Source organism: Paraburkholderia sp. GAS38 (assembly GCF_050434965.1).
Taxonomy (GTDB): Bacteria; Pseudomonadota; Gammaproteobacteria; order Burkholderiales; family Burkholderiaceae; genus Paraburkholderia; species Paraburkholderia phenazinium_A.
The window spans coordinates 228819-344161 of the sequence record NZ_JBNDJO010000007.1 but is presented as its reverse complement, the minus strand read 5'-3'; the positions used below and the strand labels follow the sequence as shown (position 1 = coordinate 344161).

The following is a 115343-nucleotide window of genomic DNA, read 5'->3' as shown; positions in this document are numbered from 1 at the left end:
AATCTGCGGATCGAAGTACTCGATATCCACGCCGAATTTGCGCAGGGTCTCCTCGCAAAATGCGCGGGCGGGACCGTACAGGCTGTCGACGATCAACAGATGATCGCCGGCCGACAGAAACGCCATCAGCGATGCCGCGATTGCGCCAAGGCCACACGACGTGACCACGGCACGATAGCCGCCTTCGAGTTCCGTCATCGCATCTTCGAGAGCGCGCGTGGTGGGTGTGCCTTCGCGGCCATAGGTGAAGCCCACGTAGGCGCCACTCGCGCGATCACGGCGCGTTTCGAGCAATTCGTCGACCGTCTCGAAGATAAACGTCGACGCGTGGTAGACGGGCGTATTCACAACGCCGTGAAAGTCGCGCGGCGTGCGGCCTGTGTGGACGACGCGGGTATCCGTCTTGTGCTGCCGTTCGGTTTTTTGATCCATGATGTCTGTCAGGTGGCGGAGGGGGTCAAACGAGCATGCCGGCATCGACCACGATGTCCTGACCGGTCATCATCCGGCCGGTTTCGCTCGCGAGGTACAGGACGGCGCCCGCGATGTCGGAAGGACTCACGAGACGGCCCATGGCGGTTTGCGCGATGAAGCGGGCGTGCACGGCGTCATAGCTGATACCTTCCCGCTGCGCGGTTCGCCTGAACATCTCGGACAACCGTTCGCCTTCGATGCCGCCCGGCGAAACAAGATTCACGCGAATGCCAAACGCCCCCGCGTCGAGCGCGGCCGATTTGATGAGGCCGCGCAGCGCCCATTTCGACGCTGCGTACACGGAGAAATTCTGCACACCCTTATGTCCATAGGTGCCCCCGATCGCGACGATGCAGCCCTGCTGGCGTTCGATCATCGCCGGCATCACGGCTTTCATCGCGAGCAGGGTGCCGAGCACGTTCAGATCGAAGCAGGCGCGAAAGTCGCGCTCTTCTGCCAGCCAGAGCGGCCCTTTCGCTGCCGAGGTTCCCGCCGCGCAAATCAACGTATCGATCCGGCCATATTCGTCGAGCACGGCATGCGCCGCGGCATCGATTGCATCCTCGCGCGTCACGTCGGCCACGGCGACGCTCGCAAGGCCACCCGCGGCGCGAATCTTGTCCACCACCCGTTCGCCCGCGTCGATATCGCGTCCCACCACGACCACGGTCGCGCCTTCTTGCGCCAGCGCGAGCGCGAGTTCGGCACCCACACCGCGGGTGCCACCGGTCACCATCGCAACCTGGCCATCAAGCCTTCCTGCGCCGGCCCTAAGTTCGAATTCCATTTCGCGCGACATCACACTCATGTGCCGCTCCGGTCGAGTACGGCCCGTTCGAGCGCGATTGTTAGCGTAAAGAACAGATACGCGAGCGTCGTGCTGACCGCGACCGCCGCCCACATCAGGCCAAGATTCTGTTTGGAGTACGCATCGAGCATCAGCGTGCCGAGGCCCGGTGAGCCGGAGAGCCATTCGGCAAACATGGCGCACAGGATCGCGGAACTCCCGGCAAGACGAAGCCCTGTGAATACGAACGGCACCGCGCTCGGCACCCGTACCTTGAGCAAGGTTTGCCAGAAGCTCGCGCCACAGGTCCGCATCAGTTCGAGCATGCTTTGGCTCGGCGCGTCGAAGCCCCGCTTTGCCGCGAGCATCACCTGGAAGAACGTCAGCAACGCCACCATGCCGATCGTGTTCCAGCGGTCACGTCCAAACAGCACGACGACGAGCGGCGTGATGGCGATCATCGGAATGGAGCGAATCGCAATCAGCAGTGGCGTGACAGTCCGGTCGGCGAGCGGCGACAGCACGAACAGCAACGCCAATCCCACGGCAATACACACACTGACCGCAATGCCGACCACGGTGCACCACAACGTCAGCCATGTGGCGCCCGCGATTAATCCGCCGTTAGCGACCAGCGCGGCAGCGACCTCGGTGGGTGTCGGCAGCACATAGTCGGGCGCATGAAGCGCATAACTGATCGCCGCCCAGACGACGCAGACCACCGCGCCAAAGGCCACGAAATTGCCAATGCGATCGACCAGCACGCGAGCGGCCGCCGCCTGCCACGTTCGCGCAGCGATAGCGTCCGTGGAAATCGTCGCGGCAAGCACGGGCGCTTGCGCGTAGTTCACTGGATTGGATCCGTTCATGCGGAAGCCCCTTCAATTACGCGATCGCCCGGCAATGCCAGACGTTCGATCAGACAGACATAGCCATAGGCCCCGAGAGAAATGACGCATGCAATGCACACCGTGCTCCACAACCGGTCGATTTGCAGGCTGAACATGGCATTGAGCATCAGCACGCCGAGTCCCGTACTCGCGCCGCTCCATTCGGCGACGAGCGCGCCGAGGATCGACAGCGGCGCGGCGACGCGCAGGCCGACGAACAGGTACGGCACGGCGACGGGCAACGCGAGCCGGGTAAAGCGCTGCAACGGACGGGCCGCCATGACGGTGAAGAGTTCGTCGAGGCGGCTGCCGACGGCCTGCACACCCTGAATCGCCGACACCAGAATGGGAAACACGCAGATGAGGCACGTCACCGCGATCCGGGTCGACACGAACGGTCCCATCCAGATCAAGAGCATCGGCATGATCGCCATGATGGGGATGCTGCTCAGCACGGCAGCAGCGGTCATCACCGTGGTCTCCACCCGGCGCACCGCGTAGACGACAAACGCGAGCGTCAGCGAGATCGCCGTCGCAGCAATGAAGCCGTAGATGGCCACGAACAAGGTTGACAGCGTTTCTTCGAACAACGCGTGCGCGTCGCGCCACGTTGCGATGCCGACCGCCGACGGCGCAGGGAACGAGCGTGCGGCGACGCCCGCACGCGCGCACACTTCTGCCAGGACCAGCACCGCGACGATCAGCAACGCCGGTGGCATGAAGAATGACGTGAAGCGCGACGTAAAGCGCGACGTAAAGCGCGAGGTGCGCCGCGCGGCGGGATGCGAGAGGCTAGGCTGCATGTTCGAACCTCTGCTCGATGTCGCTGAACAACGAGCGCCGAACCCGATCCGTGAGCACACTGAATGCCGGCGTTTCGATATGCTCGAAGCGCCGTGGCCGCGGCAAATCCACTTCAACCACGTCGACGATGCGGCCAGGCCGCGCGGCCAGTACGAAAATGCGATCGGCCATCAACACCGCTTCATCGATCGAGTGCGTGACCATCAGCGCCGTCGTGCCGGTCTGCGACCAGATCCGCAACAGCTCGAAATTCATCCGGTAGCGTGTGATTTCATCGAGCGCGCCGAACGGCTCGTCAAGAAGAAGAATGCGCGGCGCCACGGCCAGCGCACGGGCAATTGCGCAACGCTGTTGCATGCCGCCCGACAACTGCGAAGGACGCGCATGTTCGAAACCATTCAGTCCGACGAGTTGCACGAGTTCGGCCGGCGTCAGTGCACCGCGCTTGCCTTGCGTGCCGAGCATTTCGAGCGGCAGGCGGATGTTGTCGAGCACTGACCGCCAAGGCAGCAGCGTCGCTTCCTGAAACACGAAGCCGATGTCATGCCGCAGTCGCGCCGTACGCGGCGGCGCATCGTCGAGCGTGATCGTGCCGCTCGATGGCGCGACGAGATCGGCGACCATGCGCAGCAGCGTCGACTTTCCACAGCCCGACGGGCCGATGAGCGCGCCGAACTCACCCGGAGCGAGGTTGAGCGTCGCGCCTTCGAGCGCAACGAAGGGTTTGCCGTCGACAGTAAATGTCTTCGACACATCGGCAATGGACAGGCCAGGCATCGGAACTCCCAATACAGTACGGAATGGTACGAAGCGAGACGAGACGGACCGCGCCGGCTCGGCGCACGCCGCGGCAACACGTCTGTCTGAAGGTTAAGTGCACAAAAGCGGCGGACTCGTTGCCGATTTCGTGTGAAGGGGTTGCCGGTTTGGCATCACTCGGCGCAACCGGCGGCAGGCCGGGGTCAGCCGGTCATCACGCCTTGCCCAGTGCCGCGCGAATCACGCTTTGCGTGACGATTTTCGACACGTCAACCGGTAGATTCGCCGGCACCGTGCCCGCCTCGCGGCCCAGCGCCACGTTTTCCTCGAACACGGCGGGATCGATCCACAGCAAACCCTGTGTGCGGGCATCGCCTTCCGTCAGGTAGCTCTGCATCATGGCAACTTCTTCGAGTTGCTCGCTCAACTGCGTGCCCGGCGGCGCATAGCGCGCAACCACCAACTCGGCGGTCTCGCGCGGGTGTTGCGTCATCCACGACCAGCCGTCAATGAGCGCGCGCGTATAGCGCACGAGTACGTCGTGATGCTCTTCAAGCGTATCTCTGCGCGCCATCAGCACCTGCCCGTAGCCGCGAAAGCCGAGGCTGGAGAACGGCAACACATGCGGGTCCAGTCCAAGACGGCGCAAAGGCGGCACCACGGTCGTCTCCCAGCCGTAGTACGCATCCACCTGGCGCGCCGCGAGCAAGGCAGGGTCGCTACCAATGGGAACGAACTTGACGCCGGAAGAATCGATTTTCGCCCGCTGAAACAGGGCCTCCACCTGGCCACGAATGCTGTTCGGCAAGCCAATCGTCTTGCCGATCATGTCGCGCAACGAGTTGATTGGCCGGTCGCTCAGGCTCACAAAACAGCTTGGATCGCGCTGCATCACCGCCGCGAAGGCGATGAGCGGCTTCTTGAGCACATACGCACTGATCAGGCCGGCCGGGTTGCTCTCGCTGACCATTGCGCGACCGCTCGTCACCATGGTCTGATAATCCGTGCCCGGACCGCCCGGCGTGTAGACGACGTCGAGCCGCTCACGCGCAAAGAAGCCCTTGTCGATCGCGACGAAGTCGCCACCAAACTGCACACCGTTGATCCAACCAAGCTGATGCGTGATGCGCGTCCGGCCCGCCACGGTGGCTTGCGCATTGCTGAGCTGCGGCAGCACGTGCGCCGACAACAGGCCGACACCCAACACCGAAAGCGCACCGAGTGCAGCAAGCGCGGCGCGACGTTGACCATCCACCCCTGCGTGACCAGCCGGGGCCCCCGACGACTTGATTTGAATAGTCTCGCTCATAGCTTCCGTGCGTACGACGATGAGGCGCTGTAACCCGCCCCGATTCACCGGCATCGCTGCCGGCACTCGCTTCGCTTGCTGCGCATGGAGGTGTCTCCCATGCGGAACGGAGACAAGCCTACAGCGCAAAAAACTGCGTCGGGTAGTAAAAAATAAAGCGTTCTCTTCGTAGTCAATTTCGTCGCGCAGCGACACGCAAATGGCACTCCCCCTGTATTTTGGCGAGCGTAGCCTTGCCCTCATTTGACGTTGCAGGGCTCGCCGGTGCTATCTCCAGCGCCATGCCGATTGCTTGCAACGCCGCGCTCATCACCTGTTCATAAGGCCTTGATCATGTCCCGCAGCTCAGAAGGCATTGAAGACAAAATCGCCGCACGTCCGGTGGATATCGCCGAGATTCCGGTCGTGGATTTCTCTCCGTTCCTGCGTGGCGATCTGTCGGGTAAGGCACGCGTCGCAGCACAGATCGCTGAGGCATGCAGCCGCATCGGTTTTTTCTATCTGCGTGGACACGGCGTCGATCAGGCGCTGATCGACGCTGCATTTGCGCAGTCGGCCGCCTTCTATAGCCGCCCCGTCGACGAGAAGCAGCGTACGCGGGCCACGCCCGACTGGTATCGCGGCTGGATCCCCATGCCGCCCAGCCAGCCTCTGTCGCGCAATAGCCGCCTTCACGAGCAGTTCCGCTTGCAGGACGAGTTTGACGACGGCGAAGTCGATCCGCTCTTCTATCGCCCCAACCGCTGGCCCGACGACATGCCCGAGTTCCGCCGCGTGTGCAAGCAGTACTACGATGCGATGACCGACCTGTCGCGTCATCTGCTGAATGCGTTCGCGATCGGGCTGGGTCTTCACGAGACACGCTTCAACGGCTACTTCCACAAGCCGCTCTCGCAACTCAGCCTGCTCTATTACATCCCGCTGCCTGAGCATGCCGACATCGAAGTGTCCAATACGGTCTCCCATACTGACGAAGGACCTTTCACGATCCTCGCGCAGGACTCGCGCGGCGGCCTCGAAGTCAAACGGCGCGACGGCACATGGATCGAAGCGCCGCCCATTCCCGGCGCCTTCACCATCAATGTGGGCGACATGATGATGTGGTGGTCCAACGGACGCTATCTGTCCAACTATCACCGCGTGCGTAACCGTTCGCGCTTCGAGCGCTATTCGATTCCGTTCTTCATGAACCCCGACCGCGACGTCACTGTGGAACCGCTGCCCGAGATACTGGCCGTGGATCAGGAGAAACGCTTTGAGGGCGTGCATGTGGGCAAGCATCTGAGCCGCTTCTACGAGAGCCTGAATCGCCGCGCGGCTGAAGAAAAGTCCGCCATGTAGTCACGGAATGCGCGCCGTCAGGTCCGGCGCGCTCGCGAATCAACATGAACCAGCTGAGGATCACGCAGTGACCAGAGTTGCAGGAAAGGCGCGCATTGGCGCGGATATCGGCGGCACGTTTACCGACGTCGTACTGGAAGTGGAAGGACGCCGCGAGTCGATCAAGATACTCACGACCTACGATGCGCCCGAGCGGGCGCTGCTGGAAGGCATTGAGACGCTGCTCGCACGCGCAGGGCTGCAGATCGCGGACGTCGGCCTGATCGTGCATGGTACGACGCTCGCCACCAACGCGCTGATCGAACGCAAGGGCGCAAAAACCGCCCTGTTGACGACCGCCGGGTTTCGCGACGTGCTGGAACTCGCGTCGGAAAGCCGCTTCGATCAGTACGATCTGACGATGCAAGCGCCGACACCGCTCGTGCCGCGGCCATTGCGTATTGGCATTCCCGAACGGATCGCCGCTGATGGCACGCCGCTCGTGCCGCTCGATCGCGACGCCATTTGCGCCGCCGCGCGTCTGTTCGAGCAGGAACGCGTGACGAGCGTCGCGATTGCGTTCCTGCATAGCTACGCGAATCCCGCACATGAGCGCGAAGCGGCGCAGCTACTCGCGGAACTGATGCCGGGAGTCAGCATCTCGCAGTCGTCGGAGGTATCTCCGGAGATTCGCGAGTACGAGCGCTTTTCGACGACGGTCGCCAACGCCTATGTCCAGCCGCTCGTTGCACGATACCTGCGCCGGCTCGAAGAGAAACTGGCGACGCTCGGATTCACATGTCCGTTGCTGCTGATGCTGTCGTCCGGCGGTTTGACCACGGTCGAAACGGCCGCGCGGTTTCCAGTGCGGCTGGTTGAATCTGGCCCGGCCGGCGGCGCGATTTTCGCCGCCAGCGTGGCGGCCGAACACGGTATCGAGCAGATGCTGGCGCTCGATGTGGGGGGAACGACCGCGAAGATCTGCTTCATCAACGATGCGCGCCCGCAGATTTCGCAGATGTTCGAAGTGGCGCGCGTGCATCGCTTCCGCAAAGGCAGTGGCTTGCCGTTACGCATTCCGGTTGTGGAGATGGTGGAGATTGGCGCGGGCGGTGGCTCGATTGCACAGATCGACTCCGCACGCCGCTTGTCGGTCGGTCCGCACAGCGCCGGTTCCGAACCCGGTCCCGCCTGCTACGGACGCGGCGGCACGGCGCCCACCGTCACCGACGCCGATCTCGTACTTGGCCGCATCGACCCCACCGCGTTTGCCGGCGGCACCATCCTGCTCGATATCGACGCCGCCACAGACGCCTTGAAGCATCTCGACGCATGGGACGCGTCGGCCGCGCAGCTCGCGCTGGGTGTCAGCGAGATGGTGGACGAAGCGATGGCCAGCGCCACGCGCGTTCACGCAATGGAGAACGGTGCCGACGCGGCCGCGCGAACGCTGTTTGCGTTCGGTGGCGCCGCGCCGCTGCATGCGGCGCGGATCGCTGAAAAGCTCGGCATCGCGCGGATCGTGATTCCGCGCAGCGCGGGCGTCGGTTCAGCAGTCGGTTTCCTGCGGGCGCCGATCGCGTATGAATTGTCCCGCAGCCTGCATCAACGCCTCACGCAGTTCGATCCCGCGCCGGTCAATGCGATGCTCGAACAGATGGCTGCCGAAGCACACGAGATCGTCGCCCGCGCACACACGGGTGCGCCCTGTATCGAGCGTCGCACCGCGTTCGCGCGCTATTGCGGCCAGGGCTTCGAAGTGGCCATCGACGTGCCGTCGCGCGCATTGACTGCGGATGACGCCGACGTGCTCGCCGAGACCTTCGCTCTGGCTTATCGCGCACTGTATGGCGCGACCGCTGACGGTCTCGCCGTAGAGGTGCTCACGTGGCGCGTGTCGGTGACTGCCCCCTCCGCACCTTATGAGCGCATCGCAACGACACCGCGCACGCGCACCGTCAAACCGAGCGGTTATCGACGCGTGATGGACCCGGCCAGCGGCGAAGCGATGGACTTCGCGATCGTTGGCCGTGAAGGACTCGAAGCCGGCGACCACATTGCCGGTCCCGCGCTGATTGTCGAGAAGGAAACCACCACGGTCGTGTCGCCCTCGTTCGACGCGATGATCGACGCGCATCACTACATCGTGCTCACGCGGCGCGAGCAAACAGGAGCCCGGCAATGAACCATGCCATGACCGATCTGCGCCAGCAGCTAATGTGGACTCGCCTGATATCGGTGGTCGAGGAATCCGCGCAGGCGCTGATGCGCACGGCGTTCTCCACCACCGTGCGCGATGCAGGCGATCTGTCCGCCGCGATCTTCGACACGCGTGGACGCATGATTGCCGAAGCCGTGACCGGCACGCCAGGACACGTCAACTCGATGGCCGAGGGCGTGCGGCACTTCCTTGCCCGCTTTCCCATCGACGCGATGGAAGACGGCGATCACTTCGTGACCAACGACCCCTGGCTCACGGCCGGTCACTTGCACGACATCACGGTGATCAGCCCGGTGGTGGCGCACGGGAAAGTGGTCGCGATGATCGGCTGCTGCTGTCACCAGGTGGATATTGGCGGCCTCGGGCAAGGTCCCGACGGTCGCTCGATCTTCGAAGAAGGGCTACAGATCCCGTTGCTCAAGCTCGCGTCGCGCGGTGTGCTGAATCAGGACCTGATGAGCATTCTGCGCGCCAATGTCCGCACGCCGTTGCAGGCGGAGGGCGACATGCTGTCGTATATCGCCTGCAATCAGTCCGGCGCGGTGCGCCTGCGTTCGATGCTCGACGAATACGGCCTGCAAGAATTCGATGCCCTCGCTGATTACATCATCGATCAATCGCTGGCGGCGACTCGGGATGCCATTGCGAAACTGCCGCGTGGAAGCTGGTCGGCCGACATGACAATCGACGGCTACGATGCGCCCATCACGCTGCGTGCCAGATTGACCATCGCCGCCGACACCATCTCGGTGGACTACGCGGGCAGCGCGGACGCCGTGAGTCAGGGCATCAACGTCGTACTGAACTACTGCCGTGCGTATTCGATCTTCGGCCTGAAATGCGTGGTGGCGCCGCAGGTACCCAACAACCATGGCGCACTCGCGCCGTTCATCGTCGATGCCCCCGCTGGCAGCATCCTCAACGCGCAGCGTCCTTCCCCTGTCGCCGCGCGTCATGTGATCGGCCAGATGTTGCCGGACCTGGTATTCGGTTGTCTCGGCCAGGCGTTGCCTGAGCGTACGCCCGCCGAGGGATCGTCATGCTTGTGGAGCGTTCAGTTGCGCGGCGTCGACGCCGCGGGTGGCACGACCTTCGATACGGTGTTCTTCAATAGCGGCGGCTCCGGCGCGCGCGCGGTGCAGGACGGGCTTTCGGCGACGGCGTTTCCGAGCGGCGTCCGGGCGATGCCCGTCGAAGTGACGGAAGCCGGCGCGCCCATCGTGATCTGGCGCAAGGAGCTGCGCGCGGATAGCGGCGGCGCCGGCCGCACGCAAGGTGGACTAGGACAGGTCGTCGAAGTGGGCACGCGCGATGGCGAGAGTTTCGAAGTGCTCGCGATGTTCGAGCGCGTGCGTTCTGCCGCACGGGGCCGGGCGGGTGGTCTCGACGGTGCGACGGGCACAGTGCACCTCGCATCGGGTACGGCGTTGCGCGCGAAGGGCCTGCAACGCATTCCGCGCGGCGATCATCTCGTGCTCGCGTTGCCGGGTGGCGCAGGCCTGGGAGATCCGGCAGAGCGTCCGGCCGAGCGAATCGAAGCGGACCTTGCACATGGCCGAATCTCGGCCGCGTTTGCCCGCGACGCTTATCCTCACGTCGGTTGATGAAACGGAGTTCCGGCTTGATGCGTCGTCAAGCAAGCCCGAACCCGTGCGCCATCTGACATATCACGCGCGCGTGGAAGCATGCGCGCGTGATCCCATCTAGCTACAGCGCCCGCTCGCGATAACCCTTCCCCCAGGTGCCGGATCCGCGCATCGGCTGTCCTTCTGCCAGCAGATCGAGCGGCACCAGCATTCCACAGCACGACGCCTGCACACATTCGATCCAGCGCGGATCGTGCCACCAGTATTGCGCGCGAGCCGTGGGACTCGCTGCGTCATTCACCCGGCGCGCCGGGGATTGCTCTCGGAATTCGCCCTTTTGCACGACGTGCTCGAACGGCGCCAGCAGACTTTCAACCGTACGATATTTTCCGCCGATCATCACGCCATTCACATGAGTCGCGTCGTCGATGTTCACGGTCGGATCGCCCTCGACGAACACGAGGTCCGCGAGCGCACCCGGCACGATCGTCCCCAGATCGGGATACAGCGCCGCGCCGGCATCGCGTGTCGCCGTCTTCAACGCATCGATGGGGCGCATGCCATAGCGGACCATCGCCCTCAGGTTCAGATGCAGGCTGATCGCGGGCGCGACCATCGGATAGTCGCTCCCTGTCACCACCTTCACGCCTGCATCGATCATGCGAACGATGGCGTCGACCTGGCGAGCGACACTCGGATTGGGCTTCGATAGGCCGCCTGCCGCTGCTCGCCGTAGCGCTTCGCGATCGGCGTGCGTGAACAGCACAGCCACTCGACGGTCGTCTTCGATCAGCGAAGGTGTGTCGCCCAGCATCGCTTCGAGGCCAAACAGTGTTGGCGTCCGGTAGCACCCCGCCGCCGCCGACAACGCGAGCACATCGTCATACATGGTGCCCAACGCACTGCCCGTACGCGAATAGCCGAACCGGCTCGTCTCGCCCATATGCTCGTAGCCGTCGCCACCAAACGCCACAGCGGGAAAGAGATAGTGCGACGTGATCGGAATGCCGAGCGCATGCGCGCCGAGCGTCGCGCGCTGCTGAAGATCCGGCGGCAGACGCACATAGCATTTGATGAGATCGTATTCGAGCTGCGCCGCGCGTTCGAGCTCGCGATCGAGCTGCGCGGCGTCGGCAATCGGACGCATGCCGTCCCAGAACGTGCGCGTGCCGTCGAGTGCGTCGCCCGTGCCGAAGTGGCGTGGGCCCGCCCGTTTTCCTGCGTCTACCGATTCCTTGTTCTCAAGCGCGAGATACGGGTTATCGGACAAGCCACGCGTGCTGGTAATGCCGAACGAGAGAAAGATACGCGGATCGCGCGCGCCAAGCTGATTACCCATCTCGCGATGCGTGTGCATGTCGATCATGCCGGGCATTACCGTCAGTGCGCTCGCGTCGATGTGCGCCGTCCGCGGATCGTCTGCGCCGGAGAACCGCGCTTCATCGTGTGGCGACACGGACACGATACGGTCGCGCTCGATCACGATGTCGACATCCGTCAACGCGGCGTCGGCCGCGCCGTCCCACATGCGCCCCGCGTGGATCACGGTGCGGTGGTCCGGACGGTGAACGGTCCATTCCAGATCGAGCGGGACCGGCGTCAGGTTGCCGCGCTCCAGCTCAAGGATATACAAGGCGGCGTTCGATAGAAACAGCACGTTGCGTCCTGTCGCATCGGCACTGAGTGCATCGCAAAGTATCTCTGTAACCCGCTGCGAATCGCCCACCGGCTGAAAAGCTGCGTCGATTCCCAGCGACCACAGTTCACCGCGCATCGTAAACAGCAGACGCGAACGGGCGCCTTCATGCGAACCGCCGCCCGCGATCCAGAGGGGACCGTTCGCATTGCGGACATCGAGCGCGCCCTGCGGCGCAGGTGGGTAATAACGCGTGTCCGCACTCTCGATGTCGTAAATCAGGATCGTGTTGCGCGCCTCGCGATAGCGGGCGGAGTACGGTTGCACGGCAGCGAGCGTCAACCGCGTGCCGTCCGGCGACCACGAAGGCCGCCCCGACCAGACCGTTTGATGCCAGGTGCGCGTCAATTCCCCGGTTTTTGCATCGACCACGTAGATGACGCCATCGGCCGATCCGCACGCGAGTCGACCTCCATCCGGCGCCCACACGCATTGCTTGAGTGCGTGAGCCGCGTGCGTCAGTTGACGGTCAAGCCCGGTCGCCAGATCGCGGACCCAGATGTCCATATTGCCGCCGCGGTCGCAGATATACGCAAGCTGCTTTCCATCCGGCGAGAACGCGGGCCAGATTTTCGCGTAGACGTCATCGGTCAATGGTTGAGGGCGCGCATCGCCAATCTTCAGAAGCCACAACTGGTTCAGCGCACCAAAGGCCACGTGGCCGGCATCGGGTGAGATGACCGGAAACGAAATGCCCTTGACCCTCCGGGGCGCGTCCGAAGCGTAATCACGCCAGCGACGTGCATAGCGGTGCCGCTTGACAGCAACCGTTGCGCGAAACGGCACTACGCCGAGAAAGCCCCGCGACAACGAACTTCGCCGGATCTCACCGTGCGCCGTGTGGAGGAAGATGTCGTCGTCCACGAACGCGACGGGCAACGGAAACACCTCCACGTCTTCCGGTGTCAGCGCAGTACCGTCAATGCACAGACGACTCGTGCGCCAGTCACGGTGCTTGCCGGTCAGCATGCGGTACATCAACGACTGGCCGCCGGGCGTCCATGCAGGCGCGGCAAGCAGAGCGCCCGGGTGTTGGCAGCGCGCCACGGCGGGGTGAACGCGATCGCCGCCGCGCGAGGACACGCATGCCAATTGCCCGTCCCGCACGAAGGCGATCCACGCACCATCGGGTGACCAGGCGGGCTCCGATAGCTCGGCAGCTTCCGCTGCGATGCTGCGCATGGCGCCGCTCGCCAGGTCCATCGCGTAGATCGCGAACCGGCCGCCACGATCCGACGCAAACGCAAGTTCGCGGCTATCAGGCGAGAAGCAGGGCTCGCGATAGTCGAACTCGCCGTGCGTGAGTTGGCGTAGGTCGTCACCCGCCGGATCGATCGACCACAAATGAAAATTGCCGCTGCGGTACGACTGGAAAACGATCCTCGCGCCGTCCGGCGACCAGCGGGGCCAGGCAATGTCGCCAAGATCGTCGGTGAGACGGCGCGCCTCGCCGCCGCTTATCGGCATCACCCAGAGAATGCCCTGAAGGTCCATTGCGATCCGCTGTCGATCCGGCGAAAGCGTAATGGCGAGGTTGGTGCCTTGTTCGAGAGCGACCTCGATGGTCTCCTCATCGATATCGGCCAAGGACAACGGTAAGGATTGGGAATCGTATTGCGGACTGGAACCGGTCATCGTTTGACACTCGTCGTGACTACCCGTCTCGCGCGCATTGCTGCGCGCGCAAAAACGGCCTGCCACATGCAACGACCAAACGACGCATGTGATGGGCCATGCCGTCTTCGAGGCGGATAAGGACGACGTCGCAGTGCACCGCCGTCAATCGCGGTGCATAACAGACGCGCAGTGGTGCACGCAGGTCAGTCGGTCTGGAGCATCGCATCCGCATCTGCGTGGATGCCCGGCACATCCTGCGACGGCGTGGAACGCCACTCGTGGAGCTTGCGCGCGAGCTGCTCGCCGAACTTGGCTGTGGCGAGCGGCAAGGCACGTCCACGTAACTGACCGAGCACGAGCGGGCCGAATGCAGCGTCGCGTTCATCGACCGGCACCACAGCAAGCATCGGATCCTGCCGCCAGCCGAGCGTGCCGATGTCGATCTGAAACGTGATGATCCGCGATTGCCGTACGAGATCGACCAGCAAGTCGAATGAGTTCGCCTCGATGATCGGATTGAGCTGCACCGAACTCCGCGCGACGATCTCGTCGATGATCTCGCGACCGGAAAAACTGCTGTCCACGAGACCGATCTCATACTCCAGGCATTCGCGCATCCGCACGGATGGCCGTCCCGCGAGCGGATGATCCGCCGACATCACCGCGACCAGCCCCTGCCCGATCGACATCAGCGGTTGAAGCTCCGCTGCCTGCGGTGGCCGGAACACCAGCACGAGGTCCGTTTCATACGCAATCAATGCACGCATGGCGCGGCCATGGTCGCAGATGGTCACATGAAACTTGACGAGCGGATGCTGCGCCCGGAAGTCGATGATCTCCTGCAACAGAAAACCCCGCGCCACCGCCTGGCTTGCCGACACACGCACCTCGCCGCGCCGTAGCCCCGAGAGCGATTCGATCTGCGACATCACGTGACGCAGTCCCGCGTTCTGCGTGCGTATCCAGCCGAGGAACAGTTCGCCGGCCGCAGTCAATTGCGCACCCGCCGAGGTCCGCTCGAATACCGGCGCGCCGAGTTCTTCCTCAATGTCCTGAATGCGCCGCAAGAGCGCCGACGGCGTGACATACAGGCGTTCGGCCGCCCGCCGTATCGAGCCCGCACGCGCGACCTCTTCCAGATAACGCAGAACTCGCATGCTACGAAGCGTCACGGCCACACTCCCTATCCAGATTTCGAAGCACCCGCAGTCTAGCCAGACTCAATTCAAGACTCCATAGCCAGTTAAACAACAGGGGCGAACCAAATTAACACCTCGTCCTTCGATATTGATCAAGTATCGTGAAGACAACTCCCTGGTGCCTCAACGGGTTGAATCGAACGAGCGTGCCGCGGATACAAAGCAAGGTTGATGCCAATTTCAGAACAGGCCGCGAGCATCGACCCGGGACAGATCTCTCTATAAAGGACAATCAATGGATTTGCAGCTGCGCAACAAAGTCGTGGTAGTGACGGGCCCAGCAAAGGGAATGGGTCCAGCGATCGTGCGCGCGTTTGCCGCCGAAGGCGCGAAGCTGGTCCTCGCGGGACGTGACATGGCTGCGATTGAAGGTCTCGTGGAAGACCCCGCTTTAAGTGGCGCAGACATCCTGATGATTCGTTGCGATGTCACCGATGCGGCCGACGCCGATGCGCTCGCCAACGCTACGATGGCCCGATTCGGTTGTATCGACGTACTCATTAACGTGGCGGGCGGCACCGGTCCCGTAGGCGGCACGACGTGGACCACCACGAATGAAGAGTTCGAGGAGATCGTCGATGTCAACCTGACCGGCTGTTTCAACATGATGCGGGCCATCATGCCGTCCATGATCGAACGGCGCTACGGGAAAGTCGTCAACGTGGGCGGTACGTTCGGCATGCGCGGCCGCGCCGGTCGCATGGCTTACTCGGCTTCAAAATGGGGGCTACGCGGCGTGACCAAGTCGGCAGCGCTCGAAGCCGGTCGCTACAACATCAACGTCAATTACGTCGCGCCCGGTATGGTCGACGGCGAGCGCTTTCGCACGAAGGTCGTGCCCGACGTCATGCGCAAGCTGTCCATCGGCGAGGAAGAAGCCGTCGCGCATCACGCGCAGGACTATGCGCTCCAACGCATCAGCAACGATAGCGACGTGGCGCACGCGTGCCTGTTTCTCTCCTCCGATGTATCACGTCAAATTACCGGCGTCGATCTGCCTGTCGACGGCGGATGGGCCATGCTCTGACCGCTGGTCTGCCACAGCACTTACTTTCCTCGCAAACACACCATGATTGCAGACCTGATCATTCGCGGCGGCACTGTCGTCACCGACTCCACTCAATACGTCGCATCCATTGCGATCAAGGACGGCCGCGTGCTGTGCATCGGACACGATGCGAGCATGCCCGAGGCGAAAGAAACGCTCGATGCGCGCGGCAAGCATGTGCTGCCCGGCGCGATCGACGTTCACGTTCATTTCCGCGAACCCGGCTACACCCATAAGGAAACGTGGGCAACAGGGACGGCGAGTGCTGCGATGGGTGGCGTCACGACGGTGTTCGAAATGCCCAATACGAACCCGCCGACCGGCACGCCCGATGCATTGAAGCTCAAGCTCGAAGCGGCACAGAAGGCATACGTGGACTACGGCATCTATGGACTGCTCGCCGAAAACAATCTGGATCAACTGGAGAGTCTGATCGACGGCGGCGTGGCGGCGTTCAAGTGCTTCATGGGCAACACGTTCGGCAACCTGCCCTCGCCGCCCACCGGTGCGATGCTCGAAGGATTTGAAATCGTCGCGCAGCATGGCATGCGCATCTCCTTGCATGCGGAAAACGCGTCGATCATGGCGCGACGTCAACAGCAACTCAAGGCGGCTGGCCGGCATGACCCGCTCGCCCATCTCGATGCGCGACCACCCGTTGTTGCCGTAGAAGCGGTGGCCCGTGCGGCGATTCTCGCTGAATGGACCGGCGCCCGCATTCACATCCTGCATGTTTCATCGGGTGATGAACTGCGGCCGCTTGCGGAAGCGAAGGCGCGCGGCGTCGACATCACCGCCGAGACAGCACCGCACTATCTGCTGCTCGACGAACGTGCGTACCGCGAAAAGGGCTCGCTGATTCGCGTGAATCCGCCGATTCGTCAGAAGCAGCATCAGATCGCGCTATGGGAAGGCATTCGCAACGGCACGATCGACATGATCGCGACCGATCACGCGCCGCACGCCGAAACCGAAAAGTTCAAGGACGACATCTGGTGCGCCGATTGCGGCTTCACCGGCGTGGAAACACAAATGCCGTTGATGTTGACGCAAATCGCGCAAGGCCGTCTCACGCTCAACGACTATGTGCGACTCACCGCGACGGCGCCCGCGAAGGCGTTTGGCCTCTTCCCGTACAAGGGCATTCTGCAACCGGGGGCGGACGCCGATATCGTCGTGATCGACATGGAGCGCGAAGAAATCATTACGTCCGGGCGGCTCAAGTCGATCGGCAACTCCACGCCGTTCAACCTCACACCCGTCAAGGGCGTGCCGGTACATACGCTCGTGCGTGGACGCTTTGTGATGCGCGATCGCGAACTGGTCGAAAGCGCGCGCGGGCATGGGCAATCAGTGCGCCGGATCCAGAAGATGCCCGCGGCTACCCCACGCAATCTCGATCAGAGCACGGCCGCGATCACGTCGTCGCATCCGCAAGAAAGCGTGCTTTGACTGCCGGCGTGGACACACAGGTGCTGCGGGTGGGCCGGTTGTTGACGGCGCCCGGCCGGCACGCGCCTTCGGGACCGTCTGCGATTCATGTGCGGGACGGGCGCGTGGCCGCAATCGAAGCGCTGCCGCATGACGCGACGGACCGTAGCCGCTCGTTGATTGCGCTGCCTGCTCCCGTCAATGCACACGACCACGGACGCGGACTGCGCACACTCGCGTTCGGCGCCGCGGATGGTCCGCTCGAAACGTGGATCGCCGCGCTTGCGCGCGAGCCACGCGTCGATCCGTATCTGCGCGCCGCCGTGGCGTTTGCAGGACTCGCCGAAGGCGGCATCTGCGCGGCCAATCACTGTCACAACACGCAGAATAGCCAGGCGCTCTACGAAGAAGCCGTGGGCGTGGCAAAGGCCGCGTATGACGTAGGCATTCGCGTGGCGTTTGCCGTGCCGTTTGCAGGGGCGAATCCGACGGTGTATGGCAACCTCGGCGCCCTCCTTGCGCGTCTGCCTGAAGACGATCGGGCGGTATTGCTCGCCACGCAGCGGCCGTCGCGCACGCTCGCTGACAACCTCGCGTTGACTGAGCGGATCGCCGCCCTTCAACATCCGTGGTTCTCGGTGCAATACGGGCCGGTCGGGCCCCAGTGGGTCGACCATGCGACGCTGGAAGCGGTTGCGCGCGCATCCGCCGAAACGGGCCGACGCGTCCACATGCATCTGTTCGAAACGCGGCAGCAACGCGAATGGGCAGACGCCCGCTATGGTCCAGGTGGACTGATCGCTTATCTGGCCGGCATCGGTATGTTGTCGGCGCGCCTCACGGTTGCGCACGGCGTCTGGCTCACGCCGGATGAATGCGATGTGCTTGCGCGTTATAACGTGACGGTTTCGATCAATACGTCATCGAACCTGCGTCTTCAGTCTGGGATTGCTCCGCTTGCTTCGATGATCGAGCGCGGAGTGCGTTTCGGCATTGGCCTCGACGGCATGGCACTCGACGACGACGATGACATGTTGCGCGAGATGCGTCTGCTGCGCCATGTCCAGCAAACGCAATCGCACGCCACGCTATCCATAGGCGAGCTGTTCGACGCGGCGTGCCGGCATGGCCGTTCCACGGTCGTCAGCGATGGCGGCGGTGGCATCGAAGTGGGCGGGCCCGCGGACATCCTGATCGTGGACACGACCCGGATCTTCCGTGACAGGCTCAACGACAGCGACGAAGGTCTGCTCGACCTGCTGCTTGCGCGTCTGACCAAAGCCGATATCGCCACCCTGGTCGTGGCGGGCCGCACGATCGTCGAGCGCGGTCAATGTTGCTCCGTCTCGCGCAGCGCGCTTGAACAGGCACTGCTGAACGACGCGCGGCGTGTACGCGAGATCGCGCCGCTTCAACCCGCCGACACAGCACGGTTGACCCGGCTACACACGGCGCTCGGCGACTTTTACGCCTGCGGTTGTCACCGCAAACCGGATTGAATGAACCGGCTGGTCACAGAAACCGGCCCGCTACCAGGAATCGGACTCATGGAAACAGCAGCAGACAACGAAATGATGACACGCGTCGGACCGACGACGCCGGGTGGGACGCTGTTGCGCGCGTATTGGCAGGCGGTCGCGCTGGTGGAGGAGCTTGACGGGCCGCGTCCCGTCAAGGCCGTGCGTCTGATGGGCGAAGACTTCGTGCTGTTTCGCGACGAACTGGGACGCTACGGCCTGCTCGATCGTCATTGTCCGCATCGCGCCGCCGACCTCGCGTACGGCCGGCTCGAAAACGGCGGCTTACGCTGCCTGTTTCACGGCTGGCTGTTTGCGGTTGACGGCACCTGCCTCGAAACGCCGGCTGAGCCGCCCAATGTGCGTCTTTGCGACCGCGTGCGTCAGACGGCTTATCCGGTGGTCGAACGATCGGGCATCCTGTTCGCCTATCTCGGCGAGGGCACGCCGCCCGCGTTTCCCGCATTCGATTGCTTTGTCGCGCCGTCGAGCCATACGTTCGCGTTCAAGGGTCTCTTCGAGTGCAACTGGCTGCAGGCATTGGAGGTGGGAATCGATCCATCGCATGCGTCGTATCTGCATCGTTTCTTCGAAGACGACTCGCCGTCCGAAAGCTACGGCAAACAGTTTCGCGGCACATCGGCGGATTCCGATGTCGCGATCACGACGGTTTTGCGCGAATACGAGTGCCCCACGATTCAGGTCGAGTCCGCTCCTTACGGCCTGCGCTTGACGGCGCTGCGTGACCTGGGCAACGCGCAAACCCATGTGCGCGTGACGAACCTCGTATTCCCGCAAGCGTTCGTGATTCCGATGAGCGCCGAGATGACGATCACGCAATGGCATGTGCCGGTCGACGACACCCATTGCTATTGGTACGCCATCTTCACCAGTTTCACGGAACCCGTCGACAAGGCGCAAATGCGCGCGCAGCGGCTGGAACTCTATGAATTGCCCGACTACACGTCACGCCGTAATCGCCGCAACGAGTATGGCTACGACGTCGACGAGCAACATCGCGAGACCTACACCGGCATGGGCCACGACATCAACGTTCATGATCAGTGGGCGGTCGAATCGCAAGGCCCCATCCAGGATCGCACCAGGGAACATCTCGGCACCGCCGACAAAGGCATCGTGCGTTACCGCAGGTTGCTGAAGGATTCGATTCGCGCGGTTTCGCGCGGAGAGCGTGCGCCGATGATGGTCGATGAGAGCGAAGCACGAAACTTGACGGGCCCCGCGTCGATCGACGGCATCAGTCATGGCGTAGAAGCGGCGACTTACTGGCAGGACGCCGACCAGCGTCGCCGCGAAGCGTGCGAATGGGCTTCGCGCGCGCAATCGACGATGAAGGAAGCGTGATGCCGTCACGTCCATTCGCCGAACAGCACGCGCTGTGGTCCGACGCGCAGCACGACGCCGCGTCGCTGCTGGCCGCTCGTCTGGAAAGTGGCGACTTCGACACCGTGCGCTTCGCGTTTCCCGATCAGCACGGCATCTTGCGCGGCAAAACGCTCGTTGCTGCAGAAGCCGCGCGTGCGCTGCGCTCGGGCGTTGGCTTTACGTCCACGATGTATGCGAAAGACACGTCGCATCGCTCGGTGTTCTCCGTGTTCACCAGGGAAGGTGGACTCGGCCTCGACAACATGGCGGGCACATCCAACAGCGTGCTGCTGGCCGACCCCACTACGTTCAAGGCGCTGCCGTGGAGCCCGCGTACGGGCTGGCTGCTCTGTGATGCGTATCTGCCCGACGGACGGGCGGTGCCCTATGCAACCCGTCCGATCCTCGCGAAAGCAAACGCGTTGCTCGCGGAGCGAGGCTGGCAGTTGACAACCGGCCTCGAGGTCGAGTTTCACGTTTTTCGCGTGACCGATCCGCATATGCAACCGGAAGATGCGGGACAGCCCGGACGTCCTGTCGACGTCGAACTGCTGACGCATGGCTATCAATATCTCACGGAGTCGCGTTACGACGCCGTCGACGGCTTGATGCAGTTGCTACGCGAAACGTGTGAGCGACTTGATCTGCCGGTCAGTTCGCTGGAGATCGAGTTCGGTCCTAGCCAGTTCGAGTTCACCTTTGCGCCGCAATCCGCGGCGGCGTCGGCTGACGCCATGTTGCTGTTTCGCAGCGCCGTCAAACAGGTGTGCGCCCGACACGGCTATCACGCGACCTTCATGTGCCGCCCACGCATTCCGAACGTCGTGTCGAGCGGCTGGCATCTGCATCAGTCGCTTGTGTCGATTGATGCTGCAGACGCGGGTTCCAATCTGTTCAAGCCCGATGCGACCGGACTTCCCCTATCGCCGCTCGGTCTTCACTTCATGGGCGGCCTGCTCAGACACGCGAGTGCATCGACGCCGTTCGCGACGCCGACCATCAACGGATACAAGCGTTTCAGAAGCCAGTCTCTCGCGCCGGATCGCGCATGCTGGGCGCACGACAATCGCGGCGCCATGCTGCGCGTGCTCGGTGGCGTGGGCGATAACGCGACGCGCATCGAAAACCGCATTGGCGAACCTGCGGCGAATCCCTACCTCTATTTTGCTTCGCAGATCTTCTCCGGGCTCGATGGGGTCGATCAGGCCATCCATCCTGGCGAGTCGGCCGATCAACCGTATTCATCGCCCGCGCCACGCTTGCCGACCACCCTGGCGGCTGCGCTCGATGCGCTGGCCGCGGATGAAGTCTTACGTTCCCAGTTTGGGCCTGCGTTTGTCGACTACTTCATTCATCTGAAGCGCGCCGAGCTGGAGCGGTATCAAGCTGAAGTGTCGGAGTGGGAGCAACGCGAGTACTTCAATCTGATGTAGATCCGTGTGGCCGTGGTGCAAATAGGTGGCGAGATCGTATTCATCAACTGGGATGGGGCTTCTTGAACCTGTGTTTCTAGTTGCCCCCATACAGCGTCGAGCACGCGCGCGCTACTTATATCGCTCTTCGAGAGTCGCCAATCGAGCTTGCTGATATTGGTAACGAGGTTCTTCAACTGATCATCTTGGGCATGCGCGAACACTTTTTCCGCATATCCAGGCGACTGGCCATCGGGACCGATGCAGGTTTGCTGGATGACAAAATCTGCCAATAGGTCCGGTGAGAGGCGATAGTTTCGTCCACGCTTGAACAATACGCCGGCGTTGTACCAGACTTTAGACACGATCGTTTGACCTTTGACGTGCGCCTACACCGATGCCCTGATAGTAGCAGCGCGGGCGATTCTCAGACTATTCCGCAACGCTTCGGCTCAGCGCAAAAATCAGCTTTCCTGAACGCTCTATATCGGCCCTGCGGGACCTCGGGAGGGATCAAGCCCCCCTAAAACCCGGCAATTTTGAGTTTTGACACGGCCTCGGCCGTGAGCCGCAGGTATCAGGCGCGTTCGATTGCGCTCATATGCATCCGGTCGAATCAGGGAATAACTGACGCATCGCCACGGTCTTGCAGGTATGACAGACTCGAAACGGGTGATCAAATGAACATCGTCGACATGGCACATGCATCGGGATTTGCCGTCATCCTGGACGGCAGAATCGGTCGCGAGGAATACCAGAGCGTATGCGGTTCGGTATCGGCATTACAGCGATTCGCCGAAGCGGTACGTCAGGACGCGGCGAGTCAGCGCGAATCTGCGCCGCTGAAGTCGCCGCCGGCTGATCTGTCTGGACGGTTACGCCGCAGTTCTATTGGAAGTACGCGAAAATCTGGCGGCCGGGCGGCGTTTGCTCGTCGCGCTTCGCACAACGCTCGCCGGATGCAGTCATGACGGCGCAGATGCAAACCGTTCTGCGTCGGTTGCAGCTTGGGTCTGGCGTGGTGTTGCTGATCTACCTCTTTCTCCATCTGGTCAATCACGCGCACGGATTTCGTCGAGCAGGCTGTCGATCTGATGGTCGAGCTGTCCCGGCAACAGCGGATTGCTCCAGTAGTTCAGCGCGACATGGGCGCCGTGCCGCGCACATGCCAGCGCGATCGCGCGCCCGATGCCTCGCGACCCGCCCGTCACCACCACGACCTTGTCTTTGAGCAGCATGGATGCCCTCCTGTGGCCTGTCCCGAGCCGGGATCAACGTGCATACGGCCGCTGGGTGTGCACCTCCGGATTCAGCCTCACGCCGAAACCTGGCGTGTCGGGCACCTTCATCTTGCCGTTGACGGCCACGGGCTCATCCAGCAGCAGCGGAGCGAACATCGGGACGACCCGGTCGGCATCCGGCGCCATCATCAGGAACTCGGAAAACGGACTGTTGTGACGCGTCGTCATGAAATGACAGCTGTAGACCGACGAGCCATGCGGGATTACCAGCACGCCCCGTGCATCCGCCAGCGCCGAGATCTTGATCAGTTCGGTGATACCGCCGCACCAGCCGACGTCAGGCTGGATGATGTCGCAGCACTCCATTTCGAGCAGCATCCGGAAGCCCCGGCGCGTGGCTTCGTGCTCACCCGTCGTCACCAGCATGCCGCGCGGAACGTTAGCGCGCAGTTGCGCGTAGCCCCAATAATCGTCGGGAGGCAGGCATTCCTCGACCCACTTGAGACCGAACTCCTGCGCGCGATGCGCGAGCTTCGTCGCGTATGGCAGATCGAGGCTCAATATGTCGAATGGTGGGCATGCTCATGGACGTCACTCCATGTAGGGAAAGCCGGATCGCAGCGGGAGGTCAGGCCTAATGCGCCCAGCGCAGCACAAGTGCGTCGAGACGCCGGGCGATCTCGACAAGGCTCTGCCGGGTAGCCGGATGAAGCGGCGTTAGCGGCCGGCGCGGCGCGTCGGAGGCGATAATCCCACCCTCCTTCATTAAAGCCTTGCACGCCATCAGGCCCGACTGGCGATTCTCGAAGTTGATCAACGGCAGCCATTTCTCGTAGATACGCACCGCATCCTCACGATTGCCCGCCAGATATTCGCGAATGATCGGCTGCAAGCCGTCCGGGTAACCCGCTCCCAGCACACTGCCAGTCGCGCCCGCGTCGAGATCCGCGAGCAGCGTGATCGCTTCTTCACCGTCCCACGGCCCTTCGATGGCGTCGCCGCCCAGTTCGATCAGTTCTCTCAGCTTGGCGGCCGACTGGGGTACCTCGATCTTGAAGTAGCTCAGGTTGGGAATCTCGTGGGCCATCCGCGCAAGAAAAGCGGCCGACACCTGGGTACCGCTCATCGGCGCATCCTGATACATGATAGGAATCTCGATGCGCTCCGATACGTCGCTGAAGAACGCATGGATCGCCGCTTCGCCACACCGGATCGTGGCGCCGTGATACGGTGGCATGATCATGACCATCGCAGCGCCACGAGCCTGTGCGTCACGGCTGCGCTCCGCGCAGATGCGCGGGTTGAAATGTGTCGTGGTCACAATCACCGGCACGCGCCCGGCCACATGATCGAGTATCGTCGCGGTCAGGCGCTCCCGTTCGGGGTCCGACAGGGAAAACTGTTCCGAGTAGTTTGCGAGGATGCAAAGACCATCCGCACCGGCGTCGATGATGAAATCGATGCAGCGTTTCTGGCCCTCGAGATCTAGGTTCCCCTGTTCGGTAAAGATCGTCGGAGCGACGGAATACGCTCCTGTGTAACGGCGTACGCCGGGCGATACTCGGTTCATTACGGCTCCTTAATTTTAATTAGCATTACAGATTTATTTATACAATCATATCCATCAAATATCATATTGAAGATTCACGACAGGAAAGAACAGTTCCGGCGAACGTCAGACTCGACCGTACCGCCCGCGCAACCCGTCGGTCACACCACACAGGATCGCCTGCAATTTCCTGCGCTTTTCTTTGGCGTGAAGCAAAACGAACGCGACATGTTTCAACGTGATCAGATTGATCAGCAACATTGCCGGATAGCGGCGCCAGTAATCGCGTGCCACCAGAATGCAATTGCGTGCCGCGTAATAGTGGCGCAGGGCGCTCTGATCGAAGATATCGACCTGTGGCCAATGCTGGGGCGCCGGCGGCTTGCCGAGCTCATGCGGTAGCGACACGTCCGCGTTCACGCACACCGGCACGCCGTGAGCCTGCGCGCGCATGCAGTATTCAGCGTCGACGTGGTCGATGAAAAAATCCTCGCGGAACTGTCCTAGCTCCCGGTACGCTTCCAGCGAGATGGCGGTTCCCGACGAGATGATCACCGAGCAGCGCAGCAGGCCGTGCGCGCCGTCGTTGATCCGCTTGATCTGCGCCGACCAGCGGCGCACCGTGAAGAGCGGCAGATCGCGGTTGAAGTTCAGGTTGAATATCCGCGGCCCGACCAGGAACCGGGAATCGCCCACCTCGGCGCATCCTTCCAGCATGCGGTCGAAATAATCGTCCGGGATATAGGAGTCCTGGTCGAAAATGAAAAAGACATCACAGCCGCGATCGATCAGAAACTGAACGCCCGCATTGAACGCTCCGGCGATGCCGCCGCGATTCTGGTTGACGACCACGTCGACGCCATGCGCTCTTAGCCGCGTGTGCAGTTGCTCGTCCACGCTCGGGGAGTTGTCGACAGCCACGACCACAGGACTCAATCGTGGCAAATCCACCAGATGATCGACCTGCTCCTGGGTCGGTTTGTAAAGCGTGATCAGTGTGCCATGCTTCATGACGGCGCCTCGTTGCGAAGAGATGATGGCCTCTCGCCCCTGCATGCGGGCGAGCCCGTCCTCCTGTCGGTCGACTGCGTCCCGTACCGGCGCGGTGCGCTGCGGCGCTTCCCCACTTGCCTGGAAACCCCGCGACCCGCCCGTTATTTCGCGTACAGCTTGATCACGCTCGCATGCACGACGCGCGTGATCTCTTCCATTCGCCAGCGGATATGCGTATCCGTTAGCGCCATACAGCGCTCGACGTCGCGCGCCGCCAGCGCATCGAGGATATGCAGATGCTCGGTGAACGCCTCGTTGCGCCGCTGGTCGACATCCACCCATCGCACGTAGTGGATCCGCGCGTTAATACCCTGCAGCACCCGGCCGATTTCCGCGTTGCCCGACAGCGCGGCCAGCTCGAGGTGAAACGTCTCGTCCTTGACGACGAGCTCGTCGGACGGCATCCGCTCCGCGCTCTTCATCACCTGCTTCCACGACCTGCGCAACGTCTTGATGTCGTTGTCCGACGCCCGTTCGCAAGCCAGCATCACCGCGGTCGATTCGATCGTGCGGCGCAACTCGAAAAGATCGAACACTTCTTTCCCATCCAGTTCCCGAATGAAAAAACCCCGGTTCGGCACGAAGGTCAACAGGTTCTCCGCCACCAGCCGGTTAAGCGCCTCGCGAATCGGCGTACGGCTGACGTCGAAGCGCTCCGCCAGTTCCAGTTCGTTGACCCGCTCGCCGGGGCGGATCTTGTACAGCACCGCCATCTGCTTCAACTGCTCGTAAATCTCGTTTACCGTCAGTCCTGCCCGCTTGGGCGCGCTGGTTTCCCGCGCCCCCGGACGCACCATCACGGAATTCGCAGCCATCGTGTCTCCTGGTTCATTTCGCTACAACTCATTATCGACTACACCTGCCGGCCGCCCGGTGGCCGCCGCCTGCACATTCGTTCAAATCGTAAACAGCCGGCCAAACTGCGGCAAGCGGTCTTCGACACCGCCGAGCCGCAACGCATGCCAGGCCAGTGCATGATTACTCGACAAAACCGGCTTGCCCAGCTTTGCTTCGATCTCGGCGATGGCGTCGACGAGCCGCAGACTCGTGCAGGAAACGAACACCGCGTCGACGTCCGGATCGCGGCCCAGTTCGAGTACCGCGTATTCGAGCGAGGCGCGATCGATGCGGGCCACTTCGTTATCGTCGCGATGCTCGAACGAGCCGACACTGACGACGTCGACGCCGCGCGCCTTGAGGTAATGGCTCATCGCGTCGTTGATCGGGCGCTCATACGGTGTCAGCAATGCCACCCGCTGGGCGTCGAGCGCGTCGAGCGCGATGCGCGCGGCAGTGATGGGGGTCGTACAGGCGACACCCGGGCGCGCCTCGCGGATACGTTCGAATACCCGCTCCTCGCCCAGCACCATCGAAGCCGACGTGCAACCGAACGCGACCACATCGAGATGCTCGCCCGGGCGAATCAGCTCCACCGCAGCCGCGATCCGGCCGTCCATCTCGGCAAGCGTCTCAGCCGTGATCTCGGCCGAATTGGCAACTCGGCTTTCATAGAACGCCACACCGTCGAGCGACAGCATGCGCCGCCATTCAAACTCGATCGTATGATCGGTCGCCAGCACGACGAGGCCGATCGCCGCGCGCCCCGCGATCCCGTCGTCCAGCGAAAAGCCGAAGCGCGCGTATGCGCCCGGAGGAGAGTCGATAGGGCTCGATTGAAGTTCGCTCACTGCAGTGTCATCCCTGTGATGTCGATGTCGGGGCGGCGGCCACTCATCAGGTCGACGAGTATCTTCGCGGTGCCGCACGACATGGTCCAGCCCATATGGCCGTGCCCGGTGTTGAAGAACAGGTTGCGATGCCGGGTCGGGCCGATCAGCGGTGTGCCTTCAGGCGTCATTGGCCGCAGGCCCGCCCAGTACGACGGACGCTGATAATCCGCGCCGTTCGGAAACAGCGCCTTCGACGTCTGCAGCATGTGCGAGAAATCCGCCGGCGAATGGTTCGTGTCGTAGCCACAGAACTCTGCTGTCGCCGTCAGCCTCAAGCGTTGCCCGAACCGCGCCCATGCGACCAGCTGGCTCTCCTCAACGCCACCGAGCATCGGCGGCTCGTGCGACTCGTCGATCGGCAGCGTGACCGAATAGCCCTTGACCGGGTAGATCGGCAGGCGATAGCCGAGCCGGCGTGCGAGGAACGGCGAATATGAACCTAGCGCGAGTACGTAACGATCGCCGCTCACCCGGCCTCGCGATGTGTCGACGTAGTCGATCTGGTCCGCGCTCGCGCGCACCTCGCGGATCGTCGTGCCCAACTGGAACTCGACACCGAGTTCCCGGCACCGTCGTTCGAGTTCGCGGGTAAACAAATGCGCGTCGCCGCTTTCGTCGGACGGGCAATAGATGGCGCCTTCTATGCTGCTCGCCGAAGCCGCGAGCGCCGGTTCGCGCGCAATCACCGCGTGCCGGTCCAGCGTCTGGAGGGGCAGCCCGTTGTCGGCCAGGATCGACATGTTCGACACGCCGCGCTCGAACGACACAGGATCACGGTACAGATACAGCAATCCATGGCTGATGCGGTCGTACGTCAGCCGCTCGTCCTGGGTCGTCTGCTGCAGCAGTTGCTGCGAATAGCGGCACAGGCGCACCTTGCGCGACGTGTTCAGACGCGAACGTTCCACCGTGCAGTTGCGCAGGAACAGCCAGCACCAGGCCCACATCCGCCAGTCCGCATTCAACTTGAGGCGCAACGCCTGCCCCTCCGCGAAGAGCGACTTCAACAGGATCTTCGGCGCACGCGGCGAAGCCCACGTATACGAGTGGCCCGGCGCGATCAAGCCCGCATTGGCAAAACTGGTTTCGAGCGCGACGCCTTCACACCGATCGACCACGACGACTTCGTCGCCCGCTTTCGCGAGGAAATAAGCTGTGGTCACACCAACGATGCCGCCGCCCAGAACGACCGTTTTCATCCGCCTCGCTCCTATAGCGCAGCAATCGCCGCGATTTCCACCGTGTACTCGGGAAACGCGAGCTTCGATTCCACGCAAGCGCGCGCCGGCGCATCGCCTTTGGGAACCCACGCGTCCCAGATCCGGTTCATGTCCGCGAAGCTGCGGTAGTCGGCCAGCCAGATGCTGGCCGACACGATCCGGCGTTTATCCGCGCCTACGCTGTCGAGCAGGCTGTCGATCTTGTCGAGGATCTGACGCGTCTGACCGGCGACATCGAGACTGCTGTCGCCGGCAACCTGGCCGGCGATGAATACCAGCCCGCCGGCCACGACCATCTGACTCATCCTGTCTCCCGCCCCATAGCGCTTGATGTCCATCTTCCGAGCCTCCGTCAATCGATTCAGGTTGAACGCATTCTAGCCATCAAAATTCAGCACTGTATACACTTTTTTAATCAAATTATATCGATTCCCCATTTCGATTCGCGATCCTGATCGTGGTGCAACGGATTTCTCAGTCTCTGTGCAAAAATGCTTTAAAACAGTGAATTATGCGAAAAAACCGCATGCCTTAAAATTCCTGCCGCAGCCGTTTAAAAAAATTCCCAAACGTTTTTTGTTCTGTGATTCTGTCGACACTTCTGTATATCAACCACCACTTATTGATGCTTTTGGAGAACGACAATGAAGCTGCGTCGCTGGGGAATCGAAGCATTCGTGACACTGTGTTTCGGCCTGTCTCACCTGCCTGATGCGCACGCCGACGCAAGCGTTGGCGCCGTGTTGCCGCTCACGGGATCGAGCGCGTCGATCGGCGAGGATCAGCGCCGCGGCATCGAACTCGCCGTCGCAAAGATCAACGCTCAGGGCGGCGTGCTCGGCCAGAAACTGCAGGTCAGGATCGAGGATTCCGGGGGCGGTGCGAACACTGCGCTGGACGCTGCCCGCAAGCTCGCCACGGTCGACCACGTACCGGTCGTGCTCGGTGAATTCTCGTCGTCGATCACGATTCCGGTTGGTCAGTTCCTGGTGCGTCAGGGCGACGTGCACGTGAATATCGGTTCGTCGAGCCAGCAGATTCGCAAGATCGGTCCTGGCTCGTTCAGCGTGATCGGCCTCGACAACCTGTCCGCGCGCTTCGCCGCGCAGGACGTGTTCGACCGGAAGCTGCGCCGCGTCGCGTTCATCGCGCCCAACAACGGCTACGGCCAGGGCATCGCCGACGAATTCAAGAAGCGCTTCGAGGCGCTGGGCGGTACGGTCGCGGCCCTCGTGCTCTATACCGAAGGACAATCGACCTATCGCCGCGAACTGGAGCAGATGGCGCGCGCCAACCCCGACGCCTACGTCTATAGCGCGTATGGCCAGGAAGCGGCCACCATCAATCGCCAGGCGTATGACATGCAGCTGAACAGGAGCCCGTGGTACGGCATCTACCTGACGATGTGCACGAGCGATACGCCGCCGCAGATCGCGCGCGGGCAGATCGGTCTCGAAGTGGCCTCGGGTGGCGCGGGCGCAAAGGCGTACGAAGAAGCGTACGAGGCCGCCTACAAGGAAGCGCCGCGTTCCGCCTTCGGCAGCTACGCCTATGACGCGACGATGCTGTCGGCCGCGGCGATCAACTATGCGCACTCAACCGATCCGGCCAAAATCCGCTTGGCGTTCGACGCCCTCGGCGGGAAGTATGCGGGTGTAACAGGCACGATTTCATTCGATAGCGACGGCCAGCGCATTGCCCAGCCCTACGAGAAGGTGTCGTTCAAGCAAACCGTCGCCGCGCAGTAAAGGCAGCGGCGCTACCGGAGCCCATCATGCTGCAGTTTCTTCTCGACGTCCTGATCCGCACGTCCGATCTGCTGCTCGTCTCGGTCGGCCTGTCGACGCTCTATTCGCTGATCCGTTTCCCGAATGTCGCACACGTGCAGTACGCCATGCTGGGCGCGTTCCTGTCGCTCGCCGGACAACGCGCGGGTCTGCCCCTCGGGCTCGCGGCCGCGCTGTCGTGCGTGCTCGTCGGTTGCCTCGCGGTGCTGCTGAACATCTTCGTCTTCATGCGACTGCTGCGCTCCGGCAGCGCGGTCGCGATGATCGGCTCGCTCGCGGTCTCGCTGATTGCGGTCGCGCTCGTACTCAGCACGGCGGGTTCCCGACCGCTGCAATACACGCAGGACATCAGCGCGCCCCTGACGCTCGACGGGGTAGCGGTGTCGTCCGCGCAGGCGGGCTCGATCGCCTGCGGTGCGCTCACGCTGCTGATCTTTTCCGTGCTGCTGTACCGAACCAACCTCGGCCGTTCGATGCGCGCGCTGGCATCGAACCGGGCGCTCGCGCTCGCCTCCGGCATCGACGCGAACCGGGTAACGAACCTGATCACATTCGCGAGCGGCGTGCTGGCGGCACTGGGCGGCACGATGCTCGGCCTCACCGAAAGCGTGCACGTCAATCTCGGCAACAACCTGTTGATTCCGGTGTTCTCGGCCGCCATCCTCGGCGGCCTCGGCAACCCGCTCGGCGCTGCCGCCGGGGCGCTCCTGATTGCGCTTGCCGAGACGCTCGTCATCAACGTCGATTTCGGTTCGCTGGTGGGCCGCTCGATGCAGTTCTTCCCGGTTGCCTACGTGAGCGCGGTCTCGTTCCTGATCCTGCTCGTCACGCTGATGGTCCGTCCGTACGGCATCTTCGACCGGGAGGTGCGGCGTGTCTAGCTTCCTGATCCATCTGCTGACCCTGGTCTGCCTGTACGCGATGATGGCGCTGGGCCTGAATCTGCAAGCCGGCTACGCCGGAATGGTCAACTTCGGCTTCATCGCGTTCGCGGGCCTCGGCGCCTATGCCGCCGGCATTGCGTCGCAGCTGGGCTGGCCGCTGCCCGCCGCACTGCTGCTGGCTCTCGCCGCAGCCGCCGTGCTCGCCGTCGCGACCGCCCGGCTCGGCCGTCAGCTCTCGTCCGACTACTGGGGCATCGCGACGCTCGCGATCGCGGAGATTCTGCGCACGGTCGCTCTCAACGAGTCGTGGTTGACGGGTGGCGCGCAAGGCATCGGCGGCATCCGCCCGCTGTTCGCGGATCTTCCCTCACCGTGGCGCGACCTTGCGTTTCTTGCGCTCGCCGCGCTGTGCCTCGCGCTCGTCTACGGCGGCTACGCACGCATCATCCACAGCCGCTTCGGACGCGCGCTGAAGGTGATGCGGGAAGAGACGTCGCTTGCGGTGTGCTTCGGCTACGACCCCGTGTCGCTGAAGATGCGCGCGTCGGTCGCCGCCGCGCTTCCCGCCGCGCTCGCCGGCGGGCTGCTCACCTACTACATCAGTTACGTCGGCCCTGACGTGATGGTGCCCTCCGAAACCTTCGCGCTCTGGACCATCGTGATGGTGGGCGGCCTCGGCAGCAACCTCGGCGTGCTGCTCGGCGGGCTGCTGGTGCAGTCCGTGTATTCGTTCGCGCCGTTCCTGAAAGACTGGCTCGGCGTCAGCAGCGATCTGGCCGGCGCGGTGCGCCTCGGGCTGGTCGGTCTGATGTTGCTTGCCTGCCTGTTGTGGCGGCCGCGCGGCTTGCTGCCGGAACGCCTGGAGGCGCTCTCATGACGTCCCTACTCGAACTGGACGGCATCGCCATTCGCTACGGCGGCAACACCGTGCTGTCGGGTCTCACCCTGTCGATCGACAGCGGCGAGATCGTCGGCCTGCTCGGGCCGAACGGCTCCGGCAAGAGCACGGTGCTGAACGCGGTCACCGGCTTCACGCCGCTCGCGAGCGGATCGATCCGCTTCGACGGGCGGCGCATCGATCCGCTCGCGCCGCACCGCATCGCGCAACGCGGGATTCGCCGCACTTTTCAATTGCCGTCGATGCCCACCCGGATGTCGGTACTCGAACTGACGATGGCCGCGTCGTCCGAGCATCATCAACTGTGCGCAGCGCTGCTGCGCGGCCGCGCGACGCGCCGCATCGAACACGCCACCCATGCGCGTGCCAGCGCCCTTCTCGAGCAGTTGAAGCTTACCGCGGTCGCCCACCTGCCCGCCGCGTCGATTTCGGGTGGGCAGAAAAAACTCCTCAGCATCGCCTGCGCGATGATGACCGAGCCCAAGCTGCTGCTGCTCGACGAACCGACCGCGGGGGTTCACCCCAACCTGCGCGGCGAACTGATTGACGAGCTGCGGCGCATTCACGGCCTGGGCGTGACGCTTGTCGTGATCGAGCACGACATGCACTTCATCCGCGAGCTATGCGAGCGCTGCGTGGTGCTCGACCGGGGTGCCGCGATCGCGAACTGCAAACCCGCCGAGCTCGACAAGAACCGCCGCGTACTCGATGCGTACCTGGGCCGCGCGCATCGCACCGCCCGACCGCTGGAGGCGCCATGATCGAGGTCCGGGATCTGTTTGCAGGCTACACGCCGGAAGTTGACATCCTGCACGGTGTATCGCTGCGCACCGGACCGATCGACATCGTGACGATCCTCGGTCCGAACGGCTGCGGGAAATCGACGCTGCTCAAGGCGATCGCGGGCTTCCTGCTGCCGCGCTCGGGAAGCGTCACGATGCAGGGCAGGGATCTCGCGTGCGTCCCCGTCAATCGCAAGGTCCGCGAGCATGGCATCGGCTTCGTACCGCAGACCGACAACGTATTCGGCGCGCTCACTGTGCGCGAGAACCTGATGCTGGGCGGCCACGCGATGTCGTCGTTCCCGCGCGAGGCACGCATCGAGGAGCTGTGCGAGCAGTATCCCGTGTTGCGCCGGCGCTATCGCTCCCCCGCTTCGGCATTGTCGGGCGGCGAGCGCCAGATCGTGTCGCTCGCGCGCGCGCTGATGCCGAGGCCCGTGATGCTGTTGCTCGACGAACCGTCGGCGGGCTTGTCGCCAAAAATGGTCGACGAAGTGTTCGACGCCATCGTTCAGATGCGCGACGCGGAACACATCGGCGTCCTGATGGTCGAGCAGAACGCGATCGAGGCACTGCGTATCGCCGACCGCGGCGTCGTGCTGACGATGGGACGCGTGGCGCTCGCCGGGCCCGCCGCAGAGCTGCTGGAGAGCGACGAGATGCGCCGGCTGTATCTGGGCGGGAGAGCCGCATGAACCCGCCAGCCGTGGATGCCGCCCCCGCTGGAACCGGCGCCGCCCGCGCCCGGCCGGCTACGATCATGATCGCGGTCGCGTCGGGCTTCGTGATGGCGATGCTCGACGTCACCATCGTCAACGTCGCGCTGAAGGCGATGCAGGACAGCCTGTCCCTGTCGCTGACCGCGCTGGTCTGGGTCGTCGACGCCTATACGCTGAGCTTCGCTGCGCTGCTGCTGTGGGGCGGCGCGCTCGCCAACCGCTTCGGTTCCAGAACGATCTATCAGACCGGTCTCGTCATCTTCGTGACGGCGTCGCTGCTGTGCGCGGCGGCATCGACTCCGACCATCCTGATCGCGGCCCGGTTGCTGCAAGGCGTCGGCGCGGCGCTCTTCATGCCGAGCTCGTTGAGCCTGCTGACGCTCGCGTTTCCGCCCGGGCCGCTGCGCGTGCGGATGATCGGTATCTGGGGCGCGCTGGTGTCCGCAGCAATGGCGTTCGGCCCGTTCGTGGGCGGCATGCTCGTGAACGCCATCGGCTGGCGCGGCATCTTCTGGGTCAATCTGCCGGTGGGTCTGATCGGCCTATGGCTGACGCACCGTCATGTCGCGCGCTCGCCACGCCATGCCGGTCCGCTGAACGGCGGCGGCCATCTGTTCGGCGCGGCCGCGCTGGCCGCGCTCAGCTTCACGCTGATCCAGGGGCCGAGCACCGGCTGGACGTCGCCGGCGATCGTCGGCTGCGCGCTCGCGACGCTCTGTGCCGTCGCCGCGTTCGTCGTGCGCGAACGGCGCACGCGCCACCGGATCCTGTCGCAAGCCCTGCTCGGAAATCCGCAATTCGTGACGGGCAGCCTGCTCGGGCTCGCGATCAATTTCGCGATCCTCGCCGAGATTTTCCTGATCAGTCTCTACCTGCAACAGCAACGCGGCGAGAACCCGCTGCAGACAGGTTTTCACCTGTTTCCGCTGATGGCGATGTTCGGCGCCGGCAATCTCGCGTCGGCACGCGTCAGCGCACGTCTGGGCGCGCGCGGCACGCTGCTCTCGGGGCTCGGGCTCGCGACGCTCGGCGCGGTGGCGCTGATCGACGTCGCGCAGATGCCGTACTGGATACTCGCGCTCGCGATCGGCATCTCCAATTTCGGCGCCGGACAGGCGATTCCCGCGATGAACCTCACGGTGATGCAGTCGGCAGGGCCGGCGGACGCCAATCTTGCCGCTGCATCGCTCAACGCCAGCCGGCAAATCGGCTCGTTGCTGGGCGTCGCGATCGCCTCGGTGATCCTGCATTCGATCGTCGACCAGCAACTCGCGACAGCCATGGGTTTCGCCGTGATCGCGGCCGCTTACGCGGGCGGCTTCGGACTCGTGTTCAAGGCATTGCGGCCGGACTGAGGCGGATCGCGCGCTGTCTGTGCGTGAAGCGCCCCACGACGGACGTTTCCATTTTCGAAAGTTTCGATCACATCGAGGATTTCATGAACACAGCAACTGCCCGGAAAGGACTCATCCTCGCGGGCGGGTCCGGTACCCGCCTCCACCCGCTCACGCATTCGGTATCCAAGCAGTTGATGCCCGTGTACGACAAGCCGATGATCTACTATCCGCTCAGCACGATCATGCTGGCCGGCATCCGCGACGTGCTGATCATCTCGACGCCGCGCGATCTCGACGCGTTCCAGCAACTGCTAGGCGACGGCGGCCAATGGGGCATGAACTTCTCCTATGCGGTTCAACCGCACCCGGACGGCCTCGCGCAGGCATTCGTGATCGGCGCGCCATTCATCGGACACGACGCCGCCACGCTGGTGCTGGGCGATAACATCTATCACGGCCCGGCGCTGTCGGCCTTACTGCAGCGGGTCGCCGCACGCCCGGAGGGCGCGACCGTGTTCGGCTACTACGTTCGCGATCCGCAGCGCTACGGCGTCGTGTCGTTCGACGCAACGGGCCGCGCCATCGATCTCGAGGAGAAACCCAGGCAGCCCAAATCGAACTATGCGGTAACCGGGCTCTATTTCTACGACAACGATGTTGTCGATCTAGCGAAGGACGTGCGCCCATCGGCGCGCGGCGAGCTCGAGATCACCGATCTGAATCGCGCCTATCTCGAACGCGGCACGCTGAATGTCGAGATTCTCGGGCGCGGCTATGCATGGCTCGATACCGGTACGCACGAGTCGCTGCTCGACGCCGCCAACTTCATCCAGGTCATGCAGGCGCGGCAGGGCTTGCAGATCGCCTGCCCGGAAGAGATCGCGTTCCGGCTTGGGTGGATCGGAGCAGATCGTCTCGAAGCACTTGCCCACAAACTCGCGAAGAGCGGCTACGGCCAGTACCTGCTCGACATCCTGCGCAAGGAGGTGGTCGCGTGAATATCGTCGAGACACCCTTGCCGGGCGTGCTGCTGTTCGAGCCGAGCGTCTTCGGCGACTCACGCGGATTTTTTGTCGAGAGTTTTCGCGCAAGCTGGCTTGCCCAGGCCGGCATCGATGCCACCTTTGTGCAGGATAACCAGTCCCGCTCGCGGCGCGGCGTGCTGCGCGGCCTCCATTACCAGCGCGTCAATCCGCAAGGCAAGCTGGTGCGCGCCGCACGCGGCGAAGTCTACGACGTGGCGGTCGACATCCGGCGCGACTCTCCGTATTTCGGCCAGTGGTTCGGCACCCGACTCGACGACGTGTCGCACCGGCTGCTGTGGATTCCACCCGGCTTCGCGCACGGCTTCTGCGTACTGTCGGACGAAGCCGATTTCGCCTATAAGTGCACGCAATACTACGACGCGGCTTCGGATGCCGGCGTGCGCTGGGACGACCCGGCGCTCGGCATCGACTGGCCCGCGCTCGAGGTCGCGCCGCAACTGTCCGACAAGGATTTGCAGCATCCGTGCCTCGCGGAGCGGACACCGCAATCTCTTCCTTCCTATCGGCTGGCGCGATGACGATTCTCGTGACAGGCGCGGGCGGCCAGGTCGGACGCGAGCTCGTGATGCGGGCCGGACAACGTGCGCTGGTCGGGCTCGACCGCTCGCAACTCGACATCACCGATGCCGGCGCGCTTGCAGCGGCGCTGTCCGCGCACCGCGTCAGGCTCGTGATCAACGCCGCAGCCTGGACTGCCGTGGATCGGGCGGAAAGCGAACCGGACGCCGCCTGGCGCGTCAACTGCGACGGCCCGGCCGCGCTCGCCGCCGCGTGTGCTGCGGCCGCCATTCCACTTCTGCATATTTCGACTGACTATGTGTTCGACGGACGTTCGGCGCGCCCGTACGACGAAACCTCGGCCGTCGTCCCCCTCGGCGTGTATGGCCGCAGCAAATGGGCGGGTGAACAGGCGATCCGCGAGACGTTGCCCAAGCGGCATGTGATCCTGCGGGTCGCATGGGTGTTCGGCGCGCATGGCGGCAATTTCGTGCGCACAATGCTGCGTCTCGGGCGGGAGCGCGAAGCGCTGAGCGTGGTCGCCGATCAGTACGGCGCGCCGACCCATGCGGGCGCCATCGCCGCCGCGCTGCTGTCGATCGCGGACCGGTACGGCGCGCAAGCGACGCTGCCATGGGGCACCTATCACCTGAGCGGCACGCCCGTCACCACCTGGCACGGCTTCGCGGAGTCGATCTTCGCCGAAGCGTGCGCCGCCGGCCTGCTGGCGCGCGCGCCGCTCGTTCATCCGATCCCGACCGAAGCCTATCCGTTGCCGGCGGCACGTCCGGCGCATTCTGCCCTCGACTGCACCTTGATCCGCACGCGCCTCGGCATCGAGCCGACGCCGTGGATCGCAGGTCTGCGTGAAGTCCTCAACACCTGGAAACGAACCCCATGAGCTATCGATCCAAACAGGTCCTCGTCACGGGCGGCGCCGGTTTCATTGGCGCCAACTACGTCCGCCACCTGCTCGCCAGCGATCCGCAGGTCCGCATCATCAATCTCGACCTGCTGACCTATGCCGGCAGCCTCGACAATCTGAACGGCCTGCCCGACGACAGCCGCCATACGTTCGTACACGGCGACATTGCCGATCAGCCGCTCGTCGAATCCGTGCTGCGCGAGCATGCGATCGACACGATCGTGCACTTTGCCGCCGAAAGCCACGTGGACCGGTCGATCACGGGACCCGGCGAGTTCGTGCGGACCAACGTCGTCGGCACCTGGACGTTGCTCGAGGCCGCGCGGCAATACTGGTTGAACGAACAGCGTCTGAGCGCGGCCGATGCCCAGGCACAGCGGCGCTTTCACCATATCAGCACCGACGAGGTATTCGGCACGCTCGGGCCGGACGACGACGCCTTCTCCGAACGCACACGCTATGCGCCCAATTCGCCCTATTCGTCGAGCAAGGCGAGTTCCGATCACCTCGTGCGAGCGTACTTTCATACGTATGGCCTGCCGGTATCGACCACTCACTGTTCGAACAACTACGGCCCCTATCAGCACAGCGAGAAATTCATCCCGACCGTCGTCAGAAGCTGCCTTGAAGGCGCCGACATCCCGGTGTACGGCAACGGATCCAACATCCGTGACTGGCTATACGTCGAAGACCACTGCCGTGCGATCGAGGCCGTCATCGCCCGCGGCACCGTGGGGGAAACCTACAACGTCGGCGGTTGCAATGAATGGAAGAACATCGATATCGTGGCGCTTATTTGCACGTTGATGGACCGGCACCGGCCTGACGCCGCGCCACACACGCGCCTCGTGACATTCGTTGCCGACCGCCCCGGTCACGATTGGCGTTACGCGATCAATGCCGCGAAAATGCTGAGCGAATTGCAATGGCGTCCGATCGAGAGCTTCGAGACGGGAATCGAAAAAACGCTGGAGTGGCTGGTGCGAAGGCCATCATGACAGGACCGGCCTTCGACATCCGAGGCCCGATCCAACGCATATAGCGAACCAGCCGGGACGCCGAGCGTTGTCACGTCCCCTGAAGCACGACACGTCGCTCCGCAATGGCCGCCAAGTCGGCGTCGCCAGCTCCATCGCCCACCATCTCGGTAAACGCGTGCCCAATCGGAATGCCCGCTAAAACCAGGTAGTCGGGTGTTTGCGCGATCTCTCAATCGGCTGCTGGACCCAGGACATAGCAAATCCAACCGGTTTTGTCGGGCGCCATATTAAAGAGTTCGACAAATTTCTGCGGATCCCGATGGATCGCTACGACGCAAAACCCGCTGTTGCGCACCGATCTGTCGCACCGGATGACGAGCGGCCCCGCATCAGTCATCGGGCACTGCCCCCGACCAATCCGCATAGCGCCCGCACGCATATCAACGTGCCGCATGTAGGTCCAATCTGGGTAAGCGCCGTTTACTCTGAGGGAGACGCGCTTCTGCTCCGATACGACTCGCTGATCTCTGGGATCCCTTATCCGCCATACGCCGGGATGCCAGAAGTCGACGAAGTTCCCCTTCCAGAACGAACCGCTGCTCGGCTCGTCGCGGGCAACGATCCTGTTGCGGGTAAATGGCGGATAAAAATTGATATTCTCACTCGGTAAGGAGTCGTCAAGTCCCAACCAGTAAGGCTCCACGCGATCCCAAGTTGGCCCTGAACAACAACAACAACTACGCAGCGAACACTCCTGATACAGACTCCGTACATTCGGCCACCCAGTCGCGGAACGTCGACCGGAAACCATGCACGGTGATCCCCGGGCGGGACATGCGTCTCAGGAGAGTCAGCATTGCCATATTCGACAGTGGGAGTACGGTCGCCGGGAATTGACCAGACGCGGGTGTCCAGATCGAATTCCTCTGGCCGCGCAAAACGCACCTCGTTCGTACGAGTTGCCGTGAGGATGAGCAGGTGCAGGACCCGTGCCGCGCGACGGGGACGTTGCTCCAGATCGCGTACGAAACTCGGGATATCTTCCCACGGCAGCGCCGCATGGTGTCTCACTTGCGAGCGCTTCTTCGACCGCGGCAACACGAGTTGCAGATGGTCAACGTACCGTGCCGGGTTGCTGCCCGTGCGGTGGCCCTTCACGGTCTCCGCGTCGAGGATGGCCTTGATACGACCGCGCACCCGGCGCGCGGTCTCCGCTTTTTTAGTCCAGATCGGTTAGAGAATTCGCACGATCATCGCGGTGTCAATGTCACGCACCCGGACATCGCCGATCACAGGAAACGCGTACGTTTTAAGCGTGTTGCTCCACTGCTGGGCATGCTTGCGATTGCGCCACTCAGGTTCCTGCGCCCGGATGTACGCTTCGGCCGCCTCACGGAACGTCACGTTGGCATCCCCCGATATATTGAGCAATTGCCTGCGCTGGTGCTCCCGCCGCGCGAGGATGGGATCGATCTGATCCCTGACCATTTCACGGTACCCGGCGGCCAGTTTCCGCGCCTCGCCAAGCGAGACTCGCGAAAGCGGACCGAGGCCCATTTCTCGCACACGCTTATTGAGCTTAAAGCGAAATACCCACGAACGCGCGCCACTGTCCGCGATCTGCATGTAGAGACCACCGCCGTCGGCATAATGACCGGGTGCTATCTCTTTGGTGATCCGCAGCGCGCTGAGCCGGTGCAATTGTCGTCCTGCCATGTTGCCCTCCAATCCTACCCATAAGGCGCCTTAAAATCAGCGGTCTATAGGACGTCTACGGAAAATACCGAAATGCCTGGGAAGCCTTGACTGGCGGAAGGCAGCAGGAGTCGAACCTACCAGAGAGTGTCTGACACCCCCTACTGGGTTTGAAGCCCAGCCGCACCACCGGATGCGAATGCCTTCCTTCGTGAGAAGCAGGTGACGCGCGAAGCAAGCGAGGATGTATTCAAAGCGTCTCGAGCAAACGGCTGTCGGCGCGCACGAGGCGTAGATCGCGCTGAAACCGAGTATACCCAACGCGGTCGAAGAACTCCAAAATCTGGATCGCCCGTTTGCGGCCCAGGCCGCTCGCGTCGCGGAACGCAGACGCCCCCAATACACCCTCATGCTCTTGCGCAAGCGACGCCACCAGGCCCGCCAGTTCGCGCACCACGTCAGGGTGATAAAACAGATCCCGCACCACCTGATAGACCTCGCCGCGCCGTGCGAGCTTGCGCAAAAGTTGCCGCACCCGCTCTTCCGGCGCCTGCAGCGCGCTCGCCAGATCGCGCACCCACGGCGGATCGAAACGGCCTTGCGCAAGCAAGGGCAACAGTTGCGCCGCCAACTCCTGTTCGCCCGCATCGAGCGACACCGAATGCTCGGGAAGATGCAGCCACGCGCCGCTGCGCATCACCGCACCTTCGGCAATCAACGCATCGAGCAGCGCACGCCACAATGTCTCCGTGACGAGCGGCGCTGCGATACGCCGCAAACGCGCGGCATCGGGGCCCTGCTCGTCCGGCATGCGAGCGTGAAACTGCTGCAACGCGCTCACAATCTGCGCGTGCATCTGTTCCCAATGAGCGCGCAGCACGATGAGCGCATCGTCCGCAGCCTTGCCGTGCAATGCGATGGTCAACGCCGTTGCCGGCACACTTGGCAAGGACGCCGGCAGTCCCGTCAGATGCAGCAACGTCGAGCGCAGCATGCCGCGCGGCGCCTGCTCGAGCAGCGGCTCGAGCAGGCGCTCGTCGAGCCAGGCTCGCAGGGCATCGAGCCATGCGCGCCGCTCAGGTGTACGACGCTTGCGCGCCGGTCCAAATGGATCGAGCACGCGGCCACCGCCGACCGTGCGCGTCGCCTGGGCGTTACGCATGATGAAGCGATCGCCCGGCAGCGCGCAGACCGGCACGTCGAACACGAGTTGCACGCGGGCCGCTTCACCCGCTGACAGGGTATCGCCTTCCAGCAAGGCCACATGCGCGACCCGATGCAAGGTACCGATATGCACATGCACCGGCGTCCAATGCTCCAGTGTGAGGCCTGCATCGGCCAACAGCGTGAGTTCGACATCGAGCCGCTCCGACGACTCGGCCAGAGCCGCATCGACGATCCAGTCGCCACGCGCGATCGCATCCTTGTCGATGCCGGCGAGATTGAGTGCACAACGCTGTCCGGCAAGTCCCGTCTCAGCCGCGCGATTCTGGGCGTGAATGCTGCGCACGCGCACCGGCGTCGCGGCCGGAGCCAGCATCAGCGTGGCGCCGGTCGTCACGCGCCCGGCGAATACGGTGCCGGTCACGACCGTGCCCTGCCCAGCCAGCGTAAAGACGCGATCGATCGCGAGACGAAACAGCCCATCGTCGCGACGTCCATGCCATCGCAGTGCGGCTTCGTGCAGATGCGCCTTCAGATGTTCAACGCCCGCATCGCCGGGCTGCGTCGCGTGGGTTTCGAACAGCGGCGCATCGGCAAGTGCGGTTGACGCGAGCCACGCCTGAATCTCTGCGCGCACTTGAGCAAGACGCGCCGCGTCGACGCGATCGGTCTTGGTCAACGCCACGGCACCATGCGTCACGCCAAGCAGTTGCAGGATCGCCAGATGTTCGCGCGTTTGCGGCATCACGCCGTCGTCGGCGGCGATCACCAGCAACGCGAAGTCGATCCCGCAAGCACCCGCGACCATTGTGTGCACCAGCTTCTCGTGACCGGGCACATCGATCATGCCCAGCACCTCGCCGTTTTCCAGCGGCGTATAGGCATAACCCAGTTCGATCGAAATGCCGCGCGCCTTTTCTTCCTTGAGCCTGTCCGTATCGACACCCGTCAGCGCGCGCACGAGGGTCGTCTTGCCATGATCGATATGGCCGGCGGTGCCGACGATCATGCGCGCACCTCTTCGCACTGCGCGAGGAACGCGGCTTCGTCGACCGCTTCGAGACAGCGCAGATCGAGCCGCAATGCATCGTCGGCGATGCGGCCGATGACCGGGCGCGGCAAGTCGCGCAATGCTTTCTCAAGCTTCATCAAGGCACGGCCGTTCCGCTTGCCCGTTGCATGACGCACGACGAGTCCATAGCTCGGCAGTTGTTCGACGGGTAGCGCGCCGCTGCCGATCTGGCTGAACATCGGTTCGGCGCTCACCGCGAAGTGCTCCCCGAGGGCACGCTGCAAGACCGGTAAAGCACGCTCGGCAAAGACCCGCATTTCCGCGGCTGGGCGGGTCAGCAGACGCAGCGTCGTGAGGCGTTCGCGCAGAAATTCGGGCGCCCGGTAAAGTCGCAGGACCGGTTCGAGCGCGGCGAGAGTGAGCTTGCCGACACGCAGCGCGCGTTTCAGAGGATGCTTCTTGATCTTGCGAATCAACTCAGCGCGCCCGACGATCAGTCCGGCCTGCGGACCGCCCAGCAGCTTGTCGCCGCTAAAGGTCACGAGGTCGGCGCCTGCGGCGACGTTCTCGCGCACGGTCGGCTCGCGTGGCAGGCCCCATTGCGTCAGATCGACCAGCGTGCCGCTGCCCAGGTCCACCACCACCGGCAAGCCGTGCCTTTGTGCGAGGGGCGCCAGTTCATCGAGTTCGACGCTTTTCGTGAAGCCGCTGATGGCATAGTTGCTGCAATGGACCTTCATCAGCAACGCGGTACGCGAACCGATGGCTTCCTCATAGTCTTTCAGATGCGTGCGATTGGTGGTGCCGACTTCATGCAGCCTTGCGCCTGCCCGGGACATGATGTCAGGAATCCGAAACGCGCCGCCGATCTCGACCAGCTCTCCGCGCGACACGATGACATCCTTCTTCGCGGCCAGCGCCGACAGCGTCAGCAGCACGGCCGCGGCGTTGTTATTGACCACGGTGGCCGCCTCGGCACCGGTCAATTCGCAGATGAGCTCGTCGATCAGATCGTCGCGGTCGCCGCGGCTGCCGGTCGCCAGATCGAACTCGAGATTCATCGGACGCGTCAGAGCTTCGACTACGGCGCTGACGGCTTCGTCCGGCAACAGCGCTCGGCCAAGGTTGGTGTGCAATACGGTGCCGGTGAGATTGAAGACGCTGCGCAGAGGGCTTTGCGCGCGCTGCGCCAGCAGAACGGCGGCTTGCCTGGCGATATGGGCTTCGTCGCAAGCAGTGGCGAACGGCGAGGCTGCGCCGCGCAGTGCGGCGTCTGGCGGCTGAGAAACAGCGGGCGTCTCGAACGGGGTAGAGAGACCGCTTGCGAGACATGTCCCGTCCGGTCCAGCGGTTTGAGCCTCTGCTTTCGCGGATGTTTGCGTTTGCGTTGTCGCAGCGCCGTGGGAGTCGCCCTGCACGATGGTGGTTTGCAGCGTGCACCGCAGCGTGTCGAGGGTGACGCGCACGGCGGCGAGGACCTGGGTGCGGCCGTATTCGGCCAGCAGCGGCTGCACTGCTGCGGACGACATGACCCGTTCCACGGCTGGCACGCGCGCCAGCAGCGTGTTCAACTGATTCCCCTGTACTTCGCTCACGCCGCGTGTCTCCTGCTTATGCGTCTGATGGTACTTCGGGCCATAGCAGCGGATTGGGTCCGCTGCGTTGATAGCCTGCTTCGTTCATTAACAGATCGAGTGTGAGGCTCGCGAGGTCATCGGCGAGCGGTTCGAACTCGAAATCTTTCTCCTGATAGCCGATCTTGCGATAGGTATGGCATTCATCGCAGGATTCGGCCTTGAGGGCTTCGCTGCCGCCTTCGATGCCATGATAGGCGATCCCTTTGGTGGAATCGCAATTCGAGCACTTGGTGCGGACCATATGCCATTCATTGGCGCACAGACCGCATTGCAGATAGCGATACCCTTGATACTGGCCGCCGACGCGCACGATGCTGGCAACGGGCAGGCTCCCGCAGACGGGGCAGACGCCGGGCGTGTCGAGATAGGGAATATCGCTCGAATCGAGCCGGCTCGCAAGGTCGGTCCAGACGACCTGGAGGGCCGCCATGATAAACGGCGCGGTGGCGGGGTCGATTTCGTTGTAGCGGTGGGCGAGGATGGCGTCGGCTTGCGCGTCGAGTGTTTGCGGGGTTTGCAGGCGTAGCGAGTCGAGGACTTTGCCGAGCGTTGGGGTGACGGCGCCGGCGGCTTCGACTTTGTCCAGCAGACGGTGGAGGATGTCGCGCCAGGTGGGGTCCCGGTTTGGCGAGAGCGCAGGGATCAGGGGCAGCGAGTTTTGTTGGGATTTTTTTATTGCCTCCGGCTGTGGAGGGGGTGCTGTGAAGCTGGTTTGCAAGGTGTGTTGGGCGGTGGCTACTGTTGACATTAGTCTTAGGTAGGCGGCTATTGGGTTGGTGGTGGCCAGGTGTTTTAATCGCGCTGCGCGCGCGGCGAAAACCGTCGCCCGGTCGGGCAGGCGGATGCGAGGGATCACCGAGTGGTCCAGGGATTCTATCTGCGATGCTTCCATGATTTTTTGGGGCATTGATCGGGTTCCTTCTGTTTTTTGCTGCGCATGCTTTGGTACTTGCTGGTGGTTTTTGGGGTTTTTTGCCTGCGGCGCCTTGTATTTGGCTGTGTTCCTAGGGTGTTGGCCTTTCCTTGCTTTCTTAGCGGTCTATTAGCTTCGCCCCTGTGCGGGGCGGCACTTACTTTCTTTGCCGCCGCAAAGAAAGTAAGCAAAGAAAGCGGGCTGCCACCGCTAGCCCGTAGTGAGCCATCCCGGTCTGCCAGTGGGAACGGCCCAAGACGAGACCCGCCCTCGCACCACACGCCCTGGTGACAAGGCACTCATCCGTTCCAGCGTCGCGCTTCGCGCCCCGCCGTCAGGCATAACGGATCTTCGGCACACTTGCTCGGTTCCTCTAATGATTAGGCATCCAAACATTCGTTACGCATACTCCAGGCATTCGCACCCGCATCCCACCGTAAGCGGACCCAATCCGCCGCGCACGCAGTGTGCGGGCGGGAAGAATGAGCCCTGTGTCACGAACGCGGGTGGTGCGAGAGATGATCTTGTCTCGGACCACTCTGCGGTGATACGGGAGGTGGCTCACTACGGGCTGGCGGTTGCAGCCCGCTTTCTTTGCTTACTTTCTTTGCGGCGGCAAAGAAAGTAAGTGCCGCCCCGCACAGGGGCAACACAAATAGACCACTAAGAAAGCAAGGAAAGGCCAACACCATAGAGAAAACAGCCAAAACCAAGGCGCCGCAGGCAAAAAGGACCGCCAGCAAGGCAAAAAAAACCAACCCTTATTTAACCCCCTCCCGAAACCACTTAGGATGATGCTTCCTGGCCCACCCGAGGGTAACGGTGCCACGCACCATAGCGCCGATGGACCCTTTGATCCAAAGCGCAGCATAAACATGAACCACGATCCCGACAATGAGCACAAACGCGGCAGCAGCATGCACAACCACCGCGAAGCGAATCACAGAAACAGGAAAGTAAACCGAAAAATACCGCCGCCAAATCACAACACCGCTGCAAAGCAACAAAAGCAGGCACAGCACCATGGTAAAAAACAGCAACTTCTGCCCCGCGTTATACCGCCCAATCTCCGGCAACTTCTCCTCGCGATTGGCAAGCACATCGTCAATCTGCCGCAGCCACTGCACATCGTCGCGATCCAGATAGTTGTGATGCCAGAACCGCACCGCCAGAATGAAGAACGACACAAACATCACCACACCCACAAACGGATGCAAAATCCGCGTCCACTGCCCGCCGCCGAACAGCGCCGTCAGCCAGAACATCGACGGATGAAACAGCGCCAGCCCCGACAGCGCCAGCAACACAAACGTAATCGCCGTAATCCAGTGATTCGTCCGCTCGTTCGCCGTATAACGCACAATCAGATTCGGATCATTTGACTTCATCGCCCTGCTCCCCTTCATCCCTGATGCGTCGTGCCTCATCTCGCGCCGCCAGCTCATCCTCTTCCGTCACCTCGTTCGGTCCAATCCGCGTGTAATGGAAGAACCCCGACAGCGCCGCCAATGCAATGCCCGCCACCGCCAGCGGTTTCGCAATACCCTTCCACAAGCGCACCATCGGGCTGATGCGCGGATTGTCCGGCAAGCCGTGGTAAAGCGACGGTTGATCCGCGTGGTGCAGCACATACATCACATGCGTACCGCTCACGCCCGGCGGATCGTACAGCCCCGCATGCTCAAAGCCGCGTTCCTTCAGATCCTCGATGCGCTCCGCCGCGTGCTGCTTCATGTCCTCCTTGGTGCCGAACACGATCGCGCCGGTCGGGCACGTCTTCACGCAAGCCGGCTCCTGTCCCACCGCCACGCGGTCGGAACACAGCGTGCACTTGTAGGCCCGGTTGTCCTGCTTCGAAATGCGCGGCACGTTGAACGGACAACCCGTCACGCAATACCCGCAGCCAATGCAGTTCTCCTCATGGAAATCCACGATGCCGTTCGTGTATTGCACAATCGCGCCCGGCGAAGGACACGCCTTCAGGCAGCCCGGGTCCTCGCAGTGCATGCAGCCGTCCTTGCGGATCAGCCATTCAAGGTTGCCGTTCGGATTCTCGTACTCCGAGAAACGCATCACGGTCCACGAATGCTCGCTGAGATCCATCGGGTTGTCGTACACGCCGTGGTTGATCCCCACCACGTCGCGCAGATCGTTCCACTCCATGCACGCTGTCTGGCACGCCTTGCAGCCAATGCATTTGCTGACGTCGATCAGCTTCGCCACCGTGCCGGTCACCGGCTCACGTACCGCCGGAGGCTGCACGGTGGTGGCCGACATTCGCTTGATATCCAGTGATTGCAGTGCCATCGCGCCTCCCCTAGGCCTTCTCGACTTTCACCAGGAACGACTTGAATTCCGGTGTCTGCGAATTGCCGTCGCCCACCACCGGCGTCAACGTATTGCTCAGATAACCCGGCTTCGTCTGCCCTTTGAAGCCCCAATGCAGCGGAATGCCGACCGTCTGCACCTTCTTGCCGTCGATCATCAACGGCTTGATGCGCTTGGTCACCACCGCCACCGCGATCAGGTAGCCACGGTTGGACGACACCTTCACGCGCTCGCCCGCCACCACGCCCACCTCCTTCGCAAGGTCTTCACCAATCTCGACGAACTGCTGCGGCTGAATAATCGAGTTCAGCCGCGCATGCTTGGTCCAGAAGTGGAAGTGCTCGGTCAGACGATACGTGGTCGCGGTATGCGGAAACTCCGGCGCCTTGCCGAAAGCCGCCCGGTCGTCCGGAAACACGCGCGCGGCCGGATTGCTGGTAGCGAGCGCATTGTGCGGATGCAGCGTGTTATAGCCCAACGGATTCTCGAACGGCTCGTAATGCTCGGGGAACGGGCCTTCGTTCATCTCGTCGCGCGCGAAGAACCGCGCGACGCCTTCCGGATTCATGATGAATGGCCCCATGCCGTTTTCCGGCGGTTCGTCCACCTTGAAGTCGGGAACGTCCGGCCCGGTCCACGCCGAGCCGTTCCAGCCAATCAGCTTGCGGGTGGGGTCGAACGGCTTGCCGTTCAGGTCGCACGAGGCGCGGTTGTAGAGAATCCGCCGGTTCACCGGCCACGCCCATGCCCAGTTCAGGGTCTGGCCGATGCCGGTCGGGTCGTCGTTGTCGCGCCGTCCCATCTGGTTGCCTTCCTCGGTCCATGCGCCGCAGAAGATCCAGCAACCGCTCGAGGTCGAACCGTCGTCCTTCAGCTGGGCAAAGCCGGCGAGCTGCTGGCCCTTCTTCAGCAGCACCTTCGCGGCGTCATTAGGATCGTTCAGGTCGGTCACGGCCTTGCCGTTGAACTCCATCGCCAGTTCTTCCGGCGTCGGGCTTTCCGGGTCCGCGTACGGCCAGTCCAGCTTGACGATCGGATCGGGGTATTTGCCGCCCTGCTCCTGATACGCCTTGCGCATGCGCAGGAAAATCCCGGACATGATCTCCAGGTCGCTCTTCGCTTCGCCTGGGCCGTCCGCGCCCTTCCAGTGCCACTGCAGCACCCGGCTCGAACTCACCAGCGAGCCGCGTTCCTCCGCGAACAGCGTAGTAGGCAACCGGAACACTTCGGTCTGGATCTTCGCGGCATCGACGTCGTTGTAGTCGCCATGGTTCTTCCAGAACTCGGCGGTTTCGATGGCAAGCGGGTCCATCACCACGAGCCACTTCAGCTTGCCGAGCGCCGAGCTCGTCTTCGCCTTGTTCGGCGAGGACGCGAGCACGTTGAAGCCCTGCGCGATATAGCCGTTCATCTTGCCCTGATCCATCAGCTCAATGGCCTGCAGCAAATCGTAGGGCTTATCGAGCTTGGGCAGATAGTCGTAGCCCCAGTTGTTGTCGGCGGTGGCGGCATCGCCCCACCACGACTTCATGAAGCTCACGAAGAACGCGCCGTAGTTCTTCCAGTAACTGAGCTGGTTGGGCCGCAACTGCTGGGTCGCGCGTTTCTTGATGTATGCGCCGTAGTCCTGCTCGTCCTCCATCGGCAAGGTCATGTAGCCCGGCAGCAGGTTCGACATCAGCCCGAGATCCGTCAGCCCCTGGATGTTCGAGTGGCCGCGCAGCGCATTCATGCCGCCGCCGGCGATGCCGATATTGCCAAGCAGTAGCTGCACCATCGCGCCGGTGCGGATCATCTGCGCGCCGACCGAGTGATGCGTCCAGCCGAGCGCGTACAGGATCGTCCCGGCGCGGCCGGGCACCGCGGTCGTGGCCAGCATTTCGCAGACCTTGAGGAATTTGTCCTTCGGCGTGCCGCAGGTCTTCTCGACCATCTCGGGCGTATAGCGCGAGTAGTGCTGTTTCAGCAGGTTGTAGACGCAGCGCGGATCCTGCAGCGTCATGTCGACCTTCACGAAGCCGTCGTCGCCGCGCTCGTAGTCCCACGACGCCTTGTCCGGATACGCGTGCTTCTCCGCGTCGTAGCCCGAATAGATGCCGTCGTCGAACGCGAAATCCTCGCGCACGATGAACGCGAAGTCCGTGTAGTTCTTCACATACTCGTGCTGGATCTTGTCATTCGTCAGCAGATAGTGGATCACCCCGCCGAGGAACACAATGTCCGTACCGGTGCGAATCGGCGCGTAGAAGTCGGCCACGGACGCGGTGCGCGTAAAGCGCGGATCGATCACGATCAGGCGCGCCTTGCGATGCGCCTTCGCTTCGGCCACCCATTTGAAGCCGCACGGGTGGGCCTCGGCGGCATTGCCGCCCATCACCAGGATCACGTCCGCATTCTTGATGTCGACCCAATGGTTCGTCATCGCTCCACGGCCAAACGTCGGGGCAAGACCTGCCACCGTCGGACCGTGTCAGACACGCGCCTGGTTGTCGAACGCAAGCATCCCCATGCTGCGCACTGTCTTGTGCGTCAGATACCCCACCTCGTTGCTACCCGCCGATGCAGCGAGCATACCGGTGGTCAGCCAGCGGTTGACCTTCTTGCCGTCCGCGGTGGTTTCGACGAAGTTGGCGTCGCGGTCGGCCTTCATCAGTTTCGCGATGCGGTCGAGCGCGTCATCCCACGAAATGCGCTGCCACTGCTCGGCACCGGCGGCGCGATACTCGGGATACTTCAGGCGGCTCGGGCTGTGAATGAAGTCGATCAGGCTAGCGCCCTTCGGGCACAACGTGCCGCGATTGACCGGGTGGTCGGGATCGCCTTCAATATGGATGATGCTGGCGGTGGCGTTCTTCGCGCCGTCACCCAGGCCGTACATGAGGATCCCGCAGCCCACCGAGCAATACGGGCAGGTGTTGCGGGTTTCAGTGGTGCGCGCCAGCTTGTACTGTCGGACCTCGGCGAGCGCGTTGTCCGGCGAGAAGCCCAGCAGGGCCAAGCTCGATCCGGCTAGCGTAGACGCCGTCACCTTCAGGAACTGACGCCGGGACATTTGCAGCATGGTCGCCCTCGGCATGGATGTTGTGGGGGTACTTAAAAGTATAAGACGTTTCCTTAATAGTTTCGTTGCGCCAGCATCGAGTCTGTACAGGACATACCCTGACTCGGAAACGTCCTTGTTATAGTGACAGGCATGGTGCTTGCGGCAGCTTGCCCACCCGTGCCGCAGCGGCATACAGGCGCAGAGGCCGGCGCCACGATCCCGCACAGAGACCTCATGGAAATCGACACGCTATCCGCCGACAATCTGCAACGCGCCGCCCGCCACCAGGCCTCGTGGGCGATGGGCGCTTTCACGAAATTCGCGGAAGACCGCTGCGCGGCCATGGCTGCAAGCATCGCGTTTTACGCGGCGTTTTCGCTTGCGCCCACGCTCGTCATGGTGATCGCCGTGGCTGGCTGGTTCTTCGGCGCCCAGGCGGTACGTGGAGAGTTGTTCGCCCATATCCACGGGCTGCTTGGCGACGAAGCCGCGGCCGGTGTGCAGACCATCGTGCTGAACGCCCGACATGCGGGCAGTGCCGGCGGCATCGCGGCAATTATTTCGTTCGCCTTACTGGCGATCGGCGCGTCGGCCACTTTCTCGTCGCTCAATTCCGCGCTCAATATCGTCTGGCCGCTCACGGGCCCACGCTCCTCGAGCGTGATCGCGCTGGTACGGGTGCGGCTGATTTCGTTTGGACTCGTGCTCGGCGTGGCGTTCCTGCTGATCGTGTCGCTGGTGCTCGATACGGCCATTACCTTTGTCGGCAAGTGGCTGTGGGGCAACTCGCCCTATGTCGTGATCGGTAATCTGCTGCAGTTGCTGGTCGCCCTGCTGGTGCTGGCGTTCGCCTTCGCCGCGCTGCTGAAGTTCCTGCCCGATGCCGTGGTCCGCTGGCGCGATGCCTTCGTGGGCGGCGTGGTCGCGGCCGTGCTGTTTTCCGCCGGCAAGAAACTCTTCGCCCTCTATCTGGCCCATGCGGGCATGGCCAATTCGTTCGGCGCGGCCGGTTCGCTGGCCGTGCTGCTGATGTGGCTGTACTTCTCGGCAGCGGTGCTGCTGCTCGGTGCGGAGTTCTCCGCGGCTCGCGGACGCCTGCACGATCCGCGCGGCGCATGGGGGCAACTCGAGGAAGCGCCGCCGGGCAGTCGCGCGAAGATGGCCTCGGTGTTCGCCGCTTCAACGATGCCGGCGCGCGCGCCGGCCAGCGCTGCGCCCGGCACGAAGCTCGCCGCTGCCATGGCGGTCGCGAGTCCGGCAAGCGGTACGGGAAGCGCGACGGACACGCTCGCTGACCAGCCAGCGTCGGCGACCGCTGGTGCGGCCGCGCCGTCTTCAGGCGCGCGCACGGCGGCCAGCATCGGCCGCAAAGTGATTCGCGCGGAAGACCACGCCACGCGCGCCGCCGCCTCCACGCTGCTGGAGGCCGGCCGCAAGGCTGCGGCCGCCGACCGCTACGTCAAGCGTCATCCTTGGGGATCGATGTTGCTGGCCGCCGGCGCGGCCCTGCTGGTCACGGCCGTGGCGGGCCGCCGCCGCGGCGATGGCGCAGCCGCCCCGGAAAGCGCCGATGACATCCGTTGATGCCATTTTCGCGTCGCATACCAGGGAGAACACCCACACTCGGGGGCAACTGTCCAGCACGCATATCAACATGATGGCGATGTGACGGGTAATTAGGCACGCACTACGACGCCATCGCCATAGACAACAAAATTACATAACGCCTTCAAAAGTGTGTCCAAATGACGAATGCCCACACTTCCACTATCAACGAAACAACAATAATGCGATTTTCGGCATTCAATGTTGCCACATCAGCAATAATGCCAGGTACGCTTGATAAATAAGCGTTTTCGGCCAGTGTCACGTTTACGAGACACTCATTTTTTTTCAGTATTACCCTTCAGACACCCTGCGCTATTCTCCTTTCCGCAACAACGAAACCAATCATCGCGTGGAGAAATGGATGAAAAAATTCGCACTGTCTAGCCTCTCGCTGGCACTGCTGGGTGCAGCAGGTGCAGCTCATGCTCAAAGCAGCGTTACTCTGTACGGCGTGCTCGATGACTCGATCCAGTACGTGCACAACGTGACCACGAAAGCGGATCCGCTGACCAACAACAACCTGTTCGGCCTCGCTGCCGGTAACCTGCAGGGCAACCGTTGGGGCTTGAAGGGCACGGAAGATCTGGGCGGTGGCCTGAAGGCTGTCTTCCAGTTGGAAAACGGCTTTAACCCGAACAACGGCGCGCTGGGTCAAGGCGGCAAGATGTTCGGTCGTCAGGCATTCGTTGGCCTGCAAAGCGACCAGTTCGGTACGGTTACCCTCGGCCGCCAGTATGACCCGGTCGTCGACCTGGTCCAGGCAGTCACGGCTGACAACTACTGGGGCTCCACATTCACGACGCCGGGCGACGTTGACAACAACGACAACAGCTCGCGTACGAACAACGCAATCAAGTACACGTCGCAAACGTACGCTGGCTTCCAGTTCGAAGCCCTGTATGCATTCGGCGGCGTAGCAGGTTCGACGGGTTCGGGCCAAACCTGGTCGGGCGCGGCAACGTACTCGAACGGTCCGATCAGCGTCGCAGCCGGCTACATCCGTATGGACAACGCCAGCACGGCAGCTGGCCGCGGTGCCACGGCAACCACGAGCGCAGGCTGGGCGAGCGGTGCGACCTCGGACGCGACGTTTGACGGTGCAATCAACACGCAATTCGCTTCCGCGAAGTCGATCGGTATCGCTTCGATCGGCGCGCAGTACGTAGTTGGCCCGATCACGGCCGGCCTGCGTTACAGCAACGCACAGTACAAGCCGGACGCATTCTCGACGTTCACTTCGACCGAGCGTTACAACGTCGGCGCTGGCTTCGTGAACTACCAACTGACGCCGGCAGCATTGCTGGGTCTGGGCTACACGTTCACGCACGGTTCCGGCTACGGCCCGTCGGCAACGTATAACCAGGTCTCGCTGGGTGGCGACTACAACCTGTCGAAGCGCACGGACATCTACCTGGTCGGCGCGTATCAAAAGGCGTCGGGCACGGACGTGACCGCATCGGTGGCCGACTACGGCAACACGTCGAACTCGACGGCGCAGGAAATCGTCAGCCTCGGTATCCGTCACAAGTTCTAATCGACTTGACGGACAGCTAAAGCAGGACGCTGTTCGAAAGCCAGCCACAGGCGATAAGCCGGTGGCTGGCTTTTTTTATGGCTGAAGGGAATTGCGCTGCTACGGGAGGCGCAACCAGGCGCCTCCCGTAGCGCGCCAGGCGGTCCAGGTCTAGCGCTGTGCCTTGCTCTTCTCGGCCTGCGCCAGGGTCTGAGCCGGCTTGGCGGCCGCCGCTTCATCGCTCGCCACCGGCGCACGATGCAGCACCAGCGCCCGCTCAAGGCGCTGCATCGGCACGTTCGCCGATTCCTGCCAGTCGGGATCGGGAATCTCCGAGAACACCTGACGCAGGCGTTCGCCCCACGTCCGGTGGATCATTTCGAAGTACGCATTGTCGTGATCGACCGAGACGAAACGCGTCACCCGCAACGCGTCCTTTTCGTAGACCAGCAGATCGAGCGGCAGGCCCACCGACAGGTTCGAGCGCAGCGTCGAGTCCATCGAGATCAGCGCGCACTTGGCGGCTTCGTCGAGCGGCGTGGTAGGGGTTAGCACGCGGTCGATGATCGGCTTGCCGTACTTCGACTCGCCGATCTGGAAATACGGGTTCACCGCCGACGATTCGATAAAATTGCCCGCCGCGTAAATCATGAACAGATGCGGCCGGCCGCCGTTCGGCTTGGCGGGCGCGGCGATCTGCCCGCCCAGGATGAAGCTGCAGTTGAAGTCGACGCCGAACTCCTGCAGCGCCTGAGCTTCGCGGTGATGCACGTCGCGCACCGCCTGCCCCACCACGCGCGCCGCGTCCGCCATGGTGGGTGCGCTCCACAGGGTGGGCCGCTCGGGATCGGTCGGTTCGCTCAGTTCCTGCAGCACGGCCTGGGTCAGCGACAGATTGCCGGCGCCAAGCAGCACCAGCACGCGCTCGCCCGGCAATTCGAACACCGTCATCTTGCGCGCCGTGCTGATGTGATCGACGCCGGCATTGGTGCGGGTATCGGACAGGAACACCAGCCCGTCGTCCACGCACATCGCCACACAGTAAGTCATAAAAGTTATCCAGAAGACCCGCAAACGCCGCTATTGTAATGCCGCCGCGCCACGTCTTTCGTACGATGCCTCTTATTGCGGCGCCTGCGCGCTCACCGTGACCGAGACGTTCAGCTTCTCTTCCAGACCGCCGATGCGCCGGCCGCGCACAGGCGCCGCGGCTTCGTAGTCGCGCGCCGCCGCGAGCCGGCAGTAGATTTCGCTGGCAAAGGCCGCGCGCGTGACGTCGACGGAAATCCAGCCCTGCCCGTCGAGCCAGACGTCGACCCACGCGTGGCTCGCACCGTTCGGCGCGTCGCCCGGCGCGAGATAGCCGCTCACGTAGCGCGCCGGAATGCCCCGTAGGCGGCAGCACGCCAGCATCAGGTGCGCATGGTCCTGGCACACGCCCTTGCCGAGCGCGAGCGCCTCGGACGCCGTGCTGGTCGCTTCCGTGACGCCTGGCTGGTAGGTCACGCGCTGCACGATCTCCTCGGACAGCTTGATCAGTCCTTGAGGCGAGCCGAGCGACGCCACCGCTTGCGCCAGTTCACGCACCGCGCCATCCGCCTCGGTAAGGCGCGTGGCACAGGTGTAGTGTTCGAGCGGAATGGGGCCCACTGCGTCGCGCAGAAGCCCATCGGCGAGCGGAATCGTATCGATCTCCCCCGACACATGCAGACGGATCTCGCTATGCGGCTTGTTCAGCACCAGCGTATGCAGCACATTGCCGTAGGCGTCGAAGGTGGCGTCGAGCTTGCCGGGCGCGTCGATGGTCCAGCGCCGCACCACCTGGGAGGCGCCGCTCGACGGCGTAAGACGCAACTGCTGGATCGAATAGTGAACCGTCGTTTCGTAGCGATAGGCGGTGTCGTGGCGGATCGTCAGGTACATAAAGAAAACTCCGTCAGGCCACTGGCAGCATCAGATAGGTCCGCGCCACCAGATTGCCGAGTTCGAACACCCGGGCAAGGAACTGGGTCAGATAGGCATGCAGGCCCGCTTCGAAGATCTGCCGGATGTCGGAGTACACCAGCTCGGCGCGCAGCTTGCCGGCGAAGCGCTCGCACTGGTTGGACCCCGAGGTGCGCAGCATCGCCAGATTGACGCACACGCCCTCCAGCGAGGCCAGCAGCGAGCGCGGCATCTGCTGGTTCAGGATCATCAGTTCGACCACCCGGGCCGGCGTCACGACGTCGCGATACACCTTGCGGTAGATCTCCAGCGCCGACACCGAACTGAGAATCGACGTCCAGTAGTAAAAGTCTTCGAGCTGGCGGGCTGCGTCGCGCGAGTTCGGTTCGACGTCGGCGAAGCGCACGTCGAGAATCCGCGCGGTGTTGTCCGCGCGCTCCAGGTACGTGCCGAGCTGCGTGAAGAAGAACGCGTCGTCCTGCAGCGCGGTGCCGATCGTCACGCCGCGCGAAAGATGCGAGCGGAACTTGACCCACTCGAACAGCTCATCCGGGTTCGCGGTGAGCTGACCGGCCGCCGTGCGTTCGTTGAACTCGAGCCAGGTGTCGTTGATGGTCTCCCACCATTCGGTCGTCAACGTGCCGCGCACGGCACGGGCGTTTTCACGCGCGGCCTGCAGGCAGGAGTGAATGCTCGACGGATTGGTCGAGTCCGCCACCATGAAATCGAGCACGTGTTCGCGCGTCGGTTCGTCGTAGCGTTGCGCAAAGGCGGCTTCGAGTTCGGAGATCCGCAGCACCGAACGCTGCGCGCGGGCCTCCTGCTCCGGCGTCTGCGGCAACAGCAGCGCCTTCAGGTTGATATCGAGCATGCGCGCGGTGTTCTCGGCGCGCTCCATGTAACGGGCCATCCAGAAGAGGTGGTCGGCAGTGCGGCTTAGCATGACGGCTTTCCATGTTTGTGATGAACGCGATGGCGGTAGAACCCGCAACCCCCTCAGTCGACCATCCAGGTGTCTTTGGTGCCGCCTCCCTGCGATGAATTGACCACCAGCGACCCTTCCTGCAACGCGACACGGGTCAATCCGCCTGCGCACATCGTCACGGTCTTGCCGGACAGCACGAACGGGCGCAGATCGATATGGCGCGGCGCGATGCCGGCCTCGACAAAGGTTGGACACGCCGACAACGCAAGCGTGGGCTGCGCGATATAGCCCGCCGGCCGCGCGATCAAACGCTCGCGGAACGCTTCGATTTCGGCGCTGGTCGACGCCGGCCCAACCAGCATCCCATAGCCGCCGGCGCCGTGCACTTCCTTGACCACCAGTTCGGACAGATGCGCGAGCGTGTAGGCGAGATCGTCCGGCTTGCGGCACTGAAACGTTGGCACGTTGTTGAGGATCGGCTTCTCGCCGAGGTAAAACTCGATCATCTCCGGCACATACGGATAGATCGATTTGTCGTCGGCAATGCCGGTGCCCATCGCGTTGGCGAGCGCCACGCGCCCTGCCCGATACGCGGTCAGCAGGCCCGGTACGCCGAGCGCCGAATCGGTGCGGAACGCGAGTGGATCGAGAAAGTCGTCGTCCACCCGGCGATAGATCACATCGACGCGCTTGGGCCCCTGGGTCGTACGCATGAAGACGTAGTTGTCGTCGACGAACAGATCCTTGCCTTCCACCAGTTCAACGCCCATCTGCTGGGCAAGGAAGGTGTGCTCGAAATACGCCGAGTTGTACATGCCCGGCGTGAGCACCACCACCACCGGATCGTCGACGCCTTCGGGCGCAACCGAGCGCAAGGTATCGAGCAGCAGGTCGGGGTAATGCGCCACCGGCGCAATCCGGTTCTGCACGAACAGCTCGGGAAACAAGCGCATCATCATCTTGCGGTTCTCGAGCATGTAGGACACGCCGGAGGGCACCCGCAGGTTATCTTCGAGCACGTAGAACGCGCCGTCTTCGCCGGCTCGCACCACGTCGACGCCCGCAATATGCGCATACACGCCGAGCGGCACGTTGACGCCCTGCATCTCGGGACGGTACTGCGCATTGGTATAGACCTGCTCGGCCGGAACGATGCCGGCGCGCACGATGTTGCGGTCGTGATAGACGTCGTGGATAAACAGATTGAGCGCCTGGACGCGCTGCCGCAGCCCGGCTTCGAGGGTCTGCCATTCGCTGCGTGGGATGATGCGCGGGATCAGATCGAAGGGGATGAGCCGTTCCGTGCCGGACAGATCGCCGTTGACCGCGAAGGTAATCCCCACCCGGCGAAACAGTAGATCCGCCTCCGCGCGCTTGCGCGCGATTGCCTCGTTACCCTGCTTTGCCAGCCAGCGTTCGAAGCGTGCGTAATGAGGCCGCACGACTTCGTCATGATGACGCATCTCGTCATAGCATCGCATGTCACGCCCCGCTCTTTGTGTCGGATAGAAGGCGAATGCGCTGCGCATTCGGTGTTCGACTAGCATCAAAGCAAGCGCTATGCCATTGGCTTTCCGCACGCAAACCCATTGGATGCACACGAACGGCGCATAGCCTCGGCACGGCTTCTGCACCATCGTACTGCGGCGGCTCGCAATGCGCCACTCCGGTGCAGCTCACGCTGGCTCACGGCGTATTTCCGGGCCTCGGTGGGGCGGCGGCGGATCCATCGAGACGATCGGCACGCATTCGCGGCGGCCATAAAAAATCCCCGCGGATTCGCACCCGCGGGGATTTTTGCACTGCCTGGACATTCAGCGCTTCAGTTCGCGCATGGCGCGGGCCGTCGTTCGAAAACGAACGGTGCAGCGCCGTGCACGCTTACGCTGCTGCTGCGTCCTTCAGCTTCTTCAGCGGACGTGCCTTGATGCGCACGCTAGCCGGCTTGGCCGGGAACCAACGCTCTTCGCCCGTGAACGGGTCTTTGCCGAAGCGCTTCTTCTTCGCCGGGACAGCTTGCACGACGATCTTCAGAAGACCCGACAGCGTGAATTCGCCAGCACCCTTCTTGTGGACTGCGCCGAGGATCGTGTCTTCGAGCGCGGCCAGCACAGCCTTGGCAGCCTTCGGTTCAACAGCAGCACGTTCTGCGACGTGTGCAGCCAGCGAGGCCTTCGTGAAGGTGTCCTTGATCGGCGACGGTGCGCCGGACGCCTTCACGGCGACCTTCTTAGCTGCGACGACTTTCTTCGCAGGAACTTTCTTCGCAGCAACCTTTTTGGTCGGTACCGTAGCAGCCTTCTTGGCCACCTTTTTTGCGGAAGTCGGCATGTTTCTCCTACCTGTTGTTGGTCAGTGAATGCAAGAAGCGCCCGCGGTATGCGCACGCTTCAAGGCCGGATTCTACAAGCGCTACGGCGTTTTGCGCGACTCTTTTGTGTGTAAGCGTTACGGTTTGTTGCGTCGTGCCGACTCCGCAACACTTTTTAACCCGTATTTCAGGGGGTAAACGTGAAAAGGCGGGTGCCGGCGCCGGGTTACTTTGCTCGCCGCATTGAACCTCGAGATAGGGCAAACCCGTTGCCAGGTACCTGTTTTTAGCTGCTTTAGCGGCACTCCATGCGTTCGATCGCGGCGGCGCGGCGACCGTTTGCCGCATAAGCGGCGGGTCCGATGCTCAGCGTGCGAGGCGCGGCATCAGCTTGGCGAGCGTGTTCAGCGCGGCGTCGATCTGCTCGACGGCGATGCCGCCGTAGCCGAACATCAGGCCCGGTTGCGCCTTCGCCCGCAGATGAAATCGGCCGAGGCCGTAGAGCCCGATCGACGCCTCGCGCGCCGCCGCGATCACTGCTGCTTCGGTCAGCGGCGCCTTGAGATAGGCGGCCAAATGGATGCCGGCGGTCGGCACCACGGCGTCGAACCACGGCGCGAGTCCGCCGCGGAGATGCTCGAGCAGACACGCGCGACGCGCGCCATAGAGCTTGTGCATGCGCCGCAGATGCTTGGCGAAATCGCCATTCAGCATGAATGACGCGAGCGCCGTCTGGGTCAGCGTGCAGCCGTGCCAGTCCGTCACCTGCCGTGCCGTGCACAGCGGCCCGAGCAGCGATGCGGGCGGCACCGCATAACCCACCCGCAACTCGGGAAAGATCGTTTTGGAAAACGTGCCGATATAGGCGACCAGGCCGGCGCGATCGAGACTTTTCAACGGCTCCATGGGCCGCCCTTCGAAACGGTATTCGCTGTCGTAGTCGTCTTCGATGATGACCGCGCCGCGCTTTTGCGCCCATTCCAGCAACGCGACGCGCCGCTCGAGACTCATCGGCATGCCGAGCGGAAACTGGTGCGACGGCGTCACATAGACGAGCCGCGCATGGTCCGGCAGCTTGTGGACGATCAGGCCGTCCGCATCGACCGGCACCGGCACGACCTTGGCACCGGCCGCCGCGAGGCTGGCCAGCGCGGGTGGATAGCCTGGATCTTCGATGGCGGCCACGTCGCCGGGACGCAGCGTGACGCGTGCGATCAGATCGAGCGCGTGCTGCGCGCCTTGCGTCACGATCACCTCATCCCAGTTGCACACCACCGCGCGGTTGAAGCCAAGATAGCGCGCGACGGCAAGACGCAATTCGGGCTCGCCGGCCGCTTCGCGATAGGTGCCGGGACTGCGCGACTGCGCCCGCACGGCCTGATTGATGCAGCGGCGCCAGACGTCGAATGGGAACGGCGCCTTGTCCGTCTTGCCGCCGATGAAATCGTGCGCCAAAGCAGGCATCGGCCCAGGTAAGGACAGCCCGTGAGGCATCTGCTGCCAGAGCGGTTGCGCGCGCGCTTTCGATTTCGCTTTCGCCTGCACGCGCGCCGCTTCCACTGCCCGAACGTAGCCGGAGCGCTGCGCGGGCAGCCGCTGCAAACCTTCCGCGACAAACGTCCCCGAGCCTGAACGCGCGCTGAGATAACCTTCGGCAAGCAGGCGCTCGAAGACATCGAGCGTGGTCTTGCGCGAGACGCCGAGTTGCACCGCGAGATCGCGCGTGGACGGCAAGCGCGTGCCGCCTGTCAGGCGCCCTTCGACGATGCCCTCGCGCAACTGCCGGTAGATCTGCCCCGCGAGGTCGTGACGTCCCTCGACTACGATGTGGATCTCCATCGAAGTGGCTACCTGAAATAATCGATAAATGGCTATTTTATACGACCACTCCAGGACCTAAGCTGACGTCTGCGGTCCCGTCTCGCGGACACTTTCAAACAGGAGCAAGCTATGCAATCCCGTCTCGACTTCTACAAGGCTACCCCCAGCGGCACGCGCGCGATGATTGCGCTGGAGCAGGCCGTCAGCCAGTGTGGGATCGAAAAATCGCTGATGGAACTGGTGCGTTTGCGCGCCTCGCAGTTGAACGGCTGCGCGTTCTGCGTCGATATGCACGTCGCCGATGCGCGCAAAGGCGGCGAAACGGAGCGGCGTCTCGCGTCCGTGGTGGTCTGGCGCGAAGCGCCCTTCTTCACGGAACGCGAACGGGCGGCGCTCGAATGGACCGAGGCCGTCACGCTAGTCGCCCAGACGCATGTGCCCGACGCCGTTTGGGAAGCGGTCAAGCCGCATTTCAGCGAGCAGGAGATCGCCGACCTGACCATGCTGGTGGTGGCGATCAACGGCTGGAACCGGATCTCGGTGGCGTTCCGCAAGATCCCGGAGTGAGTTACTCTGCCGCCGCCGGCGAGAGTCCATTCGCCGCGTGCGCGGCATCGCGCGCCTCGCTCGCGCAACGATGATGTTCGCGCGACAGGCGATTCATCAGCGGCAGCAGTAGCACGGCCACCAGGGCGCCGAGCGCGGCCAGCCAGCCGAGCCCCATGAACAGCTTCGTATAGAGCGGCAACGACTGCAGCGGACCGAGATCGCCGGACGGCATCTGCGCGAAGTTCGCCACCACGCTGCCCAGATAACCGGACACACCGCTCGCGACGAAATACGCGCCCATCAGGAAGCCGCTCATGCGGGCCGGCACGTAACGCGCAATCATCGCGAGACCGAGGCCGCTCACCAGCAGCTCGCCGAGCGAATACAGCCCGTAGCCGCCCACCATGAACCACGACGACACCCGGCCGTCGACCGCATAGCGGCCACTCACCGCATACACAAAGAAACCCGCCGCGACGACCACGAAGCCGATCGCGTACTTCACCGCCACCGACACGTCATTGCCGCTCTTCGAGAGTTTCGTATACAGCACCGCGAGAATCGGGCTCAGCAGCATGATCCAGATCGGATTGAGCGCCTGAAACTGCGCCGCGCTCCAGGTGAAGAGCGACACGCCGAACAGCGAGAAATGCGGATCGACGTTGCGCACCGCGAACAGCGTGAGCGAGGTCGACATCTGCTGATAGAACACGAAGAACAGGATGGCCTGCAACGTCAGCACCAGTGCCGCGATCAGTCCCGCGCGTTCCGAGTGTTCGCATTTGGCGAGCATGTAGCCGAAGATCGCCAGAATCGCGACGCCCGCCGTGTACACGCAAGCCACCGCGATAGCCTTGTGCTGCAGCACGAACATCGTCGCCACGCACAATGCGGCGCCGCCCAGCACCACGGCACCCACCCGCGCCCAGCGGACCGGCTCGGCATCCGGTGCGGAGCCCACATGCGCCAGCGTGCGGAACATGATGAAGTAGTTCAGCACGGCGAGCAGCATGCCCGCGCAGCACACGGCAAACGCCGCATGCCAGCCCCAGTGGTCCTTGATCCACGGCGTGGCGAGCATCGACACTGTCGAGCCGATGTTGACCGCCATGTAGTAGATCGTAAACGCGCTGTCGATCCGGGCGTCGTCGCCTTCATAGATGCGGCGCACCAGATTCGCGGCATTTGCCTTGAACAGGCCGTTGCCCACCACGACCACGCCGAGCGAGGCGTACATGTAGGTGAGCTGGTCGTTCGGCACGGCGAGCATCAGATAGCCCGCGGACAGCACCAATGCGCCGAACACCATCGTGCGGCGCGTACCGAGGATCTTGTCGCCGATCCAGCCGCCTACCGACGGTGCGGCATACACGAGCGCCGTGAATGCGCCCCACGTGAGCGTGGCGTGGCTATCGGTGAAGCCGAGCTTGTCGATCATGAACAGGACCAGCAGCGCGGCCATCCCGTAGTAGCCGAAACGCTCCCACATCTCGATCAGGAAGACCGTCGAAAACGATCGAGTCTGGGATACGGTTGAATTCATCATGTGCCTCGTGTTCTTGCGATTGCGGCGGCGCGCGTTTGAATGAGCGTGCCGCTGAAAACTGGGTCTGGAAATATCAGGCCGCCATGACGCACAAAAGTGCCGGCATGCGCATGCTCATCCGCGCAACACAGCGGAGCGACCAGGGAGTGGGAAAAGGAATGAGTTCGACATAAATCGCGCCATATCGACGCCGGACGCTAGCAAGCGAAACGGCTCCAATGATAAAGCATGAGGTGGGCGAAGCAGCCGGAGGGCGGCAGGCAGCGGCCCGTGCGAGCGGGCTGCGAGAGAAACGCGGCGGTAGGCATCAACGATGGCAGTCATCTCAAGTTAGCAGCGCAGTTGGGGTAAACCGCGCTGCTTGTCGTTCCGCGCACAGGATCGCTGCGCACGGGATAGGAAACAGCATGCGAGCCGAAAGTGTGGATCGGCTCGTAAGCGCACGCGATTGTCCAGAGCGTGGGCCATGCCGTCACTCAGGGAATTCACTGATGCGCGCCACGCTATCCAGGGCAATTGCAAATTTTTCTGCGGCTTGCCGCGCGATATCATCCATGAACCCGAAATGCATCAATTTATTTAAGCACCCGATGCGGTAATGGTTCGAATTCAAAATAGCGCGATTTTTAACGTCTATTTCACGTTCGAACCTCAGCGGCCTGTCGAGCAACCTGCAAACGGGGTTGGGCTTCTGGCAACATAGCGGGCTGGTTTCGAAAAAAAATGCCTCACAGGCATACTCACGCTTTTCCGATGGCCTTCCAGGCTATCAAACTTTGTTTACTTAAATCAAACATATTTTGACGGGCTGATTCATCCTGCTATGGTTACGAAAACTGAAAACAAAAATCCGGCCCTTGAGCTGGGTAGCAAGATACGCGCGCTCCGGCAACGTCTGAAGCGCACGCTCGATGACACAGCTACGGCGGCGCGCATTTCGAAGCCTTTCCTGTCGCAAGTAGAACGGGGCCTTGCGACACCGTCTCTCACGTCGCTCGCGGGCATTGCCAGCGCGCTCGGCGTGACCGTGCAGTATTTCGTCGATACCCCGAGCGAAGAACGTTCGGTAAGCCGTGGCGACCAGTTGAAATTTTTCGGCTTCGCGGATTCCGCGAACCTGTTCGCACGTCTGACGAATCTGACTGGGGGACGTCAACTGGAAGCGATTCTCGTCAAGATGCCGCCGGGGCAGAAGCGCTCCGAAGTGAACACCCATGCCGGCGAAGAGTTTTTGTATGTGATCAGCGGCAAGGTCTCGCTGACCCTGGAAGGCAAAACCTTTTCGCTGCAGGCGGGGGACAGCGCGCATTACGAATCGACCGTGCCGCATAGCTGGGCCAATACGGCGCGCGGCGAGTCGCTCGTGGTCTGGGTCGGGACGCCGCGCCTGTTCTAAACGGCACGGCATGATTCTTATGGAGTGCGTTTTCGGCTGGAGACAGCCTTTGCACATTCATCAGGATTGCTATGGATTCGCGGTGACCTCGCCGCTCAGGTAATCCGCTCCGTCGTCAGGGCGCGCGAGAGACCGTGCATGGGCCGGCGCAATGCGACATCGAATGGGTTGGTTTGCGGCCCGAGCGCCAGGGCCTGGCGGCGCAGCAGTTCCACCACCATCGGCAAGCGGTCGTCGCCGAGGCGCGCGGCCAGCGTGCCCACGCTGAGCGCCGCCACCGCCACGCCAGTGCGGTCCAGAATCGGCACCGCCACCCCCGCCATGCCGTCGAGCACGCCGCTGTTGCGCCCCGCGTAGCCCAGTTGCCGCACCCGCTCGATCTCGGTGCGCAGATACACCTCGTCCAGCACGCCGTAGCCGCGAATTCGCGGCACGTTAAAGCGGATGATCTCCTCGCGCTCGGCTTCCGGCAGGAATGCCAGAATCGCGAGACTCCCCTGGCCGACGCCCAGCGCCACCCGCCCGCCAATGTCGCCAGTGAACGAGCGAATCGGGAACGGGCCTTCGCAGATGTCGAGGCAGACCGCGTCGAAGCTGCTTTTGACCAGCAGGAAGATCGTGTCGCCAAGGCTCGCGCACAGGCGCAGCAACGCCGGGCGGCACAGCGTACGCATGCCGCTCGGGTTGCCCGCTTGCGCCGCGAGCGCAAAAAACTCGACGCTCAACCGATACAGCTTCGAGCTTTCGTCCTGCTCGACCATGCCCTCGGCGATCAGGGCGTGCAGGATCCGGTGCACCGTGCCCTGGGTCAGCCCCACCGCCTTGGCGAGCCGCGTGACGCGTCCGCCGTCCGGTTGCGCTTCGGCCAGCGCGCGAATCACGGCAAACGAGCGCTGCAGCATGCCCGTGCCGGGCGCCTCGGGGGACGCGGCCGGATCTGCAGTGGCAGTTCCCCGTTTTGCAGCAGCACTCATGATTTTCCCTCAAACTTATTCCACTGATCGGAACACTATAGTGTTTTTTATTCATCAATGGAATAGCTGAAGCGCGCTTCGCTGTGCCAGTCATATCCCGCTCGATTAGGGATTTCTCGCACATCACGCAGTGGAACAAAACAGCCCTGTCGCCATCTACTGATTTCATTCAACGGAATTTTTTCTATTCTTATACCGCCAAACGGAATTTGCATTTGACGCCATGCAATTTGGCTAGCTAGAGTCGGCCCCATCAGACGTTTTGTCGATTCAGCCGGTGTCCACGCACCGAAAGGCCAGACCATGTCGTTCCTCACGCTCACGGACGTAGCGAAATCGTTCGGCGATCTGCAGGCCGTCGCCGATGTGAACCTCTCCGTCGAAAAAGGCGAGTTCGTTTCGCTGCTCGGTCCGTCCGGTTGCGGCAAGACCACCACGCTGCAGATGATCGCGGGCTTCGTCGAGACCACGCGCGGGCGCATCACGCTCGACGGCCGCGACATCACCCACACCAAGCCGAACCAGCGCGGCCTCGGCATCGTGTTCCAGAGCTATGCGCTGTTTCCGCACATGAGCGTGGCGCAGAACGTCGGTTTCGGCCTCGAGATGCGCGGCATCGACAAGGCCGAACGCAACGAGCGGGTGCGCGAAGCGCTGGCGCTGGTGCGGCTCGATACGCTCGCGCATCGCTTTCCGCGCGAACTCTCCGGCGGCCAGCGGCAACGCGTAGCGATTGCGCGCGCCATCGTCATCGCGCCACCGGTGCTGCTGCTCGACGAACCGATGTCGAATCTCGACGCCAAGCTGCGCGAGGACATGCAGTTCGAACTGCGCTCGATCCAGCGCAAGATCGGCACCACCACCATCATGGTCACGCACGACCAGTCGGAAGCGCTCTCCATCAGCGACCGCGTGGTGGTGATGGAAGCCGGCCGCATCACGCAGATCGATACGCCCTACCGCGCGTACGAACGCCCCGAAAACCACTTCGTTTCGCAGTTCATCGGCAAGGCCAACATGCTGCCGGGCACGATCGTCGCGCGCGACGGCGACGCCATCCGCATCGACCTCGGCCATGACGTCGCCGAAACCGGCCACACGGCGCAACTGCCGCAGAAGGAACGCGTGGTGAAGGTCGGCGACGCCGTCACGCTATGCATTCGCCCCGAAAAACTGCGGCTCTGCGCACCGGGCGCGGGACGTCTGCCCGCCACCGTCACAAGCCGCTTTTTCCTCGGCAGCCAGTGGCTCTACCGGGTCGATTCGAAGCTCGGCGAGGTCATGGTGTGCTGTCAGAACGAAGGCACGGAGCCGCTGGCGGAAGGCGCGGCGGTTGGCGTCGACTGGAACAGCGACGCGATCCGTTTCGTGCAACGGGAGGCACGTCATGGCTAGCACGCTACCCCTCGGCAAGGAAGCCGGCAAAAAACCGGGCAAGGAACAAGGCGAAGACGGCCACACCCACGAGAGCGACAACGGCGGCAGCGGCCCCCGCGACGACAGCGCCCGCAGCACGCGGCGCGCGCCGTGGCAGGCGTTCCTGCCGCTGTGGCTGATGTGCGCGCCGGCCTTCCTGCTATTCGCGGCGCTGGTGCTGATTCCGCTTGCGATGACGCTGGTACTGAGCTTCTACCGCTTCGATCCCGCGAGCGGTCCGATCGCCGCCTTCCAGTTCGGCAATTACGCGGAGGTGCTGAAGTCCAGCTACTTCCATACGATCTTTTTGCGCACCTTCGGCATTGCCTTCCTGACCACCTTACTGTGCGTCGTGATCGGCACGCCCGAAGCCTACGTGCTCTCGCGCATGCGCGATCCGTGGCGCTCGCTCTTTCTGCTGGTGATCCTCGCACCCTTGCTGGTCTCGGTGGTGGTGCGCGCGTTCGGCTGGAGCATGCTGCTCAACCCGAATGGCCTCGTGAACCAGGCCTTCGCGCTGGTGGGTCTCGGCCCCTACAAGCTCGAATACACGACCTTCGCGATCGTCATTGCACTGGTCCACGTGATGCTGCCGTTCATGGTGATTCCCGTGTGGACCGCCCTGCAAAAGCTCGATCCGCAAACCGAAAACGCCGCCCTCTCGTTGATGGCCTCACCCGCCACCACGCTGCGCCGCATCGTATTGCCGCAACTGACGCCGGGCATCCTCTCCGGCAGCCTGATGGTGTTCGGCCTGTCGGCGAGCGCCTTTGCGATTCCCGGCCTGCTCGGCGGACGGCGCCTGAAAGTCGCCGCTACTGCCGTCTACGACGAATTCCTCAGTTCGCTGAACTGGCCGCTCGGCGCCACCATCGCCCTGCTGTTGCTGCTCGCGAACCTGATCGTGATGCTCACCTACTACCGGCTGCTGGAACGCAAGTACGCCCGGAGCATCGGCTAACCCGACGCGAACACGAGAACCTCAAGATGAGAAAAAACGGCCCTCTCGCGCTGATCTTTCATGCGCTCGTGATCCTGTTCGTGCTCGCGCCGCTGGCGATCGTGGTGCTGGTCGCCTTCACGCCGGACGAGACCCTGACGCTGCCCACGCATGGCTTTTCGTTGCGCTGGTTTCGCGCAATCCTCGACTATCCCGACTTCATCTCGGCCTTCTTCAACAGCCTGAAGCTCGCCTTCGCCTCGGCGACGCTGTCGCTGATCGTTGCGCTGCCGGCGGCGCTCGCCATCGGCAGGGCACGGTTTCCGGGGCGTGGGTTTTTGAACGGACTGCTGCTCTCGCCGCTGGTGATTCCCGGCCTCGTGCTGGGCATTGCCTTGCTGCGCTTCTTTGCGCTGATCGGCGCCACGGGTTCGTTCGCGTGGCTGGTCCTCGCGCACATGATCATCATCACACCGTTCGTGATGCGGCTGGTGCTCGCCTCGGTGAGCGGCCTCGACCGCAGCGTCGAACATGCGGCCGCCTCGCTCGGCGCCGATGCGTGGACCACCTTCCGCCGCATCACCTTTCCGATGATCCTGCCCGGCATCACGGGCGGCTGGCTGCTCGCCTTCATCAACAGCTTCGACGAGCTGACCATGTCGATCTTCGTCACCTCGCCGCAAACCGTCACGCTGCCGGTGCGCATGTACATGTACGCCACCGAATCGATCGATCCGATGATGGCCTCCGTCTCCGCGCTGGTGATCTTCATCACGGCCGGCGCGATGCTGCTGCTCGACCGCGTGTATGGACTCAACCGCATTCTGATCGGCCAGCACTGATGACTTCCCCTGACCTGCCCCGTATGACACGCCCTCCGCATGCGCCTGATGCTGCGTCCGTCAGCCCCGCTGCGCTTGCCGAACCCGGTCCGCAATTCGTTAGGGTTGCTGAGTTGCATCGTGAGCCGCTCGCTTTCGTTCTGGATGGCAGGGACGCCACGGCGCTCGCAGGCGACACCGTACTGACCGCGATCCTGATGCAGCAACGCAGCGTGCGCCACAGCGAATTCAGCGGCGAGCCGCGCGCCGGGTTTTGCCTGATCGGCGCCTGCCAGGACTGCTGGGTACGCAGCGAAGACGGCACGCGCCTGCGCGCCTGTTCGACCTTGCTCGCCGCCGGCATGCGCATCGTCACGCGTAATGCTGTCGTAGTCGTAGCCGCCAACGCCTCAATGGACCCGATGGCTTCGGCATCCCCCGCATCCGACGGAGTCGCGCCATGAACGACCAACGCCGCGTCGTGATTGTCGGCGCTGGACCGGCCGGCGTGCGCGCCGCCGAAACGCTCGTCGCGGCGGGAATCAAACCCGTCGTGCTCGACGAGAACGCCCGCTGGGGCGGCCAGATCTATCGGCAGCCGCCCGCCGATGCCGGCTTCGAGCGCTCGAAGCAGACTCTCTACGGTTTCGAAGCCCGCAAGGCCGATGCGCTGCATGCGACCATGGCCGCCCTGCTGCCGCATCTCGACTACCGTCCCGACACGCTAGCCTGGGCCTGCGCGCCCGGCCGACTCGATACGCTGCACGCAGGACGCGAAACCGGCGTGCCGTTCTCGCATCTGATCATCGCCAGCGGCGCGACCGATCGCATCCTGCCGGTGCCCGGCTGGACGCTGCCAGGCGTCTACACGTTAGGCGGCGCGCAGGTCGCGCTGAAGTCGCAAGGCTGCGCGATCGGCCGGCGCGTCGTGCTGGCCGGCACCGGACCGCTGCTCTACCTCGTTGCTTACCAATACGTCAAAGCCGGGGCACATGTCGCTGCCGTCCTCGACACCAGCGCGCTCTCGCAACAGATGGCCGCGGCGCCGAAACTCGCGCTCCAGCCGGCCACCTTTGCGAAAGGCCTCTACTACGTCGGTTGGCTGAAGACACGTGGCGTGCGGATCGAGCGCAACGTGACGCTCGTCGGCATCGAGGGCGGGCGCCACGTCAGCGGCATCATCTGGCAAGGTGCGCGCAGCGGCGCGGCGAACGAGACGCTCGACTGCGATGCCGTGGGCCTCGGCTTCGGTCTGCGTCCGGAAACCCAGCTCGCCGATCTGGCCGGCTGCCGTTTCCGCTTCGATGCGCAAAACCGCTGCTGGCTGCCCGAACTCGACGCCGGCGGGCGCAGTTCGGTGCCGGGCATTTACCTGGCCGGCGACGGCGCGGGCATCGCCGGCGCCGATGCCGCCGAACTGGCCGGACGCCGCACCGCCCTCGCCTTGCTCGACGATCTCGGCGTCGCCCATCCGCGTGGTCAAGGCATGCCCGACGTGGCCACGCTCGATCGTCGCCTGCAACGCATCGCCGTGTTCCGTGCGGGCCTCGAAGCCGCTTTCGCGCCACCCGCGCGCGCGGCCTCGCAATGGCCCGACACAATGACCGTGTGCCGCTGCGAAGAGGTCGACGCCGGCACGCTGCGTCAATGCATCCGCAGTGGCGCAGCCGGTGAGATCAACCGTCTGAAAGCACTGACGCGCGTCGGCATGGGCCGTTGCCAGGGCCGCATGTGCGGCGAAGCGGCGCTCGCGCTGCTCAGCACGGAAACCGGCAAGCCGCTCGAGGCGGTGGGCCGGCTGCGCAGCCAGCCGCCGGTCAAACCGATTCCCATGTCGCCCGCGCTCTATACCGAGGGCGTCACCGAGATTCCCGAGGACGCCCGCGATGAATAAACCCGTGCACTACGACGTCGCGATTGCGGGCGGCGGCCTGGTGGGTGCGTCGAGCGCGCTCGCGCTGGCGAAAAGCGGCTTGCGCGTAGGTCTGTTCGAGCGCCGCTTCTGCGGCGCGCAGGCGAGCGGCGTCAACTACGGCGGCGTGCGCTGCCAGGGACGGCCGGTCGAACAGATGCCGCTCGCCATGCGTGCGCGGCGCGTGTGGGATCGCTTGCCCGAGCTGATCGGTATCGACGGCGAGTTCGTGGTCTCCGGCCATTTGCGGCTCGCCCGCAGCGAGGCCGATCTGGCCGCGCTCGAAAGCTGGGCGCAGATGGCGCGTCAACACGGCCTCGATCCGCAACTGATCAGCGGCGAGACGTTCCGCCGCCGTTATCCGTGGCTCGGCGCGGCGGCGATCGGCGGCTCGCTGTGCGCCAGCGACGGTCACGCGAACCCGCGCCTCGTCTCGCCGGCCTTTGCGCGCGCCGCGCGGGCGGCCGGCGCCGAGGTTCGTGAGCAGACCGAACTGACCGACATCCGCCACGACGGGACGCGCTTTCACCTGAGCGCGGGCGACCTGCGCTTCACCGCCGACTGGTTGATCAACTCGGCCGGCGCATGGGCCAATAAGGTCGCCGCGTCATTCGGCGAGACCGTGCCCCTGAAGCCGATCTATCCGAACATGTGGGTCACCGAGCCCTTGCCGCTCTTTATCACGCACAACCTCGGCGTGTATGGCGGCGGCATCTACGCGCGCCAGGTCGCACGCGGCAATTGCGTGGTCGGCGGCGGTCGCGGTCATGGCGACGGCGAATACGGCCAGCCCTCCACCGAAACCACCCGCGCCGTGATGCGCGACGCCTGTGCCCTGTTGCCCGCGCTGCGCGACGCCCTGCTGATCCGCACGTGGAGCGGCGTCGAAGGCGAAACGCCGGACAGCAATCCGATCATCGGCGCGAGCCGCACCGTGCCGCGCCTGCTGCACGCCTTCGGTTTTTCGGGCGGCGGCTTTCTGCTCGCGCCCGGTGTCGGCGAAGTGCTGGCCGACCTGGTCGTCCACGGCTCGACCGCCACACCGCTCGAGGCGTTTTCGATCGAACGCTTTACGTCCGTCCCTACCCCTAGCTTGCACGCTCTCTAGTCAAACCCAGGAGATCCACCATGAAATTGTTCAGAACGATGGCCGCGCTCGCCGCCTTGTGCGCATTCGGTGCGGCCGCGCCGGCGTGGTCGCAGACCAAGACGATCTATATCGGCATGAACGGGGGCCCGATGGAAAAGGCCTATACGAGCCAGGTGCTGCCCGACTTCGAAAAAGCCAACAACGTGAAAGTGGTGGTGGTGCCGGGCACGTCGTCGGACATTCTCGCCAAGCTGCTCGCCAACAAGGCGAATCCGGGGATCCACGTGGTGTTTCTCGACGACGGTGTGATGGCGCGCGCGGTCAGCATGGGCGTCTGCCAGAAGCTCGATGACGCACCCGTGCTCAAGGAGCTCTACCCGTTTGCGCGCATGAAGGACGATATGGGCGCGGGCGTGCAGCTCGGCATGACCGGCATTGCGTACAACAAGAAGCTGTTTGCCGAAAAAGGCTGGGCACCGCCCACCTCGTGGATGGACTTCGCCGATCCGAAGTACAAGGGCAAAGTGGTGTTCCAGTCGGAGTCGAGCAGCACGTTCGGACTGCACGGTTTTCTGGCGATCAATCGTCTGATGGGCGGTAGCGAGCAGAACGTCGAGCCGGCCTTCACGAAATGGTCCACAACGGTGGGGCCGAATGTCGCCGAGTATGTGCCGAACTCGGCGAAGATTTCGGAAATGGTGCAGACGGGCGAAGCGGGTCTGTTCCCGCTGACGCCGACCGGCGTCAGCGATCTGCAGGACAAGGGCCTTCCGGTGGCGTATGTGAATCCGAAGGAAGGTCCAGTGCTGCTGCTGGTCGACCTGTGCGTGGTGAACAACAACTCCGACCCGGCGCTCGCCCAGAAGCTCGCGCAATTCCTGCTGTCCGCCCCGGCGCAAACCAAAGCGGCCGATGCCGGCAAGCAGATCCCCACCAACCGTCTCGCGAAGATGCCTGCGGCGATGCAGCAGAGCCTCGGCAATATCGACGATCTGCTGCACAAGGTGACGGTGGTGGATTGGGATGCGATCAATGCGCACCGCGCGCAGTGGGATACGCGCTGGAACCGGCAGATCGAGCAGTAAGCCCGACGCGCCTCGGTTCGCCGAGGCGTGCCCCGATAGGCTTCAGTTCACCTCAGTTCACCTCAGTTCACTTCACGACGGAGAGCGTGACCGCGAGCCAGATCGCGCTCACGCCGCCGAGAAACAGACGCCGGGCGACGCGGATTCCGGCGTCGCTGGTTTCGGTTTCGACCGGGCGGGTTGCCGTCCACGGCACGAGGCCGAGGCAGGCGAAGCCGCCCAGTGCGAACAGCACCACCAGCACGTCGGTGAATCGCCACGGCGCGGGCTCATGGACGCCCCAGTAGCCGAGATACACGATACCGAACGAAAACGCCGTCGCCGACGCCGAACTCAGCGCCACCACCGACCCTGTTGGACTCGGCATGATGCCCTCCTGTCGCCCACCTGCCGCCGCAGCGCGGCTTGAGCGATTCTACCGCGTGGCGTGCGCCGCCCCGAGCAAGGCGCCGTGAGACGCGGCCAACGGTCTATGCGGTACGCGCCTCGCGTGCCTCATAGGCCTTCAGGTGGTTATAGGCGATGCGCAGCAGCGACAACCCCGCGTCGCGCTGCTGTGCCGAACCGCCGCGCTGGATCAGGTCGCCGAGAATATGGTCGGCCTCGGTGCGGGAATGGTTCTCGACGTCGCGCAACATCGACGCCGTCAGCGGCGAAGGCGTGAAGAGCGTCTGATTGGCGCGGGCGTCGAAATGCGGCCCCATCGTAAAGCCGTTGTGCTGCGCGATTGCGCGGCATTCGCCCAGCACGCCTTCGATCGCGCGACGGCCATCCGGTGCGCTGAGAATATCGGCCACCGCGCCGCGGAACAGGCAGGTGCTGGCGGCCAGCGTCGCGAGGAACACCCACTTTTCCCACATGCTCAGCAGGATATGGTCGCTCGGCAGGACGTCGAAGCCCGCGCCCGACATCTGTTCGCCGATCTCCCGCACCCGGGCCGACAGGCCGCCTTCCAGCTCGCCGAAGGAGACCGCATGCATTTCGTTCAGATGGACGATCTCGCGCTCGCGATTGAGCGTTGCCGCGATCACGCATTGGCCGCCCAGCACGCGCGGCGCACCGAACTTTTCTTTCAGGACATCGATATGACGCATGCCGTTGAGTAGCGGCAGGATCAGCGTGGACGGACCAACGAGCGGCTCGAACGACGCGATCGCGTCGTCGAGGTTGTAGGCCTTGCAACTCAGGATCACCAGATCGAACGGCTCGACGGAGTCGCCCGCCTGCACGGTCTTGGGGTCGCGCAGCGTGAAGTCGCCACGCGGACTCTTGATGACCAGCCCCGCGCGACGCAACTCTTCGGCCCGGCCCGCTCGCACCAGAAACGTCACGTCACGCCCGACCTGGGCCAAACGCCCGCCGAAGTAACCGCCCACCGCACCTGCACCTACAACCAGAATTCGCATCACATTGTCTCTCGGGAGGAGTTGTTGTTCCGCTCACGGGCGCCGTGCCGCCTCCAGCCGGAAAGAACCGGAAGGACGCGGGACGCGAACCGGGCATCTGCGTCAATGTAGCAAAAAATCCCGGTTTGCACGGGCTTGCCCGACGGCGCTCCTGCGTGCGCGTCAAAGTCTCGTCAAAGAATTTCGAGCGCCAGTGCGATGCCTTGCCCACCGCCGATGCACAGCGTGACGATGCCGCGCTTGAGTCCATCGCGCCGCATCGAGTGGATCAGGCGTGTGGTCAGCACTGCGCCGGTCGCGCCGATCGGGTGGCCGTGGGCGATCGCGCCGCCTTCGACGTTGACGAGTTGTTCCGCCAGCCCAAGCTGGCGCAACACCGCAATCGGCACGGCGGCAAAGGCCTCGTTGATCTCGACGCGCTCGACATCCTTCAACTGCCAGCCCGCGCGAGCGAGCGCCATCTGCACGGCGGGCACCGGTCCGAGGCCGAACATGCCGGGCTCGACCGCCGCGACACCGTAGGCGACGAGCCGCGCAAACGGTTCGATGCCGTGTGCCTCGGCAAAGCCGCGCTCCGCGACCACCATGGCGGCGGCGCCGCTATTCAGACCCGGCGCGTTGCCGGCGGTAATCGTGCCGTCGGGGCGAAACGCAGGGCGCAGCCGCGCCAGCGTTTCGACGGTGGTATCGGCGCGCGGTTGCTCGTCGCGTGCGAAGTGCTGCGGGCCTTTGCGTCCTTCGATGGCGACGCTCACCAGTTCGGCGTCGAACCGGCCGCTCTCCTGAGCCGCCACGAAACGCTGCTGCGAACGCGCGGCCCAACGGTCCTGCGCATCGCGGGTGATGTCCATCTGCGTCACGAGGTCTTCGGTGTGCCAGCCTGAATGCTCGCCGGAAAACGCGTCGACGAGGCCGTCGCGCAGCATGCTGTCGTGCACCTGCGCATTGCCCATGCGGTAGCCCCAGCGGCCGCCGTCGAGCAGATACGGCGCGCGGTCCATGTTCTCCATGCCGCCCGCCACCGCCGCGTCGCCGAGGCCCAGCCAGATTTCCTGGGCCGCCGACGCAATGGCCTGAGCGCCCGAGCCACAGACGCGGTTCACGGTCAGCGCGGGCACCGCGACCGGCACACCGCCGCCGATTGCGGCCTGACGCGCCGGGTTCATCTTGTTGCCGGCCTGGATCACATTGCCCATCACCACCGAGGCCAACTCGCCTGCGGCAAGACCGCTGCGGCTCAACGTCTCGCGCACGGCAAGCGCGCCGAGGGCGGTGGCCGGCACGTCTTTCAGCGTGCCGTTGTAAGCGCCAATCGGCGTTCTCACAGGATTGCAGATCACTACGTCTCGCTTGCTCATCATCGTCTCTCCTATTCAAGTAACGCTTGCCTGCGCCGCCACTGCCGCGTCAGTTCGCGGCCAACGCAGGTTGTGCATCCCATCCCCCGCCCAGCGAGCGGTACAGCGCCACCGCCGCCAGCGCGTGCTCGCGCTTCGCCTGGTTCAATGCTTCGGAATCGCGCAGATACGCCTCTTGTGCAGCCAGTACGTCCAGGAAGCTCGACGCGCCGTCCTTGTACAACTCGGTGGACAACCGCAGCGCGTGATTCGACGCATCCAGCGCGCCGCCGAGACGGTCCACCTGCACGGCATCGTTGACCAGATCGCTGCGGGTGTCTTCCACTTCCTTTAGCGCCTGCAGCAGGGTCTGCTGCAGGCCGAGTTGCGATTCGCGCATCTTGCTTTCGCTCTCGTCGATGCCGGCGCTGATCCGGCCGGCGTTGAAGATCGGACTCGTCGCGTTCAAGGCGGCGCTGAACAGGTTGTCGGTCAAGGTGGGCAAGCCGAGATACGACGAAGCCAGCAGGCCGTCCGCGAGATTCAGCTTGAACTGCGGATAGCGCTGCGCCTTCGACACCCCCACCTCGGCCGCGCGCTGTTCGACGCTTGCGTAGGCAGTGCGCACGTCGGGCCGGCGCAGCAGCGCTTCGGACGGCAGGATCTGCGGGACGCTTTGCGCCGGCGCCGGAATGTCGCGCGCCTCGGTGAGCAGCAGGTTGCCGACGCTCTCCGGCGTACGCCCCGAATACACGGCGATCAGGCTGAGCTGATGCTGGATCCGCGAATTCACCTGCGGAATCTGCGCCTGCAGATCCTGCAACTGATTCTGCGCACGGGCGACGTCGAGCTGCGTCGACAGGCCGTAGTGCAGCCGCTCCTGCGTAAGCTTGAGCGCGCGACTGCGGATCTGCTCGTTGTCGTTCAGGATCTGCAGTTCCGACTGCGCCCAGCGCAGGTCGATATAGGCAGAGGCCGTGTTGGCCGCCAGGGCGAGCCGCAATTCGCTCAACGCGGCTTCGCGGCCCGCGACCTGGGCCTGCGCGGCCAGCACCGCCAGCCGTTCGCCACCGAACACGTCGGGCGTCCAGCTCGCCGCCACGCCGACGCCCGCCTGGCGCACATAGCCGAGCGGCGGCGGCGCGTTGAGTCGCTCATCGGTCGCCGTCGCCGTGGCGTCGAGCTCGGGCAGCAACACCGAACGCTGCTGCGTGGTAATCGCTTGTGCCTGCTTGACGCGCTCGACTGCGGCCTGCACATCCAGATTGCCGTTCAACACGGACTCGACCAGTTGATGCAGCACCGGGTCGCCGAAACGCGCCCACCAGGCGTTCGCATCCACGGTGTCCTGCGGCGCGTCGACGCTCCACGCCGCGGGCGCGACGGCCTGCACGACGTGCGGCAGGTCCGCATGCGTTTCCGGCTGAACGGCACAGGCCCCCAGCCCGAGCAGCAGAAACGCGCTCACACCAGTTTTGGCGACGATCGATTTCATATCGTTATCCTTATGAATTCATCAATGAGCGTCGGGAGGCGGTGTGCTCAAACCGAACGGCCGCGAAAACGCCACGCTCAGCAAACCCACCACAAAGCACAGCGCCACCGCGAGAAAGGCGTCGGAGAAGGTCAGCACCAGCGCTTCGCGCATCAGCAGCGAATGCAGCAGGTCGAGGCCCGCATGGGTCGCGTTGAGCGTATTGCCGCTTATCTGCGCAAGACGGCTGGACTGCTGCTGCAGCAAGCCTTCGACCACCGGCCGCCCGGCGGTAAGGTGTTCGTCGAGGCGCTCGTAGTGCAGATTCAGGCGGTCGTTGAGCATGGTGCTGCTTACCGCAATACCGATCGCGCCGCCCAGGTTGCGCATCAGATTGAACAGGCCGCTCGCCGAGCGCAGCCGCGACGGCGGCAGCGAGCCGAGCGCCATGGTCACGATAGGCGGCACGCAGAATTGCTGGCCGATGCCGCGCAAGGCCTGCGGCAGCAGCAACTCCTGCCAGCCCCACTGACTGGTCAGGGGCACATAGAGATAGCAGCCCAAACCGAAGCACACGAGACCGAACACCATCAGCCAGCGCATGTCGATCACGCGCGCCAGCGTCGAATAAGCCGCCAGCGCCAGCAGTTGAAAGCATCCCACCGAGAGCAGCGCCAAGCCGATCTGCAACGAATCGAAACCGCGCACACGGGCGAGAAACACCGGCGTCAGAAACACCGAGCAGAACAGCCCTACCCCGGTGATGAACGACAGCAGGCTGCCGATGCCGAAGTTGCGGACCGCCAGCGCGCGCAGATCGACGATGGGCTCTCTGGCCGTGAACGCGTGCACGATGAACAGAAAGCCGCAAATCGCCGAGATCCACGTGCACAGCACGATCACATCGTCGCCGAACCAGTTCTTGCGCGGCCCTTCTTCGAGTACGTATTCGAGGCAGCCGAGAAAGCCCGACATCAGCAGGATGCCCAGGTAATCGCCCTTTTTGAGCAGCGACAGATCGACCTCGTCGATGTGCACGAACTTCGGCACCATCAGCGTGACGAACACGCCCGGCACGAGGTTCAGGTAGAACAACCAGTGCCAGGACCATTGCGACGTGATCCAGCCGCCGATCACCGGGCCGATGGTCGGCGCGAGCGAAGCGAGCGCGCCGATGGTGGTCGAGGCGATCAGCCGCTGTTTGCCGGGAAACAGCACGAACGCGGTCGTGAACACCGTGGGAATCATCGCCGCGCCGAGGGCGCCCTGCAGACCGCGGAACAGGATCATCGAGTTGATGTCCCACGCGAGGCCGCACAGCATGCTCGTGATCGTGAAGCCGAGGGCGGAGAACGCGAACAGCCAGCGCGTCGAGAACACGCGCGTGAGCCAGCCGGACATCGGAATCACCAGAATTTCCGCGATCAGGTACGAGGTCTGCACCCACGACAGCTCATCCTGACTGGCGGACAAACCACCGCCGATATCCCTCAAGGAAGACGCGACGATCTGGATATCCAGCGTCGCCATGAAAAAGCCGAGGCACATCAGCGCGAACGCGAAGGCCTTGGTGCGGGTCGGCTGATCGGCGGGATTGAGCGGTGGGTGGGTCATGGTCGGTCTGGACTTGGCGAAGGCGAAGGCAAGCGCGGGGGGGCTCGGCGGCTTGGCGCGGTACGACGCGTTATGGCGCGGTGCTGCCGTTACGAACGCGCCGGCTCGTTGCCGGTAGCGCTGTTGCTGCTACTGCTACTGCCGCTGCCGCCGTCGAGATGAACCTTGACGGTCGCCGACAAGCCCGGCCGCAGCACGCCCTGCATCTCCTGCGGCACCTCGAGGCGAATGCGCACCGGCACGCGCTGCACGATCTTCGTGAAGTTGCCGGTCGCGTTCTCCGCGGGCAATACGCTGAAGGTCGCGCCGGTTGCGGGAGCGAGGCTCTCCACCACGCCGTGCAGCGACTGGCTGGAGGCGTCGAGCGCGACGTCGACCGGATCGCCGACGCGCATCTTCTTCAACTGGTCCTCCTTGAAGTTCGCATCGACCCACAGCCCGGACGACGGCACCACCGTCAGCAGCGACACACCTGTGCTGGCGAGCAGCCCCAGCTGGGCGGTGCGATTGCCGATGTAGCCATCCACCGGCGAGCGGATCGTTGTGTATTCAACGTTCAACTCGGCGACACGCTGCGCCGCCTGCGCCGTCGCGACGCGCGCCTCGGCCGCGCCGATCTGCGCATCGAGCACGCTGATCTCGCGTTGCGCGGCGAGCAGCGCCGCGCCGCTGCGATCCACTGCGGCGTGCGCCTTGACGAGGTCTGCATCGGCCCGCTCGACGACCTGGTTCGACACCGCCTCGTCCTTGACGAGCTCACGGTAGCGTGCCTCGTCCTGCGCGCTGCGCGTCAGCTCCGCACCCGAAGCCTTCACCTCGGCGGCTTGCTCGTTGATGGTCGCCAACTGCAGCGACTTCTTCGCCTGCAACTCGGTGACCGCGGCCTGCGCGCTCTGCACATCCGCGCGCGCCTGAGCGAGACGTGCGTCGTAATCGCGCGCGTCGAGCCGGATCAGCACCTGCCCGACCTGCACATGCTGGTTGTCGTGCACCAGCAGGTCGGTGACGAAGCCGTTCACCTTCGGCGCCATCACCGTCACGTCCCCGCCGACGTAGGCATCGTCAGTGCTTTCGACAAAGCGGCCGACGACAAACCAGTACGACAGCGCGGACGCCAGCACCACCAGCACGACGATCACCGCGAGCAGCATCCACGGGATGCGGCGGGCCGGTTTGGCGACACCGGCGGCGCCAGCCGGTGCAAGAGTAGAAGGAGTCGTGGACATGATTGGGTGTGCGTATGCACTAAATAATGGTCAAAACAGGCGTGAAAGGCACGCCAACCCTTACCTGCTATTCCGCTAAGTCAGGCTTTCGTCATCGCAAACAATTCGCTACGCAACGAGGCTGCGCGTTCGACGCCGAAGCGCCGCTCGAACGCTTCCTGCGCCGCGTGCCACCGAAGGCGCGCCGCGACGAGCTTCGTCTCACCGGCCTCGGTCAGGCTGAGCGCCAGTTCCCTGCTCTTCACTTCCGTGCTGCGACTCAGCAACAGGCCATCGCGTTGCAACGGCTGCAGCGCACGCACCAGCGTGGTCCGCTCCATCACCATCTCATCGGCCAGTTGCTTCATCGTCATGGGCGCCGCCCGCTTGATGCGCCTCAGGATCGAGAACTGCGTGATCGTCAGGCCGACCTGCGCCATATGCCGGTCGTACAGTTGCGACACGTAGCGGGCCGCCTGGCGAATCGCAAAACAGTCGTCATCGGGTAGCGCCTGCATATCGTCCATGAGTGTCCCGAAACCGAGTGCATACACACTTATTAGGGCAAAATATTACCGCCAACCTTACAGCGATTCACAACATCATCCGTCCGCGCGCTCACTCGGCCGTCATGCCGAACAGCTCTGCGCGTAGAGCTTTGGCCCGGGCATGGCCGAATTTGCCTTCGAACTCGGCCTGCGCATTCCGCCACGCGGCGGCCGCCTGGGCAAACGTCGTCTTGCCGCTCGCCGACAAGCTGAACAGATAAGTCCGGCCATCGTGCTCCGACGCTTCGCTCACCACCAGGCCGTCGCGTTGCAACGGTTTGAGCGCGCGCACCAGCGTCGTACGGTCCATCACCATGGCGTCGGCCATCTCGACCATGGTGGCAGGCGCGCGCCGTGCCAGCTTCGCCATGATCGTGAACTGCGCGGCCGTCAGCCCCACCTCGCCCAGATGACGCTCGTAGATCTGCGTCACGTAGCGCGCGGCTTGCCGCAGCGCGAAGCAATTGCACTCGTCGTAGGTAAGAGGACCGTTCATGCGAGGCAGTATATGTGTGCGTACACACAGAGTCAACAGGCAAGGAAAACGTAAAATCTTTGTAATCTTCATATCTAAGTTATTACAATATGTTACCGTCCGATCCGATCGGGCTTGAGACCAGCATGAGCGCTTGCCCTGGGGCCTGCCCGAGCACCCGCTTCATGCCGTATTCCAATCCATTTTGCTGACGCGAGGGGCCAACACGTCATGTCAACGGTAACCAGCAGCACCGCATCCAGTTCTGCGAGCACGTCGATTCAGGAAGCCGCGCAGTCGATCATCAGCGGCTCGACCAAATCGAACACGGACGTGAACGCCCTCGTCACCGCGCTCGTCAATGCGAAAGTGGCCGGCAAAAAGGCCGCGCTCACCAGCCGGGCCACGCACGACAACAATCAGTTGACCGCGATCGGCACGGTGAAGTCGGTGCTCTCGCTGCTGCAAAGCGCCCTGACACCGCTCGCGAACGGCAGCGCCTTCACCACCTTCACAGCATCTGCCGGCGGCAAGGGCCTGACAGCCTCGGCTGGCAAGGGTGCGGTGGCGGGCAGCTATGCCGTGGACGTCAAAAGCATTGCCGCCTCGCAGTCCATCACCTCCGGCGCGTTCACCAGCAAGACGGCCCTTGGTGCGGGCTCACTGACGTTGTCGGTGGGCGGCAAAAGCACCACCATCAATATCGCAAGCGGCAAAAGCACGCTGACCGATATCGCCGCGGCCATCAACGCGGCGTCCGGTAATCCGGGTGTCGCGGCGACGGTTGTCAACGGGGTGGACGGCGCGCATCTGCTGCTGCACTCCAGCGCCACCGGCCTCGCGAACGGCATCAATGTGCAGGTCCAGTCGGAGAGCGCGGACCTCAACAAGCTCAACGTGAAGAGCACCATTTCGACCACCACACCGGCCACAACCCAGGTGGACGACTCCGGCAACTGGAAGCAAAGCGTCGCCGGACAGAACGCGCATCTCACCCTCTCCGGCATGGAGATCGAGAACGCCAGCAACACCATCACGTCCGCTATCGAAGGCTTGACGCTGAACCTGTCGGCCGACGCGGTGGACAACCCGCAGACGCTCACGATCGCGCAGGACGTCACGGATCAGAAGACCGCGATCAGCGCGTTCGTCACGGCGTACAACAACTTCATCAGCACTTCCGCGTCGTTCACGGGTTTCGACGCCACCAGGAAAGCCGGCTCGCAAGGCGGCGTGCTGCTCGGCGATTCCACCTTCAACGCGATCCGCAACACGCTGGCGAGTGCGATGAGCGGCGGCCTGAAACAGGGCAGCAGCACGGCCAACCTCGCGGCCATCGGCATCACGTTGCAGAAGGACGGCACGCTCAAGACCGACGACGTCAAGCTGACGACCGCGTTGACCACGGACTCGACAGCCGTCGCCGCCCTCTTCGACTCGAAGACAGGCCTGGCTGCTTCGATGAACACGTCGCTGACTTCGTTCCTGAAGACGGGCGGCATGCTCGATGCCCACAGCGACGCGCTCACTGCCGACCTGAAGGCGATCAGCAGCCAGCAAACCCAGTTGACCGATTACACGGACAAGCTGACCAAGGGTTACAACGCGCAGTTCACGGCGCTTAACAAGCTGATGACGCAGACGAGCCAGAACGGCGACTATCTGACCGCCCTGTTTGGCGGGAAGAATAGTGCTGGGGCGATGGCGAACAACAAGTAGGTTCGCGGCATGGGGAGGCGGCGCCTCCCCGCTCACAACAAGCGATGCGCGAGCCGCGCCGCCACCCGCGCGGTGCGCTTGTCGTGATCGAGCAAGGGGTTGTACTCGGCGATATCCGCCGCGCGCAGTTTGCCCGAAGCGCGCACGCGCATCGCCATCGCTTCGACAACCGCCAGCGGCACCCCAAGCGCCGCGGGTGCCGATACGCCTGGCGCGGTCGAGCCGGGCAGCACGTCCAGATCGACGGTCAGATAGATATCGTCTGCGGCTTCGAGCCACGCGTCCAGTTGAGCCAGACGGTGCGGCAATTGCGATTCCTGCAGTTCCGTATCGAGCACATACCGCACGCCGAGTTCCTGCGCCCGTGCGAACAACGCCGCGGTATTGGCGAGATCGCTGATCCCCAGGCACACGTAATTGAACGGCACGCCGCGCGTCGCGCAATCACACGCCATCTGATCGAAGGGCGTGCCGGAATTCGCCGGACGCGTCTGGCGCAGATCGAAGTGCGCATCGAAATTCACGATCAGCAGTCGGCGCTCGGCCGCGTCGCCTAGATGAGCGCGCAAACCGCTGTACGTCCCCCACGCCACTTCATGACCGCCGCCGAACACCAGCGGCCGGCCACCGCATGCGAGGATCGCCGCAACAACCTCGCCCAACGCGTGTTGCGCGGCTTCGAGATCGCCGTCGTCGCAGAGTACATCGCCGGCATCGTACAGTGCCGTCGATGCCTTCGCCGGCAGGCCGGCAAGCGCTCTTCGCAACTCCTTCGGCGCATGCGCCGCCCCCGTGCGTCCCTGGTTGCGGCGCACGCCCTCATCCGAGCCGAAACCGACGATCACCGGCGTATCCCGAGCGAGCCGCTCGCCCGCAAACCGCGTGACCTGGCTGAACACGCGCCGCGTATCGCCAGGCTCGCCGTCGTCGCGGCGGCCGCTCCACACCTTTTCGTCGAACGGAAGGTTCATGCGCGCGACAACACGGCTTGCAGAAAGGCACGCGTACGCGGTTGCGTCGGCGCCGAAAAAATCTCCGAAGGCGGCCCGGCTTCGACAATCACGCCGCCGTCCATCACCACCACGACGTCGGCGACTTCCTTGGCAAAGCCCATTTCGTGCGTGACGACCACCATCGTCATGCCTTCGCTCGCCAGCAGCTTCATGACCTGCAGCACTTCGCCGACCAGTTCCGGGTCGAGTGCCGAGGTGGGTTCGTCGAACAGCATCACGCGCGGCTGCATGGCAAGCGCCCGGGCAATCGCCACGCGTTGCTTCTGGCCGCCCGAGAGGCTGGCGGGCATCACATTGGCCTTGTGCGCGAGGCCCACCTTGTCGAGCAGGGCCATGGCCGCGGTTTCGGCCTCGGCCTTGCTCGCGCCGCGCAGCATGCGCGGCCCCACGGTGATGTTATGCAGCACCGACAGATGCGGAAACAGATTGAACGACTGAAACACCATGCCGACCTCGGTGCGCAGCGCATTGAGCGAGCGCTCCTTCAGCATGACGCCGTGATCCACCAGACGATGACCGCAGATATCCACGGTGCCGCCTTCGGCCTGTTCGAGACCGTTGCAGCAGCGCAGGAACGTGCTTTTGCCCGAGCCGCTCGGCCCGATCACGACCACCACCTGCTGCGGTTGAATGTCGAAATCGATGCCGTTCAACACGACGTGCGCGCCGAACGACTTGGTCAGCCCGCGAATCTGAACGATAGGTTGCGACGCGTTGTTCATTGCACCATGCCTCCTGCACGCAAACGACGCTCGACGCGATGCAGTGCGTAATTGGTCGCCTGGGTCAGCACGAGATACACCAGCGCAATGGCCAGGTACACCTCGAGCGAACGGTACGACACGCTGATGATTTTCTGACCTTCGTGCATCAGGTCGTCGATGGTCAGCAGGGACACCAGCGCCGAGTTCTTGATTAGCGCGATGAATTCGTTGCCGAGCGGTGGGATCATCCGCACCACGGCCTGCGGCAGGATGATGGCGCGCATCGCCTGGCCCGAGGACATGCCGATCGACCGCGCCGCCTCCATCTGCCCGCGATCCACCGACTGGATCGCCCCACGCACGATCTCCGAGACGTAGGCGGCCGAATACAGTCCCAGCCCCAGCACGCCGCACACGAACGCGGGCAGCAGGATGCCGAACTGCGGCAGGCCGAAGAACAGCAGAAACAGTTGCACGAGCAACGGTGTGCCGCGGAAAAACGTCAGGTAAGCGGTGCAGAAGCCGTACAGGACGCGGCGCTTCGGCGTAAGACGGCCAATGCCGATCAGGAGACCGAGCACGCAACTCAGTGCAAGCGCCGCCGCGGTCACTTCCACCGTGACGAGCGCGCCGTGTGCGATGTCGGTCCAGCCGGCGATGACCGGCGAGAAATCGAGTTCCATCTGTCTGACTCAGCCGGTTATTGCGCGTCAGCGCCGAACCACTTGTGGACGATCGCCGCATAGGTGCCGTCGGCCTTGATCCTGGCGAGTGCGGTGTTCAACGCACCCTTCAGCTCAGGCTCGTCCTTGCGCACGGCAACGCCGTACTGCTCGGTGGTGAGCTGCTGGCTGATCACGCGAAAGCCGCCGCGCGTCCTGGCCAGTTGATACGCCGCAGGTTTGCCAGTGACGGCCGCATCGGCCCGGCCGATACCGACCAGATCGAACATCTCCTGGTTTTTCTCGACTTCGACGCGCTGTACTTGCGGGTAGTTGTCGCGCAGGAAGTTGACCGATTTCGTGCCCACCTGCACCGAGACTTTTTTGCCGTTCAGGTCGGTCAGCGCCTTGATCGGCGAATCGGTTTTCACCAATGCGACGAGGCCGCCCGCGTAGTACGGGTCGGTGAAGTCGACCACCTTGGCGCGGTCGTCGGTGATGTAGATCGCCGAGATCGCAGCATCGAAGCGGTGAGCGATCAGGCCGGGAATCAATCCCTTGAAGTCGATGTCGGTCCACTGCACGGTCTTGCCCATCGCCTTCGCCAGCGCATTCATGATGTCGATGTCGAAACCGGTGCGCGCGCCGTTTTCGGTGAACTCCATCGGCGGGAAGGTGGCGTCGGTGGCGACCTGCAGCACATTGGCGCCTTGCGCCGAGGCTGGGCCGGAGAAGCCCGCAAAGGTGACGGCGAGCGTCAGGCAGGTGAGGGAGAACAGGCGTTGCAGTTTCATGGCGGAGCTCCAAAAAAGGACCAAGGCAAGGATCAATGCGGAATCGGGACCGGGAGAATCGTTCGGGTTCGGGTTCGTGAAAATCATTCGGACTGCAGATGCTCGGAGATGGCGCGGGCCGTGCGTAGCGTCCCGTCGATAAACTGGCTTTCGCGGCCGGCGGCGCGGGTCGACGGCGCCATCAGCGTGATCGAGGCACTGCAGCCCGCCGCGCGGCCGCCGCGATGGAAGATCGGCGCGCTCACGCCCCACACGCCTGGGTCGACTTCGCTGTCGCTGACGGCGTAGCCTTCGGCGCGGATGCGCGCCAGTTCAGCTTCGAGCGCGGCACGCCCTGGCGCGTCATGTTCGAACGTGCTGTCCAGTACTTCGGTGCGTGCCTTGTCGCTCATGAAGGCGAGCAACGATTTGGCCGAGGCGCCGGCTTTCAGGGGCACGGCCCGCCCCTTCTCGAACGAGCAGCGCAACGAATGCTGGCTCTCGACCATTTCGAGGCACATCACCTGGTTCTTCACTGCGACGACGAGCCCGATGCTCTCTTGCGAGACCCGCGCCAGCACCTGCATTTCGCTGCGGCTCGCTTCGACGAGCAGCGAATTGACGTCGAAGCCGAGCGCGAGTTGCAGGCTAATCGGACCAGGGGCGTAGTGTCCGGCGTTTTCCGCGACGAAACCCCAGCGTTTGAGGAGCGCGATCTGCCGGTAGAGGGTGCTTTGTGCGAGTCCGGTGATGGCCTGCAGGTCTCTCACGGAAAGCGCCTTGCCATGACTGGCCAGCGCCGCAAGGACGAGCAGCACACGTTCTGCACCGGTGACATTCTGTTCCGCGTTCACGACCACCACGACACGACGAATAACGATGAAGTGAGGATGCCAGAACGTTCTCAGATTTCAAAAATCGATTTCCCATGGCGTGAGAATCGATGACGAGGGTTTTCCCCTGAACAGGAGAAAACGACGCGCGTGAGCCGCGAACCTCACAACGGCAGCACGCTCACCCCCACTTCCACACGATGCGCGCCACCGCCGAGAATCATCCCGCGCAGCAACGACACGTCGCTGTAATCGCGCCCAATCGCGAGCGTCACGTGATCCATATCGGCGAGCACATCATTCGTCGGATCAAGATCGATCCAGCCACTCCCCGGGCAATGCACCGACACCCACGCATGGGACGCATCCGCCCCAATCAGGCGCGGCTGGCCCGGCGGCGGATCGTTGCGCAGATAGCCGCTCACATAGCGCGCCGGCAGCCCGAGCGAACGCAGACAGCCGATCATCACCTGCGCGAAATCCTGACATACACCGCTCTTCAATTCGAACGCGCGCTCGGCCGGCGTATCGAACATCGTTGCTGAAGGCTTATACGCGAAGTCGCGGTAAATGCGATGCATCAGATCGATCGCACCGGCCGCGACCGGCGTGCCGGGCGTGAAGCTCGGTAGCGCATAGGCGCGCAACGCGGGCCGCAAAGCAATATTCGGCGAGGCAAAACAGAATTCGACCTCGGGCCGGAACTCGCCGCCCACGTGAAAACGCAGCGCGTCGGCCACCTCCTCCCATGCGGGCGTGGTGTCGGGATCGAGCTTCGTCCAGCGCGGCGTCAGTTGCACCGTGGTTTCGCTGACCATCTGCAGACGCTCGTGCGGCGCGTCGAGCGTGAAATACAGCACGTCGTTGCCGAACGCATCGATGCGGCTGTGCATATACGACGGTTCCGGCTCGATCTTCTCTTCATGCGAGATGACGCGCTGCCAGGCGCACACCAGCGGCCGGATGGTCGCGAGATGCTGCGCGGTTTCGACGAAGGTCGAATAACGGTAAGTGGTGCGGTGCGAGACCGACAGGATGGTCTGTGCGGTCTTCATGACGATACCTGCGAAGCGAGCGTGTTGGCGTGGCTGAAGTAGCGCGCGCTGATTTCGTTGGCCGCCGCGGCGGCGAAAGCGCCGAGGTCGTCGCAGACCTGGATCAGCACCGTGTAGGCGCCGTTCTCGTCCGTCTCGCACAGGCTTTCGAGCGACGGCAACGTGTCGGGCGGCGGCATCAGATCGACAAACGCGCGGTGGCGGGTGCCGCCCGCCGCAATCGTAATCTCGTCGAGCTTGCCGCACAGCCGTTCGTAGACGCCGTACAGGCCGCGCGGATTGGTCGGCTCGACCACCAGCAGGTCGATCAGCGCCGGCACTTCGAGACGGCCCGGGTAGAGCGAGCGGTAAGTCAGCGTACTGTCGAACAGTTGCAGCAGCAGGTCGAAACCGGCCGGCGTGGCGAGTTGACCCTTGTCGGCCACCACGCGCAAGGTCGACGTCATCGAGGCGACCCGTTCGATATGCCGGCCGGCAAACAGCAGGCGCCACGCTTCGTCGCGGGTCATGCGGTCGCCTTGCGCGCCGCTGATCGCCGAGAGTTGCGTGGCCAGATGTTCGAGCGCGTCCATCAAGGTGACGCGATCGTAGCGGTCATGACGGCTGCTGCCCGGCGCGGCGGCGCCATTGCCGTTCGCGGCGCTCGCACTGGCGGCGGGCATCAGCTTCTGCAAGGCGTCGCGGAAGTCGTTACGGGCGGCGAGAATCGTCCGCCAGTGGTCGTTCGAAAGACGGCCGCGAATCTCGCCGCTCGCCCGCACCTGCGCGTTCAGCACCTGGCCGATGCTGGCGGGCCCCGTGGTCTCGTGCAGATTCGCCACCAGCGTGCGTTCGAAGGCCTGCAGCGAATCGTCGTTGCGCACGTCGCCGAATTGCACCAGCCCGCAGTACAGCGCCAGTTCGACCAGCGTCTCGAACATGGCATCCGCGTCGTTGCTCTCCAGCGAACCGAGGATCAGGCGCAACAGCCGCACGTTATTCTCGGCGCGTTCGCTGTAGCGCCCGGCCCAGAACAGATTCTCCGCGGCCCGGCTCGAGACCGTGCGATGCTTGCGCGCGAGGTCGGCGGGCTGCATCGGCGAAGGCAGCAGCGTGAAGGTGGAGATCGGCTGGCTCGACAGCACCCAGGTATCGACGCTGCTGCCGCCGAACTGCATCGACACCGTCGCCTGCCGTTCCGCGGCGAGACGCGTGAAGCCGCCCGGCATCACATGCCAGCCGCCGTTGAAATCGGCGATCGCATACACGCGCAGCACCGACGGACGGCGCCCCAGCGTGCCGTCCTCATAGCGCGGCGCACACGAATACGGCAGCGGCAGTTGAATCGTGAAGTTATCGGGCAGCGCTTCGATCCGGCCGCGCCATGCATCGAGCGGCTGAACGCCGTGCGCGAGGCCCGGCGGACTGTCGCGCTGCGCGGTCGGCCAGGTCGGCACGAGAAAGGCTTCGTCCAGATGCGCAAAGGCGTGCTCGCGCGCCGCCTCTTCGCCGCACCACCAGGTCGGCACGCCCGGCAGCAGCAGGTCTTCGTCCAGCAGCGCCTCGGCGATGCCCGGCAAAAAACCATGCAACGCCGGGGATTCCACAAAGCCCGAACCCGGCACGTTGGAGACGATCACGTTGCCGGCCCGCATCACCTGCAACAGGCCCGGCACGCCGATGCTCGAATCCGCGCGCAGTTCCACCGGATCGCAAAACGCGTCGTCGAGGCGACGCAGCACTACATGCACCCGCTCCAGACCGGCGAGCGTCTTCAGATACAGCATGTCGTCGCGCACCGTGAGGTCTTTGCCCTCGACGAGCGTCACGCCCAGATAGCGCGCCAGAAAGACATGCTCGAAATAGGTTTCGCTGAACGGCCCCGGCGTGAGCAGCGCGATATGCGGCGAACTGTCCGCGGCATCGCCATGCATCACGGCACGGGCCGACTGCACGAGCGTGGCGATCAGTTGCGAATAGGTCGGCGCGAGGCGGCTCACGTGCAGCGACCGGAACGGCTCGGCGAACTGGCTCGATACGATCAGCCGGTTCTCCAGCGCGTAGCCGAGGCCCGAGGGCGCCTCGGTACGATGCGACATGACCGTCCAGTTGCCGTTCGGCGCACGGGCAAGATCCACCGCGACCACCTGCAGATACTGGCCGCCCGGCGGCGTAAAGCCGCGCACGGACCGCAGATAGCCCGGGTGCCCAAACACCAGCGCGGGCGGCAACTGGCCGCGCTGCAGCAGGGTCTGCGGACCGTAGACGTCGGCCACCACCGCGTTGAGCAACTGCGCCCGCTGCATCACGCCGGCTTCGATCTCGGCCCACTCGGCCTCGTCGATCAGCAACGGCAGCAGATCGAGCGCCCACGGCCGTGGCTCGCCCTTGTCCGCGTAGACGTTGTAGCTGATGTCGTTATCGCGGATCTGCTGCGCGACCGAGGCCGTGTGGTGCTCGAGCGCGGCAATGCCGTCGTCGCCGAGCAGTTCGAAAAACCGCCGCCACGGCTCGCGCAACGACCCTGACGAATCGAGCAACTCGTCCCAGTGCCCATCGCGGACCGGCAGCACCCGCAGGAGCGACAGCGCATCCGCGTGAGCCGCGGTTGCCTCGAAGGGAAAAGTCGATTGAAAGGCCAAGGTCGTATCGGGTTAATTGTTTTTCAGGTCACCAGTAGCGTAAGTCCAACGTGAACGGGAATTCCAGACTGCGTTGCGGCGCCTCTGCCACGAGCGGTCCAGGCGTATGACCCATCGTAAAGAAGCGCGCGCGCCGCCGGCTCTCGGCCTCGTACGCGTTGACCGGGAAGGTCTGGTAATTGCGCCCACCCGGATGAGCCACATGATACTGGCATCCGCCAATAGAACGGCCAGTCCAGGTGTCGACGAGGTCAAAAGTAAGCGGAGCATCGACGCCGATCGTCGGATGCAAGGCCGACGGTTGCGACCACGCCCGATAGCGCACGCCCGCCACAAACTCGCTGACGCGGCCTGTGGGTTGCAGCGGCAGCGGCACGCCGTTGACGGTCACCACATGACGGTTCTCGTTCAGACCCAGCACGCGCACTTCAAGCCGCTCCACCGAGGAATCCACATAACGCACCGTGCCGCCCGGCGCGCCCTCCTCGCCCATCACATGCCACGGTTCGAGCGCGCTGCGGATGGTCAGCGTCACGCCGCTGGTCGTCGTTTCGCCCACCAGCGGGAAGCGGAACTCGAAATGCGGCGCGAACCACGAGCGGTCGAAGGCGTAGCCTGCTTCGGCCAGGTCCGCGAGGACGTCGTCGAAATCCATCTCCACAAACGTGCCCAGCAGGAAACGGTCGTGCAGTTCCGTACCCCAGCGCGTCAGACGCGTGGTGTACGGCGTCTTCCAGAAACGCGCCACCAGTGCGCGCAGCAGCAACTGCTGGACAAGGCTCATGCGCGCGTGCGGCGGCATTTCGAAGCCGCGCAGCTCCAGCAGACCGAGGCGGCCGGTCGGGCCGTCGGGCGAATAGAGCTTGTCGATACAGAACTCGGCGCGGTGCGTGTTGCCGGTGACGTCGATCAGGATGTTGCGCAGCGAGCGGTCGATCATCCACGCCGGCAATTGCCCGCCGTGGCGGCCGCCGAGCAGATCGATCTGGCGCTGCAGTTCGCGGAAGGCGATCTCCAGTTCGTAGATCTGGTCGTTACGCGCCTCGTCGACGCGCGGCGCCTGGCTGGTCGGTCCGATAAACAGCCCCGAGAACAGGTACGACAGCGACGGGTGGTTGAGCCAGTAAGCCACCAGGCTCGCCAGCAGATCCGGGCGTCGCAGGAACGGACTGTCGGCCGGCGTCGCGCCGCCGAGCACGAAGTGGTTACCGCCGCCGGTGCCGGTGTGGCGGCCGTCGGTCATGAACTTCTCGGTGCTCAGATACGTTTCGTGCGCCGACTGGTACAGATACTCGGTGTGGTCGACCAGTTGCTCCCAGCTCGACGCCGGGTGGATGTTCACTTCGATCACGCCCGGGTCCGGCGTCACCTGCAGCATCTTCAGACGCTGATCGCGCGGCGGCGGATAGCCTTCGATGACGACCTTCATGCCCAGTTCGGCGGCCGTCGCTTCGACTGCGGCGAGCAGGTCCAGATAGTCGTCGAGCTCGGTGAGCGGCGGCATGAACACATGCAGCATCTTGCGGCCGCTGCCGAAACTGTCGGTTTCGACCTTCGGACCGGCGGCGCGAGCAGGATCGCGGGCTTCGACGCACAACGCGGTGCGGGTGATCCAGCTTGCCGACTCGCCCCGTTCGGGTATGCGCAGGGTGGCGGGCGTGGCGCCGGCCGCCCCTGCGCCGGTGCCCGTACCTGTGCCGCCGGCGCGCAGTGCAGCCGCACCGCCCACACCGTGACCATCCGCGCCGCCACTTGCCTCGCCTGCCACACGCCCCGCCCCCGTGCCGCCTTCATACTGCATGCGCAATTGCGCCGCCGTGCGCAGCGGCGCGGGCGGGGCGAACGGATCGTGCGCGTGCTGGTACGGATAGTCCGTCTCCGAGACCCACGGCAGCGCATCCAGCGGCAGGCGGTAGCCCATCGGCGAATCGCCCGGGATCAGATACATGCGGTCGCCGCGGAAATACCACGGACCTGTGACCCAGCGCGGCCCTTCCAGCGGCAGGTCGCGTTCGCGCGAAAGCGGCAGCACGTAGCCCGTCACCGAGGCGAGGCCGCTATCGTAGACGCGCCGTAAGCGCACGCGCTCCATCTCGTCGTCGAGGCGCGAATCGAACGGATCGACGTTGACCGGCAGGCGCCGCTCGCGCCACAGGTAGTACCAGGTGTCCTCGTAGCCGGCCTTGATGAACTGCGCGTCGAGCGCGAGCTTGCCCGTCAGGTGGGTCAGGAAGGTACGCGCGTCTTCCGCGGTATAGCTGCCCGGCTGGCGCTCGTCGGCGAACAGCGTCGGATCCTGCCAGCACGGCTCGCCATCCGCCCGCCAATAGAGCGACAGCGCCCAGCGCGGCAGTTGCTCGCCCGGATACCACTTGCCTTGACCGATATGCAGGAAACCGTTCGCGCCGTAGCGGGAACGCAGCTTGTCCATCAGCCCGACCGCGTAGCTGCGCTTGGTCGGCCCGAGGGCGTCGGTGTTCCACTCGGCGGCGTCGCGATCGCGCACCGCGACGAAGGTCGGCTCGCCGCCCATCGTCAGGCGCACGTCCATCGCCTCCAGTTCCTCGTCCACGTAGGCGCCCATCTTCAGGACGTCGGACCAGACTTCCTCGGTATAAGGCTTGGTGACGCGCGGCGTCTCCAGCACCCGCGAGATCGACATCGTGTGTTCGAACTCGACTTCGGACTCGTCCACCGCGCCCGAAATCGGCGCGGCGCTGCCCGGCTCCGGTGTGCAGGCTACCGGAATGTGGCCTTCGCCCGCCAGCAGGCCCGAAGTCGGATCGAGCCCGATCCAGCCGGCGCCCGGCAAGTAGACCTCGCACCAGGCGTGCAGGTCGGTGAAGTCGACTTCGGTGCCGCTCGGGCCGTCCAGCGACTTGGTATCCGGCGCCAGTTGCAGCAGATAGCCGGACACGAAGCGCGCGGCAAGCCCCAACTGCCGCAAGGTCTCGACCAGCAGCCAGCCGGAATCGCGGCACGAGCCAGCCGCCGTGGTGAGCGTTTCTTCGGGCGTCTGCACGCCGGGTTCCATCCGGATCAGATAACGGATCTCGCGCTGCAGGCGCTGGTTCAGTTCCACCAGAAAGTCCGCGGTCACCTTGGGCGAGCGGTCGATGCTCGCCACGAACTCCTTGAAGCGCGGGGTCGGCTCGCGCTTGATCAGGTAGGGCGCCAGCTCGGCGGCGAGGCCGGGCGCGTACTCGAAGGGGAATTTCTCGGCGGACGGCTCGAGGAAGAAGTCGAACGGGTTGTAGACGGCCATTTCGGCCACCAGGTCGACGGTGATCTTGAACTCGCGGGTTTTCTCGGGAAACACCAGCCGCGCCTGGTAGTTGGCGAAGGCATCCTGCTGCCAGTTGATGAAATGTTCGGCCGGCTCGACCCGCATCGAATACGACACGATCGGGGTACGGCAATGGGGCGCGGGACGCAACCGCACGACCTGCGGCGACAGCGCGACCAGGCGGTCATAACGATAATGTGTGACATGGTTCAACGCGACACGTATAGACACACCGGACTCCTGGGCGAAGGATGGCAGCCCGCCAAAAAGCAAGCTTCATGCCGTTGGTAGAAAAACTTGCCGGGTCTGGCCTCGCGGCCGGCAAACAAACTCCGTATGCGCATGCGTGGACCTTGCAGCCTCCCGAAGCCTGCAAGAACCTGTCGACGCCTCACCTGGCGCACCCGTCGGCCAGCCTCGCACAAGGCTTTCCCGGCTGCACGCACCAAAGCGGCGCAGAGCGCATGCCCCATCATGCACGTAATGTGCGTTAAACCAGTGACGTCTGGCAAATGCGGCATGAAGATTGCGGTGTATCCGGCGCCCGTCAGCCCACCTTCAGGTCCCCCATGAGAACCTTCCACTGCAACCGCTGCGAGCACCTTGTGTTCTACGAAAACGTCCTCTGCGAGCGCTGCGAGGCGATGCTCGGCTTCGTGCCGGAACTGGGCGAGCTGAGCGCCTTCGAGGCGGCCGGCGGAGATGCCGGCGAGGGCCTCTGGCGCAGCCTGCATCCGCAGGCCGCCGGCGCGCTGTACCGGCAATGCGGCAACTACGCGCTCGAACACGTCTGCAACTGGATGATTCCCGCCGGGCAACCGGAGACGCTATGCCGCTCCTGTCTCCTGACGCGCACCATTCCGAACCTCACGCCGCCCGATAACCGGCTCTACTGGTACCGCCTCGAAGTCGCCAAGCGGCGCCTGCTCTATACGTTTGCGACGCTGGGCGTGAAGGTCGAGTCGCGCCGCGACCATCCGCAGGACGGGCTCGAGTTCGAGTTTCTCGAGGACACCGGCGACGGCGGCCAGGTCATGACCGGCCACGACAACGGCCTGATCACGCTAAACATCGCGGAAGCCGACGACGCCTATCGCGAACGCACCCGCACCGCCATGCACGAGCCCTACCGCACCCTGCTCGGGCATTTCCGGCATGAGACGGGACACTACTACTTCGACCGCCTGGTCGCCGGCACGCCCTGGCTCGAGCCGTTCCGGGCGCTGTTCGGCGACGAGCGCGCCGACTATGCAGAGGCGCTGGAAACCTACTACCGCGACGGTGCGCCGGCCGAGTGGCCGCAGTCGTACATCAGCGCCTACGCGACGATGCATCCGTGGGAGGACTGGGCGGAGACGTGGGCGCACTACCTGCTGATCGTCGACGTGCTGGATACCGCCACCTCCTATGGCGTGGCGCTTTTGCCGAGCGATCCGAGCGAGCCGACGCTGACCGACCAGACGCCGGTCGAAGACGCCAGCTTCGATAACCTGATGAAGCGCTGGTTTCCGCTGACGTACGCGCTCAACAGCCTGAACCGCAGCCTGGGTATGCCCGACGGCTATCCGTTCACGCTCGCGCCGCCGGTCGTCGAGAAGCTGCGGCTGGTGCACCGGGTGATTGCCGGACAGCCGCCGCCGACACTGTCGGCGCCCCCGCCCACTGCACCGCCACCCGGCCCGGAAGCGGTTACGCCGTCGTAAATTTTTGTGACGGCTGGTAAACTTTGGTAGTGAAACGGCGGCTATCCTGCTCGTTCGAGCGGACAGCCGCTGCTCCGGCGCGCCCGCCGGGCCGGCTCCGCATCCCTCTCGCTACCCTTTCGGATCAAGGCAGGACCTCGATGCGGACCGACCAGTCTCTGGCCTTGGCCAAAGAGCGCCACCTCGCGGGCGACCTCGCCAGCGCCCGCTCGCTCTACGAAACCGTCCTCGCCGACGAGCCGGCCAATGCCGACGTCATGTTTCGCCTTGGCGTGCTCGGGCTGCAATGCGCCGCCTATAACGAAGCGCTCGACTGGCTGGACCGCGCAATCGCGCTGGCGCCCCACGAAGCCCGCTATCAGTTCGCGCGCGGCCAGGTGCTGTCGGCAGCGGGACGTTTCGACGACGCCATCGACACCTACCGCGCCCTGCTCGCCTTCGACGCCACCTCCGCGGACCTGTGGTTCGCGCTCGCCGGCGCGTTGCAGTCGAACGGCGACGCGCGCGGAGCGGCCGCGGCGTATGAGTCGGCCGCCGCGCTCGATCCGGCGCAGGTCGATGCATTGAACAACCTGGGCAACTGCCATCGTCAGCTCGGCGCGCCCGAACGCGCGCAAGACGCGTATCGCCGCGCCCTCGCCGTGCAACCCGATCACGCGAACGCGCTGACCAACCTCGGCACGCTCCTGCAGGAGAGCGGCCAGCTCGACGCCGCCATCGACCTGCTCAGCGCGGCAGTGCGCAGTGCGCCGGACTCCCCGACGTGCCTGCTCAACCTCGGTGTGGCGCGCTGCGCGCGGCGCGAGTTCGACGAGGCGGTGACCCTGCTCGCGCGCACGCTCGCACTCAACCCGCACTTTCCCGAAGCCGCGTACAACCTCGGCAACGCGCTGCATGCGCTCGGGCGGCGCCACGAGGCCCAGGCGCAGTACCGCCATGCGGTCGCGCTCGATCCGCTGCACGCCGACGCGCATAACAACCTCGGCAACGTCAGCAAGGAGCTCGGCGAATACAAGTCCGCCGCGGCGGCGTTCGACGCCGCGATCCGCACGCGTCCGGGCTTTGTGGCGGCCTATAACAACGCCGGCAATCTGATGCGCACGCTGCGCCGCACGGGGGAAGCGGAGGCGCTCTTCGAAGCCGCACTCGCAGTCGACCCGGATCACTCGGTCTCGCACAACAACCTCGGCAACGTCCTGAAAGACTGCGGCGCGCTCGACGAAGGCATCGTCCACTACCGCCGCGCCATCGAGTCGGATCCGGACAACGTGGTCGCGCACAGCAACCTCGCCTATGCGCTGACGTTTCAAGCCGAAGCCGGCGAAACGGTGCTCGCCGAATGCCGGCGCTGGTCCGCGCAGCATGAAACGCCGTTACGTGCGACGCGCCGGCCGCATCCAAACGACCGCACACCGCAGCGACGGTTGCGGATCGGCTACGTGGCGGCGGACTTTCGCGACCACTGCCAGTCGCTGTTTACGGTGCCGTTCTTCTCGCATCACGATCATGAGCAGTTCGAAATCTTTTGCTATGCGAGCGTCGAACGTCCCGACGACCTGACGCGCCGGCTGGCCGGTTATGCCGACGTCTGGCGCGACGTTCGCGAACTCGACGACGAGCAGCTTGCGCAGCAGATTCGCGCGGACGGTATCGATATCCTCGTCGATCTGGCCATGCACATGGCCGACGGCAGGCCTTTGCTGTTTGCGCGCAAGCCCGCGCCGGTGCAGGTGGCATGGCTGGCCTATCCGGGCACTACCGGGATCGAGGCGATCGATTACCGGCTGACCGATCCGCATCTCGATCCCACACACGACCACCACTACACCGAACGCTCAGTGCGCCTGCCCGACTCGTTCTGGTGCTACGACCCGTTGGCGAACGAGCCCGCGGTCAACCCGCTGCCGGCGTTAACCGCGAACACGTTCACGTTCGGCTGCCTGAACAATCCCTGCAAGCTGACCGACCGCACGCTCGCCATGTGGAGCGCCGTGTTGCGCGAAGTCGGCGAGGCGCGTCTGCTGCTAATGGCGCCGGCCGGCAACGCCCACCAGAATCTCGCGCGGCGGATGGAACGCCAGGGCATCGATCTGCAGCGGGTCGGCTTCGTGCCGTTCCAGCCGCGTGGCGATTATCTACGCACCTATCACCAGATCGACCTAGGCCTCGACACGTTTCCGTACAACGGCCACACGACGAGCCTCGATTCGCTATGGATGGGCGTGCCCGTTGTCACGCGGGTCGGCGAGACCGCTGTGGGACGCGGCGGCCTGAGTCAGCTCGTCAATCTGGGACTGCCCGAACTGGCCGCATACTCGGACGACGCGTTCGTCCGCATCGCCGTCGCGCTGGCTGCGGACCGTACGCGTCTCGCGGACTTGCGGCAAGCGCTGCGGCCACGTATGGAGCGATCGCCGCTGATGGATGGCGCGCGCTTTGCCCACCACGTCGAAGCGGCTTACCGGACGATGTGGCAGGCGTGGTGCGCGCAGTAAAGCGAGCGAATCAGTAGGCGACATACGGCCCGGTACCGCCCGGTGTCGCTTGCTGCTCGACTGCCGCGTAGACGTTGCGGCCGTAGAAGAACGGCAAACCCCAGTCGAAAATCGCGGACGTCACGAATGCCGGTCCCGCAAGCAGCGGCATCACCGAGTCGCCGCCGGAACTCTGCGTCAGCGCCGTCGCGTTGCCCACATTGAACGACACCGCACTGTTGACGCCATTCACGCCTTCGATCATCGCGCTCAACTGCTCAGTCGAGGTTGGGCAGTAGTACGCACTATTCGGACTCGCGCAGGTGGGCAACGCGCTGGTCTGGAAGAACAGTCCGGTTGAACCGCTGTCCATGATGCTCTTCGTGTACGTCAAGCCGTTTTGCACCGTCGAGAACGTGCCGTTCGACGGACTGACGCCGATCACCTGCGCACTGGCCAGGCCATTGTTGCTTTGCGTGCCGATGCCGAACACGAGTTGACCGGTCAGCGTCACTTCGCTATTCGAGCCGACCGCCGGCAGCATCAGGATCGAACCGTTGTTGTCGGTCGTGAAGTAGGGAATCGGATTGGCCACCTGCAGCGCTTCCGCGATCGCAAGCGACGTGCAAGTGGTCCCCGCACATCCGTAGTAGGTCGCGGGCACGGCCTGCTGCGCGCAGTTAGCGCCGCAATCGTGCTTGAACACGCCGATGCCGAGCACACCGTTGGCCGCCAGCGCGACCGGGGTGTTGCGCGAGGCGCCGACGCTGCTGCAGTTCGACGGCACCGCGCTGTAGCCCGGATCGATCACCTGGATCGGCAGCGAAGCGGCTTTCTCGCCGCCAACCTGCACGTCGGCGATCCGCACCGCACCCCACGTATAACCGTCGAAGAACTGCATGCATTCGGCGAGCTGATTGCCCGAGGCATCCTGCTCCTGCGGCAACGCCACCGAGGACGGCAGTTGCGAAGCGAACACGCGCAGCCCCCACGAGCCGGTATCGACCAGCACGTGATTGATGGTCTGACACTGCGTGGTGCCCGGCGCGCACACCGTAACGCTGACGAAAGGCATGTTCGGCACGCCGCTCACACCGGAGTCGACCGTCACCGCCACCGCGTTGGCCGCCAGCACCTGGGTCGCCGGCGACGTATTGGTGACCGACTGCGTAGGCGCCGACGCGTTCGACGCGCTACCGCTCGAGCTGCCGCCGCCACCGCCGCCGCATGCGGCGAGCAGCACCATCAGCAGCGCGGCAATCGCCAGCTTAAGAAACGAATCTGAATCGCGCATGATGGCTCCGTTATTGAATGACGTTGACATCGACGCCCGCCGGCACGGCTTGCGGCAGGTACGCATGACCGGCGAACGCGCGCAGGTGGCCGCCCGAGAACACCACCAGGTCGCTGTTCGAGACCGCGAGCGGTGTGCCGCGGCGCGTCGCGGTTGCCGCAACGTAGGAGTCGAAGGCTGCGCCGAGCGTGGTCTTCAGATCCGGCAGCGTCGGGCCTTCCCATGCCACGCCGAACACGATCCCGCCGGGCGCCACATACTCGCGCACGACCGTGCCCGAAGGCAGCGTCAGCAGATGAACCGTGTACGCGGCTTGCGAAGTCGCGCTGTGTGCGGTGGCGTGCATGAGCACCTGGTCGTTGCCGACGGTGCTGACGTTCTGGCCAAGCGTGGCCTCCGCGGGCAAGGAAAGGACACAGGTTGCCCCCAGCATTGCGCAAGCAATGCCTGTATGAAGCATCGTTTTCAAGTGAATTCCTTCGAGGTGAAAACGCTCGCGAATCGCCCGTGGCGATCGAGAACGACGAATTAGGGGCGCACTCCTCGACCGGTGGAAACCGGTGCTGCAATCACGCCGGAAGAGGTTGCGTGAATGCGTCTACGGAGCGGCGGGGCGAAACTTTAGCGAGGCAAAAAGCACCCTCGCAATCGTTTGGCTGAGCGTGTTAAACGGCGTGACAGCACATGCTGTTTGACTGAAGAAACCAGTACCTGTACTGGCGGTGCATCCCGGCCCGTTTAGGTCGTTTCTTGCGTTTTAAGCGAACAGCATCAGAAAAATTAAGGGCGGCAGCAAAAAATCCGGCAACGCGGAAAATTTTGCGGATCGTATTAAATGGGCGCTACATAATCGACGTTCAGCCTGTTTCCCTCATACATTTCGTTATGCGAAGCTTTTTATTCGTCTGAGGAAAACGTTGGGCGGTTTCGTTGCGAAGCCGGGACGGAACCCGCGGAGCCGCAAACCGTGTCATCGTCGCGCCGCGATCTGCAAATGAAAATGCCGGCGCTGACGGAGTATGTCCTGTCAGCACCGGCATCGTGTTCGACCCGGACGCGCCAGACCCGAGTTCAAATGGAATTCGAATCGGGCGCGTGGGCTACCGCCGCCGATCTGTTACTTCTTCGGTTGCAGTAGGGTTTTCAGCTCCTGCACATTCTCTTCGACGCGTTTGGCGATCACGGCATACGACTCCGCCTGCGACTGATATGCCGCCTGCGCGAGTTGCTGCATGTCGGCCAACGCTTTGTGCAAGGTCTGCTGGACCAGTTCGGCCGTTTGCGTGGGTGCCCCACCCGAGGCGGAGAATTGTCCGGCCAGCGACTGCAGTTCGCCCAGAGTCGAACGCAGCATGTCGGCCTGCTTCTGCGCGAGCGACTGCATGCCCTGCAGCGCAGCCTGATTGGCCGTTACCAGCGCCTCGACGTCCTTGCGTCGCGCTTCCATGATGGCGGGCACGTCGAAGCCGGGTAGCTTGAACTGCTCCAGCATTTTGGTGAATTCGCCAAACGGATTGGCGGCGTCAGGTCGTTCCATGCTCATTCCTCCTTGGGGCAGATGGGTCCACGCCAATCGCTGCATCACTGATGACCCCCAGGGCCGATGAATGTGCCTCGATTGACCTCCGGTGTGCCGTGGCTCGCTGTTGCGCCGAAACTGCTGCCTGCCGGGCGCCTGCGGGCCATGCCGCTACACGGCTCAATCATGCGCCTTCTGCACACATTGCGCCAGCTAAGGGACAGAAGTGACCGCTGCCCTGCGGCGTTGCTCGACCCAGACCGCGCTCGCTGCGCCGCATCGCACGTGCCTTACTGCGCGTTACCTGATGCCTCGACATCATGGGCCACTGCTACGCTCGCGCGAGGTGTCAGCGAGATGCCGCCGAACCCGTTTGGTGCATGGTTGAAGTGTATTTCGCAGGTTGCCGTAACCCGAATGAAATAAACCAAACCCTTATCGGCACAAGTTCACGCAAATGTGCCATGCACACCTTCAGAACTCATAGCGCATGTCGTTTACACACCTACACCCCTGCGCAGCGTGAGGTTTTTCTCAGACGAAATAGCTCACGCGCCCCGCCCTCCGCAGAGATCGTTTTTCCCCATCGTGTACAGGTATCCGCATGAACAAGCTGACGAACACAATCAAGTTCAAGATCATTCTCGCGCTCGGCGCGTGCATCGTCTTGATGATCGCCATTGGATTGATGGGCGTTCGTGGGCTCGCAACCTTGAGCTCGGACATGAACTCCATGTATGGAGACAGCACGGTACCGATTGAAGACCTCGCGGCCACTCAGGCTTACGCACTGAAGATTCGCCTCGCGCTGAGCCGCCTGCAGGTCCTCCACGATCCGAGCGAGGTCAAGCAGGCATCGGAGCAGATCCATGGCTTGCAGAAGAAACTCGACACAGCGTGGACCGACTACTACCCGGGTAAAGTTTCCGCGGACGACGAGCGCAAAATCGCCGACCAGATCTCGGCTCAATACGCCGACTTCAAATCGCTGGTCGACTCGCAACTCGCGGCCGCCGACAGCGGCACGCCCGATACCGCCGCGGCGGACCTGGAGAACATGCGCAACGTGGGCACCAAACTGTCCGACACCATCGATCAGGACATCGATGTGAATGCGACCCAGGTCAAGCAACTCGCCGGCCAGGGTATCGACACGTTCCACATGCTGCTGTGGATCGCAATTGGTGGGATCGTGCTGGGCCTCGCCGTTGCGATCGCCGCATCGGCGTATCTGCTGAAGGCGATCATGAATCCGCTCCAATCGGCGGTACAGCTCGCGCAACGCATCGCCGAAGGGCAGCTTGAAAACGAACTCACGATTCATTCGAAAGACGAATTCGGTCATCTGCTCGGCGCGCTGAAGCAGATGGATACGCATCTCGCCGAAATCGTCCGCGGCATCAAGACGTCGAGCGAATCGATCATGGTCGCCTCGAGCGAGATCGCAGCCGGCAACATGGACCTGTCCTCGCGCACCGAAGAGCAAGCGGCTTCGCTCGAAGAAACGGCCGCCAGCATGGAAGAGCTCACTGCAACCGTCAAGCAGAACTCCGAAAACGCGCGCCAGGCGACGACGCTGGCAGGCAATGCGTCGGACGTAGCCGACAAGGGCAATACGGTCGTGGAACGCATGCTGGTGACGATGGGCGATATCACCGCGAGTTCGGCGAAGATTGCCGACATCACCACACTGATCGAGGGCATCGCCTTCCAGACCAATATTCTCGCGCTGAACGCGGCGGTCGAAGCCGCCCGCGCCGGCGAACAGGGCCGTGGCTTCGCGGTGGTCGCAGGCGAAGTGCGCAGCCTCGCGCAGCGTTCGTCGAGCGCCGCGAAGGAGATCAAGGACCTGATCCAGAGTTCGGTGGCAACGATCCACAACGGCTCGTCGCAAGCGGAAGAAGTGGGCCGCACGATGGCGGAAGTGCAGCAGGCCATCAAGCGGGTGGCCGATATCAACGCGGAAATCTCGGCTGCATCGGATGAGCAAAGCCGCGGCATCGAGCAGGTGAATCAGGCGGTGGGCCAGATGGACGAAGTGACGCAGCAAAACGCGGCGCTCGTCGAAGAGGCGTCGGCAGCCGCGCAGTCGCTCGAACAGCAGGCCGCACAGCAAAAACGTGCCGTCTCCGTGTTCAAGGTCACTGAGAGCAAGTCGGCCGGCGCCGCGCCGCGTACCGTCGCCGCCGCGAGCAAGGCAAAGGCGCGTGCTCCGCTGGTGCGTCCCGCGCCGAAACGCGCGCCGGTCGCCCCCGCTGCAAAACCCGCAGCCGCGTTGGTCGAGGGCGGCTCCGACAATTGGGAAACGTTCTAACGCGTGAGAACAACGGCGGTACGCGCTCGAGACTTCGTACGATCGCGCACCGTCCGGCACGGTCGATCCGCACGCAAGCTCCGCTTCCCTCCTCGCTGCGAGTGCGGCGCATCAGGCGCGCCGCGCAGCCACGCCTCGATGCCTCCGGCTTTGCTCTGCCCTGCGCCGCATCATGCAGTCACCACGTCCGACGTCGCATCCGGACGCCACCCTATCGCCGCAGGACGTTTATGTAAGATTTGGCCGATATACTCGCCACGCCTCGCTAACCGGTGTTTCACCTTCCTTGTCGAGCCGTGAGATGTGAAGCGCTCGCCATGAGCCGGCCCATCCGATCCTATGCAAACCAGTGACCGCGCCCCGCCGCCACCCGTGCGGGGCTTCCAACATCTGCGCCATGGCCTCGCGGCTCGCATCAGCCGGATTGCCGTGCTGGCCGGACGCCATCCGCTGACCGTCGGTGCGCTGGGAACCCTGCTGTCGCTGGGCGCCGTGGGTCTCACGCTCGTCACGCTGGCGGCCGGCCGCCAGGACGCGATCGATCACGCGCGCGACACCTCGCGCAGCGTCATTTCCATTCTGAGCAGCGACGTCCAGCATAATTTCGAACTCGCGGATCTCTCGCTCCAGGCGGTCGCGGCCGGCTTGCGCGATCCGGTCGTGATGAATCTCGACCCCGGCATACGGCATAAAGTGCTGTTCGAGCGCACGGCAACGGCGCGCTATATCAGCGCGGTAACCGCCCTGGACGAAGATGGCAACGTCGTCGAGTACGGTGCAGGCACGCCGCCTCAGGCCAACTTTGCAGACCGCGATTATTTCTACGTCCACGAACAGAGCCGCGACCTCGGCCTCTATATCTCCAAGCCGTACCACTCGCGCCTGCGAAACCACGCAGGGTCGATCGCTCTCAGCCGCCGGATCGAGAAAGCGGATGGCTCGTTCGGCGGGATCGCCGCGGTTGCCATCGACCTCGACTATTTTCAACAGCTACTCGACAAACTCGACGTCGGCACGCACGGCATCGCCCTCATCCTCCGCAACGACGGAACCCTGGTGGCCCGCAGCCCGGCGCTCGACGGCCCGACGCAGTTTGTCGTGCTGCGCTCGCCGATGTTTCGCCGCATGCTCGAGGGAAAAAGCGGATCGTACGAAGCGGTGTCGCCCGTGGACGGCAGGACGCGGCTCTACACCTTCGCACGCATTCCCGGCACGACGCTGATCGCAGCGGTCGCCCCCGCAGAAGACGATATGCTCGCCGAGTGGAAGGGGCGCTCCGAGATCGTCGGTGCGTCAGCGTTGTTCGTGAGCGCGACCTTTGTGGTGGTGATCTGGCTGCTGGCGTTCGCCTTGCGCGACCGCACCGCGATGCAGTCGCGCCTCGAACACATGGCGCAGACCGATTCGCTGACCGGTCTCAACAACCGGCGCACGCTCGACAAGGCGCTGCTCACCGAATGGCAGCGCATGCAGCGAACCGGACGCGAACTGTCGGTGCTGTTCATCGACGCCGACCATTTCAAGAAGTACAACGACGAGCACGGTCACGCCGTCGGCGATCAGGCGCTCAAGCGTATCGCCGCCGGTCTCGAACGCCACCTGCGACGCCCCGGCGACCTGGTGGCGCGCTACGGCGGCGAAGAGTTCGTGGCCGTGTTGCCCGATACGGGCGAACGCGGGGCGCTTAACGTCGCGGAAGCGATTCGCCGCGAGATCGAGGTATGTCATCACGCCGAGGGGGTACGGCGCATTCCGGCGCTCACCGTGAGCATCGGCTGCGGCACGGCGGGCCAGGCGGGCGACGCCTCGCTCGACGCTTTCATGCGACGCACCGACGCCGCGTTATATGCGGCGAAAACCGCCGGCCGCAATCGTGTGGCGCCAGCCGCACCCGTCGATCTCTAAGTTGTGCGATACGCTGTTGGCGTACGCTTCTGCAAGGTTGTGTAAGTTACTTTCAGATTTCCGTAACCCTGCAGAAGGCGGCGTCGACTATCGTGTGGTTATGTTCGGCGCACTGTCGCGCCAACGCTGACCCGACGGGATCGACAACATGAAAAAGACCCTTCTGAGCGCGGCACTGGTTGCGCTCCTGACCGCCGCCACCTCGTCCGCCTTCGCACAGCAGGACGGCCCGCCCCGTTTGCCCGCGCAAGACCACGGCCAGCCGCCGCACGACGACCTCATGCCCCCGCACGGTCCCGGCTTCGCGGTCGTCAACGATCTCGAACAACTGCGCCGGCTGTACGCGATGACGGGCCACGAAAGCGACATCATCGCCGTCTACCACGACGTGCTGAACAAGACACAGGATCCGATGCTGCGGCACTTCGTTTATGACTCGCTCGCGCGCGAGCAACTGAAACCGTCGAACCCGGATCAGGCCATCGCGACGCTGCGCCTGAGCCTGGCCGAAGATGTGGCCGCGTCCAACCGCGTACCGCACGGCGACAGGCCGGGCGCCGATGCGCCGCCGGCACAGAATCAGCCGCAGTAGTTCCGGCGCTCGCGGACCAAGGTGCAATTCGTCCGACGGCACGCAGACCGTCGTATCATCTGCACCTTGGCCACCCACCGTCGAGCACCATGCCGTTTGCCGCGTCACCCCGTTTCGAAGCCGCTCTTCCCGTTCCGCGCCGCATTGGCCTACCGCTTTCGTGGGCTCACACCCGCGTCCTGACGCGCCTGTCCACCGCCGCGCTATGCATCGCGCTGGCCGCGTGCGCCACACCTCCGTCTTCGTCGTCCTCGCTGCCCGGGCAGCAGGCGCGCATCGATCCGGTCAGCGTGTTCCCGATGGACGCCTACGACCAGAACGTCGATCACTGGATCGATCCTGCTGGCGCAAACTACGATCAACCGTTTCTGAGCGCCGCAGACCAACGCACCCATTTTGAAGCGCTGCGTGCGCGTTACTTCGGCACCGCTGCGGACGATGCTTCGCCGTGGAACCGCGCTTACGTCGAGACGCGTGTGTACCGCAACGGCGGCGCCGATATCGCCGCGCTGCAGCGCCGCCGTCTTGCCTGGTTCGACAACACCGGCAAGGCCGCCGACGAGATCGGCTACGGCCAGAATTTCCGGCCACACACGCAGACGTGGATCGATGCGATTGCACAGAACATGGACGTCGGCCAGTTCGAGCGCGCGCCCACCTATGCCGCCGCGCACCGCGCCATTGCGACCGGCAACGTCCTGGTACGCGAACTGCCGACCATGGACCCGTCGTTCTACGACCGGCGCCTCGCCGGCGAGGGTTACCCGTTCGACAACCTGCAGGTCTCGGCAGCGCGCCCCGGCACGCCGCTCTACGTGCTGGGCAGCAGCGTCGACGGCGGCTGGTACTACGTGCAGACGCCGGATGTGCAGGGCTGGGTGCGCAGCGACAAGATTGCGCTGGTGAGCCCCGCGTTCGTCGACATCTGGCGCAGTGCGGCGCGCAATGGACTCACCGCGGTCATCGTGGCCTCGGCGCCCGTGCGCGACAGCCAGGGCGCATTCCGTTTCGACGCGCCCGCCGGCACCTTGCTGCCGGTCGCGCCCGGCGATAGCGCGGCCCAGCGCGTCGTGATGGTCCCCGCCCGCGACGAAAACGGCAATGCCGTGGCCCGCATCGCGCAACTCGGCGACACGCAAATCGCCGACGCGCCGCTCGCCGCCACGCCACGTCATCTGGCGATGCTGCTCAAGGCCCTGATCGGGCGACCATACGGTTGGGGCAATACCGGCTTCTATAACGACTGTTCGTCCGAAACGCAAAGCATCTTCGCTGCGTTCGGCATCTGGCTGCCGCGGCATTCGTCGACGCAGATGAGCGCCGGGCGCATGACCGATCTGTCTTCGTCCACGCCGGAACAACGCATCGACTACCTCACGAAACATGGCGTGCCGATGCGCACGCTGATCTATATCGGCGGTCACGTGATGCTGTATCTGGGCAACACCACGCGCGATCGTCAAGTGGTGCCGCTCGTCTATCAGGACGTGTGGGGCTTGCGTCCGGCGGACAACAGCCGGCGCGCGGTGATCGGCGGCTCGGTGATTTTCCCGCTGCTCGCGCATATCCCCGAAGACCCGAGCCTGCAATCGCTCGCCGCGACGCCGATTTTCCAGATCAGCATCATCGGCGCGCCGGCTGAAGGCACGCCCGTTCAACCCGACGACGACAATCCTGCCGGCTGAATCGCCGGGCCCTCAGCGGCTGCCAAGGCGGCCTGACCATGCCTGCCGCGTTGCGGGCATGCGAATTGCAGCATACGTCTCCAAGCGAGGGGCTCCGGCCCCTGTGACTATCCATCACATATATTCGGAGGCGTTATGTTGGGAACCATTCTTCTGATTGTCTTGATCCTGCTGCTTGTCGGCGCCTTCCCCGCATGGCCGCACAGCCGTTCCTGGGGCTACGCGCCGACGGGCACCATCGGGATTGTCGTCATCGTCGTGATCGTCCTGGTCGTCATGGGACAGATATAGGCTGAAGCGACGACGTAGCTCGCAGAACGCGGACCGCCAGTTTGACCGCATCGTTTGTAAAACTGGCGGTCAGCTTCCCCGTTTGCCACTCCCCCGCCCGTCTCATCCCGCCCCGCAGCTGGCGTCCAGCCACGCGTCAGTTCGACCTCAGCCCGGACCGTGCCTTCGGCGTGCAACGCCACCCACTCGCCGGCCCGTTTCGACGCGGCACGCTGCTTGCGGCCGAAACGCGTGAGCAGACGGACTTCCGTTTGTGTCGATGACCTAATTTCTGGAGGATCCGGAAATGAACAGCACTGCGAAGAAAACTAGTAGCCGCCGGGCGAATGTCTAGCAACTGATCAACGATTGATCCACGCCGGGGGGCGAAGCAACGACGCACGAGCGGCGCGGCGCGCCATTCGAATAACTAAACCACCACGGAGAAGCAATGAATCATCATGACGTGGAACTGGAACTCCTGCACCTTGAATACGTATTCGCCCATCTTTCGGCGACCCATACCGTCCCGCCCCTCAGCTATTGGCGCGGCCGGCTCAATGCGCTGCGCAAGATCCCGGTTGTGCCGCAGCAGCGAGACCGCATCAACCGGTTGGAGCATTTGCTCGGCGCACTTGAGGTCTCACGTCCATCGAGTCCAGACGCGACACCGCAAGAAGGCCCCGCGCGTGTCGCGATTCGCGCCCGTCGTTAGCTTCCGCGCGGATCCTCTTCGAGCCGCAGGCGGTCGAACGAGCGCAGCACGCTGCTGCCGGTCAGCGCCAGTTTCCAGTAACGCTCCTTGAGCGCACCGACCACGAACAGGTTATAGGGCAGCACAATCGCGCCGCGTCCCCAGTTGGGCCGCCACGTGCGCGCGATGCCCCGGCGCATGAACAGCGAGAGCGTCGGCACCCCCAGCGCGGACGCCAGGTGGCCGAGCCCGGAGTCGTTGCCGATAAACCAGCCGGACTCGGCGATCCACGCGGCCACATCCGCCAGCCGCTCGAACGAATGCAGCCGTTGCGCGGCATCTTTGTCCATCAGCCAGGTTTGCCGCTCGCAAGGCGCGACCAGCAAGGTGGGCTGGAAATCGCGTTGCACGAGCTTCTGCGCGAGCGCGACGAATTTTTTGCGCGGCCACATTTTCTCGATGTGACTGCCGGTCGGATGAATCGCCACGCGCCGCTCGTAAGCGCGAAAGCGAATCCAGTTCGGCACGGTGATGCCGTTGTGGCGCGTGATGTCGGCCAGACCGAACTCATCGCGAGCCACCGCGACGATCATGTCGATCATATGCCCGGGCACCTGGAAGGCGTCGAAGCCAACGATCTCGCAGACCTCGCCGCTCGCAGCAAGCGCCTTGCCGCACGGCGTTGCGCGCAACTGGATCACCAGCTCGAATTGCCCCGCGGCGGCCTGTTGTTCGCACTCGCTGCGTACGTCGATACCTGGAAACCAGTCGGCCAGATCCTTCACCACCCAACTGAACACGGTGAGCCGATAACCGTTCCTGATCAGGTTGTTCACCAGCACCATCATCAACAGCGTGTCGCCAATGGCCGTGGGCATCACCACAGCAATCGACGCGGCACCTTCGAGCTTCGCCTTCATCTTTCCTGCATCTCCGTTGAGCCCATCTGCGCCGGCTGCCCTGTCACGCGCAACCGCAGCGCACGAAACGCGTTCAGCACGCGTTCGACCGTAATGCTCTCGCGCCACCAGCGCTCTTTCAGACCTGCCGTCGGCACCCACCATGACGGCAAGACGATGTCGCCGGTCGTGAAACCCGGACGCCAGCGCTGCGCCACGCCGCGGCGGCGAAACAGCGTCAAGGTGGGGATGCCGAGCGACGACGCCAGATGTCCTACACCCGAGTCATTACCGATAAACCAGCCGGATTCGTAGAGCCATTCCGCCAGCAGCGCCGACGAGGCGAACGAACGCAGCGGCGGCAGTTCGCCGGCGAGCGTCTCCCAACGGGCAAGCTCGCGCGTTTCCACCACGAATTCAACCTGCAGGCCACCGGCTTGCAGACGGCGCGACAGTTCGAGAAAGCGCTGCGGCAACCAGCGCTTATCCGGCGTGCTGGCCTCGGGGTGAATCGCCACCCGTGAAGCGTGCTTGCGAAACCGCAAACCGGCAGGAGGACGCATGCCGTTCGACGTCACCGCGTCGTAAAGCTCGAAACGCGCTGCAGCAAAATCGGCGAAACGCTTCGCCATGCAATAAGGATTCTTCGCGTACTCAACTTCGTGCAAATCGATAAAACCCGCATGCCAGTCGCCGACCTGCGCGAGCGGCCGGTCACGATGCATCTGGATGACATGGAGATAGTTCGCCAGCACGCTACGGGCGCGGTCCGGCGCCAGAGCGGGCCCGATGCGCAGACGGGGAAACCACTCGGCAAGCGCGTGGGCGTGGTCGCCGAAGACGTCCACTTGCCAGCCTGCGAGCGAGAGATTGTGCGCAACGATCAACAGGTTCAGCGTATCGCCGAGGGCAGGCGACATGATGAACGCGGCGCGGCGCGCGGCGAGGTGAACGTCAGGTACGCCGCCCCCGATCGAATCGGTGCGATTCGCCTGTCGCGTCTGATCGTTCGCCATACACTCAATCCAGCCTAAGTAGATTCGACCGCATGTTGCCACACAATCGGTAGACGACGGATTTCGAAGTCTTGCCGCATATTTCGGTTGACGACCTGCGCGAGCGAACCGCGCAGCCGGGCTGCCCGGCGACCCGGCCGGTTTGATTTCGAAGCATTTCTTCGCGGCTTTCCGAACACTCCGCCGAGCCGCACACGGCGCGCGCGGCAGCGCCAGCGCCCAAGCCGTTCCGCCTCGCGAGCGCCCTTCGACGCCGGTTCTTTTGCGGGCAGCGCCGTGAAACTTTCGGTAAGAGTCGTGACAGCGCATCCGCTCGCGCTTCATGCACTATGCCGGTCAAATTGACCCATGGCGGTGCCCGCCCCTTCAATCATGCAAGTCGTCGTGTGCCTGACCTCGTTCAATCGTATCGATTGCGCGCGCATCTCCATGGAGATCATCAAGCTGAACTGGGCTCACAAATGGCCGGTGGTCCACGCCTGTTCGGATGCGGGCTATACGCGCTATATCGAGGACGCGCTGGTGAAACGCGAGCCTCGTCCGCTTACCGCCGGCGCCCTCGACCTGTTGGTGGCCTCCGTCAGTGCTGCCGTTTCGCGCTTCCACGCGGAGTACGTGATCCATCTCGAGGCGGACACCTGGGTCTTCGACCAGAAAGTCATCCAGCGGTATCTGGAACAGCTTGCAGAGAATCCCGCTGCGGTCATCGCCGCTTCCTCGTGGAGTACGGATTGCGTGCCGGCGTGGAAACGCTCGCCCTTGCTGGGACGGCGGCTGCGTGCCCGGCTCGCCGGTGTGCTCAGGCCGTTCGGTTCGAGCTATGGCGTTCGCGAGAAAAAGTCGCTTTCCACGCAGTTTTTCATCGCCAGGGCGACGCCCGAATTTCTGGAGATCCTGTCCGGCCTCCGCGTGAAAGACGACCATTTTCTCGAGAAAGTCCTGTATACGGCAGTGGTCGAACGCTTCGGGACGCGAGGCATCGTCAACATGCCCGAGCGCGAGCCGGTCCATCCGCGCTTTCGTCATGCCTGCGAGCCGCTTAGCCTGTTCTGTCAACATTGGCCGAGCGCCGAAGACGCACCTTCGGCGAAAACCCATCCGGACCTCACGCAAGACGATCGGCTGCGCGGGAAAAAGGAATGCCTGCAGGCGATGCCGTTAATGCGGCACGGTCCGTATATGGACAAACTGCTGAACAGCGACAATCTCGCTTATTACAACGGCAATGCCAAGCGGTCTGGGTAGGCTTGGCTTTGCGGTGCCAGAGAATCAGAAGCTGCTGTGAAACCCACGCTAGCGTGCCATCAACTATGCCCCGCCGCTGCAACGCCGTGCGGCTTGACGTACCAGTAGTCGATCACCCAGTCCGGGTCATGATAGGACTTCGGCAACGTAGACGGATAGGCGAGTGTCGACCGGTAGGCAATGCGCGAATTGGGCGCGTAAAACTCCGGAACCAGGTAGTACGAATTGACCAGCACGCGGTCAAGCGCGCGGGTGGCCGCTTCGAGATCGTCGAGCGTGGTCGCGGTTAGCGCGGCGTGAATCAGCGCGTCGACCACCTTGGAATGCACGCCAACGGTATTTTCCGAGCCTACCTCCGAGGCGGCGGCACTCCCGAAGCGGCGCAGCAGTTCGACGCCCGGCACGGTGACCGGCGGATAGCCTCCCGTGGTCATATCGAAGTCGAAGCTGTCGAGCCGTTGCTGATACAACGCACTGTCGACCTCGCGCAGATGCGCCTCGATACCGAGCATGTTGAGCGCCTGCATATACGGCAGCAGCAAACGGTCCATGCCGGGTTGGTCGTCGAGTACCTCGATGCTCATAGGCGTACCGTTCGCGTCGCGTAACGCACCGTCGCGGTAGTGCCAGCCCGCCTGGCCCAACAGATCGCGCGCTTCACGCAGATTGTTGCGCAGCGAATCCGGCGGCAGCGTCGACGGTTGTTTCAGCATCGGACCGAACACCTCGGGCGGCAGGCTCGCCCGGTACGGTTCGAGCAGTGCCAGCTCCTTTGTACCGGGCATGCCGGTGGCGCCAAACGAACCCGGATCGAAATAACTGTTCGAGCGCCGATACTGGTCATAGAACATCATCCGGTTCATCCAGTCGTAGTCGAATGCGAGGGTGAGCGCGTGGCGCACCCTCACGTCCTGAAACATCGGCCGGCGCAGATTCATCAGAAGGCCCCGCATATACGCGGGACCGTTGGCGAAGGTGCCTTTCTGCAGCAGACCATTACGGAAATTCTCGCCAATGTACCGGCGCGCCCAGATCGTCGCACTGCCTTCGATGTTGACGTCGATATTGCCCGCCTTGAATGCTTCAAGCAGTCCGAAGTTGTCGAAAAAGAGCTGAAACGAGATGCGCCCGAAGCGAAACATGCCGCGCCGCGCGGGCAGATCGGCAGCCCAGTAGTCAGGATTGCGCCGGTAGGCAATGTCCTTGTCGTTCTTGCGACGCTCGATCAGGTAGGGCCCGCTCGCGATTGGCGGCACGTTGGCAATCTGGTCGAACGGCGGACGCGTGCCATCGGGCCGCATGCCCCACTTCGGCGAGAACACCGGCAGATCGCCCGCGATCAACGGCGCGTCGCGTTCCGCGCGCTTGAAGTCGAAGCGGATCGTCGACGCATCGATCACGGTTGCGCTTTTGATGACCGAGAACTCGGAGTTATAGAGCGGCGAGGCTTGCGGGCTGGTGAGCGTATCGAACGAATACTTGACGTCCGCTGCCGTGATGCGATCGCCATTGGAAAAGCGCGCCGCGGGGTTGAGGTGGAAGGTCGCCGAAGCGAGGTCCGGTTGGACCTCGACATCGTCGGCGATCAGCGGGTATTCCGAGGCGAGCTCGTCCCAACTGCGCTGCATGAGCGTGTCGAACATCAGGTTGCGGATGTCCGGCGCCGGCGCGCCGCGCAGCAGGAAAGGATTCAGCGAATCGTAGCTTTGCAGTTCGTCGTAGTTGCCGAAGTTCAGCGTACCGTCGGCGGGGGCACCTGGGTTGGCGTAGTCGAAATGGGTGAAGCTCGCGGGATAACGCGGTTCGCCGAATTGAGCAAGCGAGGATGCGGCGTGAACGGGCATCGTGAACAAAGCCAGCGCAGCCACGGTCATGGTGTTGTGTAGTGCGACGCAAGCCAACCGTCTACTGAGATCCATCAGTCCCTTCCCTTGGCAATTGCTGCCAAGTTTAGCCGCCTTCTCCAGCAACCGGAATCCGACCAATATCTTAGGACTCTTCCGATGGGGGAGCATTAGCCCACAGGCGCCTCGGGCAGGAGTAGATAGGTGCAAAACCGCCAAGCCTCATGAGAGAATCGCGGCAAACCACAACCGAACGCTGACGATTGAGGCCCTGCCTCGCGTCGCGCACCCGCTGCCATGGTTCATCCTTCACCGCGCCAGTCGTCGTCCGAACGACCCGTGTCCGCACCCGACCCGCTGACCGTCGAGCAACAGGCGCTCCAACGCCGCCTCGAAGCCTACTCGCCCGATACACCCGGCGTCCCGATGCCGTACAGCCGACGCCTCGCCGAGCGTGAGGGCTGGTCGCATGCGCACGCCATGGCAGTCATCGCCGAATATAAGCGCTTTGCATATCTCGCGGTTTCGAGCGGGCATGTCGCGACGCCTTCGAAGGCTATCGACGCCGCATGGCATCTGCATCTCGAGTACACCCGCGAATACTGGGACGTTTTCTGCGTCGAGGTGCTCTGCGCGCCGCTGCACCATACACCGGGCAATGGTGCCCCTGACGAAGCCGCTGCTTATGCGCGGCTCTATGAGCAGACGCTCGACAGCTACCGGCGCGCATTCGGCAGCGAACCGCCCGCGACGATCTGGCCACGTCCGTCGACCAACCGCGTGCAGCACGAGACGGCACCAGGTAATGCACCCAGCCACGCGCGCGGCGAAGAAGGTCTGGCTCAACGTTTGAAGCGCCGCCGGACTGCCCTGCGTCCGCGCCGTGCACGCTTCGCATGGCTAGCCTGGCTGAGCGGCGCCGTCGCGACCTGCGCGTACGCGCAGGAGCTCAACGTGCTGAACTACGCCGGTCCACAGTTCCTGCAGTTCTATCTGCTGCTATGCGCCGGCGTGCTGCTGCTGATTTTCGCCATGCAGCGCATCACGTACCATCGGCATGCATGGGGCATCTGCCGCCATCAACCCGCCCCGCGCGAGTTGCCGCCTGACGAGGTGGCCTTCCTCGCAGGCGGCGCGGCACGAATGGCGCATGTCGCCACGCTAGCCCTGGTCGAGTCTGAAGCGATCCGTTTTACGCCGATTGCAAGCCGCCACCCCTACGTGACGGTCAAAGACTCATTCAAGGGCGGACGCTTCGTCGACGAATGCGAATGGTTGCGGCGCCGCAAGGACGGCCGGGCCAACTACACCACGTTCCGCGCGCGCCTGATGATGCGCGAAACAACGCTGAGCCGGGACCTTTGCGCCGAAGGTTGGCTATGGGCGCCCCACAGCATGCGCAAGCTGCGGTTCGCGGCCCACATGCTGGCTTTGCTGACACTAGGCACAGGCTGCGCGAAGACCATCGTCGGTTTGAACCGAGACCGGCCCATAACGTTCCTGGTCATGGCGATGGTGCTGTTCCTCGCCGCGTATCTATTGTTGACGGTACGTCTGCCAGGACTCGGAGGCAGAGGACTGACAAAGGCCGGACGCACGGCGCTCGACGCACAACGCGCGCGCTACGCAAACCGCGAGCCGGGACGCGACGCCCCGCTTTGGAAGCTGGCGTTCGCCGGCGTGGTCGCGCTCCAGGGCACCTCATGGTCGATCTATGCGAATGCGCTCGAAGAGCCCTCACCCGCGATAAGCAGCTCATCGCAGTTCGATGCCTCCACGGACTCGTCCAGTTCGAGTTCGAGCAATTGCAGTTCGAGCGGGTGTGGTGGATGTTCGAACTGAATCCGTGCTGACCGCTTAACGTCCAAGGCATTGACGAAGGCCGAAACGGCCTCATGTCAAAGCGTCGATGCGTCAAACGGCGCGCTGAACAGCTACGCATTTGATCTCGACGAGCAAACCCGGATGAGCCAGCTCCGAGACGCCAATACACGTCCACGCGCAGGCGCCGCGCGGGAACACACGGTTCTTGACCTCGCGGAACACGTCCATATGCTGGCTCATCGCTACGTGGTAAGTGGTCATCTCCACCACATCCTCAAAGGTGCAGCCGCCTGCGGCCAACACTTGCCGCAGGTTTTCCCAGCAAGCGGTGAACTGCGCCTCAGGATCATGGATGACTTCCAACTCTTGCGTCCGCCCTACTTGTCCGGCACAAAACAGGAGCTGACCGACCTTCACGGCAGGGGCATAACCCGCGCGCTCAACGAGCGCACGCATGGCTTCGGGCACAATGATTTCGCGGTCTGGCATGGGTTGGGCTTCTCTATGCGCTATACGTGGCAGGTGATTGGCAGGCGGGTAGCATTCTGGCACGAGTTCCGTTTGTATCGCGGACGAGCGACTGCGGCGATCTGACGCTCTCCTTCGAAATAATAGTTGCCATGCTAATCATCTTGCGCTTTAATACCTCCCATGTTCGATCATTGTCTCTACTTCAACTCCGTCGCGCTTGCCCGCCTGGTCGAGCGCGAGTGGACCGCCGTCTATGCCCGCTTTGGCCTGACGCCGGCGCAAGGGTTCGTGCTGCGCGTCGTGCTGGCGTCGCCGGGGAGTCTGAGCAGTCAGGTGGCGGATATCCTCGGCATCGCTCGCCCCACTGCCACGCGTCTGATCGACAATCTCTGCGACAAGAACCTGGTCGAGCGCCGTCAGGGCGAAGAGGACGCCAGGGAATGGGGCGTGTATCCCACCCGCTCGGGCAAGGCACTTGACCGGCCCATCAACGAGGCCAGTGCGGACATCGCCAAAGCGTTGCGCCGGAAAATTGGCCCTGACCTGTTCGAATCCACTGTGTCCGGCATGCAGAACGTGAGAAAGGCGCTGGATTAAGCTGCCCGCCTCATGCTGCCAATCGCGCGGCACAGATGGTTGTCTTGCTAATCGAATTGGGAATCGGAAAATGGACAAGCTTGCGACACAAGGCATGCCCGCCTGCGAGGCAGCGCAACGGTATGCGCTCAAAGCCAAAGAACGACTGCATTGGGTGGTCGGCATCGTGATTACGCTAGTGGTGCTTGCGCTGTTTGCGATGGCTGTCGCGTTTGCGCCGTCCAGCGTCCGTGCCAACACGTCCCTTTGCCTTAAGCAGGTCGCGAACGATGAGCACGTTAGCCTCGAAGCGTTCTTTCAGAGCCCGGCAGAACAGGATGCGTTCGCAGAGGCCATCTCCGCTTGCTCACGCTAGGCGAGGATGGCCTCATTGCTTGTGCCTACCCAACGTAGTTCGCAGCCACGCGTTGCCGTGAGCCTGGACCGAACGTGAGAGCGCTAAACAAGGCCAGGACCCATGCGCCCAGGCCGCCATACAGCATCACAAGCCCGAAGCCATGCACCAGTGCGGCATGAGCGATCGC

General features: G+C 63.7%; 97 protein-coding genes, 1 tRNA gene and 3 pseudogenes (2 of these 101 cut by a window edge). 44 read left to right on the top strand and 57 right to left on the bottom strand.

What is annotated here, in order from left to right; translation table 11 throughout:
- The 6 genes from metC to P3T42_RS19210 form a co-directional block, all read right to left on the bottom strand.
- Positions 1-432: the 5' portion of a cystathionine beta-lyase gene (gene metC / locus P3T42_RS19235; RefSeq protein ID WP_429306927.1), read on the bottom strand. 771 nt of this gene lie to the left of the window's left edge; only the first 432 of its 1203 coding nucleotides appear in the window; it begins with the start codon at positions 430-432; its stop codon lies off the left edge, out of view.
- Between the two features lie 25 nt (positions 433-457).
- Positions 458-1282, bottom strand: coding sequence for an SDR family NAD(P)-dependent oxidoreductase (locus P3T42_RS19230; protein ID WP_216352713.1), 825 nt, complete (start codon positions 1280-1282; stop codon positions 458-460).
- On the bottom strand, positions 1279-2130 hold the full coding sequence (locus P3T42_RS19225; protein ID WP_429306926.1) for an ABC transporter permease: 852 nt from the start codon (positions 2128-2130) through the stop codon (positions 1279-1281). The genes P3T42_RS19230 and P3T42_RS19225 overlap by 4 nt, the downstream gene beginning before the upstream one ends.
- Positions 2127-2954, bottom strand: coding sequence for an ABC transporter permease (locus P3T42_RS19220; RefSeq protein ID WP_429306925.1), 828 nt, complete (start codon positions 2952-2954; stop codon positions 2127-2129). Before P3T42_RS19220 ends, P3T42_RS19225 begins: the two co-directional genes overlap by 4 nt.
- Positions 2944-3732 (bottom strand): ABC transporter ATP-binding protein, encoded by a 789-nt coding sequence (locus tag P3T42_RS19215; RefSeq protein ID WP_074296086.1) that lies wholly within the window; start codon positions 3730-3732, stop codon positions 2944-2946. The genes P3T42_RS19220 and P3T42_RS19215 overlap by 11 nt, the downstream gene beginning before the upstream one ends.
- A gap of 196 nt (positions 3733-3928) precedes the next feature.
- Positions 3929-5023: an ABC transporter substrate-binding protein gene (locus P3T42_RS19210; RefSeq protein ID WP_429306924.1), complete on the bottom strand. Its 1095-nt coding sequence runs from the start codon at positions 5021-5023 to the stop codon at positions 3929-3931.
- Between the two features lie 333 nt (positions 5024-5356).
- Here P3T42_RS19210 and P3T42_RS19205 point away from each other — a divergent pair, with 333 nt between their 5' ends.
- From P3T42_RS19205 to P3T42_RS19195, 3 genes are all read left to right on the top strand, one after another.
- Entirely contained in the window at positions 5357-6364 is a 1008-nt protein-coding gene (locus tag P3T42_RS19205) for an isopenicillin N synthase family dioxygenase (protein ID WP_429306923.1), read from the top strand.
- Positions 6365-6431: 67 nt separating this feature from the next.
- Complete coding sequence (locus tag P3T42_RS19200; RefSeq protein WP_429306922.1) at positions 6432-8528, top strand: hydantoinase/oxoprolinase family protein; 2097 nt, start codon at positions 6432-6434, stop codon at positions 8526-8528.
- Complete coding sequence (locus P3T42_RS19195) at positions 8525-10168, top strand: hydantoinase B/oxoprolinase family protein (protein WP_429306921.1); 1644 nt, start codon at positions 8525-8527, stop codon at positions 10166-10168. Before P3T42_RS19200 ends, P3T42_RS19195 begins: the two co-directional genes overlap by 4 nt.
- Positions 10169-10271: 103 nt before the next feature.
- Here P3T42_RS19195 and P3T42_RS19190 read toward each other — a convergent pair whose 3' ends face one another.
- Both P3T42_RS19190 and P3T42_RS19185 read right to left on the bottom strand, forming a co-directional pair.
- Positions 10272-13481 carry an amidohydrolase family protein gene (locus P3T42_RS19190; protein ID WP_429306920.1) on the bottom strand — a complete coding sequence of 1070 codons (3210 nt, stop codon included), beginning with the start codon at positions 13479-13481 and terminating at the stop codon, positions 10272-10274.
- Positions 13482-13666: 185 nt separating this feature from the next.
- Positions 13667-14635 carry a LysR family transcriptional regulator gene (locus tag P3T42_RS19185; RefSeq protein ID WP_074297457.1) on the bottom strand — a complete coding sequence of 323 codons (969 nt, stop codon included), beginning with the start codon at positions 14633-14635 and terminating at the stop codon, positions 13667-13669.
- A gap of 262 nt (positions 14636-14897) precedes the next feature.
- Between P3T42_RS19185 and P3T42_RS19180 the strand changes: the two genes are divergently transcribed.
- The 6 genes from P3T42_RS19180 to P3T42_RS19155 all read left to right on the top strand — a co-directional run bounded on the left by P3T42_RS19180 (position 14898) and on the right by P3T42_RS19155 (position 22427).
- Positions 14898-15689 (top strand): SDR family NAD(P)-dependent oxidoreductase, encoded by a 792-nt coding sequence (locus P3T42_RS19180; protein WP_429306919.1) that lies wholly within the window; start codon positions 14898-14900, stop codon positions 15687-15689.
- Positions 15690-15731: 42 nt separating this feature from the next.
- Positions 15732-17162, top strand: a complete 1431-nt coding sequence (gene allB, locus P3T42_RS19175) for an allantoinase AllB (protein WP_074296093.1) — start codon at positions 15732-15734, stop codon at positions 17160-17162.
- Complete coding sequence (locus tag P3T42_RS19170; protein ID WP_429306918.1) at positions 17159-18640, top strand: amidohydrolase family protein; 1482 nt, start codon at positions 17159-17161, stop codon at positions 18638-18640. Before allB ends, P3T42_RS19170 begins: the two co-directional genes overlap by 4 nt.
- A gap of 48 nt (positions 18641-18688) precedes the next feature.
- The gene (locus P3T42_RS19165; protein WP_429306917.1) at positions 18689-20023 is read left to right on the top strand and encodes a Rieske 2Fe-2S domain-containing protein; all 1335 of its coding nucleotides are present in this window, start codon (positions 18689-18691) and stop codon (positions 20021-20023) included.
- A complete protein-coding gene (locus P3T42_RS19160; RefSeq protein WP_429306916.1) occupies positions 20023-21477 on the top strand; it encodes a glutamine synthetase family protein in 1455 nt (484 codons plus the stop codon). The genes P3T42_RS19165 and P3T42_RS19160 overlap by 1 nt, the downstream gene beginning before the upstream one ends.
- A gap of 659 nt (positions 21478-22136) precedes the next feature.
- A complete protein-coding gene (locus P3T42_RS19155) occupies positions 22137-22427 on the top strand; it encodes a hypothetical protein (protein ID WP_429306915.1) in 291 nt (96 codons plus the stop codon).
- Between the two features lie 150 nt (positions 22428-22577).
- Here the strand turns inward: P3T42_RS19155 and P3T42_RS19150 are convergent.
- The 8 genes and pseudogenes from P3T42_RS19150 to P3T42_RS19115 form a co-directional block, all read right to left on the bottom strand.
- Positions 22578-22694, bottom strand: a pseudogene (locus P3T42_RS19150) (SDR family NAD(P)-dependent oxidoreductase); the annotation flags it as partial.
- Between the two features lie 33 nt (positions 22695-22727).
- A pseudogene (locus tag P3T42_RS19145) lies at positions 22728-23258 on the bottom strand (enolase C-terminal domain-like protein); the annotation flags it as partial.
- Between the two features lie 73 nt (positions 23259-23331).
- Positions 23332-24267 carry a dihydrodipicolinate synthase family protein gene (locus P3T42_RS19140; RefSeq protein ID WP_429306914.1) on the bottom strand — a complete coding sequence of 312 codons (936 nt, stop codon included), beginning with the start codon at positions 24265-24267 and terminating at the stop codon, positions 23332-23334.
- 105 nt (positions 24268-24372) lie between these two features.
- On the bottom strand, positions 24373-25257 hold the full coding sequence (locus P3T42_RS19135) for a glycosyltransferase family 2 protein (RefSeq protein ID WP_074296132.1): 885 nt from the start codon (positions 25255-25257) through the stop codon (positions 24373-24375).
- Between the two features lie 143 nt (positions 25258-25400).
- Positions 25401-26114: a GntR family transcriptional regulator gene (locus P3T42_RS19130; RefSeq protein WP_074296133.1), complete on the bottom strand. Its 714-nt coding sequence runs from the start codon at positions 26112-26114 to the stop codon at positions 25401-25403.
- 81 nt (positions 26115-26195) lie between these two features.
- The gene (locus P3T42_RS19125; RefSeq protein ID WP_429306913.1) at positions 26196-26987 is read right to left on the bottom strand and encodes a maleate cis-trans isomerase family protein; all 792 of its coding nucleotides are present in this window, start codon (positions 26985-26987) and stop codon (positions 26196-26198) included.
- Entirely contained in the window at positions 26984-28228 is a 1245-nt protein-coding gene (locus P3T42_RS19120; protein WP_074296135.1) for a D-amino acid dehydrogenase, read from the bottom strand. The genes P3T42_RS19125 and P3T42_RS19120 overlap by 4 nt, the downstream gene beginning before the upstream one ends.
- Before the next feature lie 11 nt (positions 28229-28239).
- Positions 28240-28587: a RidA family protein gene (locus P3T42_RS19115; RefSeq protein WP_074296136.1), complete on the bottom strand. Its 348-nt coding sequence runs from the start codon at positions 28585-28587 to the stop codon at positions 28240-28242.
- Positions 28588-28893: 306 nt separating this feature from the next.
- On the opposite strand from P3T42_RS19115, the gene P3T42_RS19110 reads away from it, so the two are divergent.
- The 11 genes from P3T42_RS19110 to P3T42_RS19060 all read left to right on the top strand — a co-directional run bounded on the left by P3T42_RS19110 (position 28894) and on the right by P3T42_RS19060 (position 38775).
- Positions 28894-29997, top strand: a complete 1104-nt coding sequence (locus tag P3T42_RS19110; RefSeq protein ID WP_429306912.1) for an ABC transporter substrate-binding protein — start codon at positions 28894-28896, stop codon at positions 29995-29997.
- 26 nt (positions 29998-30023) lie between these two features.
- Positions 30024-30917, top strand: a complete 894-nt coding sequence (locus tag P3T42_RS19105) for a branched-chain amino acid ABC transporter permease (protein ID WP_074296138.1) — start codon at positions 30024-30026, stop codon at positions 30915-30917.
- Positions 30910-31797, top strand: a complete 888-nt coding sequence (locus P3T42_RS19100) for a branched-chain amino acid ABC transporter permease (RefSeq protein WP_074296139.1) — start codon at positions 30910-30912, stop codon at positions 31795-31797. The genes P3T42_RS19105 and P3T42_RS19100 overlap by 8 nt, the downstream gene beginning before the upstream one ends.
- Positions 31794-32579 carry an ABC transporter ATP-binding protein gene (locus P3T42_RS19095; RefSeq protein WP_429306911.1) on the top strand — a complete coding sequence of 262 codons (786 nt, stop codon included), beginning with the start codon at positions 31794-31796 and terminating at the stop codon, positions 32577-32579. The genes P3T42_RS19100 and P3T42_RS19095 overlap by 4 nt, the downstream gene beginning before the upstream one ends.
- Positions 32576-33295: an ABC transporter ATP-binding protein gene (locus P3T42_RS19090; RefSeq protein ID WP_074296141.1), complete on the top strand. Its 720-nt coding sequence runs from the start codon at positions 32576-32578 to the stop codon at positions 33293-33295. The genes P3T42_RS19095 and P3T42_RS19090 overlap by 4 nt, the downstream gene beginning before the upstream one ends.
- On the top strand, positions 33292-34674 hold the full coding sequence (locus tag P3T42_RS19085) for an MFS transporter (RefSeq protein WP_429306910.1): 1383 nt from the start codon (positions 33292-33294) through the stop codon (positions 34672-34674). The genes P3T42_RS19090 and P3T42_RS19085 overlap by 4 nt, the downstream gene beginning before the upstream one ends.
- Positions 34675-34757: 83 nt before the next feature.
- The gene (gene rfbA, locus P3T42_RS19080; RefSeq protein WP_074297476.1) at positions 34758-35654 is read left to right on the top strand and encodes a glucose-1-phosphate thymidylyltransferase RfbA; all 897 of its coding nucleotides are present in this window, start codon (positions 34758-34760) and stop codon (positions 35652-35654) included.
- Entirely contained in the window at positions 35651-36220 is a 570-nt protein-coding gene (rfbC, locus tag P3T42_RS19075) for a dTDP-4-dehydrorhamnose 3,5-epimerase (RefSeq protein ID WP_074296143.1), read from the top strand. Before rfbA ends, rfbC begins: the two co-directional genes overlap by 4 nt.
- Positions 36217-37101, top strand: a complete 885-nt coding sequence (gene rfbD / locus P3T42_RS19070) for a dTDP-4-dehydrorhamnose reductase (RefSeq protein WP_429306909.1) — start codon at positions 36217-36219, stop codon at positions 37099-37101. Before rfbC ends, rfbD begins: the two co-directional genes overlap by 4 nt.
- Positions 37098-38123 (top strand): dTDP-glucose 4,6-dehydratase, encoded by a 1026-nt coding sequence (gene rfbB / locus P3T42_RS19065; RefSeq protein ID WP_429306908.1) that lies wholly within the window; start codon positions 37098-37100, stop codon positions 38121-38123. The genes rfbD and rfbB overlap by 4 nt, the downstream gene beginning before the upstream one ends.
- Positions 38124-38322: 199 nt before the next feature.
- Positions 38323-38775, top strand: a complete 453-nt coding sequence (locus P3T42_RS19060; RefSeq protein ID WP_429306907.1) for a hypothetical protein — start codon at positions 38323-38325, stop codon at positions 38773-38775.
- Positions 38776-38869: 94 nt separating this feature from the next.
- Here P3T42_RS19060 and P3T42_RS19055 read toward each other — a convergent pair.
- The 8 genes and pseudogenes from P3T42_RS19055 to fdnG all read right to left on the bottom strand — a co-directional run.
- Positions 38870-39821: pseudogene (locus tag P3T42_RS19055) on the bottom strand (tyrosine-type recombinase/integrase); the annotation flags it as partial.
- A gap of 91 nt (positions 39822-39912) precedes the next feature.
- A tRNA-Sec gene (locus tag P3T42_RS19050) sits at positions 39913-40008 on the bottom strand.
- Between the two features lie 42 nt (positions 40009-40050).
- Entirely contained in the window at positions 40051-41973 is a 1923-nt protein-coding gene (selB, locus tag P3T42_RS19045) for a selenocysteine-specific translation elongation factor (protein ID WP_429306906.1), read from the bottom strand.
- Positions 41970-43571, bottom strand: coding sequence for an L-seryl-tRNA(Sec) selenium transferase (gene selA, locus P3T42_RS19040; protein ID WP_429306905.1), 1602 nt, complete (start codon positions 43569-43571; stop codon positions 41970-41972). The genes selB and selA overlap by 4 nt, the downstream gene beginning before the upstream one ends.
- Positions 43572-43587: 16 nt before the next feature.
- Positions 43588-44520 (bottom strand): formate dehydrogenase accessory protein FdhE, encoded by a 933-nt coding sequence (gene fdhE / locus P3T42_RS19035; RefSeq protein ID WP_429306904.1) that lies wholly within the window; start codon positions 44518-44520, stop codon positions 43588-43590.
- 767 nt (positions 44521-45287) lie between these two features.
- Positions 45288-45914: a formate dehydrogenase subunit gamma gene (locus P3T42_RS19030; protein WP_429306903.1), complete on the bottom strand. Its 627-nt coding sequence runs from the start codon at positions 45912-45914 to the stop codon at positions 45288-45290.
- A complete protein-coding gene (fdxH, locus tag P3T42_RS19025) occupies positions 45901-46833 on the bottom strand; it encodes a formate dehydrogenase subunit beta (RefSeq protein WP_074296150.1) in 933 nt (310 codons plus the stop codon). The genes P3T42_RS19030 and fdxH overlap by 14 nt, the downstream gene beginning before the upstream one ends.
- A 10-nt stretch (positions 46834-46843) precedes the next feature.
- Positions 46844-49915, bottom strand: a complete 3072-nt coding sequence (gene fdnG / locus P3T42_RS19020; RefSeq protein WP_429306902.1) for a formate dehydrogenase-N subunit alpha — start codon at positions 49913-49915, stop codon at positions 46844-46846.
- A gap of 216 nt (positions 49916-50131) precedes the next feature.
- Here fdnG and P3T42_RS19015 point away from each other — a divergent pair, with 216 nt between their 5' ends.
- Both P3T42_RS19015 and P3T42_RS19010 read left to right on the top strand, forming a co-directional pair.
- Entirely contained in the window at positions 50132-51481 is a 1350-nt protein-coding gene (locus P3T42_RS19015) for a YihY/virulence factor BrkB family protein (RefSeq protein WP_429306901.1), read from the top strand.
- Between the two features lie 385 nt (positions 51482-51866).
- On the top strand, positions 51867-53039 hold the full coding sequence (locus P3T42_RS19010) for a porin (RefSeq protein ID WP_074296152.1): 1173 nt from the start codon (positions 51867-51869) through the stop codon (positions 53037-53039).
- A gap of 150 nt (positions 53040-53189) precedes the next feature.
- On the opposite strand, the gene P3T42_RS19005 is transcribed toward P3T42_RS19010, so the two are convergent.
- The 6 genes from P3T42_RS19005 to P3T42_RS18980 form a co-directional block, all read right to left on the bottom strand.
- Positions 53190-54068 carry a peptidase gene (locus P3T42_RS19005; RefSeq protein WP_429306900.1) on the bottom strand — a complete coding sequence of 293 codons (879 nt, stop codon included), beginning with the start codon at positions 54066-54068 and terminating at the stop codon, positions 53190-53192.
- Positions 54069-54140: 72 nt separating this feature from the next.
- The gene (locus P3T42_RS19000) at positions 54141-54941 is read right to left on the bottom strand and encodes a transglutaminase family protein (protein ID WP_429306899.1); all 801 of its coding nucleotides are present in this window, start codon (positions 54939-54941) and stop codon (positions 54141-54143) included.
- 13 nt (positions 54942-54954) lie between these two features.
- On the bottom strand, positions 54955-55905 hold the full coding sequence (locus P3T42_RS18995) for an alpha-E domain-containing protein (RefSeq protein ID WP_074296155.1): 951 nt from the start codon (positions 55903-55905) through the stop codon (positions 54955-54957).
- 53 nt (positions 55906-55958) lie between these two features.
- On the bottom strand, positions 55959-57368 hold the full coding sequence (locus P3T42_RS18990) for a circularly permuted type 2 ATP-grasp protein (protein WP_074297478.1): 1410 nt from the start codon (positions 57366-57368) through the stop codon (positions 55959-55961).
- Positions 57369-57768: 400 nt separating this feature from the next.
- Entirely contained in the window at positions 57769-58218 is a 450-nt protein-coding gene (locus P3T42_RS18985; RefSeq protein WP_074296156.1) for an HU family DNA-binding protein, read from the bottom strand.
- Positions 58219-58564: 346 nt separating this feature from the next.
- Positions 58565-60037: a PLP-dependent aminotransferase family protein gene (locus P3T42_RS18980; protein WP_429306898.1), complete on the bottom strand. Its 1473-nt coding sequence runs from the start codon at positions 60035-60037 to the stop codon at positions 58565-58567.
- Positions 60038-60148: 111 nt separating this feature from the next.
- On the opposite strand from P3T42_RS18980, the gene P3T42_RS18975 reads away from it, so the two are divergent.
- Positions 60149-60586 carry a carboxymuconolactone decarboxylase family protein gene (locus tag P3T42_RS18975; RefSeq protein WP_074296158.1) on the top strand — a complete coding sequence of 146 codons (438 nt, stop codon included), beginning with the start codon at positions 60149-60151 and terminating at the stop codon, positions 60584-60586.
- 1 nt (position 60587) lies between these two features.
- On the opposite strand, the gene P3T42_RS18970 is transcribed toward P3T42_RS18975, so the two are convergent.
- Positions 60588-62114 (bottom strand): peptide MFS transporter, encoded by a 1527-nt coding sequence (locus P3T42_RS18970; RefSeq protein WP_171991635.1) that lies wholly within the window; start codon positions 62112-62114, stop codon positions 60588-60590.
- Between the two features lie 823 nt (positions 62115-62937).
- Here P3T42_RS18970 and P3T42_RS18965 point away from each other — a divergent pair.
- Positions 62938-63510, top strand: coding sequence for a helix-turn-helix domain-containing protein (locus P3T42_RS18965; protein ID WP_074296160.1), 573 nt, complete (start codon positions 62938-62940; stop codon positions 63508-63510).
- Between the two features lie 95 nt (positions 63511-63605).
- On the opposite strand, the gene P3T42_RS18960 is transcribed toward P3T42_RS18965, so the two are convergent.
- Together P3T42_RS18960 and P3T42_RS18955 are read right to left on the bottom strand one after the other, a co-directional pair.
- On the bottom strand, positions 63606-64484 hold the full coding sequence (locus P3T42_RS18960; RefSeq protein WP_429306897.1) for an IclR family transcriptional regulator: 879 nt from the start codon (positions 64482-64484) through the stop codon (positions 63606-63608).
- Between the two features lie 47 nt (positions 64485-64531).
- Positions 64532-64789, bottom strand: a complete 258-nt coding sequence (locus P3T42_RS18955; RefSeq protein ID WP_429306896.1) for a hypothetical protein — start codon at positions 64787-64789, stop codon at positions 64532-64534.
- Here P3T42_RS18955 and P3T42_RS18950 point away from each other — a divergent pair.
- Genes P3T42_RS18950 through P3T42_RS18920 form a run of 7 tightly spaced genes read left to right on the top strand, consistent with a single transcriptional unit; the run spans position 64788 to position 71748 of the window.
- The gene (locus tag P3T42_RS18950) at positions 64788-65879 is read left to right on the top strand and encodes an ABC transporter ATP-binding protein (RefSeq protein ID WP_429306895.1); all 1092 of its coding nucleotides are present in this window, start codon (positions 64788-64790) and stop codon (positions 65877-65879) included. The two genes, P3T42_RS18955 and P3T42_RS18950, sit on opposite strands and share 2 nt — an antisense overlap.
- Positions 65872-66861 carry an ABC transporter permease gene (locus P3T42_RS18945; protein ID WP_429306894.1) on the top strand — a complete coding sequence of 330 codons (990 nt, stop codon included), beginning with the start codon at positions 65872-65874 and terminating at the stop codon, positions 66859-66861. Before P3T42_RS18950 ends, P3T42_RS18945 begins: the two co-directional genes overlap by 8 nt.
- Positions 66862-66887: 26 nt before the next feature.
- Positions 66888-67682: an ABC transporter permease gene (locus P3T42_RS18940; RefSeq protein WP_074296163.1), complete on the top strand. Its 795-nt coding sequence runs from the start codon at positions 66888-66890 to the stop codon at positions 67680-67682.
- Between the two features lie 23 nt (positions 67683-67705).
- The gene (locus P3T42_RS18935; protein WP_083640378.1) at positions 67706-68125 is read left to right on the top strand and encodes a (2Fe-2S)-binding protein; all 420 of its coding nucleotides are present in this window, start codon (positions 67706-67708) and stop codon (positions 68123-68125) included.
- On the top strand, positions 68122-69555 hold the full coding sequence (locus tag P3T42_RS18930) for an FAD-dependent oxidoreductase (protein WP_429306893.1): 1434 nt from the start codon (positions 68122-68124) through the stop codon (positions 69553-69555). Before P3T42_RS18935 ends, P3T42_RS18930 begins: the two co-directional genes overlap by 4 nt.
- Entirely contained in the window at positions 69548-70681 is a 1134-nt protein-coding gene (locus P3T42_RS18925) for an NAD(P)/FAD-dependent oxidoreductase (RefSeq protein WP_074296165.1), read from the top strand. The genes P3T42_RS18930 and P3T42_RS18925 overlap by 8 nt, the downstream gene beginning before the upstream one ends.
- 20 nt (positions 70682-70701) lie before the next feature.
- Entirely contained in the window at positions 70702-71748 is a 1047-nt protein-coding gene (locus P3T42_RS18920; protein WP_074296166.1) for an ABC transporter substrate-binding protein, read from the top strand.
- Positions 71749-71815: 67 nt separating this feature from the next.
- Here P3T42_RS18920 and P3T42_RS18915 read toward each other — a convergent pair whose 3' ends face one another.
- From P3T42_RS18915 to P3T42_RS18880, 8 genes are all read right to left on the bottom strand, one after another.
- The gene (locus P3T42_RS18915; protein WP_429306892.1) at positions 71816-72115 is read right to left on the bottom strand and encodes a hypothetical protein; all 300 of its coding nucleotides are present in this window, start codon (positions 72113-72115) and stop codon (positions 71816-71818) included.
- 103 nt (positions 72116-72218) lie between these two features.
- Positions 72219-73154 carry a 2-dehydropantoate 2-reductase gene (panE, locus tag P3T42_RS18910; RefSeq protein ID WP_074296168.1) on the bottom strand — a complete coding sequence of 312 codons (936 nt, stop codon included), beginning with the start codon at positions 73152-73154 and terminating at the stop codon, positions 72219-72221.
- 173 nt (positions 73155-73327) lie between these two features.
- Complete coding sequence (locus P3T42_RS18905) at positions 73328-74512, bottom strand: thiolase family protein (RefSeq protein ID WP_429306978.1); 1185 nt, start codon at positions 74510-74512, stop codon at positions 73328-73330.
- 49 nt (positions 74513-74561) lie between these two features.
- A complete protein-coding gene (locus P3T42_RS18900) occupies positions 74562-75986 on the bottom strand; it encodes an efflux transporter outer membrane subunit (RefSeq protein WP_429306891.1) in 1425 nt (474 codons plus the stop codon).
- Between the two features lie 21 nt (positions 75987-76007).
- Entirely contained in the window at positions 76008-77579 is a 1572-nt protein-coding gene (locus P3T42_RS18895; protein ID WP_074296170.1) for a DHA2 family efflux MFS transporter permease subunit, read from the bottom strand.
- Between the two features lie 89 nt (positions 77580-77668).
- Positions 77669-78805, bottom strand: a complete 1137-nt coding sequence (locus P3T42_RS18890; protein WP_429306890.1) for an HlyD family secretion protein — start codon at positions 78803-78805, stop codon at positions 77669-77671.
- 80 nt (positions 78806-78885) lie between these two features.
- Positions 78886-79302: a MarR family winged helix-turn-helix transcriptional regulator gene (locus tag P3T42_RS18885; protein WP_429306977.1), complete on the bottom strand. Its 417-nt coding sequence runs from the start codon at positions 79300-79302 to the stop codon at positions 78886-78888.
- Positions 79303-79402: 100 nt separating this feature from the next.
- Positions 79403-79828 (bottom strand): MarR family winged helix-turn-helix transcriptional regulator, encoded by a 426-nt coding sequence (locus P3T42_RS18880; protein WP_074296172.1) that lies wholly within the window; start codon positions 79826-79828, stop codon positions 79403-79405.
- Between the two features lie 210 nt (positions 79829-80038).
- Here P3T42_RS18880 and fliD point away from each other — a divergent pair, with 210 nt between their 5' ends.
- A complete protein-coding gene (fliD, locus tag P3T42_RS18875; RefSeq protein WP_074296173.1) occupies positions 80039-81526 on the top strand; it encodes a flagellar filament capping protein FliD in 1488 nt (495 codons plus the stop codon).
- Between the two features lie 32 nt (positions 81527-81558).
- On the opposite strand, the gene hutG is transcribed toward fliD, so the two are convergent.
- The 8 genes from hutG to P3T42_RS18835 all read right to left on the bottom strand — a co-directional run bounded on the left by hutG (position 81559) and on the right by P3T42_RS18835 (position 92704).
- Entirely contained in the window at positions 81559-82497 is a 939-nt protein-coding gene (hutG, locus tag P3T42_RS18870; protein ID WP_429306889.1) for a formimidoylglutamase, read from the bottom strand.
- Positions 82494-83261, bottom strand: coding sequence for an amino acid ABC transporter ATP-binding protein (locus tag P3T42_RS18865; RefSeq protein WP_074296175.1), 768 nt, complete (start codon positions 83259-83261; stop codon positions 82494-82496). The genes hutG and P3T42_RS18865 overlap by 4 nt, the downstream gene beginning before the upstream one ends.
- Positions 83258-83926, bottom strand: a complete 669-nt coding sequence (locus P3T42_RS18860) for an amino acid ABC transporter permease (protein ID WP_074296176.1) — start codon at positions 83924-83926, stop codon at positions 83258-83260. The genes P3T42_RS18865 and P3T42_RS18860 overlap by 4 nt, the downstream gene beginning before the upstream one ends.
- A 17-nt stretch (positions 83927-83943) precedes the next feature.
- Positions 83944-84699: a transporter substrate-binding domain-containing protein gene (locus P3T42_RS18855; RefSeq protein ID WP_429306888.1), complete on the bottom strand. Its 756-nt coding sequence runs from the start codon at positions 84697-84699 to the stop codon at positions 83944-83946.
- An 83-nt stretch (positions 84700-84782) separates the two neighbouring features.
- Positions 84783-85532 carry an IclR family transcriptional regulator gene (locus P3T42_RS18850; protein ID WP_429306887.1) on the bottom strand — a complete coding sequence of 250 codons (750 nt, stop codon included), beginning with the start codon at positions 85530-85532 and terminating at the stop codon, positions 84783-84785.
- A 143-nt stretch (positions 85533-85675) separates the two neighbouring features.
- The gene (locus P3T42_RS18845; protein ID WP_074296178.1) at positions 85676-86566 is read right to left on the bottom strand and encodes a transglutaminase family protein; all 891 of its coding nucleotides are present in this window, start codon (positions 86564-86566) and stop codon (positions 85676-85678) included.
- Entirely contained in the window at positions 86563-89187 is a 2625-nt protein-coding gene (locus P3T42_RS18840; protein ID WP_429306886.1) for a circularly permuted type 2 ATP-grasp protein, read from the bottom strand. The genes P3T42_RS18845 and P3T42_RS18840 overlap by 4 nt, the downstream gene beginning before the upstream one ends.
- A 28-nt stretch (positions 89188-89215) precedes the next feature.
- Positions 89216-92704, bottom strand: coding sequence for a DUF2126 domain-containing protein (locus P3T42_RS18835; protein ID WP_074296180.1), 3489 nt, complete (start codon positions 92702-92704; stop codon positions 89216-89218).
- Positions 92705-93042: 338 nt separating this feature from the next.
- Between P3T42_RS18835 and P3T42_RS18830 the strand changes: the two genes are divergently transcribed.
- Positions 93043-94176 carry a zinc-binding metallopeptidase family protein gene (locus tag P3T42_RS18830; RefSeq protein ID WP_074296181.1) on the top strand — a complete coding sequence of 378 codons (1134 nt, stop codon included), beginning with the start codon at positions 93043-93045 and terminating at the stop codon, positions 94174-94176.
- A gap of 140 nt (positions 94177-94316) precedes the next feature.
- Entirely contained in the window at positions 94317-96671 is a 2355-nt protein-coding gene (locus P3T42_RS18825) for a tetratricopeptide repeat protein (RefSeq protein WP_429306885.1), read from the top strand.
- Positions 96672-96681: 10 nt separating this feature from the next.
- Here the strand turns inward: P3T42_RS18825 and P3T42_RS18820 are convergent, their stop codons facing one another.
- From P3T42_RS18820 to phaP, 3 genes are all read right to left on the bottom strand, one after another.
- Positions 96682-97944 (bottom strand): DUF3443 domain-containing protein, encoded by a 1263-nt coding sequence (locus P3T42_RS18820; RefSeq protein WP_074296183.1) that lies wholly within the window; start codon positions 97942-97944, stop codon positions 96682-96684.
- A 10-nt stretch (positions 97945-97954) separates the two neighbouring features.
- Positions 97955-98404 carry a DUF2844 domain-containing protein gene (locus P3T42_RS18815; RefSeq protein WP_083640379.1) on the bottom strand — a complete coding sequence of 150 codons (450 nt, stop codon included), beginning with the start codon at positions 98402-98404 and terminating at the stop codon, positions 97955-97957.
- Positions 98405-99061: 657 nt separating this feature from the next.
- Positions 99062-99481, bottom strand: coding sequence for a phasin family protein (gene phaP / locus P3T42_RS18810; protein ID WP_074296185.1), 420 nt, complete (start codon positions 99479-99481; stop codon positions 99062-99064).
- A 586-nt stretch (positions 99482-100067) separates the two neighbouring features.
- Here phaP and P3T42_RS18805 point away from each other — a divergent pair.
- The 6 genes from P3T42_RS18805 to P3T42_RS18780 all read left to right on the top strand — a co-directional run bounded on the left by P3T42_RS18805 (position 100068) and on the right by P3T42_RS18780 (position 106944).
- The gene (locus P3T42_RS18805; protein WP_429306884.1) at positions 100068-101777 is read left to right on the top strand and encodes a methyl-accepting chemotaxis protein; all 1710 of its coding nucleotides are present in this window, start codon (positions 100068-100070) and stop codon (positions 101775-101777) included.
- Positions 101778-102149: 372 nt separating this feature from the next.
- Positions 102150-103682: a sensor domain-containing diguanylate cyclase gene (locus P3T42_RS18800; protein WP_429306883.1), complete on the top strand. Its 1533-nt coding sequence runs from the start codon at positions 102150-102152 to the stop codon at positions 103680-103682.
- Positions 103683-103830: 148 nt separating this feature from the next.
- Entirely contained in the window at positions 103831-104274 is a 444-nt protein-coding gene (locus P3T42_RS18795; RefSeq protein WP_429306882.1) for a hypothetical protein, read from the top strand.
- Between the two features lie 89 nt (positions 104275-104363).
- Positions 104364-105959, top strand: coding sequence for an SH3 domain-containing protein (locus tag P3T42_RS18790; protein ID WP_429306881.1), 1596 nt, complete (start codon positions 104364-104366; stop codon positions 105957-105959).
- Positions 105960-106094: 135 nt separating this feature from the next.
- Positions 106095-106250 (top strand): DUF3309 family protein, encoded by a 156-nt coding sequence (locus P3T42_RS18785; protein ID WP_074296188.1) that lies wholly within the window; start codon positions 106095-106097, stop codon positions 106248-106250.
- Between the two features lie 430 nt (positions 106251-106680).
- Positions 106681-106944 carry a hypothetical protein gene (locus P3T42_RS18780; RefSeq protein WP_074296189.1) on the top strand — a complete coding sequence of 88 codons (264 nt, stop codon included), beginning with the start codon at positions 106681-106683 and terminating at the stop codon, positions 106942-106944.
- Here the strand turns inward: P3T42_RS18780 and P3T42_RS18775 are convergent.
- Both P3T42_RS18775 and P3T42_RS18770 read right to left on the bottom strand, forming a co-directional pair.
- Positions 106941-107843, bottom strand: coding sequence for a glycosyltransferase family 9 protein (locus tag P3T42_RS18775; protein ID WP_429306880.1), 903 nt, complete (start codon positions 107841-107843; stop codon positions 106941-106943). The two genes, P3T42_RS18780 and P3T42_RS18775, sit on opposite strands and share 4 nt — an antisense overlap.
- The gene (locus P3T42_RS18770) at positions 107840-108838 is read right to left on the bottom strand and encodes a glycosyltransferase family 9 protein (RefSeq protein WP_429306879.1); all 999 of its coding nucleotides are present in this window, start codon (positions 108836-108838) and stop codon (positions 107840-107842) included. The genes P3T42_RS18775 and P3T42_RS18770 overlap by 4 nt, the downstream gene beginning before the upstream one ends.
- 372 nt (positions 108839-109210) lie before the next feature.
- Between P3T42_RS18770 and P3T42_RS18765 the strand changes: the two genes are divergently transcribed.
- Positions 109211-110083, top strand: a complete 873-nt coding sequence (locus tag P3T42_RS18765) for a hypothetical protein (protein ID WP_429306878.1) — start codon at positions 109211-109213, stop codon at positions 110081-110083.
- 59 nt (positions 110084-110142) lie between these two features.
- Here the strand turns inward: P3T42_RS18765 and P3T42_RS18760 are convergent, their stop codons facing one another.
- Positions 110143-112002 (bottom strand): extracellular solute-binding protein, encoded by a 1860-nt coding sequence (locus P3T42_RS18760; RefSeq protein WP_429306877.1) that lies wholly within the window; start codon positions 112000-112002, stop codon positions 110143-110145.
- A gap of 264 nt (positions 112003-112266) precedes the next feature.
- Between P3T42_RS18760 and P3T42_RS18755 the strand changes: the two genes are divergently transcribed.
- The gene (locus P3T42_RS18755) at positions 112267-113769 is read left to right on the top strand and encodes a TIGR04222 domain-containing membrane protein (RefSeq protein WP_253190070.1); all 1503 of its coding nucleotides are present in this window, start codon (positions 112267-112269) and stop codon (positions 113767-113769) included.
- A gap of 72 nt (positions 113770-113841) precedes the next feature.
- Here the strand turns inward: P3T42_RS18755 and P3T42_RS18750 are convergent, their stop codons facing one another.
- Entirely contained in the window at positions 113842-114240 is a 399-nt protein-coding gene (locus P3T42_RS18750; RefSeq protein ID WP_074296193.1) for a RidA family protein, read from the bottom strand.
- Positions 114241-114402: 162 nt separating this feature from the next.
- Here P3T42_RS18750 and P3T42_RS18745 point away from each other — a divergent pair, with 162 nt between their 5' ends.
- A complete protein-coding gene (locus P3T42_RS18745; RefSeq protein WP_074296194.1) occupies positions 114403-114819 on the top strand; it encodes a MarR family winged helix-turn-helix transcriptional regulator in 417 nt (138 codons plus the stop codon).
- Between the two features lie 70 nt (positions 114820-114889).
- Complete coding sequence (locus P3T42_RS18740) at positions 114890-115174, top strand: hypothetical protein (RefSeq protein ID WP_074296195.1); 285 nt, start codon at positions 114890-114892, stop codon at positions 115172-115174.
- Positions 115175-115199: 25 nt separating this feature from the next.
- Here P3T42_RS18740 and P3T42_RS18735 read toward each other — a convergent pair whose 3' ends face one another.
- Positions 115200-115343 carry the 3' portion of an MFS transporter gene (locus P3T42_RS18735; protein WP_429306876.1) on the bottom strand. It continues 1404 nt past the right edge of the window, so 144 of the gene's 1548 nt are visible here — the last part of the coding sequence; its start codon lies off the right edge, out of view; it ends in the stop codon at positions 115200-115202.

Excerpts from the sequence above, each read along its gene's own strand:
- P3T42_RS19230 (WP_216352713.1), bottom strand. The coding sequence starts at position 1,282 with ATGAGTGTGATGTCGCGCGAAATGGAATTCGAACTTAGGGCCGGCGCA.
- P3T42_RS19225 (WP_429306926.1), bottom strand. The coding sequence starts at position 2,130 with ATGAACGGATCCAATCCAGTGAACTACGCGCAAGCGCCCGTGCTTGCC.
- P3T42_RS19220 (WP_429306925.1), bottom strand. The coding sequence starts at position 2,954 with ATGCAGCCTAGCCTCTCGCATCCCGCCGCGCGGCGCACCTCGCGCTTT.
- P3T42_RS19215 (WP_074296086.1), bottom strand. The coding sequence starts at position 3,732 with ATGCCTGGCCTGTCCATTGCCGATGTGTCGAAGACATTTACTGTCGAC.
- P3T42_RS19210 (WP_429306924.1), bottom strand. The coding sequence starts at position 5,023 with ATGAGCGAGACTATTCAAATCAAGTCGTCGGGGGCCCCGGCTGGTCAC.
- P3T42_RS19205 (WP_429306923.1), top strand. The coding sequence starts at position 5,357 with ATGTCCCGCAGCTCAGAAGGCATTGAAGACAAAATCGCCGCACGTCCG.
- P3T42_RS19195 (WP_429306921.1), top strand. The coding sequence starts at position 8,525 with ATGAACCATGCCATGACCGATCTGCGCCAGCAGCTAATGTGGACTCGC.
- P3T42_RS19190 (WP_429306920.1), bottom strand. The coding sequence starts at position 13,481 with ATGACCGGTTCCAGTCCGCAATACGATTCCCAATCCTTACCGTTGTCC.
- P3T42_RS19180 (WP_429306919.1), top strand. The coding sequence starts at position 14,898 with ATGGATTTGCAGCTGCGCAACAAAGTCGTGGTAGTGACGGGCCCAGCA.
- allB (WP_074296093.1), top strand. The coding sequence starts at position 15,732 with ATGATTGCAGACCTGATCATTCGCGGCGGCACTGTCGTCACCGACTCC.
- P3T42_RS19165 (WP_429306917.1), top strand. The coding sequence starts at position 18,689 with ATGGAAACAGCAGCAGACAACGAAATGATGACACGCGTCGGACCGACG.
- P3T42_RS19160 (WP_429306916.1), top strand. The coding sequence starts at position 20,023 with ATGCCGTCACGTCCATTCGCCGAACAGCACGCGCTGTGGTCCGACGCG.
- P3T42_RS19155 (WP_429306915.1), top strand. The coding sequence starts at position 22,137 with ATGAACATCGTCGACATGGCACATGCATCGGGATTTGCCGTCATCCTG.
- P3T42_RS19140 (WP_429306914.1), bottom strand. The coding sequence starts at position 24,267 with ATGAACCGAGTATCGCCCGGCGTACGCCGTTACACAGGAGCGTATTCC.
- P3T42_RS19135 (WP_074296132.1), bottom strand. The coding sequence starts at position 25,257 with ATGAAGCATGGCACACTGATCACGCTTTACAAACCGACCCAGGAGCAG.
- P3T42_RS19130 (WP_074296133.1), bottom strand. The coding sequence starts at position 26,114 with ATGGCTGCGAATTCCGTGATGGTGCGTCCGGGGGCGCGGGAAACCAGC.
- P3T42_RS19120 (WP_074296135.1), bottom strand. The coding sequence starts at position 28,228 with ATGAAAACGGTCGTTCTGGGCGGCGGCATCGTTGGTGTGACCACAGCT.
- P3T42_RS19115 (WP_074296136.1), bottom strand. The coding sequence starts at position 28,587 with ATGGACATCAAGCGCTATGGGGCGGGAGACAGGATGAGTCAGATGGTC.
- P3T42_RS19110 (WP_429306912.1), top strand. The coding sequence starts at position 28,894 with ATGAAGCTGCGTCGCTGGGGAATCGAAGCATTCGTGACACTGTGTTTC.
- P3T42_RS19105 (WP_074296138.1), top strand. The coding sequence starts at position 30,024 with ATGCTGCAGTTTCTTCTCGACGTCCTGATCCGCACGTCCGATCTGCTG.
- P3T42_RS19095 (WP_429306911.1), top strand. The coding sequence starts at position 31,794 with ATGACGTCCCTACTCGAACTGGACGGCATCGCCATTCGCTACGGCGGC.
- P3T42_RS19090 (WP_074296141.1), top strand. The coding sequence starts at position 32,576 with ATGATCGAGGTCCGGGATCTGTTTGCAGGCTACACGCCGGAAGTTGAC.
- P3T42_RS19085 (WP_429306910.1), top strand. The coding sequence starts at position 33,292 with ATGAACCCGCCAGCCGTGGATGCCGCCCCCGCTGGAACCGGCGCCGCC.
- rfbA (WP_074297476.1), top strand. The coding sequence starts at position 34,758 with ATGAACACAGCAACTGCCCGGAAAGGACTCATCCTCGCGGGCGGGTCC.
- rfbD (WP_429306909.1), top strand. The coding sequence starts at position 36,217 with ATGACGATTCTCGTGACAGGCGCGGGCGGCCAGGTCGGACGCGAGCTC.
- rfbB (WP_429306908.1), top strand. The coding sequence starts at position 37,098 with ATGAGCTATCGATCCAAACAGGTCCTCGTCACGGGCGGCGCCGGTTTC.
- selB (WP_429306906.1), bottom strand. The coding sequence starts at position 41,973 with ATGATCGTCGGCACCGCCGGCCATATCGATCATGGCAAGACGACCCTC.
- fdhE (WP_429306904.1), bottom strand. The coding sequence starts at position 44,520 with ATGCCCCAAAAAATCATGGAAGCATCGCAGATAGAATCCCTGGACCAC.
- P3T42_RS19030 (WP_429306903.1), bottom strand. The coding sequence starts at position 45,914 with ATGAAGTCAAATGATCCGAATCTGATTGTGCGTTATACGGCGAACGAG.
- fdxH (WP_074296150.1), bottom strand. The coding sequence starts at position 46,833 with ATGGCACTGCAATCACTGGATATCAAGCGAATGTCGGCCACCACCGTG.
- P3T42_RS19015 (WP_429306901.1), top strand. The coding sequence starts at position 50,132 with ATGGAAATCGACACGCTATCCGCCGACAATCTGCAACGCGCCGCCCGC.
- P3T42_RS19010 (WP_074296152.1), top strand. The coding sequence starts at position 51,867 with ATGAAAAAATTCGCACTGTCTAGCCTCTCGCTGGCACTGCTGGGTGCA.
- P3T42_RS19005 (WP_429306900.1), bottom strand. The coding sequence starts at position 54,068 with ATGACTTACTGTGTGGCGATGTGCGTGGACGACGGGCTGGTGTTCCTG.
- P3T42_RS19000 (WP_429306899.1), bottom strand. The coding sequence starts at position 54,941 with ATGTACCTGACGATCCGCCACGACACCGCCTATCGCTACGAAACGACG.
- P3T42_RS18995 (WP_074296155.1), bottom strand. The coding sequence starts at position 55,905 with ATGCTAAGCCGCACTGCCGACCACCTCTTCTGGATGGCCCGTTACATG.
- P3T42_RS18990 (WP_074297478.1), bottom strand. The coding sequence starts at position 57,368 with ATGCGATGCTATGACGAGATGCGTCATCATGACGAAGTCGTGCGGCCT.
- P3T42_RS18985 (WP_074296156.1), bottom strand. The coding sequence starts at position 58,218 with ATGCCGACTTCCGCAAAAAAGGTGGCCAAGAAGGCTGCTACGGTACCG.
- P3T42_RS18980 (WP_429306898.1), bottom strand. The coding sequence starts at position 60,037 with ATGGAGATCCACATCGTAGTCGAGGGACGTCACGACCTCGCGGGGCAG.
- P3T42_RS18975 (WP_074296158.1), top strand. The coding sequence starts at position 60,149 with ATGCAATCCCGTCTCGACTTCTACAAGGCTACCCCCAGCGGCACGCGC.
- P3T42_RS18970 (WP_171991635.1), bottom strand. The coding sequence starts at position 62,114 with ATGATGAATTCAACCGTATCCCAGACTCGATCGTTTTCGACGGTCTTC.
- P3T42_RS18965 (WP_074296160.1), top strand. The coding sequence starts at position 62,938 with ATGGTTACGAAAACTGAAAACAAAAATCCGGCCCTTGAGCTGGGTAGC.
- P3T42_RS18960 (WP_429306897.1), bottom strand. The coding sequence starts at position 64,484 with ATGAGTGCTGCTGCAAAACGGGGAACTGCCACTGCAGATCCGGCCGCG.
- P3T42_RS18950 (WP_429306895.1), top strand. The coding sequence starts at position 64,788 with ATGTCGTTCCTCACGCTCACGGACGTAGCGAAATCGTTCGGCGATCTG.
- P3T42_RS18955 (WP_429306896.1), bottom strand. The coding sequence starts at position 64,789 with ATGGTCTGGCCTTTCGGTGCGTGGACACCGGCTGAATCGACAAAACGT.
- P3T42_RS18945 (WP_429306894.1), top strand. The coding sequence starts at position 65,872 with ATGGCTAGCACGCTACCCCTCGGCAAGGAAGCCGGCAAAAAACCGGGC.
- P3T42_RS18940 (WP_074296163.1), top strand. The coding sequence starts at position 66,888 with ATGAGAAAAAACGGCCCTCTCGCGCTGATCTTTCATGCGCTCGTGATC.
- P3T42_RS18935 (WP_083640378.1), top strand. The coding sequence starts at position 67,706 with ATGACACGCCCTCCGCATGCGCCTGATGCTGCGTCCGTCAGCCCCGCT.
- P3T42_RS18930 (WP_429306893.1), top strand. The coding sequence starts at position 68,122 with ATGAACGACCAACGCCGCGTCGTGATTGTCGGCGCTGGACCGGCCGGC.
- P3T42_RS18925 (WP_074296165.1), top strand. The coding sequence starts at position 69,548 with ATGAATAAACCCGTGCACTACGACGTCGCGATTGCGGGCGGCGGCCTG.
- P3T42_RS18920 (WP_074296166.1), top strand. The coding sequence starts at position 70,702 with ATGAAATTGTTCAGAACGATGGCCGCGCTCGCCGCCTTGTGCGCATTC.
- P3T42_RS18915 (WP_429306892.1), bottom strand. The coding sequence starts at position 72,115 with ATGCCGAGTCCAACAGGGTCGGTGGTGGCGCTGAGTTCGGCGTCGGCG.
- panE (WP_074296168.1), bottom strand. The coding sequence starts at position 73,154 with ATGCGAATTCTGGTTGTAGGTGCAGGTGCGGTGGGCGGTTACTTCGGC.
- P3T42_RS18905 (WP_429306978.1), bottom strand. The coding sequence starts at position 74,512 with ATGAGCAAGCGAGACGTAGTGATCTGCAATCCTGTGAGAACGCCGATT.
- P3T42_RS18900 (WP_429306891.1), bottom strand. The coding sequence starts at position 75,986 with ATGAAATCGATCGTCGCCAAAACTGGTGTGAGCGCGTTTCTGCTGCTC.
- P3T42_RS18895 (WP_074296170.1), bottom strand. The coding sequence starts at position 77,579 with ATGACCCACCCACCGCTCAATCCCGCCGATCAGCCGACCCGCACCAAG.
- P3T42_RS18890 (WP_429306890.1), bottom strand. The coding sequence starts at position 78,805 with ATGTCCACGACTCCTTCTACTCTTGCACCGGCTGGCGCCGCCGGTGTC.
- P3T42_RS18885 (WP_429306977.1), bottom strand. The coding sequence starts at position 79,302 with ATGCAGGCGCTACCCGATGACGACTGTTTTGCGATTCGCCAGGCGGCC.
- P3T42_RS18880 (WP_074296172.1), bottom strand. The coding sequence starts at position 79,828 with ATGAACGGTCCTCTTACCTACGACGAGTGCAATTGCTTCGCGCTGCGG.
- fliD (WP_074296173.1), top strand. The coding sequence starts at position 80,039 with ATGTCAACGGTAACCAGCAGCACCGCATCCAGTTCTGCGAGCACGTCG.
- hutG (WP_429306889.1), bottom strand. The coding sequence starts at position 82,497 with ATGAACCTTCCGTTCGACGAAAAGGTGTGGAGCGGCCGCCGCGACGAC.
- P3T42_RS18865 (WP_074296175.1), bottom strand. The coding sequence starts at position 83,261 with ATGAACAACGCGTCGCAACCTATCGTTCAGATTCGCGGGCTGACCAAG.
- P3T42_RS18860 (WP_074296176.1), bottom strand. The coding sequence starts at position 83,926 with ATGGAACTCGATTTCTCGCCGGTCATCGCCGGCTGGACCGACATCGCA.
- P3T42_RS18855 (WP_429306888.1), bottom strand. The coding sequence starts at position 84,699 with ATGAAACTGCAACGCCTGTTCTCCCTCACCTGCCTGACGCTCGCCGTC.
- P3T42_RS18845 (WP_074296178.1), bottom strand. The coding sequence starts at position 86,566 with ATGAAGACCGCACAGACCATCCTGTCGGTCTCGCACCGCACCACTTAC.
- P3T42_RS18830 (WP_074296181.1), top strand. The coding sequence starts at position 93,043 with ATGAGAACCTTCCACTGCAACCGCTGCGAGCACCTTGTGTTCTACGAA.
- P3T42_RS18825 (WP_429306885.1), top strand. The coding sequence starts at position 94,317 with ATGCGGACCGACCAGTCTCTGGCCTTGGCCAAAGAGCGCCACCTCGCG.
- P3T42_RS18820 (WP_074296183.1), bottom strand. The coding sequence starts at position 97,944 with ATGCGCGATTCAGATTCGTTTCTTAAGCTGGCGATTGCCGCGCTGCTG.
- P3T42_RS18815 (WP_083640379.1), bottom strand. The coding sequence starts at position 98,404 with ATGCTTCATACAGGCATTGCTTGCGCAATGCTGGGGGCAACCTGTGTC.
- phaP (WP_074296185.1), bottom strand. The coding sequence starts at position 99,481 with ATGGAACGACCTGACGCCGCCAATCCGTTTGGCGAATTCACCAAAATG.
- P3T42_RS18805 (WP_429306884.1), top strand. The coding sequence starts at position 100,068 with ATGAACAAGCTGACGAACACAATCAAGTTCAAGATCATTCTCGCGCTC.
- P3T42_RS18795 (WP_429306882.1), top strand. The coding sequence starts at position 103,831 with ATGAAAAAGACCCTTCTGAGCGCGGCACTGGTTGCGCTCCTGACCGCC.
- P3T42_RS18790 (WP_429306881.1), top strand. The coding sequence starts at position 104,364 with ATGCCGTTTGCCGCGTCACCCCGTTTCGAAGCCGCTCTTCCCGTTCCG.
- P3T42_RS18785 (WP_074296188.1), top strand. The coding sequence starts at position 106,095 with ATGTTGGGAACCATTCTTCTGATTGTCTTGATCCTGCTGCTTGTCGGC.
- P3T42_RS18780 (WP_074296189.1), top strand. The coding sequence starts at position 106,681 with ATGAATCATCATGACGTGGAACTGGAACTCCTGCACCTTGAATACGTA.
- P3T42_RS18775 (WP_429306880.1), bottom strand. The coding sequence starts at position 107,843 with ATGAAGGCGAAGCTCGAAGGTGCCGCGTCGATTGCTGTGGTGATGCCC.
- P3T42_RS18770 (WP_429306879.1), bottom strand. The coding sequence starts at position 108,838 with ATGGCGAACGATCAGACGCGACAGGCGAATCGCACCGATTCGATCGGG.
- P3T42_RS18765 (WP_429306878.1), top strand. The coding sequence starts at position 109,211 with ATGCAAGTCGTCGTGTGCCTGACCTCGTTCAATCGTATCGATTGCGCG.
- P3T42_RS18760 (WP_429306877.1), bottom strand. The coding sequence starts at position 112,002 with ATGGATCTCAGTAGACGGTTGGCTTGCGTCGCACTACACAACACCATG.
- P3T42_RS18750 (WP_074296193.1), bottom strand. The coding sequence starts at position 114,240 with ATGCCAGACCGCGAAATCATTGTGCCCGAAGCCATGCGTGCGCTCGTT.
- P3T42_RS18745 (WP_074296194.1), top strand. The coding sequence starts at position 114,403 with ATGTTCGATCATTGTCTCTACTTCAACTCCGTCGCGCTTGCCCGCCTG.
- P3T42_RS18740 (WP_074296195.1), top strand. The coding sequence starts at position 114,890 with ATGGACAAGCTTGCGACACAAGGCATGCCCGCCTGCGAGGCAGCGCAA.